Source organism: Rhizobium sp. Root482 (assembly GCF_001426565.1).
Taxonomy (GTDB): domain Bacteria; phylum Pseudomonadota; class Alphaproteobacteria; order Rhizobiales; family Rhizobiaceae; genus Pararhizobium.
Map to the genome: position 1 here is coordinate 228,000 of NZ_LMFA01000026.1, position 112,998 is coordinate 340,997.

Annotated in this window: 103 protein-coding genes, 1 pseudogene and 1 riboswitch (2 of these 105 running past the window's edge); of the genes and pseudogenes, 59 read left to right on the plus strand and 45 right to left on the minus strand. The window is 63.2% G+C overall.

From position 1 onward, the window contains the following. The 5 genes from ASD31_RS23965 to ASD31_RS23985 form a co-directional block, all read right to left on the minus strand. Positions 1-103: the start of a Gfo/Idh/MocA family protein gene (locus ASD31_RS23965; protein WP_056340084.1), read on the minus strand. The gene continues 1,079 nt to the left of window position 1, outside the view; the window shows 103 of its 1,182 coding nt (coding positions 1-103); its start codon is at positions 101-103; the stop codon falls past the left edge of the window. 56 nt (positions 104-159) lie between these two features. After that, on the minus strand, positions 160-1,212 hold the full coding sequence (locus ASD31_RS23970; protein WP_056340086.1) for a sugar phosphate isomerase/epimerase family protein: 1,053 nt from the start codon (positions 1,210-1,212) through the stop codon (positions 160-162). A 367-nt stretch (positions 1,213-1,579) separates the two neighbouring features. Further along, positions 1,580-2,533, minus strand: coding sequence for a substrate-binding domain-containing protein (locus tag ASD31_RS23975; RefSeq protein WP_056340089.1), 954 nt, complete (start codon positions 2,531-2,533; stop codon positions 1,580-1,582). A 68-nt stretch (positions 2,534-2,601) separates the two neighbouring features. Next, a complete protein-coding gene (locus ASD31_RS23980) occupies positions 2,602-3,606 on the minus strand; it encodes an ABC transporter permease (protein WP_056340092.1) in 1,005 nt (334 codons plus the stop codon). A gap of 71 nt (positions 3,607-3,677) precedes the next feature. Next, the gene (locus ASD31_RS23985) at positions 3,678-5,204 is read right to left on the minus strand and encodes a sugar ABC transporter ATP-binding protein (RefSeq protein WP_056340096.1); all 1,527 of its coding nucleotides are present in this window, start codon (positions 5,202-5,204) and stop codon (positions 3,678-3,680) included. A 165-nt stretch (positions 5,205-5,369) separates the two neighbouring features. Here ASD31_RS23985 and ASD31_RS23990 point away from each other — a divergent pair, with 165 nt between their 5' ends. Continuing rightward, positions 5,370-6,401, plus strand: coding sequence for a LacI family DNA-binding transcriptional regulator (locus ASD31_RS23990; protein ID WP_056340098.1), 1,032 nt, complete (start codon positions 5,370-5,372; stop codon positions 6,399-6,401). Between the two features lie 61 nt (positions 6,402-6,462). Here the strand turns inward: ASD31_RS23990 and ASD31_RS23995 are convergent, their stop codons facing one another. The 6 genes and pseudogenes from ASD31_RS23995 to ASD31_RS24020 form a co-directional block, all read right to left on the minus strand. Further along, positions 6,463-7,977: a globin-coupled sensor protein gene (locus tag ASD31_RS23995; protein ID WP_056340101.1), complete on the minus strand. Its 1,515-nt coding sequence runs from the start codon at positions 7,975-7,977 to the stop codon at positions 6,463-6,465. A gap of 198 nt (positions 7,978-8,175) precedes the next feature. Next, complete coding sequence (gene xylA / locus ASD31_RS24000; protein ID WP_056340105.1) at positions 8,176-9,483, minus strand: xylose isomerase; 1,308 nt, start codon at positions 9,481-9,483, stop codon at positions 8,176-8,178. Between the two features lie 104 nt (positions 9,484-9,587). Continuing rightward, a complete protein-coding gene (gene xylB, locus ASD31_RS24005) occupies positions 9,588-11,045 on the minus strand; it encodes a xylulokinase (protein WP_056340108.1) in 1,458 nt (485 codons plus the stop codon). A gap of 89 nt (positions 11,046-11,134) precedes the next feature. Beyond that, a pseudogene (locus ASD31_RS24010) lies at positions 11,135-12,157 on the minus strand (LacI family DNA-binding transcriptional regulator); the annotation flags it as partial. A 118-nt stretch (positions 12,158-12,275) separates the two neighbouring features. Then, a complete protein-coding gene (locus tag ASD31_RS24015; RefSeq protein WP_056340111.1) occupies positions 12,276-13,868 on the minus strand; it encodes a DHA2 family efflux MFS transporter permease subunit in 1,593 nt (530 codons plus the stop codon). Positions 13,869-13,984: 116 nt separating this feature from the next. Further along, positions 13,985-15,193, minus strand: coding sequence for an HlyD family secretion protein (locus tag ASD31_RS24020; RefSeq protein ID WP_056340114.1), 1,209 nt, complete (start codon positions 15,191-15,193; stop codon positions 13,985-13,987). A 146-nt stretch (positions 15,194-15,339) separates the two neighbouring features. On the opposite strand from ASD31_RS24020, the gene ASD31_RS24025 reads away from it, so the two are divergent. The 4 genes from ASD31_RS24025 (at position 15,340) to lysS (ending at position 20,620) form a co-directional block, all read left to right on the plus strand. Further along, a complete protein-coding gene (locus tag ASD31_RS24025; RefSeq protein WP_244483963.1) occupies positions 15,340-16,023 on the plus strand; it encodes a TetR/AcrR family transcriptional regulator in 684 nt (227 codons plus the stop codon). 213 nt (positions 16,024-16,236) lie between these two features. After that, complete coding sequence (locus ASD31_RS24030; protein ID WP_056340715.1) at positions 16,237-16,992, plus strand: TerC family protein; 756 nt, start codon at positions 16,237-16,239, stop codon at positions 16,990-16,992. Positions 16,993-17,472: 480 nt separating this feature from the next. After that, positions 17,473-18,930: a glutamate--tRNA ligase gene (gltX, locus tag ASD31_RS24040; RefSeq protein WP_056340123.1), complete on the plus strand. Its 1,458-nt coding sequence runs from the start codon at positions 17,473-17,475 to the stop codon at positions 18,928-18,930. A 196-nt stretch (positions 18,931-19,126) separates the two neighbouring features. Next, positions 19,127-20,620: a lysine--tRNA ligase gene (gene lysS / locus ASD31_RS24045; RefSeq protein ID WP_056340126.1), complete on the plus strand. Its 1,494-nt coding sequence runs from the start codon at positions 19,127-19,129 to the stop codon at positions 20,618-20,620. A gap of 20 nt (positions 20,621-20,640) precedes the next feature. On the opposite strand, the gene ASD31_RS26410 is transcribed toward lysS, so the two are convergent. After that, positions 20,641-21,501 carry a hypothetical protein gene (locus tag ASD31_RS26410; RefSeq protein WP_200952254.1) on the minus strand — a complete coding sequence of 287 codons (861 nt, stop codon included), beginning with the start codon at positions 21,499-21,501 and terminating at the stop codon, positions 20,641-20,643. Between the two features lie 165 nt (positions 21,502-21,666). Next, positions 21,667-21,951 (minus strand): hypothetical protein, encoded by a 285-nt coding sequence (locus ASD31_RS24055; protein ID WP_056340132.1) that lies wholly within the window; start codon positions 21,949-21,951, stop codon positions 21,667-21,669. Positions 21,952-22,208: 257 nt separating this feature from the next. Here ASD31_RS24055 and ASD31_RS24060 point away from each other — a divergent pair, with 257 nt between their 5' ends. From ASD31_RS24060 to mnhG, 12 genes are all read left to right on the plus strand, one after another. Continuing rightward, positions 22,209-23,168 (plus strand): nucleoside hydrolase, encoded by a 960-nt coding sequence (locus tag ASD31_RS24060; protein ID WP_056340135.1) that lies wholly within the window; start codon positions 22,209-22,211, stop codon positions 23,166-23,168. Between the two features lie 59 nt (positions 23,169-23,227). Then, positions 23,228-24,238 (plus strand): ligase-associated DNA damage response exonuclease, encoded by a 1,011-nt coding sequence (locus ASD31_RS24065; protein ID WP_056340138.1) that lies wholly within the window; start codon positions 23,228-23,230, stop codon positions 24,236-24,238. Between the two features lie 3 nt (positions 24,239-24,241). Beyond that, a complete protein-coding gene (locus ASD31_RS24070; RefSeq protein ID WP_056340141.1) occupies positions 24,242-25,894 on the plus strand; it encodes a cisplatin damage response ATP-dependent DNA ligase in 1,653 nt (550 codons plus the stop codon). A 29-nt stretch (positions 25,895-25,923) separates the two neighbouring features. Further along, on the plus strand, positions 25,924-26,112 hold the full coding sequence (locus ASD31_RS24075) for a DUF3008 family protein (protein ID WP_056340144.1): 189 nt from the start codon (positions 25,924-25,926) through the stop codon (positions 26,110-26,112). 103 nt (positions 26,113-26,215) lie between these two features. Beyond that, positions 26,216-28,888, plus strand: a complete 2,673-nt coding sequence (locus ASD31_RS24080) for an EAL domain-containing protein (protein ID WP_244483950.1) — start codon at positions 26,216-26,218, stop codon at positions 28,886-28,888. Positions 28,889-29,175: 287 nt separating this feature from the next. Further along, positions 29,176-30,591 carry an efflux transporter outer membrane subunit gene (locus ASD31_RS24085; protein ID WP_056340148.1) on the plus strand — a complete coding sequence of 472 codons (1,416 nt, stop codon included), beginning with the start codon at positions 29,176-29,178 and terminating at the stop codon, positions 30,589-30,591. 244 nt (positions 30,592-30,835) lie between these two features. Further along, entirely contained in the window at positions 30,836-33,763 is a 2,928-nt protein-coding gene (locus ASD31_RS24090; protein ID WP_413813836.1) for a monovalent cation/H+ antiporter subunit A, read from the plus strand. After that, positions 33,763-34,098, plus strand: a complete 336-nt coding sequence (locus ASD31_RS24095) for a Na+/H+ antiporter subunit C (RefSeq protein WP_056340155.1) — start codon at positions 33,763-33,765, stop codon at positions 34,096-34,098. The genes ASD31_RS24090 and ASD31_RS24095 overlap by 1 nt, the downstream gene beginning before the upstream one ends. 7 nt (positions 34,099-34,105) lie before the next feature. After that, positions 34,106-35,731 (plus strand): monovalent cation/H+ antiporter subunit D, encoded by a 1,626-nt coding sequence (locus tag ASD31_RS24100; RefSeq protein WP_413813832.1) that lies wholly within the window; start codon positions 34,106-34,108, stop codon positions 35,729-35,731. 4 nt (positions 35,732-35,735) lie between these two features. Continuing rightward, positions 35,736-36,215, plus strand: coding sequence for a Na+/H+ antiporter subunit E (locus ASD31_RS24105; protein WP_056340161.1), 480 nt, complete (start codon positions 35,736-35,738; stop codon positions 36,213-36,215). Beyond that, positions 36,212-36,493 carry a K+/H+ antiporter subunit F gene (locus ASD31_RS24110; RefSeq protein ID WP_056340164.1) on the plus strand — a complete coding sequence of 94 codons (282 nt, stop codon included), beginning with the start codon at positions 36,212-36,214 and terminating at the stop codon, positions 36,491-36,493. Before ASD31_RS24105 ends, ASD31_RS24110 begins: the two co-directional genes overlap by 4 nt. Next, positions 36,490-36,870 carry a monovalent cation/H(+) antiporter subunit G gene (mnhG, locus tag ASD31_RS24115; RefSeq protein WP_056340167.1) on the plus strand — a complete coding sequence of 127 codons (381 nt, stop codon included), beginning with the start codon at positions 36,490-36,492 and terminating at the stop codon, positions 36,868-36,870. Before ASD31_RS24110 ends, mnhG begins: the two co-directional genes overlap by 4 nt. 7 nt (positions 36,871-36,877) lie before the next feature. Here mnhG and cobM read toward each other — a convergent pair whose 3' ends face one another. Both cobM and ASD31_RS24125 read right to left on the minus strand, forming a co-directional pair. Next, entirely contained in the window at positions 36,878-37,636 is a 759-nt protein-coding gene (gene cobM / locus ASD31_RS24120; RefSeq protein ID WP_056340170.1) for a precorrin-4 C(11)-methyltransferase, read from the minus strand. 25 nt (positions 37,637-37,661) lie between these two features. Next, the gene (locus ASD31_RS24125; RefSeq protein WP_056340173.1) at positions 37,662-38,897 is read right to left on the minus strand and encodes a bifunctional cobalt-precorrin-7 (C(5))-methyltransferase/cobalt-precorrin-6B (C(15))-methyltransferase; all 1,236 of its coding nucleotides are present in this window, start codon (positions 38,895-38,897) and stop codon (positions 37,662-37,664) included. On the opposite strand from ASD31_RS24125, the gene ASD31_RS24130 reads away from it, so the two are divergent. Beyond that, positions 38,896-39,666 carry a cobalt-precorrin-6A reductase gene (locus tag ASD31_RS24130; protein ID WP_056340175.1) on the plus strand — a complete coding sequence of 257 codons (771 nt, stop codon included), beginning with the start codon at positions 38,896-38,898 and terminating at the stop codon, positions 39,664-39,666. The two genes, ASD31_RS24125 and ASD31_RS24130, sit on opposite strands and share 2 nt — an antisense overlap. Here the strand turns inward: ASD31_RS24130 and ASD31_RS24135 are convergent. The 5 genes from ASD31_RS24135 to cobF form a co-directional block, all read right to left on the minus strand. Then, complete coding sequence (locus ASD31_RS24135; RefSeq protein WP_056340178.1) at positions 39,630-40,394, minus strand: precorrin-3B C(17)-methyltransferase; 765 nt, start codon at positions 40,392-40,394, stop codon at positions 39,630-39,632. The genes ASD31_RS24130 and ASD31_RS24135 overlap by 37 nt on opposite strands. After that, complete coding sequence (locus tag ASD31_RS24140; RefSeq protein WP_056340180.1) at positions 40,391-41,128, minus strand: precorrin-2 C(20)-methyltransferase; 738 nt, start codon at positions 41,126-41,128, stop codon at positions 40,391-40,393. The genes ASD31_RS24135 and ASD31_RS24140 overlap by 4 nt, the downstream gene beginning before the upstream one ends. Next, entirely contained in the window at positions 41,125-41,757 is a 633-nt protein-coding gene (locus ASD31_RS24145) for a precorrin-8X methylmutase (RefSeq protein ID WP_056340183.1), read from the minus strand. The genes ASD31_RS24140 and ASD31_RS24145 overlap by 4 nt, the downstream gene beginning before the upstream one ends. 2 nt (positions 41,758-41,759) lie before the next feature. Continuing rightward, a complete protein-coding gene (gene cobG / locus ASD31_RS24150) occupies positions 41,760-43,127 on the minus strand; it encodes a precorrin-3B synthase (protein ID WP_056340186.1) in 1,368 nt (455 codons plus the stop codon). Between the two features lie 113 nt (positions 43,128-43,240). Then, positions 43,241-44,011, minus strand: a complete 771-nt coding sequence (cobF, locus tag ASD31_RS24155; RefSeq protein ID WP_056340189.1) for a precorrin-6A synthase (deacetylating) — start codon at positions 44,009-44,011, stop codon at positions 43,241-43,243. 275 nt (positions 44,012-44,286) lie between these two features. Between cobF and ASD31_RS24160 the strand changes: the two genes are divergently transcribed. After that, entirely contained in the window at positions 44,287-46,059 is a 1,773-nt protein-coding gene (locus ASD31_RS24160) for a type I secretion system permease/ATPase (RefSeq protein WP_274534277.1), read from the plus strand. Between the two features lie 52 nt (positions 46,060-46,111). Then, positions 46,112-47,380 carry an HlyD family type I secretion periplasmic adaptor subunit gene (locus tag ASD31_RS24165; protein ID WP_056340722.1) on the plus strand — a complete coding sequence of 423 codons (1,269 nt, stop codon included), beginning with the start codon at positions 46,112-46,114 and terminating at the stop codon, positions 47,378-47,380. A gap of 42 nt (positions 47,381-47,422) precedes the next feature. On the opposite strand, the gene ung is transcribed toward ASD31_RS24165, so the two are convergent. Next, positions 47,423-48,118, minus strand: a complete 696-nt coding sequence (gene ung, locus ASD31_RS24170; protein ID WP_056340194.1) for a uracil-DNA glycosylase — start codon at positions 48,116-48,118, stop codon at positions 47,423-47,425. Positions 48,119-48,310: 192 nt separating this feature from the next. On the opposite strand from ung, the gene modA reads away from it, so the two are divergent. The 3 genes from modA to modC are packed head-to-tail and all read left to right on the plus strand — an operon-like array spanning position 48,311 to position 50,902. After that, positions 48,311-49,102, plus strand: a complete 792-nt coding sequence (gene modA / locus ASD31_RS24175) for a molybdate ABC transporter substrate-binding protein (protein WP_056340197.1) — start codon at positions 48,311-48,313, stop codon at positions 49,100-49,102. Positions 49,103-49,127: 25 nt separating this feature from the next. Continuing rightward, the gene (modB, locus tag ASD31_RS24180) at positions 49,128-49,829 is read left to right on the plus strand and encodes a molybdate ABC transporter permease subunit (protein WP_056340725.1); all 702 of its coding nucleotides are present in this window, start codon (positions 49,128-49,130) and stop codon (positions 49,827-49,829) included. Continuing rightward, positions 49,826-50,902 (plus strand): molybdenum ABC transporter ATP-binding protein, encoded by a 1,077-nt coding sequence (gene modC, locus ASD31_RS24185; RefSeq protein ID WP_056340200.1) that lies wholly within the window; start codon positions 49,826-49,828, stop codon positions 50,900-50,902. Before modB ends, modC begins: the two co-directional genes overlap by 4 nt. Here the strand turns inward: modC and ASD31_RS24190 are convergent. Continuing rightward, positions 50,877-51,278 (minus strand): winged helix-turn-helix domain-containing protein, encoded by a 402-nt coding sequence (locus ASD31_RS24190; protein WP_056340203.1) that lies wholly within the window; start codon positions 51,276-51,278, stop codon positions 50,877-50,879. The two genes, modC and ASD31_RS24190, sit on opposite strands and share 26 nt — an antisense overlap. 90 nt (positions 51,279-51,368) lie before the next feature. Next, a complete protein-coding gene (locus tag ASD31_RS24195; RefSeq protein ID WP_056340206.1) occupies positions 51,369-52,106 on the minus strand; it encodes an SDR family oxidoreductase in 738 nt (245 codons plus the stop codon). A 229-nt stretch (positions 52,107-52,335) separates the two neighbouring features. Between ASD31_RS24195 and ASD31_RS24200 the strand changes: the two genes are divergently transcribed. Continuing rightward, complete coding sequence (locus ASD31_RS24200) at positions 52,336-53,667, plus strand: NAD(P)/FAD-dependent oxidoreductase (RefSeq protein ID WP_056340209.1); 1,332 nt, start codon at positions 52,336-52,338, stop codon at positions 53,665-53,667. A 30-nt stretch (positions 53,668-53,697) separates the two neighbouring features. On the opposite strand, the gene purU is transcribed toward ASD31_RS24200, so the two are convergent. After that, positions 53,698-54,582: a formyltetrahydrofolate deformylase gene (gene purU, locus ASD31_RS24205; protein ID WP_056340212.1), complete on the minus strand. Its 885-nt coding sequence runs from the start codon at positions 54,580-54,582 to the stop codon at positions 53,698-53,700. A gap of 272 nt (positions 54,583-54,854) precedes the next feature. Between purU and ASD31_RS26415 the strand changes: the two genes are divergently transcribed. Next, positions 54,855-54,995, plus strand: a complete 141-nt coding sequence (locus ASD31_RS26415; RefSeq protein ID WP_200952255.1) for a hypothetical protein — start codon at positions 54,855-54,857, stop codon at positions 54,993-54,995. 64 nt (positions 54,996-55,059) lie between these two features. Here the strand turns inward: ASD31_RS26415 and hutC are convergent, their stop codons facing one another. Together hutC and ASD31_RS24215 are read right to left on the minus strand one after the other, a co-directional pair. Then, positions 55,060-55,764, minus strand: a complete 705-nt coding sequence (hutC, locus tag ASD31_RS24210) for a histidine utilization repressor (RefSeq protein ID WP_056340728.1) — start codon at positions 55,762-55,764, stop codon at positions 55,060-55,062. 145 nt (positions 55,765-55,909) lie between these two features. Continuing rightward, complete coding sequence (locus tag ASD31_RS24215) at positions 55,910-57,253, minus strand: formimidoylglutamate deiminase (RefSeq protein ID WP_056340215.1); 1,344 nt, start codon at positions 57,251-57,253, stop codon at positions 55,910-55,912. A gap of 98 nt (positions 57,254-57,351) precedes the next feature. Between ASD31_RS24215 and hutI the strand changes: the two genes are divergently transcribed. From hutI to ASD31_RS24250, 6 genes are all read left to right on the plus strand, one after another. Then, complete coding sequence (hutI, locus tag ASD31_RS24220; RefSeq protein WP_056340217.1) at positions 57,352-58,587, plus strand: imidazolonepropionase; 1,236 nt, start codon at positions 57,352-57,354, stop codon at positions 58,585-58,587. Positions 58,588-58,627: 40 nt separating this feature from the next. Further along, positions 58,628-60,163 carry a histidine ammonia-lyase gene (gene hutH, locus ASD31_RS24225; RefSeq protein ID WP_056340221.1) on the plus strand — a complete coding sequence of 512 codons (1,536 nt, stop codon included), beginning with the start codon at positions 58,628-58,630 and terminating at the stop codon, positions 60,161-60,163. A 217-nt stretch (positions 60,164-60,380) separates the two neighbouring features. Continuing rightward, positions 60,381-61,199, plus strand: a complete 819-nt coding sequence (gene hutG, locus ASD31_RS24235; RefSeq protein WP_056340226.1) for an N-formylglutamate deformylase — start codon at positions 60,381-60,383, stop codon at positions 61,197-61,199. Further along, complete coding sequence (gene hutU, locus ASD31_RS24240) at positions 61,196-62,869, plus strand: urocanate hydratase (RefSeq protein ID WP_056340229.1); 1,674 nt, start codon at positions 61,196-61,198, stop codon at positions 62,867-62,869. The genes hutG and hutU overlap by 4 nt, the downstream gene beginning before the upstream one ends. A 56-nt stretch (positions 62,870-62,925) precedes the next feature. Next, on the plus strand, positions 62,926-64,251 hold the full coding sequence (locus ASD31_RS24245) for a YjiH family protein (protein WP_056340232.1): 1,326 nt from the start codon (positions 62,926-62,928) through the stop codon (positions 64,249-64,251). Continuing rightward, positions 64,251-64,823 carry a HutD family protein gene (locus ASD31_RS24250; RefSeq protein ID WP_082520685.1) on the plus strand — a complete coding sequence of 191 codons (573 nt, stop codon included), beginning with the start codon at positions 64,251-64,253 and terminating at the stop codon, positions 64,821-64,823. Before ASD31_RS24245 ends, ASD31_RS24250 begins: the two co-directional genes overlap by 1 nt. A 26-nt stretch (positions 64,824-64,849) precedes the next feature. Here ASD31_RS24250 and ASD31_RS24255 read toward each other — a convergent pair whose 3' ends face one another. Continuing rightward, entirely contained in the window at positions 64,850-65,452 is a 603-nt protein-coding gene (locus ASD31_RS24255) for a TetR/AcrR family transcriptional regulator (protein WP_056340235.1), read from the minus strand. A gap of 176 nt (positions 65,453-65,628) precedes the next feature. Here ASD31_RS24255 and ASD31_RS24260 point away from each other — a divergent pair, with 176 nt between their 5' ends. The 3 genes from ASD31_RS24260 to ASD31_RS24270 all read left to right on the plus strand — a co-directional run bounded on the left by ASD31_RS24260 (position 65,629) and on the right by ASD31_RS24270 (position 70,440). Beyond that, positions 65,629-66,849 carry an efflux RND transporter periplasmic adaptor subunit gene (locus ASD31_RS24260; RefSeq protein ID WP_056340238.1) on the plus strand — a complete coding sequence of 407 codons (1,221 nt, stop codon included), beginning with the start codon at positions 65,629-65,631 and terminating at the stop codon, positions 66,847-66,849. Positions 66,850-66,883: 34 nt separating this feature from the next. Beyond that, positions 66,884-70,114 (plus strand): efflux RND transporter permease subunit, encoded by a 3,231-nt coding sequence (locus ASD31_RS24265; protein ID WP_056340242.1) that lies wholly within the window; start codon positions 66,884-66,886, stop codon positions 70,112-70,114. A 119-nt stretch (positions 70,115-70,233) separates the two neighbouring features. After that, positions 70,234-70,440 carry a hypothetical protein gene (locus ASD31_RS24270; RefSeq protein ID WP_056340244.1) on the plus strand — a complete coding sequence of 69 codons (207 nt, stop codon included), beginning with the start codon at positions 70,234-70,236 and terminating at the stop codon, positions 70,438-70,440. Between the two features lie 54 nt (positions 70,441-70,494). On the opposite strand, the gene ASD31_RS24275 is transcribed toward ASD31_RS24270, so the two are convergent. Then, on the minus strand, positions 70,495-70,965 hold the full coding sequence (locus tag ASD31_RS24275; RefSeq protein ID WP_056340248.1) for a ferritin-like domain-containing protein: 471 nt from the start codon (positions 70,963-70,965) through the stop codon (positions 70,495-70,497). 188 nt (positions 70,966-71,153) lie between these two features. On the opposite strand from ASD31_RS24275, the gene ASD31_RS24280 reads away from it, so the two are divergent. After that, positions 71,154-71,489 (plus strand): hypothetical protein, encoded by a 336-nt coding sequence (locus ASD31_RS24280; protein WP_056340250.1) that lies wholly within the window; start codon positions 71,154-71,156, stop codon positions 71,487-71,489. Positions 71,490-71,868: 379 nt separating this feature from the next. On the opposite strand, the gene ASD31_RS24285 is transcribed toward ASD31_RS24280, so the two are convergent. The 10 genes from ASD31_RS24285 to ASD31_RS24330 all read right to left on the minus strand — a co-directional run bounded on the left by ASD31_RS24285 (position 71,869) and on the right by ASD31_RS24330 (position 82,847). Next, positions 71,869-72,639, minus strand: a complete 771-nt coding sequence (locus ASD31_RS24285) for an enoyl-CoA hydratase (protein WP_056340253.1) — start codon at positions 72,637-72,639, stop codon at positions 71,869-71,871. Between the two features lie 30 nt (positions 72,640-72,669). Continuing rightward, positions 72,670-73,566, minus strand: a complete 897-nt coding sequence (gene mmsB / locus ASD31_RS24290; protein WP_056340256.1) for a 3-hydroxyisobutyrate dehydrogenase — start codon at positions 73,564-73,566, stop codon at positions 72,670-72,672. After that, on the minus strand, positions 73,563-74,666 hold the full coding sequence (locus ASD31_RS24295) for an enoyl-CoA hydratase/isomerase family protein (RefSeq protein WP_056340259.1): 1,104 nt from the start codon (positions 74,664-74,666) through the stop codon (positions 73,563-73,565). Before ASD31_RS24295 ends, mmsB begins: the two co-directional genes overlap by 4 nt. Next, complete coding sequence (lpdA, locus tag ASD31_RS24300; protein WP_056340734.1) at positions 74,650-76,047, minus strand: dihydrolipoyl dehydrogenase; 1,398 nt, start codon at positions 76,045-76,047, stop codon at positions 74,650-74,652. The genes ASD31_RS24295 and lpdA overlap by 17 nt, the downstream gene beginning before the upstream one ends. A gap of 5 nt (positions 76,048-76,052) precedes the next feature. Continuing rightward, complete coding sequence (locus ASD31_RS24305; RefSeq protein ID WP_056340262.1) at positions 76,053-77,399, minus strand: dihydrolipoamide acetyltransferase family protein; 1,347 nt, start codon at positions 77,397-77,399, stop codon at positions 76,053-76,055. Positions 77,400-77,401: 2 nt separating this feature from the next. Further along, entirely contained in the window at positions 77,402-78,415 is a 1,014-nt protein-coding gene (locus ASD31_RS24310; RefSeq protein ID WP_056340264.1) for an alpha-ketoacid dehydrogenase subunit beta, read from the minus strand. 1 nt (position 78,416) lies between these two features. After that, a complete protein-coding gene (locus ASD31_RS24315) occupies positions 78,417-79,649 on the minus strand; it encodes a 3-methyl-2-oxobutanoate dehydrogenase (2-methylpropanoyl-transferring) subunit alpha (protein ID WP_056340267.1) in 1,233 nt (410 codons plus the stop codon). Positions 79,650-79,713: 64 nt separating this feature from the next. After that, on the minus strand, positions 79,714-80,841 hold the full coding sequence (locus ASD31_RS24320) for an acyl-CoA dehydrogenase family protein (protein WP_056340270.1): 1,128 nt from the start codon (positions 80,839-80,841) through the stop codon (positions 79,714-79,716). A 22-nt stretch (positions 80,842-80,863) separates the two neighbouring features. Next, a complete protein-coding gene (locus ASD31_RS24325; protein ID WP_056340273.1) occupies positions 80,864-82,051 on the minus strand; it encodes an acetyl-CoA C-acyltransferase in 1,188 nt (395 codons plus the stop codon). Positions 82,052-82,079: 28 nt separating this feature from the next. Beyond that, positions 82,080-82,847, minus strand: a complete 768-nt coding sequence (locus ASD31_RS24330; RefSeq protein WP_056340277.1) for a 3-hydroxyacyl-CoA dehydrogenase — start codon at positions 82,845-82,847, stop codon at positions 82,080-82,082. A 197-nt stretch (positions 82,848-83,044) separates the two neighbouring features. Between ASD31_RS24330 and ASD31_RS24335 the strand changes: the two genes are divergently transcribed. From ASD31_RS24335 to ASD31_RS24365, 7 genes are all read left to right on the plus strand, one after another. Continuing rightward, entirely contained in the window at positions 83,045-84,055 is a 1,011-nt protein-coding gene (locus ASD31_RS24335; RefSeq protein ID WP_056340280.1) for an AraC family transcriptional regulator, read from the plus strand. Positions 84,056-84,084: 29 nt separating this feature from the next. Beyond that, positions 84,085-84,223: riboswitch (TPP riboswitch) on the plus strand. 92 nt (positions 84,224-84,315) lie between these two features. Next, positions 84,316-86,151 (plus strand): phosphomethylpyrimidine synthase ThiC, encoded by a 1,836-nt coding sequence (gene thiC / locus ASD31_RS24340; protein WP_056340284.1) that lies wholly within the window; start codon positions 84,316-84,318, stop codon positions 86,149-86,151. Positions 86,152-86,153: 2 nt separating this feature from the next. Further along, positions 86,154-87,200, plus strand: a complete 1,047-nt coding sequence (thiO, locus tag ASD31_RS24345) for a glycine oxidase ThiO (protein ID WP_056340287.1) — start codon at positions 86,154-86,156, stop codon at positions 87,198-87,200. Further along, a complete protein-coding gene (gene thiS, locus ASD31_RS24350; RefSeq protein WP_056340290.1) occupies positions 87,197-87,394 on the plus strand; it encodes a sulfur carrier protein ThiS in 198 nt (65 codons plus the stop codon). The genes thiO and thiS overlap by 4 nt, the downstream gene beginning before the upstream one ends. 1 nt (position 87,395) lies before the next feature. After that, positions 87,396-88,169, plus strand: a complete 774-nt coding sequence (locus ASD31_RS24355) for a thiazole synthase (RefSeq protein ID WP_056340292.1) — start codon at positions 87,396-87,398, stop codon at positions 88,167-88,169. Then, positions 88,166-88,771: a thiamine phosphate synthase gene (locus ASD31_RS24360; protein ID WP_056340295.1), complete on the plus strand. Its 606-nt coding sequence runs from the start codon at positions 88,166-88,168 to the stop codon at positions 88,769-88,771. Before ASD31_RS24355 ends, ASD31_RS24360 begins: the two co-directional genes overlap by 4 nt. After that, positions 88,741-89,553, plus strand: a complete 813-nt coding sequence (locus ASD31_RS24365; protein ID WP_244483951.1) for a hydroxymethylpyrimidine/phosphomethylpyrimidine kinase — start codon at positions 88,741-88,743, stop codon at positions 89,551-89,553. The genes ASD31_RS24360 and ASD31_RS24365 overlap by 31 nt, the downstream gene beginning before the upstream one ends. Here ASD31_RS24365 and ASD31_RS24370 read toward each other — a convergent pair. After that, positions 89,522-91,486, minus strand: coding sequence for an AI-2E family transporter (locus tag ASD31_RS24370; RefSeq protein WP_082520686.1), 1,965 nt, complete (start codon positions 91,484-91,486; stop codon positions 89,522-89,524). The two genes, ASD31_RS24365 and ASD31_RS24370, sit on opposite strands and share 32 nt — an antisense overlap. Positions 91,487-91,815: 329 nt before the next feature. Here ASD31_RS24370 and ASD31_RS25645 point away from each other — a divergent pair, with 329 nt between their 5' ends. The 6 genes from ASD31_RS25645 to ASD31_RS24400 all read left to right on the plus strand — a co-directional run bounded on the left by ASD31_RS25645 (position 91,816) and on the right by ASD31_RS24400 (position 96,560). Further along, on the plus strand, positions 91,816-92,934 hold the full coding sequence (locus ASD31_RS25645; RefSeq protein WP_082520687.1) for a sensor histidine kinase: 1,119 nt from the start codon (positions 91,816-91,818) through the stop codon (positions 92,932-92,934). A gap of 103 nt (positions 92,935-93,037) precedes the next feature. Continuing rightward, complete coding sequence (locus ASD31_RS24380; RefSeq protein WP_056340301.1) at positions 93,038-94,801, plus strand: SLC13 family permease; 1,764 nt, start codon at positions 93,038-93,040, stop codon at positions 94,799-94,801. 177 nt (positions 94,802-94,978) lie between these two features. After that, entirely contained in the window at positions 94,979-95,296 is a 318-nt protein-coding gene (locus ASD31_RS24385) for a hypothetical protein (RefSeq protein ID WP_056340304.1), read from the plus strand. A gap of 44 nt (positions 95,297-95,340) precedes the next feature. Beyond that, entirely contained in the window at positions 95,341-95,952 is a 612-nt protein-coding gene (locus ASD31_RS24390) for a general stress protein (RefSeq protein ID WP_056340308.1), read from the plus strand. A gap of 156 nt (positions 95,953-96,108) precedes the next feature. Beyond that, positions 96,109-96,315 (plus strand): hypothetical protein, encoded by a 207-nt coding sequence (locus tag ASD31_RS24395; RefSeq protein WP_056340312.1) that lies wholly within the window; start codon positions 96,109-96,111, stop codon positions 96,313-96,315. Then, a complete protein-coding gene (locus ASD31_RS24400; RefSeq protein WP_056340315.1) occupies positions 96,312-96,560 on the plus strand; it encodes a hypothetical protein in 249 nt (82 codons plus the stop codon). The genes ASD31_RS24395 and ASD31_RS24400 overlap by 4 nt, the downstream gene beginning before the upstream one ends. A 25-nt stretch (positions 96,561-96,585) precedes the next feature. Here the strand turns inward: ASD31_RS24400 and ASD31_RS24405 are convergent, their stop codons facing one another. The 3 genes from ASD31_RS24405 to ASD31_RS24415 form a co-directional block, all read right to left on the minus strand. Beyond that, entirely contained in the window at positions 96,586-97,170 is a 585-nt protein-coding gene (locus ASD31_RS24405; RefSeq protein WP_056340318.1) for a cysteine hydrolase family protein, read from the minus strand. 29 nt (positions 97,171-97,199) lie between these two features. Continuing rightward, the gene (locus ASD31_RS24410; protein WP_056340321.1) at positions 97,200-97,520 is read right to left on the minus strand and encodes a hypothetical protein; all 321 of its coding nucleotides are present in this window, start codon (positions 97,518-97,520) and stop codon (positions 97,200-97,202) included. A gap of 106 nt (positions 97,521-97,626) precedes the next feature. After that, positions 97,627-98,094, minus strand: coding sequence for a MarR family winged helix-turn-helix transcriptional regulator (locus tag ASD31_RS24415; RefSeq protein ID WP_056340324.1), 468 nt, complete (start codon positions 98,092-98,094; stop codon positions 97,627-97,629). Between the two features lie 46 nt (positions 98,095-98,140). Between ASD31_RS24415 and ASD31_RS24420 the strand changes: the two genes are divergently transcribed. Continuing rightward, positions 98,141-99,046, plus strand: coding sequence for an alpha/beta fold hydrolase (locus ASD31_RS24420; RefSeq protein WP_056340328.1), 906 nt, complete (start codon positions 98,141-98,143; stop codon positions 99,044-99,046). 66 nt (positions 99,047-99,112) lie between these two features. On the opposite strand, the gene ASD31_RS24425 is transcribed toward ASD31_RS24420, so the two are convergent. Further along, the gene (locus ASD31_RS24425; RefSeq protein WP_056340331.1) at positions 99,113-100,324 is read right to left on the minus strand and encodes an ROK family transcriptional regulator; all 1,212 of its coding nucleotides are present in this window, start codon (positions 100,322-100,324) and stop codon (positions 99,113-99,115) included. 195 nt (positions 100,325-100,519) lie between these two features. Here ASD31_RS24425 and ASD31_RS24430 point away from each other — a divergent pair, with 195 nt between their 5' ends. The 6 genes from ASD31_RS24430 (at position 100,520) to ASD31_RS24455 (ending at position 106,615) form a co-directional block, all read left to right on the plus strand. Beyond that, the gene (locus tag ASD31_RS24430) at positions 100,520-101,758 is read left to right on the plus strand and encodes an extracellular solute-binding protein (protein WP_056340334.1); all 1,239 of its coding nucleotides are present in this window, start codon (positions 100,520-100,522) and stop codon (positions 101,756-101,758) included. Positions 101,759-101,854: 96 nt separating this feature from the next. Next, complete coding sequence (locus ASD31_RS24435; protein ID WP_056340337.1) at positions 101,855-102,736, plus strand: carbohydrate ABC transporter permease; 882 nt, start codon at positions 101,855-101,857, stop codon at positions 102,734-102,736. After that, complete coding sequence (locus tag ASD31_RS24440; RefSeq protein ID WP_056340340.1) at positions 102,736-103,581, plus strand: carbohydrate ABC transporter permease; 846 nt, start codon at positions 102,736-102,738, stop codon at positions 103,579-103,581. Before ASD31_RS24435 ends, ASD31_RS24440 begins: the two co-directional genes overlap by 1 nt. After that, a complete protein-coding gene (locus ASD31_RS24445; protein WP_082520688.1) occupies positions 103,578-104,603 on the plus strand; it encodes an SIS domain-containing protein in 1,026 nt (341 codons plus the stop codon). The genes ASD31_RS24440 and ASD31_RS24445 overlap by 4 nt, the downstream gene beginning before the upstream one ends. Positions 104,604-104,606: 3 nt before the next feature. Then, the gene (locus ASD31_RS24450) at positions 104,607-105,542 is read left to right on the plus strand and encodes a PfkB family carbohydrate kinase (RefSeq protein WP_056340345.1); all 936 of its coding nucleotides are present in this window, start codon (positions 104,607-104,609) and stop codon (positions 105,540-105,542) included. Beyond that, on the plus strand, positions 105,539-106,615 hold the full coding sequence (locus ASD31_RS24455; protein WP_056340348.1) for an ABC transporter ATP-binding protein: 1,077 nt from the start codon (positions 105,539-105,541) through the stop codon (positions 106,613-106,615). Before ASD31_RS24450 ends, ASD31_RS24455 begins: the two co-directional genes overlap by 4 nt. 47 nt (positions 106,616-106,662) lie before the next feature. Here the strand turns inward: ASD31_RS24455 and ASD31_RS24460 are convergent, their stop codons facing one another. Continuing rightward, on the minus strand, positions 106,663-108,285 hold the full coding sequence (locus ASD31_RS24460) for an ABC-F family ATP-binding cassette domain-containing protein (RefSeq protein WP_056340351.1): 1,623 nt from the start codon (positions 108,283-108,285) through the stop codon (positions 106,663-106,665). Positions 108,286-108,467: 182 nt separating this feature from the next. Here ASD31_RS24460 and ASD31_RS24465 point away from each other — a divergent pair, with 182 nt between their 5' ends. The 3 genes from ASD31_RS24465 (at position 108,468) to ASD31_RS24475 (ending at position 110,672) form a co-directional block, all read left to right on the plus strand. Continuing rightward, complete coding sequence (locus ASD31_RS24465) at positions 108,468-108,842, plus strand: YciI family protein (RefSeq protein ID WP_056340353.1); 375 nt, start codon at positions 108,468-108,470, stop codon at positions 108,840-108,842. After that, entirely contained in the window at positions 108,839-110,104 is a 1,266-nt protein-coding gene (locus ASD31_RS24470) for an RNA polymerase sigma factor (RefSeq protein WP_056340356.1), read from the plus strand. The genes ASD31_RS24465 and ASD31_RS24470 overlap by 4 nt, the downstream gene beginning before the upstream one ends. 70 nt (positions 110,105-110,174) lie before the next feature. After that, positions 110,175-110,672, plus strand: a complete 498-nt coding sequence (locus tag ASD31_RS24475; protein WP_056340359.1) for an SRPBCC family protein — start codon at positions 110,175-110,177, stop codon at positions 110,670-110,672. 93 nt (positions 110,673-110,765) lie between these two features. Here the strand turns inward: ASD31_RS24475 and ASD31_RS24480 are convergent, their stop codons facing one another. Then, the gene (locus ASD31_RS24480; protein WP_056340362.1) at positions 110,766-111,683 is read right to left on the minus strand and encodes a LysR substrate-binding domain-containing protein; all 918 of its coding nucleotides are present in this window, start codon (positions 111,681-111,683) and stop codon (positions 110,766-110,768) included. A 159-nt stretch (positions 111,684-111,842) separates the two neighbouring features. On the opposite strand from ASD31_RS24480, the gene ASD31_RS24485 reads away from it, so the two are divergent. Further along, positions 111,843-112,998, plus strand: partial view of an aromatic ring-hydroxylating oxygenase subunit alpha gene (locus ASD31_RS24485; protein ID WP_056340366.1) — the 5' portion only. 98 nt of this gene lie beyond the right edge of the window; 1,156 of the gene's 1,254 nt are visible here — the first part of the coding sequence; its start codon is at positions 111,843-111,845; the stop codon falls past the right edge of the window.

The window sequence follows — 112,998 nt, forward strand, 5'->3', positions numbered from 1 at the left end:
CCGCCATGCGGTGGACGCCACCGATGAAAGCGCCCGCGCCGCCGCCGACCATGCCGAGCCGGATGCGCTTTTTGCGGATCTCCGTGGTTCCTTCGATAGGCATGAGATTATCTCCTCAATTGGCAATGTACTCGTGGAGGCTTTACCCCCGAAAGTCGATTACAGCCCCAGCATACGCCGGTTGGCCGCTTCGTCGGTGCCGCCGCCGGCGAAATCGTCGAAGGCTTTTTCCGTGACGCGGATGATATGGTGCTTGACGAATTCGGCGCCTTCGCGCGCGCCGTCTTCCGGGTGCTTCAAGGCGCATTCCCACTCGACCACGGCCCAGCCGGAAAAATCATTGGCGGCCATTTTCGAGAAGATCGCGCCGAAATCCACCTGGCCGTCGCCGAGCGAGCGGAACCGCCCTGCCCGGTCCACCCAGTTCTGAAAGCCACCATAGACTCCCTGCCGGCCGGTCGGGTTGAATTCCGCGTCCTTGACGTGGAACATGCGGATGCGGTCTTTGTAGATGTCGATATTGTCGAGATAATCCAGGCATTGCAGCACGTAATGCGAGGGGTCGTAGAGCATGTTGGCGCGGGCATGGTTGCCGGTGCGCTCCAGGAACATCTCGTAGGTGATGCCGTCATGCAGGTCTTCGCCGGGATGAATTTCATAGCAGACGTCGATGCCGCAATCCTCGGCATGGTCGAGGATGGGCTTCCAACGCTTCGCCAGTTCGTCGAAGGCCGTCTCGACAAGGCCGGCCGGCCGCTGCGGCCAGGGATAGACGAAGGGCCAGGCGAGCGCGCCGGAAAAGCTGGCCATGGCAGTGAGGCCCAGATTTTTCGATGCCGTCAGCGCAAGCTTCACCTGCTCGACCGCCCATTCCTGCCGCGCCTTCGGATTGCCGCGCACCTCCGGCACCGCGAAACCGTCGAAGGCTTCGTCATAGGCCGGATGCACGGCCACGAGCTGGCCCTGGAGATGGGTGGAAAGCTCAGTGATCTCGACGCCGTTGGCGCGCGCCTGGCCGGCCAGATCGTCGCAATAGGCCTTCGATTCCGCCGCCTTGCGAAGATCGATCAACCGCCCGTCCCAGCTCGGCACCTGCACGCCCTTATAGCCGCAATCGGCCGCCCATTTGGTGATCCCGTCCCAGGAATTGAAGGGCGCTGAATCGCCGGCGAACTGAGCGAGAAAAAGCGCGGGGCCCTTGATGGTCTTCATCGGTATCATCCTCCCATGGACCCGACCGCGTCTCCGGCCGGTCTAAGATGTTATTTTTGCGGTACGTACCGCAGCATACGGAAAGCTATCGGCCTTTGGCCGGATGGGCAATGCGGAATTGCAGTATCAACACAACGGTGGAGCAACGGGTGGGCTTACAAACCCTCCTTCGCTTGCACCCGCTTCCCTCTCCATCGTCATGGTCGGGCTTGACCCGACCATCCACGCGGAGCTCGCGGCGATACATGGATCCTCTGGTCAAGCCCGAGGATGACGAAAGAGTGCGGCGTGGCTTGTCGATGGTGCGTCGGCATCGTCGGCAAAGCGCCCGGGCCATCATGTCCCGAGCGCTTTGTTTCTCGTCAGATCAGAACGGCGACTCGGGGAAGTAGTAGTCCTTCGCATTGTCCTTGGTGATGAGCGTCGCATCGATCGTATAGACGCCACGAACCGGGACCTGGCCGTAGAAGTTGGCGACGGTCATTTCGAGCGCGGTACCAACCATTGCCGGCGGATAGAGCACATCGACCGGGATCATCTTGTCGCCGTCCATGACCTTCTTGATCATGTCCTTCGAGCCGGCGCCGGCCACGACATACTGGATGTCCGTGCGACCGGCCTGCTCGATGGCCTGGAGAACGCCGACGGCCATGTCATCGTCTTGGCACCAGACCACGTCGATCTTAGGGTATTTGGTCAGATAGTCCTGCATGACCTTGAAGGCATCGTCGCGGTTCCAGTTGCCGAACTGGCGGTCGAGAACCTTGACATTGGAGCCTTCGATGCCCTTGTCGAAGCCGTCCTGGCGCGCCTGGTCGATCGGGATCGGCAGCCCGCGGATGATGACGACTTCAGCGTCCGGCGTCGTTGCCTTGATGTATTCGCCGGCCGTCTGGCCGAGCGCCGGGTTGTTGCCGGCCACGTAGAGGTCGCGGACCGTATTGTCGTTGACGCTCGGCGCGCGGTCGACGATGGCGACGAACGTGCCCTTGCCCTTGACTTCCTTGATGGCGTTGACCAGCGGATCCGGGTCGGACGGCAGGATGACGAGAGCGTCGATGCCCTGGGTCTCGAGGTCCTGCACGGCATTCGCCTGGCTTGCCGGATCCGGCGAGGTCTTGACGATCACGTTGAGGCCCGGATGCTGTTCCATCAAAAGCTTGGCGACACGCTCCGCGTGGAACACGACGCCCGCGGTCCAGCCATGGTCGGCGGCCGGGATCGAGACGCCGATCGTGACCTTCTTTTCTTCCTGCGCGTGGGAAGCGCCGGCAAACGCCATGATGGCGATGGCCGCAACGCTCAATAGTGCTTTACGCATGTTTCTCTCTCCCTAGTGAATTCGGGTCCTTGCAGTCTCAAGACCGGGCGACCCATGAACCCGGTTATTCACGATTTCCGCACCAGCGAGCGCTGAACGAGCATCGCAATGATGATGATCGCGCCCTGGATGGCCCCGATCAGATATTCGCTGATGAAGTTGGAAAGCAGCATGATATTGCCGACCAGCTCGAGGATGAAGGCGCCGCAGATCGTGCCCCATACCCGGCCGGCCCCGCCCTTGAGCGCGGTTCCGCCGACCACAACGGCCGTGATCGCCTGCAATTCCCACAGGATGCCGGTGGTGGCCGATGTCGAGCCGAGACGCGGCACATAGAGAAGGACGGCGATGGCCACGCAGAGGCCCTGGATGACGAAGGCGATGGTGCGGACGCGATTGACCGGAATGCCGGAATAACGCGCGACGTCGCTGTTCGATCCGACGGCGACGACATGCCGGCCATAGCGGGTGCGATAGAGCACGAAAGCCGCCACGCAGGTCACGGCGAGAATGACGGCGATGGGAACCGGCAAGCCGAGAATGGAACCGAAATAGGCCGGCCGATACATTTCCTGCAGCGCGGGATCACGCAGCGTGATTGCACCGCCCTGCGACAGCCAGGTCGTCAGGCCGCGATAGATGCCCATCGTGCCGAGGGTCGCGATGAAAGGCTCGATCCGGCCGACCGTCGTCACCAGGCCGTTGGCAAGGCCGCAAGCGCAGCCCGCGACGACGGCAAGGACCATCGCCGCCGTCAACATCAGCGCCGGATCGGCAATCACGCCCGAATTCATGAACAGGATCATCAGACTGGCAACGAAGGCGACCATGGACCCCACCGAGAGATCGAGATCGCCCGAGGAGATCACGAAGGTCGCACCAATGGCGATGATAGCGATGAAGGCGCTGCGGGTCGCGACATTGGCGAGGTTGTTGATGCCGATGAAATTCGGATTGACGAGCGCGCCGAGAATGAGCAGCAGCACGAGCGCCACAAACGGCGCGACAGCCCGAAGATCGACATCACGCCAGCTTCGGCGACGGATTTCCCTGGTTTCCTCGTTGACACTCATATCCAACCCAATCTCCCGTCCCATTGTCCCTGGGAATTACCGACAGTGCCCGGCCCGCAACCTCTTCGTGGTCACGCAGCCGTCTTTTTCTTCAAGCCCGCCGCGTAGCGCATGATCTCCTGCTCGGAGATTTCATCCCCCTCGAGCATGCCGACAATCCGGCCTTCGCGCATGACCGCGACACGCGTGCAAAGGCCGATGACCTCGGGCATCTCCGACGAGACGACGATGATCGCACGGCCATCACGGGCGAGCGCCGAGATGAAATGATAAATTTGCTGCTTGGTGCCGACATCGATGCCGCGCGTCGGCTCGTCGATGATAATGATGTCCGGCTCGGTCTCCATCACCTTGGCAAGCAGCAGCTTCTGCTGGTTGCCGCCGGACATGCGGCCGGCAACGACATTGCCGTCGCGGACCCGGATATCGAAGCGGCGGCGCGCCCGCTCCAGGGCGGCGGCCTCGCTTGCAGGACTGAGATAGCCGAGCTGGCCATGCTTATCGAGCGATTGCAACGTCAGATTGGCGGTCATCCGCGAACCGAGGAGCAGGCCCTTGGCCTTGCGGTCCTTGGTCATATAGGCAAGGCCGGATCGGTTTGCCGCATGGACATCGCCGGAGGACACGGGCACGCCGTTGATCGTCACCTCACCGGAGGCGCGCGACCGCAATCCGGCGATCGCCTCCATCAGCTCCGTGCGACCCGATCCGATCATGCCGGAAAAGCCGAGAATTTCGCCCTTGCGCACATCGAAGCTCGCATCGCGGACATAGCCGGTCGAAAGCCCGCTGACGCTGAGCATGATCTCCTCATCGACATTCGGCTCGCTCTTGGCCGGGAAAAGCTTGGACAGTTCGCGCCCGACCATCAGCTGCGCGATCGACTCCCCGTCGAGGATCGCGGTCGGCGAGGTCTTGATCCATTGCCCGTCGCGCAGGACCGTCACCCGGTCGGTCAATTCCATCACTTCATCGAGCTTGTGGGATACGAAGACGAAGGCCGTGCCCAGATCGCGCAGCTTGCGCACCTGCTTGAACAGATAATTGGTCTCTTCGCGCGACAGGACGGCGGTGGGTTCGTCCATGAAAACGATACGGGCATCGCGGCTGATCGCCTTGGCGATCTCCACCATCTGCTTGTCGGCGATGGAAAGCGAACTGATCATCGCATTTTCGTCGATATGCGAACCGAGGAGATCAAGGACGCGGCGCGTTTCGGAGCGCATATGCTTGCGGTCAAGCACGCCGAAACGGGTCACTTCGCGGCCGAGAAACAGACTCTCGGTCACGGTGAGGTGTTCGGCCAGATTGAATTCCTGGTGAATGATGACAATTCCAAGCGCTTCGGCCGCGCCGTTCGGCGGCAGCTTGACAGGACGGCCATCGAGGAGAATTTCACCCGAGGTCGGCTGCTCGAAACCGGAAAGTATCTTGACGAGAGTGGATTTGCCGGCGCCATTCTCGCCCATCAGCGCATGAATTTCGCCGGCACGGAGATCGAAATCGACACTGAAGAGCACCTGCACGCCGTTGAACGACTTGCTTATTCGCTTCGCGGACAGCACCACGCTGCCGACGTCGCCGGTCTTCGAATTCATGATTCCTCCCATGCGGCTCCCATCCGCTTGAGCCCTATGTAAACCTTTACATAGACCATGTAAAGGTTTACATCCTTGCATAACACCGAATTTCGCCGCCTGGCCTTTGACCTCTCGGGGAGTCTGTGTAACGTCCCGCCGAGACTAAAACCAAGGCAGAGCGCAGTGTCGAATTCCACGCCGGCAACCATCGAAGACGTCGCCCGGATCGCTGAGGTTTCGATCGCGACGGTCTCGCGGGCGATCCACACGCCGGAAAAGGTGGCAAACTCGACGCGGCTGAAGGTCAACCAGGCGATCGCCGTCACCGGTTATACGACAAATGCCATGGCCCGGAGCCTCAGGCTCGGCCGGTCGAACATGATTCTCGTCGTCGCTCCCGATATCGGCGACCCGAATTTTTCCAATATTCTGGTTGGCCTTGAGAACGAGGCGCGCTCGCATGGCTATGGCGTGCTGATCGGCCATACCCAGAACGATGCCCAGCGCGGGCTGGAATATCTGAAGTTTCTCAACTCAAATCAGGCCGCTGGGCTGATCCTTTTCACCGGCATCTTGCCCTTTGGCCATCAGGCCATGACCGCGCGCCTGCCGCCGAGCGTCGGCGTCTTCGAACCGGTGTTCAATGGCGGCATTCCCTATGTCGGCGTCGATGACATGGAAGGCGCCCGCAAGGCGATCGACCTCCTGGTTGCCGAGGGCCACCGCAACATCGCCTTCATCGGCGATTCCCGCACGCGGCTCGCCTATGGCCGGCGGCGCATGGGCTATGAAGCCGGGCTCGACGCGGCCGGCGTTAGCGCCGATCAGCGCATCGTGCTCGAAGGCGACGGCACGATCGAAAGCGGCCGGCTTGCCGTCGAACGGCTATTCATGCGCGATACGCTGCCGACCGCCTTCATGTGCGTCAACGACCAGACCGCGATCGGGGTGATGATCGGCCTTGGTGCGCGCGGCTATGACATCCCCCGCGATTTTTCGGTGACCGGTTTCGACGACGTGCCGCAGGCGAGCTTCATGTCGCCGGCGCTGACCACCATTCGCCAGCCGCGGACGCTGATCGGCAAGCATGCCATGGCCTTGCTGCTGGAACTCTTGTCCAGCGGGCAGCCGGCCGAAACGGAGATCCTGCTGCGCCCGGATCTCATCGTTCGCAATTCGGTCGCCGCGCCGCCGCGGCAACGGATAAAGCGCTGAATACCGAAGCCTGAAAGATGGGCAAGCCCATCAGCGCCCCGTCAGTCCGCCGACACCCTGCTCAGCCGGCGCGACGCATTGCCGGAGGGCGGGCGATCAGTTCGAAGGCTTGCGCGTTGGACACGGTGAACTGATCCGCAAGGTCCTTCAGCGTCGTGCTGACCCGCATCAGATTATGGGTGGCGGCATTGGTCTGCTCGACCATGGCCGCATTCTGCTGGGTCATCTGGTCCATGTTGCCGACCGTCGTATTGATCTCGCCGATGCCGATCGCCTGTTCGCGGGCCGAGGTGGTGATAGCGTCGATATGGCCATTGATATGTTCGACCTGCTGGCCGATCACGGTCAAGGCCTCGCCGGTCCGGTTGACGAGGGTCACGCCGGTCAGGACATCGGCGAAGGATTTGTCGATGAGCGACTTGATCTCCCTGGCCGCGTCGGTGGATTTCTGGGCCAGCGCGCGGACTTCCTGGGCGACCACGGCAAAGCCCTTGCCGGCATCGCCGGCACGGGCGGCCTCCACCCCGGCGTTCAGCGCCAGGAGATTGGTCTGGAAGGAAATCTCGTCGATGACGCCGATGATCTCGGTGATCCGCCGCGAGGAATCCTCGATGGCGCCCATCGCCGACACTGCCTGGCCGACAACTTCACCGGCCTTGCGCGCTTCGGCGGTCGCATGGCCGACGACGCGGCGGGCCTCTTCGGTGCGGCTGGCGGATTCCCGGGAGATCGTGGTGATTTCCTCGAGGGCTGCCGCGGTTTCCTCCAGCGACGCGGCCTGCTGTTCGGTTCGGCGCGCCATATTGTCCGTGCCTGTTACCAATTCGCCGGCATTACCGGAGGTTTCGTCGGCGGCCATGACGATCGAGCCGAGCGCCCTGTCCAGCGTTGCCAGCGCGCTGTTGAAATTGGTCTTCAGGTTTTCGAACTGCGGCGCCAGTTCGTCGTCGATCGTGGCGGTCAGATCGCCCCCGGCGAGACGTGCCAGCGACGCCTCGATCGCCGCAAGCGCGTGATCCTGCTGTTCGGCATGCAGCCGGCGCTCGGTCTCCGACTGGACGCGGGCTTCCTCGAGTGCTTCGAGATAGACCGAGATGCCGTAATCCATGTCGATGAAGGCGGCCTTCATGACGGCCGTGATATCGAGGCTGACATCCTTCGCCTTCTTCCTGTGGAGAAAGCCGTCGAGATGTTTTTCGACAACCGCCCGGACGATGGATTCGACGATCAGCGCATAGCCGCCGATATACCAGCGGGGATCGAGACCAAGGCGTGCATGGATCCGGCCGACGGAGGTGACGGCATCGACATAATCTGCATCGAAATCGGCCGAGGCGATCTTTTCCCAATGTCGGACCTGGCGCGATTTGGCGCTCTTCACATGGGCGTCGCTCGCAAAGAATTTCGCGGTCACCGGATGGGCGGTCGCCTTTGCGTAAAAGGCATCGAGAGCGCCGTCGAGCGAGGCGGCAATGACAGGCTTTGCCTTGCGCAACGCATCGCGCTCTGCCTTGCCGAGGCCGACGAAATCCAGCCGCTCGCTCAGATCACGGCCTGTGGAACCCTTTGCAGTCATGCTGCCATCCTTTGACGTTGGAGAGAATGCGACTGCGACGTCGACGTCATGTCGGCAGGAAATACGCAAGATGGCCGGTGTTAGGATTTCATCGTTAAGAATGACTGAAGGAGGCCTGTCCAAAATGACGCACCATGGCGGATCGGGCAACGAAAAGGGGGCGCCGCGGCGCCCCCTGGATAATCTGCGGAAATACGTTCAGACGTAGCGGTTGACGACGTTTTCGAGCAGCTCCTGCTGGCCGGATTTCGGCTGCGGGTTGAGATCGGTCTTTTCGACATAGGCCGTGATCTCTTCCAGCGACATGCCGGTCAGACGCTTTTGACCCTCTTGCGTCTTCCAGCCGGCATAGCGCGCATCCAGCGGTCCGGACAGCGCCTTGTCCTCAACCATTTTCGCCGCGGCGCGCAGGCCCCGGGCGCAGCAATCCATGCCGCCGATATGACCGATCAGGAGGTCCTGCGGATCGATCGACTGGCGGCGCAGCTTGGCGTCGAAATTGGTGCCGCCGGTGGTAAAGCCGCCGCCCGACAGGACCTGGTAATAGGCCAGCGCCATTTCCGGCACATTGTTGGGGAACTGGTCGGTATCCCAGCCGGACTGGTAGTCGTTGCGGTTCATGTCGATCGAGCCGAAAATGCCATAGGCATTGGCCAGCGCCAGCTCGTGTTCGAAGGAATGGCCGGCAAGGATCGCATGGCCCTGCTCGATATTGACCTTGACCTCGTTTTCCAGCCCGTAGGCCTTCAGGAAGCCGTAGACCGTGGCGACATCGTAGTCGTACTGGTGCTTGGTCGGCTCCTGCGGCTTCGGCTCGATCAGGATGGCGCCCTTGAAGCCGATCTTGTGCTTGTATTCGACCACCATGTTGACGAAGCGGCCAAGCTGGTCGAGTTCCTGCTTCACATTGGTGTTGAGCAGCGTCTCATAGCCTTCGCGACCGCCCCAGAGAACGTAATTCTGGCCGCCGAGCTTCAGCGTCGCATCCATGCAGGTCTTCACCGTTGCCGCAGCAAAGGCAAAGACATCCGGGTCCGGATTGGTGGCGGCACCCGACATATAGCGGCGGTGGGAAAACAGGTTCGCCGTGCCCCAGAGCAGCTTGACGCCGGTTTCGGACTGCTTCTTGGCGAAGTAATCGACGATCTCCTCGAGGTTCCTGGTGTTTTCGGCAAAATTCCTGCCTTCCGGGCGCACATCGGCATCGTGGAAGCAATAGAACGGCGCGCCGAGCAGCGAAAAGAGTTCGAAGGCGACATCGGCCTTCAGCTTGGCCGCCTTCATGCTGTCATCGAACCAGGGACGCTCGAAGGTTTGGCCGCCGAAGGGGTCGCCGCCCGGCCAGACAAGGCTGTGCCAATAGGCGACGGCAAACCGCAGATGGTCCTCCATGCGCTTGCCAAGGACGATCTCGTCCGGATTGTAGTGGCGGAAGGCCAGCGGATTGGTGCTGTCGGTGCCTTCATATTTGATCTTGGCGATATCGCCGAAAAAGCCTGTGCTCATGGTTTTCTCCTGATGTGTCGTTGGAATTTTGGAATGCCCCTCATCCGCCCTATCGGGCACCCTCTCCCCGCAAGCGGGGAGAGGGTTAGGGTGAGGGGCGCCTTCTAGTTCGCAGTCACCGACCTGATTGCCGGATAAAGCCGCCGGTAGCGCTGGTAGGCCTCCTCGTAAGCGCCGCGCAGCGCCGTATCCGGCTCGATGGTTTCGGCGGTCGTCGGCGCGTTGAAGACGGCGAGCGGATCCGCTCCGATTGCCGCCACCAGCCCGAGACGGGCAGCACCGAAGGCTGCGCCGAAATCGCCGTCGGCGGGAAGATCGACAGGCAGGCCGAGCGCGGTGGCGATCGATTTTAGCCAGTAGCGCGAGCGCGAACCGCCACCGATGGCGGTGACGCGGGAAAGCTCGGTGCCGGCCGCGCGCAGAGCTTCGAGATTGTCGCGAAGGGCAAAGGACACGCCCTCCAGCACCGCCTGGGTCAGCACCACGCGGCTGCTTTCATGGCCAAGCCCGGTAAAGACGCCGCGGATGGCCGCATCATTGTGCGGCGTGCGCTCGCCGGAGAGATAGGGCAGGAAGGTGACGCCGGTGGGCGCTTTCAGTTCATCGCCAAGCTCACCGGTCAGTTCGCCGGCGCTCTTGCCGGTTACACCGGAATGCCAGTTGAGCGCGTCGGTCGCCGACAGGATGACGCCCATCTGGTGCCAGGTGTTCGGAAGCGCGTGGCAAAAGGCATGTACGGCGCTCTCTGGATTGGGCAAATAGCTGGAATTGGCGGCAAACAGGACGCCGGAGGTTCCGAGCGACACGAAGGCATGCCCCTCACCGACCGTGCCCATGCCGCAGGCCGAGGCCGCATTGTCGCCCGCCCCGCCGGCCACCACCACATCGGCGCCCATGCCCCATTGGGCTGCGAGATTGCTTTTGAGCGTGCCGCCCGCCTCGGTGCCTTCGATCAGGCGCGGCATCTGCCGTTTCTCAAGTCCGGTCGCGGCAAGGAGGGATTCCGACCAGGCGCGTTTTCCGGTGTCGAGCCAGGAGGTGCCGGCCGAATCCGACATCTCCGAAACATGATCGCCGGTCAGCCACAGGCGCAGATAATCCTTCGGCAACAGCACCCAGCGCAGTTTCGCAAAGACCGCCGGTTCGTTTTCGGCGACCCAGACGAGCTTCGGGGCGGTAAAGCCCGGAAAGACGATATTGCCGGTGAGCGCGCGGAACTGCGGATCGGCATCGAGTGCGGCCGCCTGCGCAAAGCTGCGCGTATCGTTCCAGAGGATGCAGGGGCGCAATACCCTGTCCTGATCGTCCAGCAGGGTCGCGCCGTGCATATGGCCGGACAGTCCAATGCCGCGGACGGCGGCAAGCTCCGCCGGATGCGCGGCCTTCAGACCGGCGATCGCCTCCTCGGTCGCCCTGATCCAGTCGGCCGGATCCTGTTCCGACCAGCCGGGATGCGGGCGCGAAACATCCATCGCGCCCGATGCCGAGCCGACGACGCGCTGGCTGTCGTCGATCAGCAGTGCCTTCACCCCGGACGTGCCGAGATCGATCCCCAGATACATGATGCTCTCCCTTAGTCTTTCCGGCCCTGTTCGGGCTCGTTTCGGCTGCCCTGCTCGAAGGGCAGATTTGTTTCACTGCCCTGCTCGAAGGGCAGGTTGTCTTTCAGGAAAATATCGATGCGGATGCGCTCCTGCGCCCCGACGACGGCCATGCCGTCGGCCTTGGCCTTGAGCACGCGGATGGCGCTGCGCACTTCATGACCGGCATCCTGGTTCAGGACCGCATCGATCTGCCCCTCTTCGAGAGCCGCACGCGTATGCGGAGTCAGTTCATGGGCGATGACGCAGATCGGCGGTCCCTTGCCACGCTTTTTCAGCGCCGCGATCAGGCCGCGATTGCCGGCGCCGAGACTGTAGATGCCGGCAATTTCGGGGGAAGCGGCGAGTGTCTCGCCGATCAGCCGCGCCACGCGCGCGGGATCGTCCTGGCCTTCGATGACCGGCAAAAGCCTGTGATCGGGAAACATCTCCTCCATCACGGCTAAAAATCCCTCCAGCCGGTCGCGATGGTCGCGCACCAGCATCGAGCCTGCAAGCACGGCCACCGGCCCCGGTCGGTGCCCCAGAAAGCGGCCCATCAGGCTTGCCGCCGTGCGCCCGGCGGCAATATTGTCGATGCCGGCGAAATGATCGCGCGCCGAGCCGGTAAGGTCGGAGACCAGCGTCACCACCGGAATGTGCCCTACCCGCAGCCGATCGACGGCGGCGACCACATCGGGAGAATCCACCGCCACCACCGCGACGCCCGCAGGCGAGACGGCCGCTGCCTCGTCCAGAGCTGCCACCAGGGCTCCGGCGTCGAAGGCAGGAACGGTAACGATGGAAATCTCGGTCCGCTCCACCGGCGAGCGGAGGATTGCGGCGCGTATCTCTTCCTCCAGCCCGCGCATGAAGGAATTGTCGCCGGACGGCAGAATGAAGATCAGGGGATAGACGCGGCCCTTGGCAAGGTTCGCCGCCGCGACATCGCGGACATAGCCGATGCGCTCGATCGCCTGCTCGACCTTTTCGCGGGTGACGATGCGCACGCCGGGACGCCGGTTCAGCACCCGGTCGACGGTCGCAAGGCTGACCCCTGCCGCAGCAGCAATATCGTGCACAGTGGGACGCATGTTTCCTCCGGCAAAAAGCCTTAGAGGAAAATCTGATGTACGTAAATCAAAAATCTCGCCCGACCCACCGCCTGTTGAAATCAAGGCGACAGCCCAAGGCTAGTTCCGTGGTAGCGGCTTAGTGCCCTCCGCCCTCGGCGGCGGGCACGGTCTGCGGCTTCTTGATCAGGAAGGCACAGAAGATCAGCGCGGCGAACAGCCCGGTGAGGATGAGGAAAACATCGACGAAGGACATGACCATCGCCTGCTGGCGCACCATGCCGGACAATTTACTGATAGCGATCGCCGCGCCATCAAGGCCATGGGAATTGTATTTCGCCGTCATGTTGCTCAACTGCTCCATGGCCTGCGGGTTGCCCCACTGCACGTGCTCCTGAAGCCGCGCATAATGTTCCTGCTCACGCTGTGTCAGGATCGTGTTGATCGCCGCCAGGCCGACCGCGCCGCCGAGATTGCGGGTAAGGTTGAACAGGCCGGAGGCGCCGCGAATACGGGCCGGCGACAAGGTGCCGAGCGCCACATTGTTGATCGGCACCATGCACAGCATCAGGCCGATGCCGCGCAGGATCTGCGGGATGAGCAGTTCGTAGAAATCCCAGTCCGCGGTCAGTCCGGTCATCAGCCAGGTGCCGGCCGCAAAGGCGGCGAAGCCGATCGCCATCATGACGCGCGGATCGAGCACGGTCGACAGCCGACCGGCCACCGGCGCCGTGCAGAACATCGCAAGGCCCGAGACGAACAGGGTCTCGCCGATCATCAGGGAATCATAGTCGCGGATGCCGGCCAGATAGAGCGGATAGAGATAGGTGAGCCCGTAGAGCCCGATGCCCATGATGAAGGAAAACAACGATCCGAAGGCGAAATTTCGATTGGAAAAGGCGCGAAGATCGACGATCGGAAACTCCACCTTGAAGGCCCGGTAGAAGAACACGATCGCACCGGCCGCCGAGGCGATGGCAGCCAGGAAGATATGCTCGTCGCTGAACCAGTCCTTGGCATTGCCCTCTTCCAGCACATATTCCAGCGCGCCCAGAAAGACCGCCATCGAGGCGAGCCCCCACCAGTCGAACTTCTTGAACAGGCTGAGTTCCGGCTTGTCGAAATCGATGAAATTCCAGGCGATGATCGTGACGATGATGCCCGGGATGATATTGACGAGGAACAGCCAGTGCCAGGAAAAGGCATGGCTGAGATAACCGCCGACGGTCGGGCCGATCGTCGGTGCCAGCGTCGCGACCAGACCGATGATCGGCGAGACGATGCTGCGCTTGGAGGGCGGGAAGATGGTGAAGGCGGCCGCGAACACGGAGGGGATCATGCCGCCGCCGATAAAACCCTGCAGGGCGCGGTAGACGATCATCTGGTCGATATTGGTTGCGGTTGCCGCAAGCGCGCTTGCCGCGGTGAAGCCGGCGGCCGAAACCGAGAACAGGACGCGGGTGGAAACGATGCGCGCCAGCGTCCCCGACAGCGGGATCATGATCACTTCGGCGATCAGATAGGCCGTCTGCACCCAGGCGACCTCGTCCGAGCCGGCCGAGAGACCCGCCTGGATTTCCGCCAGAGACGCCGAAACGATCTGGATGTCGAGGATCGACATGAACATGCCGAAGACCATGGCGAAGAAGGCGATCAGGCGCCTGGGATCCATGCGCTCTTCCGCCGTCGCAGCGGGCGGCACGATCCTGTCTGCGGTTGCGGTGGCAGCCATGGGGTCTTGCTCCCGGCGCGCTTCGCATCACGCGAAGCGGCCAAACAATTTTGAAATGAGATGCGGTGCCGGACACCCGCCCTTTCCGTCAAATAGGCCGCGGGTCGGGCGGCCGGCTATTTCACAGCGGCAATGTCCTGCTGCTCAGGCGCGGTGCGCGTATCGACATCGACGACGACGCTGAGGCCGGCGCGCAGGCGGCCGCTCTCCAGCACGTCCTTCGGGAAGACGATCCGCACCGGTACGCGCTGGATCACCTTGGTGAAATTGCCGGTGGCATTTTCGGCCGGCAGCAGCGAGAACACCGAGCCGGAGGCCGGCGAGATCGACTGGACGGTGCCGGTGATCGCCTCTTCGTCGAAGGCATCCACATGAATCCGGACCTTGGAGCCCGGAACCATGTGGGCGATCTGCGTTTCCTTGAAATTCGCATCGATATAGAGCCGATCGGCAGGAACGAGCGCAGCCAGGCGCTGGCCGGCGGAAACAAGATCACCTTCCTGGATGGCGAGATTGCCGACGATGCCGTCATAGGGCGCTTTCAGGACGGTGAAGCCGAGATCGCGCTCGGCCTTGTCGCGGGCAAGCTCCAGCGAGCGGATCGTGCTTTCGGCTTCGGCGCGCTGGGCAACGAGAACGGCGATATTGGCATTGGCTGTCGCGATGCTGGCATCGGCGCCCATGAGATTGGCGCGGGCCTGATCGACCGCAACCGTTGCGCTGTCGAGCGAGGCGACGGTGCCGACCGCCTTCGCCTCAAGTTCGCTTGCTCTCTTAAGCGTCGTTTCGGCGCCGCGGACGGTGGCTTCCAGCGCCGTCTTCTGCGCCTTCGCTTGCGCGACACCGGCCTTCGCGCCGGCGATCTGGGCATCGAAGCGCTTCAGAGACAGTTTTTCGGTCTCGATCGCAGCCTTTGCCTGGTCTGCGGCGATGCGGTAATCTTCCCTGTCCAGCGTGACCAGCGGATCGCCGGCCTTGACGCGCTGGTTCGCGACGACGTTGACCTTTTCGATATAGCCGGACACTTTGGGAGAAATCGATGCGATATCGGCTTCGATATAGGCATCGTCGGTGGAGATCATGAAGCGACCATTGGTCCACCAGTCGTAGCCATACCAGCCGCCGGCGGCCAGGGCGGCAAGGACGATGACGGGAAGCAGAATTTTGCGGCGCGCGGGCTTTGTCGCCGCAGGGGCAGGATCGGGCGCGATCTGCGGTTCCGCCGCCACGACGGCATCCGCCGGCGCGGCGCGCTCGACCGGTTCTTCGAAATCGTCATCGACGGGCCGAACAAGGGCCGCGCCGGATTTGCTGGAAACTGACATGGTGCACGACCCAGAATTTACGGTGAATTGTTGACCGAACCGTTCGGTTCGATTGACATAAGGACTGTTCAAGCACATATCAAGTGAAATCGAACCGATCGGTTCGAAAATATTTCGAGACGAAAATGACCGCGACTGACGAAAAAATGGCGGAGCCTGCGAAAACCGACCCCTGCCCGAGGCAGTGCACGCCTCTCTCCGGCCGACGGGCCGCCGGCGAGGATCCGGTCAAGCGCGAACAAATTCTCGACGGCGCCAAGCGCGTTTTCATGAGCGTCGGTTTCGACGCCGCGAGCATGAACGATATCACCCGCGAAGCCGGCGTCTCCAAGGGCACGATCTACGTCTATTTCGAGAACAAGGAAGACCTGTTCGGCGCGCTGATAGAGCGCGAGCGCGAGCGGGTGGTCCAGAACATCAAGCATGCGCTCGACGAAAAAGAGCCGATCGACGAAGCCATGTTCGATTTCGGCGTGACCCTGACGCAGCATCTGACGGGCGATCACACGATCCGCGCCATGCGGATGGTTCTCGGCGTCATCGACCGGATGCCGGGGCTTGCCAGGCGCTTTTTCGTCGCGACACCGGAAAGCGGCTATACGATCCTGAAAGCCTATCTCGACCGCCGGATGGCGCAGGGCGACCTTGTGATCGCCGACACCGAAATGGCTGCCCGCCAATTCATCGAAATGTCGCTCGGCGGCATGCTCAAGCGCCGGCTGTTTGGCGAAATGGCAATGCCGCCGTCGCGCGAGACGATCGAAGAACTGGTCTCGGCGGCCCTCACCGTGTTTCTCGCCGCCTACGGGCAGAAGCGGAAAATTCCCTGAACGGGGCACCGGCAGGCCGATCCGAGCGCCCGCCACCCGGGACAAAGCGATTTTTCGTACACATTTAACGGTATCAATTGCCGCCAAAACGCCTCGGCCGCTTGTCTCGTGAGCATTTCCGCATAGATAGGGAAGTGAAACCCCGCGCCTGCCTCCGGTTGCCGCGTGAAATCCCTTTATGCCCAGCTTGAACCCAAGAAGGAACAGCCGCCGATGCAGGATATTTTGCTGCTCATGCAAGATCCGACCGCATGGATTGCCCTTGTAACACTGATCGTGATGGAAGTGGTGCTCGGCATCGACAACCTCATCTTCATCTCGATCCTGACGAACAAGCTGCCACCGGAGAACCGCGAGAGCGCCCGGCGCATTGGCATCGGCCTGGCACTCGTCATGCGGCTGGCATTGCTCGGCACCGTCGCCTGGATCGTCCAATTGACAACGCCGGTCTTCACCGCCTTTGGCCACGGCTATTCGTGGAAGGACATGATCCTCATTGCCGGCGGCCTGTTCCTGGTCTGGAAGGCGACCAAGGAAATCCACCACAGTGTCGATCCGCAGGATCACGAGGAGGATTTCATCACCACCACGGCAACTACCGGCTTTGCCGCCGCCATCGGCCAGATTCTGCTGCTCGACCTCGTATTCTCGGTCGATAGCATCATCACCGCCGTCGGCATGACCCCGCATCTGCCGATCATGGTGGTCGCGGTCATCGTCGCCGTCACCGTCATGCTGGTCGCTTCCGGCCCGCTTGCCCGCTTCATCGAGAAGAACCCGACGATCGTCATGCTGGCGCTCGGCTTCCTCCTGATGATCGGCACGACGCTGATTGCCGAAGGCGCCGGCTTCCACGTGCCCAAGGGCTACATCTATGCCGCCATGGCCTTCTCCGCGCTGGTCGAGGTGCTCAACATGCTGTCGCGGCGCAAGCGCCAGCGGGACAAGGCAGCCAAGGCTGCGAAATAGGCTGATAATGAAAAATCCCCGGGACGCCTGTCCCGGGGATTTTGGTAGGTAATAGAGGCAAGGATACGGACCGGAGAGGTGGGGAGCTCGACTGCCGTTTCGTTGGCCGCGAAGAGAAACCGGAAAAATCTCCGCGTTCTCCATCTCCCTCGTGTCCGGTTGACACAGCCCGCATTCCTCGGGGTTCAGAACGAACGAATTCCGGCTTGGTTCCAATCTTTTCGCGTGTCGATCGCCTCGAGGACCTGTCTCACCCTGGATCATATCGCCATGGCGGCGGAGCAGCCGACTATCCTCTCCGGTCAGTTTTCCTTGACGCGCCCTTTTGAATATGGTCTCACGCCAGCCATATGGAACGACCGGCATTTCAAGCCGTTTCGGGCATTGATCGGGCAGTTCCTCTCCTTAAAAGCATGCGCCTCCGCCTCCGGATATCCTGCCCGGCGGACGGCCGAAAGCACGTAGAGCACGGGCCCGATCATGACAGACAGACCAGTCCGGGTGCGCATCGCACCTTCCCCCACCGGCGAACCCCATGTCGGCACCGCCTATATCGCGCTGTTCAACTATCTCTTCGCGCAGAAGATCGGCGGCGAATTCATCCTGCGTATCGAGGACACCGATGCGACCCGCTCGACCCCGGAATTCGAGACCAAGGTTCTCGACGCGCTGAAATGGTGCGGCCTGACATGGTCGGAAGGCCCCGATATCGGCGGCCCCTATGGCCCCTACCGCCAGAGCGACCGCAAGGACCTCTACAAGCCCTATGTCGAGCAGATCGTCGCGGCCGGTCATGGCTTCCGCTGCTTCTGCACGCCCGAGCGGCTGACACAGATGCGCGAGACCCAGCGCGCGGCCGGCAAGCCGCCGAAATATGACGGGCTCTGCCTGCATCTTTCGGCCGAGGAGGTCACGACCCGCGTTGCCTCCGGCGAGCCGCATGTCGTGCGCATGAAAATCCCGACCGAAGGCTCCTGCAAGTTCGTCGACGGCGTCTATGGCGAAGTCGATATCCCGTGGGATGCGGTGGACATGCAGGTGCTTCTCAAGGCCGATGGCATGCCGACCTATCACATGGCCAATGTGGTCGATGACCACCTGATGAAGATCACCCATGTGGCACGCGGCGAGGAATGGCTATCCTCGGTGCCCAAGCACATCCTGATCTACCAGTATCTCGGTCTCGAGCCACCGGTGTTCATGCACTTGTCGCTGATGCGCAATCACGACAAGTCGAAGCTGTCGAAGCGCAAGAACCCGACCTCGATCTCCTATTACACCGCGCTCGGCTATCTGCCGGAAGCGCTGATGAACTTCCTTGGCCTGTTCTTCATCCAGATCGCCGAAGGCGAGGAGATGCTGACCATGGAGCAGTTGGCGGAGAAATTCGATCCGGCCAACCTCTCCAAGGCCGGCGCGATCTTCGATGTGCAGAAGCTCGACTGGCTGAACGGCCGCTGGCTGCGCGAAGGCTTGAGCGAAGACGAATTCGCCGCCCGCGTGCTCTCTTGGGCAATGGAAAACGACCGCATCCGGCAGGGCCTGAAACTGTCGCAGTCGCGCATTTCAAAGCTCGGCGAACTGCCCGATCTCGCCGGCTTCCTGTTCAAGTCCGATCTCGCGCTTGACGCCGCTTCCTTCGCCAAGGTCAAATCGACTCCGGAAGAACTGGTCGAGATCTTCAACACGGTCCAGCCGGATTTGGAAAAAATTCTCGAATGGAACGTCGAATCGATCGAAGCCGAACTGCGGGCGATTGCCGAGCGGATGGACAAGAAGCTGAAAGTCATCGTCGCGCCGCTCTTCGTGGCCGTCTCGGGCTCGTCGCGCTCGCTGCCGCTGTTTGACTCGATGGCCATCCTCGGTCGCTCGGTCGTGCGCCAGCGCCTGAAAGTCGCCGGCCAGGTGGCGGCGTCGATGGCGGGCAGCGGGAAGTAATGACGGGGGCCCTCTTCTCCCCAGCGGGGAGAAGTGCCGAGCGAAAGCGAGGCGATGAGGGGGTCTTTCGGCAAATTTTGAAGTCTGTGGCTCCCCCTCATCCGGCCCTGCGGGCCACCTTCTCCCCAAGGGGAGAAGAGGGAGAGGGCCGCAGCCGTAGACACTCTTTGGACACAAGCCCTAAAGGCACGAGACAATGACCGACAAGACCGAAACCACCCTCTCCTCCGACGTCACAGAAGTGCGCGCCCAGAAGCTGGCCTTGCTGCGCGAAAAGATCGGCGACGTCTATCCGGCGCATTTCCACCGCACGATCACCAACGCGGATCTCGCCAAGAAATACGAGGCTCTGGAAGCGGACGTGGTGACGGACGATGTCGTGACCGTTGCCGGCCGCGTCTATTCCTCGCGCAATTCCGGCATGTTCATGGATATCCATGACGCCGGCGGCAAGATCCAGATCTTTTCCCACAAGGACACCACGCCCGAAGAGGCGCGCGCGCTGCTGCCGATGATCGATCTCGGCGACATTATCGGCGTGACCGGCGTGGTGCGACGCACCAAGCGCGGCGAGCTGTCGATCAATGCGCAAGAGATCACCATGCTCACCAAGTCACTATTGCCGATGCCCGAAAAGTGGCACGGCCTGTCCGACATCGAGCAGCGCTACCGCAAGCGTCACCTCGACATCATGACCAACGAGGAATCCAAGCTCCGCTTCCAGCAGCGCTCGAAGATCGTGTCCGGCATCCGCCGCTTCATGGAAGAAGACGGCTTCATGGAAGTCGAGACGCCGATGCTGCACTCGGTCTATGGCGGCGCCACCGCCGAGCCGTTCAAGACGCATCACAATACGCTGAAGCTCGACATGTTCCTGCGCATCGCGCCGGAACTGTTCTTGAAGCGCACGCTGGTTTCCGGCTTGACCGACAAGGTCTTCGAGATCAACCGCAACTTCCGCAACGAAGGCGTTTCCACCCGGCACAATCCGGAATTCACCATGATGGAATGCTACTGGGCCTATGCCGACTACGAGGACATCATGGACCTCGTCGAGCGCCTGTTCGAAACGCTCGCGCTCTCGATCCACGGCACGACCGAATTCCTGTTCGGCGACAAGGAAATCTCGTTCAAGGGGCCGTTCAAGCGCGTGCCGATGCCGGATGCCGTGAAGGAAGCCACGGGGATCGACTTCCTGGCGATGAAGACCGACGAGGAAGCCCGCACCGCCGCCAAGGCTGCCGGCTTCGAAGTCGAGAAGGATTGGACCTGGGGCGAATGCCTCGCCTTCATCTTCGAGGAAAAGGTCGAGGGCACGCTGATCCAGCCGAGCCATGTGACGCATTTCCCGAAGGACATCTCGCCCTTCGCCAAGGAAGTGCCGGGCGAGCCGCGCCTCGTCGAACGCTTCGAGACCTATTGCAACGCCTGGGAACTCGGCAATGCCTTCTCGGAACTCAACGATCCGGAAGAACAGCGCAAGCGCATGGTCGAGCAGCTGGAACAGGCCCATGCCCGCGGAGAGAAAGAAAAGCAGCTAGACGATGAATTCCTGGACGCCATCGACCAGGGCATGCCGCCGGCCGGCGGGCTCGGCATCGGCGTCGATCGGCTGGTCATGCTCCTGACCAACGCCCCATCGATCCGCGATATCATCCTGTTTCCGGCCCGGCGCGGCAAGGCGGACTGAGGCTTCGCCTCACTCCATCATCAATGCGTTTCGCCGCCTTCATGGCCGCCGGCTCCAACCGGCGGCTTTTCATTGTGCGCCACGGACGCATCCTGCACGCCGTCCGCATGATCGGCAACCTCGACCTGGCTATCAGGCCCCGCCTCTCCAAAGACCATGGCGATCATCGAACCGAGAAAGCCTTTCTCGCCGGATGCGGCCTGCTCGTGGGCCGGCGCAACTTCCTCGCCATGGTCGGATGCCGCTTCTTCGCCGTGCCCACCGGCTGGCGAACCCTCGGCGCCGGCTTCAGCCTCGGCGGCAGCGGCAATCGGATCGAAACAGTCGGATTTGTCGTCCATGGCCGTCAGGGTGCTCCTGATTTCCTCGGCCGGCAGGGACACTTCGCGGCCATGGAACAGGCCGGCAAGATTGGCATCGCCCTTCTTGTAGCGCGCGACAAAGGGGGTGGTCATGCCGGGCACCTTGCCCGGATCCGGTGCAAACAGCACCTCGGCGCCGATCGCCGGTCCGCGACGGCGGGCGCGCTCATGCGGGCCTTCGTGATCGAGGACGACGACCTGGTAAAGATCGGCCTTCTCCGCATTGGCAAGCTGCCCGGTGATGCGCAGCGCCGTGCGGACACGGTTGACGCCGCCGGCCTCCTCCGTGCTGACATATTTGCGGATCCAGCGCTGGCCGTTGCGGCGCATCTTCAGTGTTTCGACCGTGGTGCAGGCGACGCCAGAAAGGGCCGGCCCGTCGCGGTCGCCCCCGCCGAGAAGCGCCTCCTTGCCGGAATAGACGGCAAAGGCGCCCGAGGCGCCCGTTAGAACGAGGACGCCGGCAATGACGAACATGACCTTCCGGGGGAAGCGTATTGTCTTGAATACAGGCTTCACGCGCACCGTTCCGTCATCCGCCAAACTCCATACTCTTTTGAATGAGACGACAGTTTAAGCTGGCGATGTTTCAGAAGTTTAAACGCCTTGCGAATTTCGACGACCAAAACGGTACAGTTCGCGGCGACCGAATTCTGCCGGCCGCCGCGGCGAGGGAACCGGGCCTCAGTCGAGGATATACCGGCCGCTGCAGTTCGGGATACGGCGCCAGCCGCGCAGGTCCTGCTCATAGACCATGCCGGAGGATCCGCGGACGGTGCAGACAACCTTGCCCCGGCGATAGCGGTGATTGGGGTTCTGGTAATGCGTATAGGTATGGTCGCGCGATCCCATGCTTTCGCTACCGCGACCGCCGCGGCCATTGTCGCCCTTCGCAGCGGCGGCTTCCTGAACGGCGATCGACCCCATGGAGGTGGCCAGGATGAGCACGAATGGAATGAACTTGCGCATGTCGTTTCTCCTTCGATTGTTCAAGAAGGGCCAATCCCTCCTCTGGAAACGATCATCTCAAAAGCAAGCCCCACCGGCTGTTCCCGTTGGAACAGGGAAATTGCCGTGAAAAAGCGGCGGCGACGGCTTGATCCAAACCCGATGGCAGGCGAAGAGAGGCAAAGGCCAACAGGGTCCGGTCTCGCGGCAAAGCGGGTCGTTGCCACCTTCGGCAAGACCCCGACACGACATTTCAGGCAGAGAAAAGAACACATCCCATGCACAAGGTAATTTTCGATACGGACCCCGGCGTCGATGATGCGATGGCGCTGCTTTTCCTGCATCACCATCCCGATATCGACCTGATCGGCATTACCACGATTTTCGGCAATGCCTCGATCGAAACGACCACGCGCAATGCGCTTTACCTGAAACGGAAATGGGACATTGCCGCCCCGGTCGCCCGCGGTCTTGGCGAGACGCTCGACCCCACCCGCCCGCATGTGGGCTGGCCGACGTCCATCCATGGCGATGACGGGCTTGGTAATATCGGCGTGCCGGAGACGGTCGATCTTTCCTGCGATCCCCGCCCCGCGCACCGCTTCATCATCGACACGGTGCGCGCCCATCCCGGCGAGGTGACCCTGGTCGCCGTCGGCCGGATGACCAATCTGGCGCTGGCGCTGCGCGACGATCCCGGCATCGCGGCCCTCGTCAAGAACGTCGTGATCATGGGCGGCGCCTTCGACATGCGCGGCAATATCACGCCGGCGGCCGAGGCCAATATCCATGGCGACCCGGAAGCCGCCGATGCGGTGATGACGGCGCCCTGGCCTGTCGTCGTCGTCGGCCTTGACGTTACCGAACAGACGGTGATGACCCGCGCACGGCTGGCGGCCATCGTCGCTGCCGGCGGCGAACGGGCAAAGCTGCTGTCGGATATTTCCCTGTTCTATGTCGATTTCTACGAGCAGCATGTGGAGGACGGCATGGTGGTGCATGACAGTTGCGCCTGCGTCTATGTCGTCGCACCGCATCTCTTCACGCTGCGCAGCGGCGCGATCCGCGTGGTCTGCGGCGGCATCGCCGATGGCCAGACCATCCAGAAGGCGGACGACCACCAGTTTCCGCCGAGCGCCTGGGACGACCTGCCGAGCCAGAATGTCTGCACCGGCATCGATGCGGAGGCGGTGCTGGACCTGATTTCGCAGACGCTGGCGTCGCAGCCGGTGGCCTGAGCCATAAAAATTCGCGGTGATGGCTGGCAGCCCGTGGTTTGCCAGCTATCTTCACATTCATGAAACCGGAAAAGCTGCTTTATCCCACGCCCAAGGGGCTTTACTGCGAGAGAGGCGGTTTTTACGTCGATCCGGTCCAGCCGGTCGAACGCGCCCTGATCACCCACGGTCATGCCGATCACGCGCGCTCCGGCCATACGCACGTCATGGCGACGCGCGAGACGCTGGATATCATGCGCATCCGCTATGGCGAGGCGTTCTGCGCCAGCGAGCAGGAAGCGGTGCTCGGCGAGCGCGTCGGGATCGGCGAGGTCACCGTCAGCTTCCATCCCGCCGGCCATGTGCTCGGTTCGGCACAGATCGCGGTGGAGGCGGAGGGCACCCGCATCGTCGTCTCGGGCGATTACAAGAGGCGGCGAGACCCGACCTGCCTTCCCTTCGAACCGATCAATTGCGATGTCTTCATCACCGAAGCGACCTTCGGCCTGCCGGTCTTTCATCATCCGCCTGACAGCGGCGAGATCGCCCGGCTCATCACCTCGCTCGGCCAGTTTCCGGAACGCGCCCATCTGGTCGGCGCCTATGCGCTCGGCAAGGCCCAGCGGGTCATCGCGTTGCTCAGGGAGGCGGGCTATGACAAACCGATCTTCATCCATGGCGCGCTGGCAAAGCTTTGCGATTACTATCAGGGCCAGGGCATCGAGCTGGGCGATATCCGCCCGGCGACGATCGGGCCAAAGGACAAGCAGTCCTTTGCCGGCGCGGTGGTGATCGGCCCGCCGGCGGCTTTTTCCGACAAATGGGCCCGCCGCTTTCCCGATCCCGTCGCGATCTTCGCCTCCGGCTGGATGCTGGTGCGCCAGCGCGCCAAGCAGCGCGGCGTCGAGCTGCCGATGATCATTTCGGACCATTGCGACTGGCCGGAACTGACCGACACGATCACCGAAATCGGCCCGGGCCAGGTCTGGGTGACGCATGGCCGCGAGGAAGCGCTCGTGCGCTGGTGCGAATTGCAGGGCATTGCCGCCCGGCCGCTGCATCTGGTCGGCTACGACGACGAGGGAGAATAGCCGATGCGCGCCTTCGCCGAACTGCTCGACCGTCTGGTTCTTACTCCGCAGCGTAATGCCAAGATCAAGCTGATGGCCGATTATTTCCGCACGACCCCTGATCCGGACCGGGGCTATGCGCTGGCCGCCATCGCCGGCACCCTGACGCTGAAGACCGTCAAGCCGCAGGTGCTGAGGCAGTTGGCGCTGGAGCGGATGGACGAGGTGCTGTTTCGCTACTCCTATGATTATGTCGGCGACCTCGCCGAGACCATTTCGCTGGTCTGGGAACGAACGCCCGGTGAGGCTGCGGTGCCTGCCGATCTCTCGCTTGGTGCCGTCATGCACCAACTGGAAACGGCCGGACGCGCCAATGTGCATGGGCTGGTGCGCGGCCTGCTCGACCAACTGGAGGGCTCGAGCCGCTTCGCCTTCCTGAAGCTCGTCACCGGCGGCCTGCGCATCGGCGTTTCGGCACGGCTGGTGAAGCAGGCGCTGGCCGAGATGGGCGACGTCCATATCGCCGAGATCGAGACTCTGTGGCATGGCCTGTCGCCGCCCTATAGCTCGCTCTTTCGCTGGCTGAGCGGCGCGGCGGACAAGCCGGAATTGGACATGCCCGCCGTGTTCCATGCCGTCATGCTGGCAACGCCGGTCGGCGACAACGATCTTGCAGCTCTCGACCCGAAGGATTTCGCGGCGGAATGGAAATGGGACGGCATCCGCGTGCAACTCGCCAGCGTCGGGGGCACGCGCAGACTCTATTCCCGCAGCGGTGACGATATTTCAAGCGCCTTTCCCGATATCCTCGAGGCGGCCGATTTCGACGGCATTCTCGATGGCGAGCTTCTGGTCGGCGGCACGATGCGCAGCAATCGAGCCACCCGCTCCTTCTCTGACCTGCAACAGCGCCTGAACCGCAAGACCGTGACGCGCAAGATGCTGGAGGATTTTCCCGCCTTCATCCGCGGCTACGACCTGCTGTTTTCCGGCGGCCGCGACATCCGGCCGGAGAATTTCCTGACGCGCCGGGCCGCACTTTCCAACCTGATCGAGAAGGCCGCGCCGACCCATTTCGACCTTTCGCCGCTGGTGCCGTTTTCCAGCTGGGAGGAACTTGACCGGCTGCGCGCCGACCCGCCCGATCCGGTCATCGAGGGCATCATGCTGAAACGGCTGGATTCGCCCTATACGTCCGGGCGGTCGAAGGGGCCGTGGTTCAAATGGAAGCGCGAACCCTATAATTTCGATGCGGTGCTCATGTATGCTCAGCGCGGCCACGGCAAGCGATCGAGCTATTATTCCGACTTCACCTTCGGCGTCTGGACCGAGAGCGAGGGCAACCAGGTGCTGGTGCCCGTCGGCAAGGCCTATTTTGGCTTTACCGACGCGGAACTCGAAGTGCTGGACCGCTATGTGCGCAACAATACGGTGGAGCGCTTCGGTCCGGTCCGCTCCATCCGGGCAGAGGCCGAGCATGGTTTCGTCGTCGAGGTGGCCTTCGAGGGCATCAACTATTCCAGCCGCCACAAATCCGGCGTCGCCATGCGCTTTCCGCGCATCGCGCGGCTGCGCACCGACAAGCTGCCGCGCGATGCCGACCGGCTGGAAACGCTGCTGGCGATGATCGGCGCGCCGCAGGTCGGGGCGGAACCTATTGGCGGACTGGAGGGTTAAGGACGGCATCCGGAACAAGGAGACCGATCATGCCCGCAAAATCCCAGGCCCAGCAGAAAGCCGCCGGTGCCGCCCTCTCGGCCAAGCGCGGCGACACCAAGAAATCCGAACTCAAGGGCGCCTCCAAAAGCATGGAAAAATCCATGTCGGAAAAGGAACTGAAGGAACTGGCGGAAACCGATCGCAAGAAGCTGCCGGAAAAGAAGAAATCCAAGTAGTCCCACTCCCTAAATCTCGGTTTCGCACAGTACATATTGTTAAGACCAGTTTGCAACAATGCCGCCGATTGCTGTTTGAACATGGAACGGCGGCGGAGTTCCAGTGGCTACGAAACTTTTGAACCTGTTTGGAAAATCGGCAGTCGTCGGGCTCCTGAAGCCGAATTACCTGCCCACCTATGTTGCCCTGGTCGTGGTGATCGTGGCCGGCCTGTTTGCCGAAGAGCAGAACCGCGCCGTCCATATGGCGGACATTCGGGCCGCGGTTCTCGATCAGCTCAATCCCATTCGCTCGAAGCTTGAGAGCAATATCAACGGCGATATCCAGCTGGTGCGCGGCGTGATCGCGACGATCATCACCGAACCCGGCATGGATCAGGCCCGATTTTCGCTACTTGCCCGCAACATCTTGAACGAACGCTCCCGACTGCGCAGCATCGCCGCTGCCCCGGACCTCGTCGTGTCACTCGTCTATCCGATGAAGGGCAATGAAAGGGCGGTGGGGCTCGATTACCGCAGGAACGAGAACCAACGGGTCGCGGCCCTGCGCGCCCGCGATCTCGGGCAGATGGTGCTGGCCGGACCGCTCTCACTCGTTCAGGGCGGCGAAGGCCTGATCGGCCGGTTTCCGGTTTCCATCCCGTTCGGGGGCCAGTCCAACCGCTTCTGGGGCATCGTCTCCGCGGTCATAGACGTTCAGCAACTCTATCATGACAGCGGACTTCTCTCCGATCATCTCGGCATCGATATAGCAATCTCCGGCCGTGACGGCCTGGGCGAGGACGGCGCGCTGTTTTTCGGCGACAGCGCCGTCAAAAGCGCGAATCCCGTCCAGTTGAGCGTCTTTCTGCCCGGTGGCTCATGGCAGATCAGTGCGATTCCGAAGGGCGGCTGGGTGGAAACCCCGCCCAATGCCTGGATCATTCGCTCGCTGGTGTTCCTGGGCGGACTGTTCATCCTGGTGCCGATGTTCGTCACCGGCCGGCTCATGGAAGAGCGGCGGCACAATATCCAGGTGCTCAGGGGCAACAAGGACCAGTTGCAGGAGCTCTCCCACCGTCTGAAAATCGCACTCGACGCCTCCGAGATCGGCATCTGGGAGCTGGATATCGGCTCGGGCAAACTGCTCTGGGACGAGCGGATGAAGGAGCTTTACGGCATCGGCGCGGACAATCGGGAAATCTACGAGGACTGGCGCGATGCGCTGCATCCCGACGATCTACAGCGGGCGGAAGAGGAATTCCAAAAGGCGGTCGTCGATGGCGAGAACTATGTTTCGCAGTTCCGCGTCAGGTTGGCGGGCAACCGTATCCGCCATGTGCGTGCCGTCGGTTTGAGATATATCGGCGCCGGCGGCCAGGAAAAGATCGTCGGCGTCAATTGGGATGTGACGACCGATGTGGAAAAGAACGAGCGGCTGGAGGCAGCCAAGAAGCAGGCGGAAGCCCACAGCGCCGAACTGGAAGCCGCCCGGCATCGCATGGAATTCAATGCCCTGCATGATCCGCTGACAGCGCTGCCCAATCGCCGCTATCTCGACGAGGTTCTTGCGAAGAGCCTCTCCGACAGCGCGCCGCAGGGTCTCGCCAGCATCTTCCATATCGATCTCGACCGCTTCAAGGAGATCAACGACACGCTCGGCCATGCGGCCGGCGACGAAATCCTGCGCCATGCCGCCCGAATTCTCCTTGCCCATACCGGCAAGGACGACTTTGTCGGCCGCATCGGCGGCGACGAATTCGTCATCATATCGCGCAATGGCGGCTTTGACGGCCATGACGCGATGCTGGCCCAGCGCATCATCGATGCCATGAGCGTGCCGGTGGCCTACAAGGAACAGGAATGCCGCATCGGCGTCAGCATCGGCATCGCCCACCAGACGCGGCATGCCGAGGAACTGACCCAGGTTCTGGTCAATGCGGATATCGCTCTCTACGAGGCAAAGCGGCGCGGCCGCAACCGGCATGAGATCTTTACCCATTCCCTCAAGGCGGCGGTTTTCAAGACCAAGCAGACGGCGGACGAAATCCTGCGCGGTCTCGAACAGAATGAATTCATCGCTCACTTCCAGCCGCAATTCTGTCCCTCCACCCTGGAGATGATCGGCGTCGAGGCGCTGGCGCGCTGGGATCATCCGACCAAGGGACTGCTCGCGCCCTATGCCTTCCTGAAGACGGCGGAAGACATCAACGTGCTGGCCGAGATCGACCAGAGGATTCTCGAACAGGCGCTGTTCCAATCCCGCCGGTGGGAGGCAAGCGGCATCGATATCCCGAAAGTCTCGGTCAATCTCTCCTATCATCGCCTGCATGACGAAAAGCTGATCGAACGGCTCGGCCAGTTGATCATCCCGCCCGGGAAAGTCTCGTTCGAGCTTCTGGAATCGATCTCCTTCGACGAGAGCGACATGACGGTCCTGTCGAATATCGAGCAGATCAAGGCCCTCGGCATCGACATCGAGATCGATGATTTCGGCACGGGCTATGCCTCGATTATCAGCCTGTTGAAACTCACGCCGCGCCGGCTGAAGATCGACAGGCAACTGGTCATCCCCATCCTCACCTCCGCCAAGCAGCGCCAGCTGGTCGCTTCTATCATCGATATCGGCATCTCGCTGGGCATCGAGGTGATCGCCGAGGGCGTGGAAACCATGGAACATGCCCGCATCCTCAAGGATCTCGGCTGCCACGGCCTGCAGGGCTATGCCTTCGCACGGCCGATGAGCGCCAACGACCTCGCGAATTTCGCCCGCGAGCGCCGGTGGCTCGCCGCGTGAGCCAGGGATGATTCGCGCCGGCGCGAAACGCTGGCACCTCCCTGCGCAGCGGGAATTTCTGGACGGCCAGACGCTTCGCCAGTGGTTTCGTTAAAACTTTTCCCTGCCAGACTTGAAATTTTTTCGTCAATACCCAGGCCGTGGCACATCGGAAACACTGCCCCGGTGATGTTCCCTTTCCCCTGGAACTTTTCAATTGTCCCCCTCGCAAGCGGCGCGGAAAATGGTAAAGACGAAAAAGTGAATCGTTTGTTACCGGCGCAAGACGGGCCGGATGGGGACCCCCGATGAAAATGATCAAAGCGCTCCTTCCGTTGAGCCTTCTTCTCCTTTCCGGCTGCGTGGTCGGCCCCGATTACCAGGCGCCGAACGCGGCGCTGCCGGCAAAATTCTCCTCCGGCGGCAGCGCGACGGCAAGCGACACAACGCTGACGCCATGGTGGGAAGCCTTCCGCGACAAGAAGCTGAACAGCCTGGTCGCCCAGGGCCTGGGTGAAAACCTTAACGTCCAGCAGTCGATCGAGCGCATCATGGAAGCGCGGGCCAATGTCGTCATCGCAGGCGCCGGCGGCCTGCCGCAGGTCGGTGCCGGCGCCTCGGCCTCGGTCGAAGGACAGGACGGTTCCTATCCTCGCAATGCGAGCGGCCGCGACCATAGCCAAACCAAATCCTTCGGCGGCGGCGCGGATGCCTCCTGGCTGATCGACCTGTTCGGCCAATATCGCCGCGCCAAGGAATCGGCGAATGCCTCGCTCGACGCGGCTTACGACGACGTCAATGTCGCCCGTCTTGCCTATCTATCGGACCTGACCACCTCCTATATCGAGGCGCGCTATAACCAGGAAGCCCTGGCGCTGCAGCAGAAGAGCCTGGCATCGCGGCGCGAAACGTTGAAGCTGACAAACGACATCAAGGCGGCGGGTGCTGCTTCCAGCCTCGACGTCGTGCAGGCCGAAGGCCTGGTCAATACGACGCTGGCGGAAATCCCCGGCTTCCGCACCGGCTTCCACCGGGCGGCAAACCACATCGCCACATTGCTCGGCCTGCCGGCAACCTCCGTCACCGCCAGCCTCGTCAAGGGCCAGGCCCAGCCGTCGCCGCGCTACGATACAAAGGTCGGCGTTCCAGCCGATCTCATCCGCAACCGTCCCGACATCCGCCGGGCCGAGCGGCTGCTTGCCGCCGCCACGGCGCAGATCGGCGTTGCCGAATCGCAGCTCTATCCGAGCCTCAGCCTGTCGGGCACGATCGATGCCTCGCGCATCGTCGCCTCGGCAGCCAGCGGCGGCGTCGGCAGCTGGTCCTTCGGACCAAGCCTCAATCTGCCGATCTTCAACGGCGGCCGCCTGAAAGCCAATATCGATGCCGCCCAATCCGGCGCGCAGCAGCAATATCTGGCCTGGAAGCAGACGGTCTTGAGCGCCGTGGAAGAAGTCGAGAACGCGCTCGTCGGATTGCGCAACAATTACCAGACCATCGCTGCCCTGCGCAAAGTGGTGACATCCTACGAACAGGCGCTCGGACTGGCACGCGAAAGCTTCAAGGGCGGCGCGACATCGCTGCTCGACGTGCTGGACGCCGAACGCAACCTTGCGAACTCGCGCATCGCACTTGCCAGCGGCATCCGCAATCTCGCCAACAATTATGTCGCCCTCAACGTCGCGCTTGGCGGTGGATCGGGCATCGAGGCGGTTGGCCAGTAAGCCACCTCCTCTTTGCGGAAAAGGTGCAGATTTCAATCAGGCGCGGCCGATCCTTTCGGCCGCGCTTTTTTATTCAAGGACCGGCCGATTTATCGCCATCGCGGGGTTGGCATCCGGGTGGAAAGCAGACATAAAAACAATGCCCCGCGCCATTCCAGATCGCGCACGGCATGGCCGCGACACCTGTCGCAGCATTCGCGGATCCCGGTGATCCCTCCCAACCGGAGCCTTGAGGAACAGACAGATAGACATCGCGGCGACATTGCTTCTTCTTCTCGTTCTCGCGCCGTTTGTGGGAAGCATCGCCGCACTCTGCATTCCGGCACATAAAGGTACCGTCAGCGCCTGGCTGGCGGGGTCGATCGCGCTGTTCTGTCTGGCGACCGCGGCCGGCCTCTATCCTGTCATCGCCTCCGGCAAGGCATTGCGCTACTCGGTCGAATGGCTTCCGGAACTGGGTCTTAATTTCACCTTGCGCCTGGATGGCTTTGCCTGGATGTTTGCCATCCTGATCGCAGCCATCGGCTTGCTCGTCGTCGTTTATGCCCGATACTATATGTCCGCCAGCGATCCGGTGCCGCGCTTCTTCTCGCTGTTCCTGGCCTTCATGGGCGCCATGCTCGGCCTGGTCCTTTCCGGCAATCTCATTCTTCTGGCGTTCTTCTGGGAACTGACCAGCATCATCTCCTTTCTGTTGATCGGCTACTGGCACCAGAACGCCGCGGCCCGCGACGGCGCCCGCATGGCCCTGACCGTCACCGGCACCGGCGGCCTCTGCATGTTCATCGGGCTGATCCTGATCGGTCATATCGTCGGCAGCTACGATCTCGACGTCGTGCTCGCCTCGGGCAACGTGATTCGCGAGCATCCGCTCTATACGACCGTGCTTGTTCTGATCCTGCTCGGGGCCCTGACGAAGAGCGCGCAGTTTCCGTTTCATTTCTGGCTGCCGCAGGCGATGGCGGCACCGACACCGGTTTCGGCCTATCTCCATTCCGCTACGTTGGTCAAAGCAGGCATCTTTCTTCTCACCCGGCTCTGGCCGGTTCTGGCCGGGACCGACCAATGGTTCTGGATCGTCGGCCTTGCCGGACTGAGCACGCTTCTGCTCGGTGCCTATTTCGCCATCTTCCAGCAGGACATGAAGGGCCTGCTGGCCTATTCGACGATCAGCCATCTTGGCCTCATCACCGCGCTGTTGAGCCTCGGCAGTCCGCTCGCGGCGGTCGCTGCGATCTTCCACACCATGAACCATGCGACCTTCAAGGCATCGCTGTTCATGGCCGCCGGTATCATCGACCACGAAACGGGCACGCGCGACATGCGCCGGCTGAGCGGTCTTTTCAGATTCATGCCGTTTACCGCCACGCTTGCCATGGTCGCCGCCGCAGCAATGGCCGGCGTGCCGCTGCTCAACGGTTTCCTATCGAAGGAAATGTTCTTCGCCGAAGCGATCGAGACGCATAAATACAATCTCCTCGACACAGTGACCCCCTATGTGGCGACGCTCGCCAGCATATTCTCCGTCACCTATTCGCTGCGCTTCATCCACAGCGTCTTCTTCGGCCCACCGCCGCACGACCTGCCGAAAGCACCCCACGAACCGCCTCACTGGATGCGCGCGCCGATCGAGTTCCTGGTGCTGGCCTGCCTTGTCGTCGGCGTCATTCCGGCACTCACCGTCGGGCCGTTCCTGCACACCGCCGTGCAATCGGTGCTCGGCGAGGCCACGCCGGTCTACAGTCTTGCCGTCTGGCATGGCTGGAACGTGCCGTTGCTGATGAGCCTGATTGCGCTGGCCGGCGGCACGGCGTTGTTCCTGATGATGAAATCCTATCTCGCCACCAGCATCGAGGGGCCGCCGCTGTTCCGGCGTCTCGAAGGCCAGCGCATTTTCGAGCGCGTCCTGGTGACGCTGTCATGGAAATGGGCGCGCTCGATCGAGATGCGCGCCGGTACCCGCCGCCTGCAGCAGCAGATGCGCATCCTCGTCGCCCTGTCGATCGCCGCCGGTACAATCGTGCTTTTCTCGCATGGCTTCAATCCGGCGAAAATCCTGTTTCGCAGCATCGACCCCGCCTTCGCCCTGATCTGGCTGGTCGGCATGGCCTGCGCAGTCGGGGCCGCCTACCAGGCGAAATTCCACCGGCTGGCATCGCTGGTGCTGCTCGGCGGCGCCGGGCTCGTCACCTGCCTCACCTTCGTCTGGCTGTCGGCGCCGGATCTGGCCGTTACCCAATTGCTGGTAGAGATCGTCACCACTGTGCTGATCCTGCTCGGCCTGCGCTGGCTGCCGAAGCGGATCGAGAACCAGGACGATCCCGCCATGATGACCATATCGGTCCGGCTGCGCCGCCTGCGTGACCTGGCGATGGCCGTCTTTGCCGGCCTCGGCATGATGCTCATATCCTATACGGTGATGCGCCGAGAAATTCCGGAGACGATTTCGAGCTATTTCCTCGAACGCGCCTATGGCGAAGGCGGCGGCACCAATGTCGTCAATGTCATCCTGGTCGATTTCCGCGGCTTCGACACTTTGGGCGAGATCGGCGTTTTGTGCATTGTCGCCTTGACGGTCTTTGCGCTTCTGCTGCGCTTCCGCCCGGCGACCGAAAGCCTGGAGGCGCCGGAACAGCAGCGTTTCCAGAACGCCTTCGACGACGACCATCCCGATCGCAAGAAAGGCGACAGCATTACCGAATACCTGCTCGTTCCCTCGGTCATCATGCGCTGGATGTTCCCGGTCATCGGCATGCTGGCGGCGTTCCTGTTCTTCCGTGGCCACGACCTGCCGGGCGGCGGCTTTGCGGCCGGCATCGCCATGTCGATCGCCTTCATCCTGCAATATATGGCCGGCGGTACGCGTTGGGTCGAGGAGCGGTTGCGCATCCACCCCTTGCGCTGGATGGCCATCGGCCTCACGGTCGCCACCGCGACCGGTCTTGGCGCATGGGTGTTCGGCTATCCGTTCCTGACCTCGCATTCGCAATACATTTCGCTTCCGGTCATCGGAAAAATTCCGCTGGCAACGGCCATCCTGTTCGATCTCGGCGTCTTTGCGCTGGTGCTCGGCGCAACCGTGCTGATCCTGATCGCGCTCGCCCACCAATCGGTACGCGCACCGCGCGCCCAGGCGAGAGCCGCGAAAACCGCAGCGAAGGAGGCCGGATAATGGAACTCGTTCTTTCCGCCGGCATCGGCGTGCTCACCGCCTCCGGCGTCTGGCTGCTGTTTCGGCCACGCACCTACCAGGTCATCATCGGCCTCTCGCTCCTTTCCTATGCCGTCAACCTCTTCATCTTCGGCATGGGACGGCTGCGGGTGGATGCGCCGCCGGTCCTGGAGCCGGGCGGAACCGGCGGGCTTTTGACCCATGCCGACCCGATTCCCCAGGCGCTGGTGCTGACGGCGATCGTCATCGGTTTTGCCATGACTGCCCTGTTCCTCGTCATCCTGCTCGCCTCGCGCGGCTTCACCGGCACCGACCATGTCGATGGCAGGGAGTGACGCCGCCGTGAACTGGTTCGACCACCTCATCATTCTGCCGATCCTTGTGCCGCTCGTCACGGCGGCATGCCTCATCCCCGTCGATGCGCGCAACCAGATGCTGAAGGGCGTCATCGGCTTCTGCTCGACCGTGCTGGTCTTCGTGATCGGCATCGCCCTGATGCAGGCCGCCGCGACCCCGGACGAGGGCCAGTCCGGCGCCATGGTCTATCTTCTCGGCAACTGGCCGGCGCCCTTCGGCATCACCCTAGTGCTCGACCGCCTGTCGGCGCTGATGCTGGTGCTGACCTCCCTTCTGGCGTTGGCGACACAGGTGTTCTCGATGGCGAGATGGCACCGGGCCGGCTATCATTTCCATTCCCTGTTTCAGTTCATGCTGGCCGGGCTGAACGGCGCCTTCCTGACCGGCGACCTGTTCAACCTGTTCGTCTTCTTCGAAATGATGCTGGCCGCATCCTATGGCCTGCTTCTGCACGGATCGGGCCCCTTGCGGGTGAAGGCGGGCGTGCACTATGTCGCCATCAACCTCGCCGCATCCTCGCTGTTCCTGATCGGCGTCAGCCTGATCTATGGCGCGACCGGAACGCTGAACATGGCGGACCTTGCGCTGCGGATATCGACCATGGGGCCGGAGAGCCGCATGCTGATGGAGACGGGGGCAGCCCTTCTCGGCATTGCCTTCCTCGTCAAGGCCGGCATGTGGCCGCTCGGGTTCTGGCTGCCGGCCACCTATTCGGCGGCAACCCCGCCGGTGGCGGCGATCTTCGCCATCCTCACCAAGGTCGGCATCTATATCATCCTTCGCCTGTCGCTGCTGCTGTTCGGTCCCGATGCCGGAACGTCCATGGGCTTCGGGCAACCGCTTTTGCTCTATGGCGGGCTGCTGACCATCGGCTTCGGCACGGTCGGCGTACTCGCCTCACAGGCGATGGGAAGGCTCGCCGGCTATTGCGTGCTGGTCTCTTCCGGAACGCTCATGGCAGCGATCGGGCTCGGCAACGGCGCGATCATCGGCGGCGCGCTCTATTATCTCGTCAGTTCGACGCTGACGATCTGCGCCTTTTTCCTTTTGATCGAACTGGTCGAACGTGCCCGCGACGCCGGCGCCGACGTTCTCGCCGTGACCATGGAAGCCTATGGCGACCTCGACGAGAACGAGGAGGAGCGGGAGGAAGGCGAAGCCGTGCCCGGCACCATGGCGGTGCTCGGCCTGTGCTTCTGCATCTGCGCCCTCCTTCTTTCAGGCCTGCCGCCGCTTTCAGGCTTCCTTGCGAAATTCGCCATGCTGCACGGGCTTTTCAATCCCGGCGACCTTGGCGGGCAGGAACCGGTCTCCGGCGCCGAATGGACCTATGTCGGGCTGCTCATCCTGTCGGGCCTCAGCGCGATGATCGCGCTCAACCGCGTCGGCATCCGTACCTTCTGGACCTCGATCGAGGGCACCATCCCGCGCGTCTTCCTGATCGAGATCACCCCGGTGCTGGTGCTGCTTTCGGCCTGTCTCTTCCTCAGCTTCCAGGCCGGCCCCGCCATGCGCTACATGGACGCGACCGCAAAGGCACTCGCCGACCCGCAAAACTATATCGGGCGGGTGACGACGGCGCCGCGCGCTGGATCGCAGGGAGGGCAATAGAGGCATGCGCTACTGGTTCCCCTATCCGCTCCTGTCGGTCTCGCTTCTGCTCTTCTGGCTGCTGATCAACCAGTCGCTTTCGCCGGGCCATATCCTGCTCGGCGTCCTGCTCGGCATCGCCTTCGCCTGGGCCATGGTCAATCTCCAGCCGCAAAAAACCCGGATGAGCCACTACGGCACCGCGGCAAGGCTGGTGGCACATGTGGCCGTCGACGTGTTTGCCTCCAACATCGCGGTGATCGGCGTCATCCTGCGCGGCAGGGCGAAACCCGGCTTCGTGGCGATCGACATCGGCCTTCGCGATGAAAACGCCCTCGCCTTTCTCGCCTGCATCGTAACCGCGACGCCAGGGACCGCCTGGGTCGAATTCGACCGGCAGACAAGCGTGCTCCTGATCCATGTCCTCGATCTCGATGACGCCCATGTGCTCGCCGAACTGATCAAGAGCCGCTACGAGACCCCGCTGAAGGAGATTTTCGAATGAACGAACTTCTCGTCATCTGGTCGATCCTCGCCTCACAGATCCTGCTTGGCCTGGCGATGGCATGCGCGCTGTTTCGCGTCATACGCGGACCGCGGGCGCAGGACCGCATCCTCGGCCTGGACGCCCTCTATATCAACGCCATGCTGCTTTTGCTGACCTTCGGGATACGCACCGCAAATTCGATCTATTTCGAGGCGGCGCTGATCATCGCGCTGCTCGGCTTCGTCTCCTCGATCGCCTTTGCAAAATTTCTGATGCGCGGCGAGGTGATCGAATGACCCATCTGACCGACCTGCCGCTCTGGGCGGCCATTCCTGTCTGCATCCTGCTTCTGGCCGGATCGGCCGTTACCCTCGTCGGCTCGATAGGGCTGATCCGGCTGAAGACGTTCTATGGGCGGCTGCATGCGCCGACGCTCGGCTCCAGCGCCGGCACCGTCCTGATCTGCCTCGCCTCGATGATCACCTTTGCCGTCCTGCAGAACCGCTGGATCTTCCACGAGGTGCTGATCATCGTCTTCATCGTCCTGACGACGCCGGTAACGCTGATGCTGCTCGGCCAGGCGGCACTTTACCGCGACCGGATCGAAGACAGCGAAGTGGTGCCGCGCAAGGCGGCCGGAGAGACCCCCAGCCCATCGGAAGCGGATATCTAACCGGCTTCTAGTCGCGACCCCGGAACCGGCGCTGATAGGCCGCGTCATAAAGCGCGCTTTCGCGAAACTCGCTGGCGCCGAGCGTGCGGCCGACGAAGATCAGCGCCGTGCGCTCGATCGGGTCGGCGGCGACCTTTGCCTGGATATCGGCCAGCGTGCCGCGGATCACCCGCTCATCCGGGAAGGACGCCTTGACGACGATGGCGACGGGGCAATCCGCGCCGTAGAGCGGCGTCAGTTCCTCGACCACCTGATCGAGCGCATGGATCGCCAGATGGATGGCAAGCGTCGCTCCGGTGGCGCCAAAGCCGACCAGCGTCTCGGCATTGGGCATCGGCGAGGCGCGGCCGGACACCCGCGTCAAAACGAGGCTCTGGGCAACGGCCGGAATGGTCAATTCTCGTCCGAGCGCGGCGGCGGCGGCGGCAAAGGCCGGAACGCCAGGTGTCATCGTGAAGTCGAGCCCATGCTTCTCCAGTCGCCGGATCTGCTCGGCAACGGCGCTCCAGACCGAGAGATCGCCGGAGTGCAGCCGGGCGACATCCTCGCCTGCCTCCGCGGCTCGCACATATTCCGCCTCGATTTCATCCAGAGACATCGGTGCCGTATCGACGATGCGGGCGCCTTCCGGGCAATATTGCAGGAGATCGGGCGAGACGATCGAGCCGGCATAGAGGCAGACAGAGCATCGCCCGATCAGGTCGCGCCCGCGCACGGTAATCAGGTCTGCCGCGCCGGGGCCGGCGCCGATGAAATGGACGGTCATGCTGCTTCCTCTTGAAATTCTGGTTTCACGGCTTGACCCATGACCATTGCGTGACCGGCATGGCCGGCCGCCAGCCGGTCATCGTGCCCACCAGCGAAACGCGGGCGATATCGATGCGGATGAGCGAACCGCCGAGCCGCGCATGATGATCGAGAAGCACCGCTTCCATCTGTGTCGTCACGGCATTGGCCACCAGCCTGCCGCCGGGGAGAAGCGCTGCGATCGCCGCCGCCATCACGCCCTCTTCGCTGCCGCCGCCGCCGATGAAGACGGCATCGGGTCGCGGCAGGCCGGCCAGTGCGGCCGGCGCCGTGCCCTCGACCACGATGAGGCCAGGCACGCCGAAGGCGGTGGCATTGCGGCGAATGCGCAGCGCCCGTTCCGGCGATCCCTCAATGGCAACCGCCTTCATGGCCGGATCGCGGAGCATCCATTCGATGCCGATCGAGCCCGATCCAGCGCCGATATCCCACAGGCATTCGCCACGGCGCGGCGCCAGCGCCGAAAGGGTGAGCGCCCGCACCTCGCGCTTGGTGATCTGGCCGTCATGCTCGAAGAGACCATCGTCGAGGCCGCCTGCCAGCGGCAGCACGCGAGCGCCCTTACCCGCGACCACTTCCACGGCGCAGATATTCAAGGGGTCGATACCGCCAAGGGAGAAATCCTCGGCAATCAGCGAGGTGACGCGCTCGCGGGCCCCGCCCAGAGCTTCGAGAATGGTCAGTCGGGATTGGCCGAATCCGCTTTCGGTGAGAAGCCCGGCCAAGGCCTGTGGCGTCTTTTCATCCGAGGTCAGCGCCAGGATACGGCTGCCGGGCTGGAGGTGCGGCCGGATCAGATCGACCGGGCGGCCATGCAGGGAAATGGTCGTTGTCTCCTGCAAGGCCCATCCGAGACGCGACGCGGCAAGGCTGAAGGAGGACGGCGCCGGAAGAACCCGCATATCGGAGGCAGGGACATGCCGGGCCAGCGTCACCCCGACTCCGAAGAAGAAGGGATCGCCGGAGGCGAGCACCACGACGGGCGAGCCCTTGAGCGCAAGCACGGCCTCGACCGAGCGCTCGAAGGGGCTGAGCCAGACATGGCTTTCGCCGGCAATCAAAGGTGCGACAAGCTCCAGATGGCGCGACCCGCCGAAGAGGACGGCGGCAGCCGCGATGCAGCGCTTGGCCTCGTCGCCGAGACCCGCTAAACCATCCTCTCCAAGGCCGATCACCGTCAGCCAGGGACTATTTTCGTCAGGGACCCGATCGTCACTCATGAGCAAACACCGCGTTCTGATCCTTGGCGGCACCACCCAAGCACGCCAGCTCGCCACCGCGCTGGCGGAGCGCGGCGATTGCGAGCTGCTGCTGTCGCTGGCAGGTCGCACGGCGACGCCCATGGCCCAGCCTGTTCCGAGCCGCAGCGGCGGTTTCGGTGGGGCCCATGGTCTTGCAGTGTTTCTCAAGGCCGGAGATTTCGACCTTTTGATCGACGCCACCCATCCCTTCGCCGCCCGGATTTCCGACAATGCGACTATTGCCGCGCAGCAGACCGGCATCGCGCTGTTCGCGCTTCGCCGCCCTGTCTGGGAGCGGCAGCCCGGCGATCTGTGGACCTGCGTCCCGTCCATCCCTGAGGCCGTTGCAGCCCTTGGACAGAATCCAAGACGGGTCTTCCTGGCAATCGGCCGGCAGGAGGTTTCCCATTTCGAAAAGGCGCCGCAGCACAGTTACCTGATCCGCAGCGTCGATCCGGTCGCGCCGCCGCTTGCCGTTGCCGATGCGCGCTACCTGCTGGCAACCGGCCCTTTCGAGGAGGCGGCCGAGTGTGCGCTTCTCGCGGAAAACCGGATAGAGGTGATCGTCGCCAAGAACAGCGGCGGCGCGGCCACCTATGGCAAGATTGCCGCGGCACGGGCGCTGGGCATCAAGGTGGTGATAGTCGAGCGCCGGCAGCCGGCCGATATCCGCGCGGTCGCTACCGTCGAAGATGCACTCGAACTGGCCGATCACCTTTTCTCCCCGGAAATGAAGCGCGGCGTATAGACGAGATCCGCCTTGCCGGGGCGCTCGACGATCCGCGTCTGCGGCGAGCCGATGATGACGCAGGTGGCCATGTCGGCCTTGCCGGCATCGGCCTCGCCAAGCGGCATGACCAGCATGCGCTCATCCGGGCGGCCGGCGGCACGGCCGAAGATCACCGGTGTCTCGGCCGGCAGATGTGCCCGCAGAATGTCGAAGGCCGCACCCAATTGCCACGGCCGCGCCTTGCTGATCGGATTGTAGAGCGCGATCACCAGGCCGGCCTCCGCCACCAGTTCCAGGCGGCGGGTGATGACATCCCAGGGCTTGAGATTGTCCGACAGCGAGATGGCGCAGAAATCATGGCCGAGCGGCGCGCCGATACGCGCGGCGACGGCAAGCATGGCGGTGACGCCGGGCAGGATGACGAGATCGATCGCACGCCATTCCTGCGGTCCATTGTCGATCGCCTCGCAGACGGCAGCCGCCATGGCGAAGACGCCGGGATCGCCACCGGAGACGACGCAGACAGTGCCCCCCGCAGCGGCACGAACCAGCGCCGCCTGCGCCCGGTCCAGCTCCTCGCGATTGTCGGAGGCGATGCGATTCTGGTCAGGCCTCAGAGAAAGACGGTCGAGATAGGGGCCGTAGCCGAGAAAATCGGTGGATTTCGACACGGCGTCCGAGGCTTCCGGCGTCATCTGCAGGGGGCCGCCAGGACCGGTGCCTATCACATAAAGCGTACCTGTCATGGCCTGTCCCTCCAACCGGGCACCAGCACCAGCGAGAAATAGGGCGCCTGGTCGTCGGTCTTTTCGGCAAGCGGGACCATGGCGGAATTGGCCATGGTGCCGCGCTCGACATAGAGCGCCTGCGAAAGCTTGCCGGCGGCGGCGAGCGCCCGGCGAATTTTCGGCAGGTTACGGCCGACCTTCATGATCACGGCGGCTTCCGTATCGCCGAGACGCCGGACAAGCTGGCTTTCCGCCATGGTGCCGGGCAGGACCGACAGGACATCGTCGCCCTGGACGATCGGCAGGCCCGCCAGCGACCAGCAGCCGGACATGGCGGTGATGCCGGGAATGACCTCGACGGCGAACCGACCGGCCAGCCGCACATGCAGATGCATGTAGGAGCCGTAGAACATCGGATCGCCTTCGCTGAGGATGGCGACCGTGCGGCCCGCTTCCAGATGGGCGGCGACCGCTGCCGCCGAGGTATCGTAGAAGCCGGTGATCTGGCTCTTGTAGTCGTCGTGATCCTTGTCGATCTCGACGGTGACCGGATAATAGAGCGGCAATTCCAAGAGGCCGGGCTTCAACAGGCCGTCGACCACTACGCGTCCATTGCCGCGCCGGCCTTCCTTGGCGAAATAGGCAAGCACGTCGGCCGCCTCCAGCGCCTTGATCGCCTTGAGGGTGAGAAGTTCCGGATCGCCCGGACCGGTGCCGACGCCGATCAGCCTGCCTGCGGGACGAGCGCTCACAGGCCCGGCCTCGCCAGCGAATTGATCGCCGCCGCCGTCATCGCGCTACCGCCGAGACGGCCGCGCACGATTGCATAGGGCACGCCATAGGAATTCTCGGCCAGCGCATCCTTGGATTCCGCCGCACCGACAAAGCCGACCGGCATGCCGATGATCGCCGCCGGTTTCGGCGCGCCGTCGCGCAGGAGTTCCAGCAGGTAGAACAGTGCTGTCGGCGCATTGCCGATCGCAACCACCGATCCCCCCATCCGCTCGCCCCAAAGCTTCAGCGCCGCCGCCGAACGAGTATTGCCGATTTCGCGGGCGATTTCGGCCGTCTGCGGCTCGCGCAGCGTGCAGATCACCTCATTGCCGGCCGGAAGCCGCGCGCGCGTGACGCCATGGGAAACCATGAAGGCATCGCAGAAGATCGGCGCGCCGTTCTTCAGGGCCTGACGGGCGGCGGGCACGAAACCGGGAGAAAATTCGAAATATTGCGCCGCTTCCACCAGTCCGCAGGCATGCACCATCCGAACGGCAAGATCGGCCTCTTCCTCGGAAAATCGGGAAAGGTCGGCCTCGCTGCGGATGATGGCAAAGGAGCGCTCATAGATGGCATCGCCATCCCTTATGTAATCGTAATCAGGCATTTCTATTCCCGTTGAACCGCGGCGGCGACCTCCGCTCCAAGCCGTGTAAGGCAGGAGCGTGCCGATTCGCCAGCCCGTTTGCGCCGCCGCACCAGCGCATCGAGGCGTTCGAGCGCGGCTTCCATGGTATTTTCCTCGATGTAGGCGTTCGGCGCTGCGGAAGCGGCACCATTTACGACAAGCCCATAGCCTATTGGCGCTGCCGTGATCGTCAGCGGAGATGCCCCCGGTCTCGCGCAGCCCTTGGCACAACCGGAGACATGGACCGTCAGCGAACCATCCAGCAGCGCCGGTGCCCGCTCCACCATCATCTGCGCGACCGCGCGCGTATCGATCCCGGCGGAGCCGCAGGCGCCGATGCCGGCGCAGGCGGCGATGTGGTTGCGCGGATCGTCCGGAAAGACCCGCAGGCCATGACCGACCGCCAGGGCCTGGGCGGCGGCGATCTTTTCCGGGTGAAGCCCAAGCACCATCATTCCGTGTCCGGGCGAGAGCCGGATGTCCGTCGCGCCCAGATTGGCAAGAGCTTTGATGAAAGCCTTGAGGTTGCCCGCCCGAATCTGGCCGAAAGCCAGTCCGACACCGAGAACGACCCGGTCCGCTCCGATCCGGTGAATACCGCAGGGACTGGATGCTGATGCCAAGGGCGCGATATCATCGGCATCGGCGGCGGAACCCAATTGGTCCTTCAAGGCGCCGGCATCGATATCCCTCCCCCGGGCGCCCTCGCCCATCGTCGCGAGACGTTCGAGGAGGCCGAGGACCACCGGCACGACGGCCGGCTCACCGAGGACCGCGATCCGGGCAGCCGTATGTTCTGTGCCGGCAAGCGAGAGCAGCCAGGCTGGTTCTTTGCCGCCCGCTACCGCCCGCAGGCGAATATCGGCGGTGATCTCGCCCAGGTGAAGAGACCCGCCGCCATCGACGGTGATCGATAGTTTGGGAGCGAGCACCAGCGGCGGATGGCGGGCTGCGCTGGCAGCACGCAGCCGGGTGGCAAGAGGCTGGGGGTCGGCGATCTCTAAAGGATCGAGGCCCGCGAGAGGCGGCACTTCCACGGCCAGCCCTTCGGCGATTTCTATCCCCGTTTCTCTGATCTTCGCGGAAAGCAGCGGCACGGTTTCCGCCGTCAGCCCGCGGATCTGCAGATTTCCCCTGGCGGTAATTTCGAGGATGCCGTTTCCATAAAACTCCGCCCCATCGGCGATCTCGGCCAGTTCGCGAAGCGTCAAGCCCGGGTTTGCGGGCCGAAGCCGCACCAGCAATCCGTCGCCGGTTGCCATCGGCGCCGAAAGCGACGGACAGGCGCCGCGCCGCATCGACAAACGAGGCCCGGCCTTTCCCTCCCCTGCTGCGGCACAGATCGTCATCGCGGCGTCACTCTCTCCCAATGGCAAATTGCGCCTCCGTCCATACAGCATTCCACAGACCAGACAAACCGGCCGATTGTCGCCCGGCGCGCGCCTTGCCGGACAGACACCGGTCACGCCTCGAAATCCGCGCCCTTCTGCAGGAGGTAGATATCCATGATCCAGCCGTGGCGCGCCCTGGCCTCGGCCCTGGTCTTGACGATTTCCTCCTTCACCTCGGCAAGCCTGCCGGAAACGACGATCTCCTGCGGCGTGCCGAGATAGGCGCCCCAATAGATGCGCGCCTCCGGATCGTCGATCTGCAGGAAGGCCTGTTCGCCGTCGAGCATCACCACCGCCGTTTCGCTTCTGGCCGGAAAGCTCTCCGAAAGTCGCCGCCCGGTGGTGATTTCCACCGGCTTGCCGACGAGATTGAGCGGAATCCTGTGGCTGGCGGCCAGCGCCTGGATACTGGTGATGCCGGGGATGACCGAATAGTCGAAATCGACGGAGCCCATGGCACGGACGCGCTCGATGATGCGGATCGTGCTGTCATAGAGCATCGGATCGCCCCAGACGAGGAAGGCGCCGGTCTGGCCCTCGCCCAGTTCCGCCGTCAGAAGCTGCTCATAGGCCGTGGCAATCGCCGCGTGCCATTGATCGACGCTCTGATCGTAGGACCGATCCGCCGTCTGACGCACCGGGACCGCGAATTCTACCAGCCGGCCGTCCGGCCGGGTCACGTAGCGCGAGACTATATCCCGGCGGATCGTCGCAAGCTGGGCCTTGGCCTCGCCCTTGGTGGGAATGAACAGCACATCGGCCCGATTGAGCGCGTTGATGGCCTGAACGGTCATATGTTCCGGATTGCCCGTGCCGATACCGATGACCAGAATCGTTTTCATTCGCTTCCCCTGCCCTACAATAGGCGTCTTTCGCCGATCGAACGAAGCGATGCAAGCGTCGGCGACCCCACACTTCCGCCTCACCTGCCGGCGATTATTTTAGCAGGCACGCACGAAACCGTGGCAATGGCCCGCCAGTTCCAGTATGACGGCGATATTTCGCCTGGTAACCTGTTCCCGAGGTGACAGCCGCGGGACTGATGCAGATTTTAAGAATTTATGGCACATTGGTCTATTCAATTTGAGACGGGGAGCGTCTCGCGAGGGTTTCAACAGTGACGTATCATGCAAACGGCAAAGCGAATGCGTCCGATCCGGGCGAGGCGCTGAGAAACTGCAAGATGGCCTTTGTCGGCGTCGGCCTTGCCAGCGCGCTCGTCAACGTCCTTTATCTCACCGGCTCCTTCTTCATGCTGGAGGTCTATGACCGCGTCCTGCCCAGCCGCAGCATCCCCACCCTGATTGCGCTCTGCCTTCTGGCGCTGCTGCTCTATGCTTTCCAGGGTGCTTTCGAGCTTGTGCGCGGGCGCATGCTGGTGCGTATCGCCGGTGCCCTCGACGAGGCGATGAGCGGCCGCATCTACCGCACCGTCGTGCAGGCGCCGCTGAAGCTGCGGACCCAGGGCGACGGATTGCAGGCTCTGCGCGATTTCGACCAGGTCCGCTCGTTCCTGTCGGGAGCCGGCCCGGCGGCCTTCTTCGACCTGCCCTGGCTGCCCTTCTATGTCGGCATCTGCTTCCTGTTCCATCCAATGATCGGCGTCGTCTCGATCATCGGTTCGGTGATCCTGATCGCCTTGACCTTCCTCACCAACCGCGGCACGCAGGGCCCCTCGAAAAAGGCCGCTGAAGCCGGCAGCCACCGCAATGCCTTTGCGCAATCCTCCCAGCGCAATGCCGAAGTGATGCAGGCCATGGGCATGCTCGGTCGCATGTCGCACCTCTGGGAGGAACGCAACAACACATATCGCGAGCAGAACCGTCAGACCTCCGATGTCGGCAACGGCTATGGCGCATTGTCGAAAGTCTTCCGCATGGCGCTGCAATCGGCCGTGCTTGCCACGGGCGCTGTCCTCGTCATCGAGGGATTGGCCTCGCCGGGCATCATCATCGCCGGCTCTATCCTCACGGCGCGGGCGCTCGCACCGGTCGAACTGGCAATCGGCAATTGGCGCGGCTTCGTATCGGCCCGCCAGAGCTGGCAGCGACTGAAGGAACTGCTGAAGGCCCTGCCGGAGCGCGAACCGCCGCTGGAACTGCCGGTTCCAAGCGACCGGTTGACCGCCGAAAGCCTGGCCGGCGGCCCCCCCGGAGCCCAGCGCCTGACCTTTGCCGATGTCAATTTCACCGTGCGCGCCGGCAGCGCGCTTGGCGTCATCGGTCCGAGCGCCTCCGGCAAATCGTCGCTTGCGCGCGCGCTTCTCGGCATCTGGCCGGCCTTCCGTGGCTCCGTGCGTCTCGATGGCGCGGCGCTCGACCAGTGGGACAGCGATCGGCTCGGCCAGTATATCGGCTACCTGCCGCAGGACGTCGAACTGTTCGCCGGCACGGTTGCGCAGAATATCGCCCGGTTCAGCGAAGATGCCTCCTCGGAGGCGATCGTTTCGGCGGCCCGGGCGGCCCGCGTCAACGATCTTATCCTCAAGTTGCCGAACGGCTACGAGACCGAGATCGGTGAAGGCGGCGCGTCGCTATCGGCCGGCCAGCGCCAGCGCGTGGCGCTCGCCCGCGCGCTTTACGGCGATCCTTTCCTGGTCGTTCTCGACGAACCCAATTCCAACCTGGATGCCGAGGGCGAGCAGGCCTTGAGCGAAGCGATCATGAGTGTCAGGGCGCGTGGGGGCATCGTCGTCGTCATCGCCCATCGGCCGAGCGCGCTTGCCGCCGCCGACATGGTCTTGATGATGAACGAGGGACGGATGCAGGCCTTCGGGCCGAAGGATGAGGTGCTGACGCAGATCCTGCGCAAGGACCGCGCGCAAACGGCAAGCCCGAAGCCGCTGAAGATCGTCGGCGACGGACAGGAGTCTGATCGTGAAAAAGCCTGAACCCGTTCTGGAAACAAAGCCTTTGAGCGCCCATCGCTCGCTCGGGCGCCACATGACTGCCGTGACGGTGCTGGCGCTGGCGCTGGTCGTCGGCGTCGGCGGCTGGGCCGCGACCACGGAATTGTCGAGCGCCGTCGTCGCCGGCGGTACGGTCGTGGTGGAGAATAACGTCAAGAAGATCCAGCATCTGACGGGCGGCATCGTCGAGGAGGTGCTGGTCAAGGAAGGCGAGACCGTCAAGGCAGGCCAGATCCTGCTCAAGCTCGACGGCACCACCGTGCGCGCCAATCTGTCGATCGTCGAGAATACCCTGGCGCAGCTCTATGCCCGCCGGGCCCGCCTGCTTGCCGAACAGCTGGGTTCGGACAATTTCATCATTCCCGAAAACCTCAACGAATTGACGTCTGGCGCGAGCACGCCCGGCTCCGTTCTGGAAGAGAGCGAACGCAAGCTGTTCATCAGCCGGAGGAACGCGCTTGCCGGCATGAAAAGCCAGCTCGCCTCGCGCAAGGACCAGCTTGCCGAGGAGACCAAGGGGCTGACGGTGCAGATCGGCGCCATCGGCGATGCGCTGAAGCTGATCGGCGAGGAGTTGACCGGCCTCGACAAGCTCTATGGCCAAGGCCTCGTTTCCATGCAGAGGCTGACCGAGCTGAAGCGTGACCGCGCCCAGCTCGAGGGCGATCGCGGTGCCCGCATTGCCGCCCGCGCCCAGGCCGCCGGCAGGTCCAGCGAGATCGACCTGCAGATCCTGCAGCTCGACGAAGACCGCCGCACCGAAATTGCCAAGGAACTGACGGATATCGAAGGCAAGATTTCCGAATATGAAGACCGCCGCATCGCTGCCGTGGACCAGTTGAAGCGAATCGACATCCGCGCGCCGCTTGACGGCCGGGTCTACCAGCTGGCCGTGCATACGGTAAACGGCGTCATCCATCCGGGCGAAGTGCTGATGCTGGTCGTGCCGGGCGCCGACAGCCTGACGGTGGAGGCGAAGATCGCCACGCATGACATCGACCAGATCCGTCTCGGCCAGCCGGTGGAAATTCGCTTCAGCGCCTTCAACCAGCACACGACCCCGATCGTCGAGGCCGAAGTCGTCACCATTGCGCCCGATCTCGTCACCGAGGAGCGCAGCGGCATGAGCTACTATCCGCTGCGCATCAAGCCGAAGCCGGAAAGTCTCGCCGCCCTTAAGGGACTGACGCTCTATCCCGGCATGCCGGCCGAAGTGTTCATCAAGATCGCCGACCGGACCGTGCTGTCCTATCTGGCAAAGCCGCTGACCGAGCAGATGAAGCACACGTTCCGCGAGGAATGACGGAATGGCAGGCCGCGCCACCCTAACAGGCCCGGCGCGAACCTATGCCTCGGGATCGGCCGGCAGCGCCCAGTCGATCGGCTCGCGGCCTTTCGAGACAAGAAAATCATTCGCTCGGGAAAAGGGCCTGGTGCCGAAAAAGCCGTTATGGGCCGATAGCGGCGAGGGATGCGGCGACCGGATGACGAGGTGGCGGGCCGGATCGACGAAGGCCGCCTTCTTCTGCGCATAGGCGCCCCAGAGGATGAAGACCACCGGATGGTCCTGCCCGTTGACGGCGCGGATGATCGCATCGGTGAAACGCTCCCAACCCTTGCCCTGATGCGACGCGGCCATGGCGCGCTCGACGGTGAGCACGCTGTTGAGCAGGAGCACGCCCTGGCGCGCCCAGCTTTCGAGGAAACCGTGGCGGACGGGCGCAATGCCGAGATCCCCCTGCAATTCCTTATAAATATTGACGAGCGACGGCGGCGGACGGATGCCCGGCTGGACGCTGAAGGACAGGCCATGGGCCTGCCCCTCGCCATGATAGGGATCCTGCCCGAGGATGACGACCCGAACGGACTCGAGCGGCGTCAGGTCCAGCGCGCGAAAATATTCGCCTCCCCTCGGGAAAATCCGTTTGCCGCTGTCCTTCTCCTGAACAAGAAATCGCTTCAGCTCGGCCATATAGGGGCTGGAAAATTCCGGCTCCAACGCCGCCTTCCAGCTTTCCCCGATCTTCACGGTCGATTCCATCGCGTCAACGGCCTTTCATTTGCAATTCCGATCATCCACGGCTCGGCAAAATCTAACGCCGCGGCATTTGATGACAAGCGACAATCTCGGTTTCCGGTAAAGGAGAATCAATATGTTTATAGAAATATAACGCTGGTCAATTTCGTCCATACCGTTATATCTGTCGGGACAGTTCGATAAATGGGAGGCCGCATGCGCGCCGGACGCCGAACCACGCCGAAATATCTTATCGCACTTGGCATTCTCTGCCTGGGCATAGCAGGGTTGTCCTGCCCGGCTGCCGCCGCGGACAAAGTCACCGTCTTTGCAGCCGCCAGCCTGAAGACCGCGCTCGATGCCGTGAATGCTGCCTGGCAGGTGGAGACAAGCAAGGAAACCACCGCCTCCTATGCCGCAAGCTCGGCATTGGCCAGGCAGATCGAGGCGGGCGCCCCGGCCGATATCTTCATTTCCGCCGATCTCGCCTGGATGGATTATCTCTCCGAAAAGGGCCTTGTTCGCGAGGAAACGCGCGGCAACCTGCTCGGCAACCGTCTCGTTCTGGTGACGGGAAACAAGGATGCAGCGCCAATCGATATTCGCAAGAATTTCGACCTGAAGGGCCTCCTCGGCGACGAAAAGCTGGCCATGGGCGCCGTCCAATCGGTCCCGGCCGGCAAATACGGCAAGGCAGCGCTTGAAAAGCTCGGTGTCTGGGCTTCCGTCGAGGGCAGTGTGGCAGGCGCCGAGAATGTGCGCGCCGCACTGCTCTTGGTTGCGAGGGGCGAAGCGCCCTATGGCATCGTCTATGAGACCGATGCCGCCGCCGAAGACGGCGTGAAGATCGTCGGCACCTTCCCCGAAGGCAGCCATCCGCCGATCGTCTATCCGATCGCCATGACCGCCGATAGCGACAATGCAGACGCCAGGGGCTATATCGAATTCCTCAAATCCGCCAAGGCCGCAGCGCTCTTCCAGGCGCAGGGCTTCACCATCCTGAAATAAGGGGCATCCATTGGGCTTGCTGCAACTGGACTGGCTCGTCTTGAGCGAGGCGGAATGGATGGCGGTCCGACTCAGCCTGCGCGTCTCGCTGGTCGCGATGCTGGCAAGCCTGCCCTTTGCCATCGCCATCGCCATGTTTCTGGCGCGCGGAAAGTTTCGGGGAAAAGCCATTCTCAACGGCGTGGTGCATCTGCCGCTGGTGTTGCCGCCGGTGGTGACCGGCTTTCTGCTGCTGATCCTATTTGGCCGGCGCGGCCCGATCGGCGCCTTTCTGGCCGAATATACCGGCATCACCTTCTCCTTCCGGTGGACGGGCGCTGCGCTTGCCTGCGCCATCATGGCCTTCCCCCTGATGGTGCGCAGCATCCGCCTGTCGGTGGAAGCGGTCGATCGCCGGCTGGAGCAGGCGGCGGCCACACTTGGCGCTGGCCCCGCCTGGGTTTTCCTTACCGTCACCCTGCCTCTTGCCCTGCCCGGCATCATTGCCGGCATGATCCTCGCCTTTGCCAAGGCGATGGGGGAGTTCGGCGCAACCATCACCTTCGTCTCCAACATTCCCGGCGAAACCCAGACCCTGTCCTCGGCGATCTACATATTTACCCAGGTTCCCGGCGGCGAGGCAGGCGCGCTGCGGCTGACGCTGATCTCCGTGGCCGTCTCCATGGCTGCCCTCATGGTCTCGGAGGTCCTTGCAAACCTTGCCGCGCGGAAGGCGGAAACCCAATGACCCTGACCGTGGATATCCGTCATCGGCTGGCGGCCTTCTCCATCGACGCAGCCTTTTCCTGCGATCGGGACGTAACGGCACTTTTCGGACGCTCCGGATCCGGCAAGACATCGCTGGTCAACATCGTCGCCGGCTTGATGAAACCCGATGCCGGCCGCATCGCTCTCGATGACGACGTGCTTTTCGACGGCGGCAGACACATTTTCGTGCCTGCCCACAGGCGCCGCTTCGGTTATGTCTTCCAGGAGGCGCGCCTGTTTCCGCATCTGAGCGTCAGGCACAATCTCGGCTATGGCAGCTGGTTTTCCGGTCGCAAATCAAAGGGGCCGCAATTCAAGCGGATCGTCGATCTGCTCGGCATCGGCGCGCTTCTGGAGCGGTCGCCGGCCAATCTGTCCGGCGGCGAAAAACAGCGCGTCGCCATCGGCCGGGCGCTGCTTTCCAATCCGCGCCTACTCCTGATGGACGAGCCGCTGGCGGCGCTGGACGAGGAGCGCAAGGCGGAAATCCTGCCCTATCTGGAGCGCCTGCGCGACGAGGCGGACATGCCGATCATCTATGTCAGCCATTCGGTCGCCGAGGTGGCGCGGCTGGCGGGCAAAGTCGTCATTCTCGAGAACGGCCGCGTCAGCGCCGCCGGCGATGCGGCCGCCATGCTCAGCCTGCCATCTGCCCTCTCGACCGTCGAGCGCCGGGAGGCAGGCGCCCTGATCGACGGGACCGTCGAAGCGGCCGACGGTGAGCACGGGATCACCACGATCCGCGCCGGTGGCGTGCTGATCCGCATGCCGCATCTGACAGGCGCGATGATCGGAAAGCCGGTGCGGCTGCAAATCGCCGCTCGCGACGTGATGCTGGCGACCAGCCGGCCGGACGGGCTGAGCGCGCTCAACATCCTTCCCGGCGCGATCGTCCAGATCGGCATGCCGGTGGAGGGATCGGTGGATATCCGGCTGGACTGCGGTGGCGTTACGATCGTTTCCCGGATCACGACACTGTCGCGCGACATGCTCGGCCTCAGGCCCGGCATGCGGGTTCATGCGATCGTCAAGAGCGTCGCGCTGGATATATGATCGGCTCGACCGGCGCCTCCGGGTCGCGGTTTTCCTCCAGCCAGGCAATATCATCGGACAGCGCCTGCTCGATCCTCTCCTCCATCGACCGGAACCGGCGGATCAATTCCTCGCCGAAGGGCGTGACGATGGCGCCGCCGCCCTGCTTGCCGCCGCGCTGGGAGGAGACTGCGTCCTCCTTGAACATCCGGTTGAGCGCGCTGACGAGCAGCCAGGCCCGCCGATAGGACATGTCCATCGCCCGACCCGCCGCCGAGATCGAACCGGTCTCGCGGATCAGTTCGAGCAACATGATCTTGCCGCGCCCAAGCCTCTCGGCATGGGGGAAATCGATCCTGAGAACCGGGGTCAGGTCAGGGGCGCTTTTGGTGCTCATGCGGTCGGACGAATGCCTTTCTGGTTCGCGAAAGGCTATCGCACGGGTCGCGCCATGTATAGGCCGACGGCGTTGCGGACAACCGACCTGCTACAGGCACATGCCGCCATCGATGACATGGACATGACCGGTCGTATAGTTGGAAACGTCGCTGCCGAGGTAGACGGCAAGCGCTGCAATTTCCTCCGGCTGGCCGATCCGGCCCATGGGCTGGCGGGCGATGAAGGCGGCGCGGGCTTCCTCGTAATTTCCCTGCGCCCGCATCCGCTCCTCCAGCGACGGCGACTGGACGGTACCCGGGGCGATCGCATTGCAGCGGATTCCCTGCTTGATATAATCGATGGCGACGGATTTGGTGAGCCCGATGACGGCCGCCTTGCTGGCCGAATAGGCAAAGCGGTTGGGCACTCCGGCCGGCACGCCGGCGACGGACGACATATTGATGATCGACCCGCCGCCATTTTCGATCATGCCCGGCAGGAAGGCGCGGATCAGCCGGAACATGGATTTGACGTTGAGATCGAAGGCAAGGTCATAATCCCGTTCATCGGCCTTCAGAATGGTTCCGCCATGGACCACGCCGGCGCAGTTGAACAGCACGTCGATGGTGCCGGTCCTGGCGGCGAAGGCCGAGATCGCCTCCGCATCCATGACATCCAGTTTCTCGACCGAGATGCCGAGCGCCGAAAGTTCGGCCAGCTTTTCAGCATTGATATCCGTTGCGGTGACGATCGCGCCCTCGCGCTGAAAAGCCTCCGCTGCCGCGCGACCGATGCCCTGCGCGGCAGCCGTGATTACCGCGCGCTTGCCGGCCAGAAGTCCACCCATGTCATTTCTCCCTGTCACGGCCGCAACAGGGCCGAATTCGAGCATAGGAATATTCCCGCCGATCCTCATGTCAAGCAGCCTGACGTATTCTTATAGAGAAAAGACATGGTACTGCAGAGAGAAAAGCTGGTCCGGCTTTGGCGGGCCGGTTGACATAGGTCATTCTTCGCGACTTGATCGGCGCATGGACCGCATGCACACCGTCCTCACCCTCTTCAGGAAACAGCCCATGCCCGGCCCGAAACTGGATTCCGTCGAAACCGACCAGGCGCTTCCGCCAAAGGCCTCCGTCGTCGTCATCGGCGGCGGCATCATCGGCGTCAGCACGGCGCTGTTTCTCGCCGAACGCGGCCTCGATGTCGTGCTCTGCGAAAAGGGTGAACTCGGCGGCGAGCAGTCGAGCCGCAACTGGGGCTGGGTCCGGGTCATGGGCCGCGACAGGCGCGAAATACCGCTGGCCGTGGAAGCGCTGAATATCTGGGACGGGCTGGATGCCCGTATCGGCGGCGATACCGGCTACCGACGTTCGGGCATCCTCTATATCGCCGAGACGGACCGGGATATCGCCAACCACGCCACCTGGCTGAAGCTCGCGCAGGCGCATGGACTGGACACGCGCCAGATCGGCGCGGACGAGACGGCGAGCCTGATGCCGGGCGCGGCGCTCCGCTACAAGGGTGCGCTCTATACCCCAAGCGACGCGCGCGCCGAGCCGCAAAAGGCGGTGCCGGCCATTGCCGCCGGCGCCCGCAGGGCCGGAGCGCGCATTGTCACCGGCTGCGCCGTGCGCGGCATTGAGAAAAGTGCCGGCCGCATCAGCGCGGTGATCACCGAGCGCGGCCGAATCGAGACCTCCGCCGTGGTGCTTGCCGGCGGCGCCTGGTCGCGGCTGTTCTGCAAGGGGCTCAATATCCGGCTGCCACAACTGAAGGTGCTCAATTCGGTGCTGCGGACCGGGCCGGCCGCGAATGGGCCGGACGGTGCCGGCGCAACGGCGGCCTATGCCTATCGAAAGCGCCTCGACGGCGGCTATACGATCGCCAATGGCGGCATCAACGGCCACGCGCTGGTGCCTGACAGCTTCGCCTTCTTCCGCGATTTCCAGCCCGCCCGGAAAGCCGAAGGCGAAAGCGTGCAACTGGGGCTCAGTGCCCGAAGCTGGCAGGAACTGTTCGAAATTTCCACGGTGCCGCTCGACCGGCCGGGCGCCTTCGAACGCCACAGGATCCTCGATCCGAAACCCGATCGAAAATCCACGCTTCGGGCGCTGGAGGCGGCATCTGAGGCGCTTCCGGCACTGCGCAACGCGCGGGTGGAACAGGTCTGGGCCGGGCTGATCGACGTGACGCCGGACGCGGTGCCGGTGATTTCCACGCTCGACGCCATCCCCGGCCTCGTCATCGCCACCGGCTTTTCCGGCCATGGCTTCGGCATAGGGCCGGGTGCCGGACATCTTGCCGCCGATCTCGTGATGGGCGAGACGCCGATCGTCAATCCCGCACCGTTCCGCTTCAGCCGCTTTTCCGACGGAACGCCGATCGAGATCGCCCCGCCGGTCTGACCGGCAGGAAGCGATGTCCGCGAGCCGCGCTCAGCCCATACGCTCGGAAGCGTAGGAGCCTGGGCTTGCCGGGAAGACGACGGTGCGGTTGCCGTTGATGAAGGTGCGGTTGTGGATATGGGCGTGCACGGCGCGCGCCAGCACCTGGCTCTCCACATCGCGGCCGATCGAGACGTAATCTTCGGCCGACTGCGCATGGGTGATGCGGGCAATGTCCTGCTCGATGATCGGGCCTTCGTCGAGATCGGCGGTGACGTAATGCGCCGTCGCACCGATCAGCTTCACGCCGCGCTCATAGGCCTGCTTGTAGGGATTGGCACCCTTGAACGACGGCAGGAAGGAATGGTGGATGTTGATGATCCTGCCCGACATTTTCTGGCACATGGAATCCGAAAGAATCTGCATGTAGCGGGCAAGCACGATCAGTTCCGTGCCGGTCTGCTCCACCACCTCCATGATGCGGGCTTCGGCCTGTGCCTTGTTGGCCTTGGTCACCGGAATATGGTGGAAGGGAATGTCGTGGTTGACGACGACCTTCTGGTATTCGAAATGGTTCGAGACGACGCCGACGATATCGATCGGCAGGGCGCCGATCTTCCAGCGGTAGAGCAGGTCGTTGAGGCAATGGCCGAAGCGCGACACCATCAGCAGCACCTTCATGCGGTGCTCGCTATCGAGGATATCCGCCGTCATGCCGAAGCGGGTCTTGACCGCCTCGAAGCCCGCCGTCAGCTTGTCGAGCGCTGCGCCCTCCTGGCTGATGAAGGTCAGCCGCATGAAGAAGAGCCCGGTTTCCATATCGTCGAACTGCGAGCTGTCGGTGATATAGCAGCCCTCATCCGCCAGATAGCCGGTGATCGCCGCGACGATACCGCGCGTGGATTTGCAGGAAACGGTCAGCACATAGCTCTTCATCGATCAGTCTCTCGCCTCGAGGTCTCGGCCGGCCCATCCGGCCAGCAATGTGGAACGGAAGCTAGCGCGATGCCAATCCGTGCGCCCATCCGATTCGCGACATCGGATAGCAGGAAAAGACCGTGCCCGCAGTCACTTTTCAGCGGCACTGCCACCGATGGGAAACATCATCGGATTGTCGTTGCGCGACGGGGCAAATTTCCGCATTCTTGTGACGTGCCCGTTCGGGGCGGTTCGCCGCAATATCGGGCCTGCAGCAAGGAGGAATTGGCATGGCCAAGGGACAAATGAAAAGCAACAAGGAAGTCAGGAAGCCGAAGAAGGACAAGGTCGCGGCAAAAGCCCCGGCAGCCTTCGGTTCGGCGGTCAAGCAGGCGGAAGCGAGCAAGCCCGCCGGCAAGCCGAAAGGCTGAATGCCACGGACAAAGCCGGCCCAATGTCATGGCCAGGTGCCGGCTTTTTCATCTCAGCTTTTTACTACGGCTGGGAAGGCGTGAAATTGGCCACCAGCGCATGCCGGTCGCCGGGATAAATCAGCCGCACATGGGTGATATAGGCACCATTGCTCCAGGTGCGGCGCTCGACCGTCAGGCAGGCGGCTTGCGGCGCGATGCCAAGGGCCGCCGCGACATCGCCATCGGCAGACGTCGCCCGGATCGTATGCTCCGCGGCACTCCAGGGGACCTGGTTGACCAGCCAGGGGCCGGGCGCCATTTCCATGAAGGTCTCGGCCTCGGCCTCCGGCACCGCTTCCAGATTGATCAGCCGCTCTTCCAGGCAGAAGGGCCGCTGCCCGGCAAAATGCCGGCAGGTCACATCAAGCACCGGGACCGAGGTGGCAAGGCTCAGCCGCAGCCGGTCCGCCGCATTGCTTTTACGCTTGGCGCGCGCCGACAGGCTGTAAGCATAGGGCAGGCCGAGCGATTGTACTTCCAGCTTGATATCGCGGATTTCCAGCACCGCCGATTGCGCCTGTGGCTGGGTGACGTAGCTACCGGACTTGCGGCGCCGCTCGATCAGGCCGGTCTTGGCCAATTGCGACAGCGCCTTGTTGACGGTCATGCGCGAGCATCCATACTGTTCGGCAAGATCGACCTCGAAGGGAATCCGAAAGCCCGGCTGCCATTCGCCCGACAGGATGCGGCCTTCGATATCGCCGAGAATGCGTCGATGCAGCGACATTTCGCCCTTCGGCCCGGCAAACGCCGTGCCGGCCTCCCGATCTGAATCGTCCGCTGATTTCACCATGCTCGCCTTCAAACCAATCGCCCGTTCCTAACAGACTTCAGCCGGCCGCGCCTACCCTGGAAAACGGCGCGTGGGGAATTCAAGCCAGAAGTTCGGCCATCGCCTTCCTGAACCCGGCGCCGATTTCGTCGCGGCGGAGATGGCGACCGTCTTCTACCTGCTTGCGGCCAGCGACCCAGACAGTGTCCGGCCGGGTCCCACTAGCGAAAAGCCAGGAATCGAGCACCGTATCATCAGCCAGGCCGCCGATCTTCGGCATCCGCAGGCTGACGAAATCCGCCGGATTGCCAACCGCCAGTCCCGTCCGCGACCCGAGCGCCGCGGCACCGCCGTCAAGCGCACCGTCGAACAGGGCGCGCCCGGTGGATTGGCCGGCCGCAGCCAGCACATTGCGCGAGCGGTGTACGAGCCGCTGCGAATATTCGAACTGGCGCAATTCGTCGGAAATGCCGATGAGGATATTGGAATCCGAGCCGATGCCGAACCGGCCGCCGGCATCGCCGAAAACGACCGCATTGAAGGTGCCGTCGCCAAGATTGGCCTCGGTTATCGGGCAAAGGCCGGCAATTGCGCCGCTTTGAGCCATGCGGCTGGTTTCCGCGTCGGTCATATGCGTCGCATGGATCAGGCACCAGCGGCCATCGAGCTTCGCATTGTCGATGAGCCATTCGACCGGACGGGCGCCCGACCAGGCAAGGCAATCCTCCACTTCCTTGACCTGCTCGGCCACATGGATATGGATCGGCCCATCCTTGGCCATGGCGATGACGGCGGAAAGCTCCTTAGGCGTCACGGCGCGCAGACTGTGCGGCGCCACGCCGACATTGCCTGCCGGCAAGCCTGCGACCGCCGAACGGCAGCCCTCCAGCAGGCGGGCAAAGCTGTCGGTCGTATTGATGAATCGGCGCTGTCCCTCGTTCGGCGCTGCGCCGCCGAAACCCGAATGCGCGTAGAAGACCGGAAGCAGCGTCAGGCCGATGCCTGTCATGGATGCGGCGGCCGCGATCCGCTGGGCCATTTCGGAGAGATCGGCATAGGCACCGCCGTCGATATCATGATGGAGATAGTGGAACTCGCCGACACGGGAGAAACCCGCCTCGAGCATTTCCATGTAGAGCTGGCCGGCGACGGCCTCGACATGGTCGGGCGTCATCGTCAGCGCGAAGCGGTACATGACGTTGCGCCAGCTCCAGAAACTGTCCGCGCCCGGACCGCGCACTTCGGCAAGACCGGCCATGCCACGCTGGAAGGCATGGCTGTGCAGATTCGGCATGCCGGGCACGAGGATGGCGTGCCGTTCCTCGCCCGGCTGCGCCTCTATTCCTGTCTCGATGGAGGCGATCTGCCCCTGCTCGAACGAAATGCGCACATCCCGCTGCCATCCTTGCGGCAATAGCGCCGATTTCACATGAAGACTGTCCAAGGTCCTATCCTCCCCGAAAACGATGGGATCAAAAAATCGCTTGCGCTCATTTTCTATATGTCTATACATAATAACACGAGAAGGAAAGGCGCAAAACCATGTCTTCCATAAAATCGAAACCCGCCGCCTGCGACCGCCTCTGGCGCAATGCCCGGCTGGCAACTCTCGACCCGGCCCTGCCCGGCCTTGGTCTTGTCGAGAATGGTGTCATCGCGGCTGCGGACGGACGCATCCTCTATGCCGGCAGCGAGGCCGGACTGCCTTTCCCCCTGGATCAAGCCGCAGAGGTCGTCGATTGCGGCGGACGCTGGATCACGCCGGGGCTGATCGATTGCCATACCCATCTGGTCCATGCCGGCGACCGCGCCAATGAATTCGAGATGCGGCTTGCCGGTGCCGGCTATGAGGAAATCGCGCGCGCCGGCGGCGGTATTGTTTCCTCCGTCCGGTCCTTGCGCGAAGCCAGCGAAGACGCGCTGGTGCACCAGTCCCTCCCCCGGCTGGACGCATTGATCGCCGAGGGCGTGACCACCATCGAGATCAAGTCCGGCTATGGGCTCGACCTCGAAAACGAGGCCAAGACATTGCGCGCCGCGCGCCGCTTGGCGGATGAACGCGACATCGCCGTGCGCACTACCTTTCTCGGCGCCCATGCCCTGCCGCCGGAATATAGGGACGACAGGACAGGCTATGTCGCGAAAATCGTCAACGACATGCTGCCGGCCATCTCCGCCGAGGGGCTTGCCGATGCGGTCGACGGTTTTTGCGAGGGCATCGCCTTCTCGACCGACGAAATGCGGCAGGTGTTCGACGCGGCACGGGCTCACGGCCTGCCGGTCAAGCTGCATGCCGATCAATTGTCCAACCTGCACGGCGCGGCGCTCGCCGCCGAATATGGCGCGCTGTCGGCCGATCATCTCGAATATACCGACGAGGCCGGGGCAGAAGCCATGGCGAAGAGCGGCACCGTCGCCGTCATCCTGCCCGGCGCCTTCTATTTCATCCGCGAAACGAAGAAGCCGCCGATCGACCTGTTCCGCAGGGCCGGCGTCGCGATGGCGATCGCCACCGACAACAATCCCGGCACCGCGCCGCTGACTTCGCTGCTCCTGACCATGAACATGGCGGCGACCCTGTTCGGCATGACGGTGGACGAGTGCATCGCCGGCGTGACGCGGGAAGCAGCCCGGGCGCTCGGCCTCTTAGGCCAGGTGGGAACGCTGGAGCCGGGCAAATGGGCCGATTTCGCCATCTGGGACATCGAACGGCCGGCCGAACTTGTCTACCGCATGGGCTTCAACCCGCTTCATGCGCGCATCCGCAACGGACATTGAGGGAGACACGGGCGAGCCCGTGCATTGGTGAGGACTTTTGATGACCCTTGTTCTTCAGCCGGGCTCTGTCCCGCTTTCGACACTCGAAACCATCTATTGGACCGGCGAACCCGCCCAGCTCGATCCCTCCTTCGACGCGGGCATCGAGAAGGCCGCGGCCCGCATCGCCGAGATCGCCGCGGGCAATGCGCCGGTCTATGGCATCAATACCGGCTTCGGCAAGCTGGCCAGCATCAAGATCGATTCCGCCGATGTCGCGACGCTGCAGCGCAATCTGATCCTGTCCCACTGCTGCGGTCTCGGCCGGCCGCTTGACGAGAATATCGTGCGGCTGATCATGGCCTTGAAGCTGGTATCGCTCGGTCGTGGCGCATCCGGCGTGCGGCTGGAGCTGATCCGCCTGATCGAGGCGATGCTGGAAAAGGGTGTCATCCCGCTCATCCCGGAAAAGGGCTCCGTCGGCGCCTCCGGCGACCTGGCGCCGCTTGCCCATATGGCGGCGGTGATGATGGGCGAAGGCGAGGCCTTCCACAACGGCGAAAGGCTCGATGCGCGCACGGCGCTGGAGCGCGCCGGGCTGGTGCCGGTCGTGCTTGCGGCCAAGGAAGGTCTGGCGCTGATCAACGGCACGCAGGTCTCCACCGCGCTGGCGCTCGCCGGCCTGTTCCGCGCCCATCGCGCAGCGCAATCGGCACTGATCACCGGCGCGCTGTCCACCGATGCCGCCATGGGCTCCTCGGCGCCGTTCCATCCCGATATCCATACGCTGCGCGGCCACAAGGGCCAGATCGACGCCGCCGCTGCCCTTCGCGGACTGCTCAAGGGATCGGTGATCCGCGAAAGCCATATCGAAGGCGACGAGCGGGTCCAGGACCCCTATTGCATCCGCTGCCAGCCGCAGGTCGATGGCGCCTGCCTCGACCTCCTGCGCTCGGTTGCCCGCACGCTGGAAATCGAGGCCAATGCGGTCACCGACAATCCGCTCGTCCTGTCGGACAATTCGGTCGTTTCCGGCGGCAATTTCCACGCCGAGCCGGTGGCCTTCGCCGCCGACCAGATCGCTCTTGCGGTCTGCGAGATCGGAGCGATTTCGCAGCGCCGTATCGCGCTCCTGGTCGATCCGGCCCTGAGCTACGGCCTGCCGGCCTTCCTTGCCAAGAAACCCGGCCTCAATTCCGGGCTGATGATCGCCGAAGTCACCTCGGCCGCGCTGATGTCAGAAAACAAGCAGATGTCGCATCCGGCTTCCGTCGATTCCACCCCGACCTCGGCCAATCAGGAAGACCATGTCTCCATGGCCTGCCACGGCGCCCGCCGACTGTTGCAGATGACCGACAACCTGTTCGGGATCATCGGCATCGAGGCACTGACGGCGGCCCAGGGCATCGACTTCCGCAGCCCGCTGACGACCAGCCCGGAGCTGAACAGGGCGCTTGCCGCCATCCGCAAGGCCGTGCCGACCCTGGAGGTCGACCGCTACATGGCAAACGATCTGAAGGTAGCCAGCGATCTGATTGCCGTCGGCGCGCTGAACAGCGCGGTATCCGGCGGAATTCTGCCGGCATTGGAGGGGTGAGGATGGGCAGAATCATCACCTGCGCAACGGTGCACCTCCCCTTCTCCCCAGCAGGGAGAAGTGCCGAGCGCATGCGAGGCGATGAGGGGGTCTTCGCCGCAAACTCGGAGCCAGTCGCCCCCCTCATCCGGCACTTCGTGCCACCTTCTCCCCGCTGGGGAGAAGAGGGAGCAAGGCGGCTGTCCTGCGAGACGGCCTACAAGAGGGAGGGGTTCCTATGACCATCTTCGAAATCACCCAGGGCAATTCTCCCGTCATTCTGGCGTTTCCCCATACGGGCGTCACGATGCCCACCGATATCCATGACCGGCTCAACGACAATGGCCGGATCCTTGCCGACACCGATTGGCATATCCACGATCTCTATGCCGGCCTGCTGCCGCAGGCGACGACGGTACGGGCGACATTCCATCGCTATGTCATCGACGCCAATCGCGATCCGGAAGGCGTCAGCCTCTACCCCGGCCAGAACACGACCGGGCTCGTGCCCATGACCGATTTCGATGGCGTTCCGATCTGGAAGGACGGCGAGCAGCCGACCGAAGCCGATATCGCCGCCGGTCTTGCCGGTTTCCACGCGCCCTATCACGCGGCGCTTGCGGCCGAGATCGAGCGAGTGAAGGCGTTCCACGGCATCGCCGTGCTCTATGACTGCCATTCGATCCGCTCTGACATCCCGTTCCTGTTCGAGGGGCTGTTGCCCGATTTCAACATCGGCACCGCTGGCGGCACGACCTGCGATCCCACAATCCAGAACGCAGCCGTCGATGTCGCCATGGGCGCTGCGGAATACACCAGCGTTCTCAACGGCCGATTCAAGGGCGGGTGGACGACGCGCCATTATGGCCGTCCGGAAACCGGGGTCCACGCCATCCAGATGGAACTGGCCCAATCCTCCCATCTCGCCACTGAGACGCCGCCTTTCGCCTATGACCGACAGAAGGCCGACAAGCTTCGCATTCACCTGAAAGATATTCTGGCGCGCATCGAAACCGTCGCGCTGACGCTGGCACACACCAAAAGGGGAACCAGATGACCAATCCTCGTCACAATATCCGCGACGTTCGCGCAGCCCGGGGTACGGAGCTTACCGCCAAGTCCTGGCTCACCGAAGCGCCGCTGCGCATGCTGATGAACAATCTCGACCCGGACGTGGCCGAGAACCCGCATGAACTGGTGGTCTATGGCGGCATCGGCCGTGCCGCCCGCACCTGGGCCGATTTCGACAAGATCGTCGAAACACTGCGCGATCTCAACGAGGACGAGACGCTGATGGTGCAGTCCGGTAAGCCGGTCGGCGTGTTCCGCACCCACAAGGACGCACCGCGCGTGCTGATCGCCAATTCCAACCTCGTGCCGCACTGGGCGAACTGGGATCATTTCAACGAGCTGGATAAGAAGGGCCTGGCCATGTACGGCCAGATGACCGCCGGCTCGTGGATCTATATCGGCACGCAGGGCATCGTCCAGGGCACCTACGAGACCTTCGTGGAAGCCGGCCGCCAGCATTACGGCGGCGATCTCAAGGGCAGATGGGTGCTGACCGGCGGCCTCGGCGGCATGGGCGGCGCCCAGCCGCTGGCCGCCGTCATGGCAGGCGCCTCGTGCCTTGCCGTCGAATGCAATCCGGATTCAATCGATTTCCGTCTGCGTACCCGCTATCTCGATGAAAAGGCGGAAACGCTCGACGAGGCGATGGAGATGATCGAGCGCTGGACGGCCGCCGGCGAGGCAAAATCCGTCGGGCTTTTGGGCAATACTGCCGAAATCCTGCCGGAAATGGTCCGTCGCGGCATCCGCCCGGACATGGTCACCGACCAGACCTCGGCGCATGACCCGATCAACGGCTACCTGCCCAAGGGCTGGACGATGGCGCAGTGGAAGGCCAAGCGCGAAAGCGACCCGAAGGCTGTCGAGAAGGCGGCCTGCGCCTCGATGCGCGAACATGTGGAGGCGATGATCGCCTTCCAGGACATGGGTGTCCCGACCTTCGACTACGGCAACAATATCCGTCAGGTCGCCAAGAACGAGGGGCTTGAAAACGCCTTTGCCTTCCCCGGCTTCGTGCCGGCCTATATCCGCCCGCTGTTTTGCCGCGGCATCGGCCCGTTCCGCTGGGCGGCATTGTCGGGCGATCCCGAAGACATCTACAAGACCGACGCCAAGGTGAAGGAACTCACCCCCGGCAATACCCATCTGCACAACTGGCTCGACATGGCGCGCGAGCGCATCGCCTTCCAGGGCCTGCCGGCGCGCATCTGCTGGGTCGGGCTCGGCGACCGCGAACGGCTTGGCCTCGCCTTCAACGAAATGGTCCGCACCGGCGAATTGAAGGCCCCTGTCGTCATCGGCCGCGACCATCTCGACTCAGGATCGGTCGCCTCGCCCAACCGCGAGACCGAAGCGATGAAGGATGGGTCCGACGCCGTTTCCGACTGGCCGCTGCTGAACGCGCTGCTCAACACCGCCTCGGGCGCCACCTGGGTATCGCTGCACCACGGCGGCGGCGTCGGCATGGGCTTTTCCCAGCATTCCGGCATGGTCATCTGCTGCGACGGCACCGAAGATGCCGACCGCCGCATCGCCCGGGTGCTGTGGAACGACCCTGCTACCGGCGTCATGCGCCATGCCGATGCCGGCTATGACATCGCGATCGACTGCGCCAGGGAAAAGGGCCTGCGGCTGCCCGGCATACTCGGGAACTAATTTATGGAAGGGCGGCGCAGGTCGCCCTTCTTCGTTTTCATCAGGGAGGAGTCAACATGACAGATTTAGCAACACAGAGCGGCGGCTCGCGCAGCAGCGCGGCCTTCAAGCTCGTTTTCTTCAGTCTTATCGGCATCGTAATGTTCTTCGTGCCGGTCACCATTGCCGGTAAATCCACGATCCTGCTCGATCACGCCGCAACGGCCATTTCGAGCCAGCTTCGTCCGGCCGCCATCGTCTTCGTCTGCCTGCTGATGGCCTATGGCGCGCTTGCGCCCTTCGTTCGCGGCAGCTGGAAAAAGTCCGTCACCGAGATGATCTTCTCCGTGCTGCGGCTGCTCGGTCTCGCCCTGGCGCTCATGTATCTTGCAGGCGTCGGCCCGGCGAGCTTCTTCACACCGGACATGCTGCCCTTTCTCTTCGACAAGCTGGTGCTGTCCGTCGGCCTGATCGTGCCGATCGGCGCCCTGGCGCTGGCCTTTCTGATCGGCTTCGGCCTCCTGGAATTCACCGGAGTGCTGGTGCAGCCGATCATGCGTCCGATCTGGCGCACCCCCGGCTGGTCGGCCATCGACGCCGTGGCCTCCTTCGTCGGCAGCTATTCGATTGCGCTTCTGATCACCGATCGCGTCTTCAAGGAAGGCAAATATACGGTGCGCGAAGCGGCGATCATCGCAACGGGCTTCTCGACCGTCTCGGCCACCTTCATGATCATCGTCGCCAAGACACTGGGGCTGATGGAGGCCTGGAACCTCTATTTCTGGACGACCCTCGTTGTCACCTTCATCGTATCGGCGATAACCGCCCGCCTCTGGCCGATCACCGGCATGGATCACCCGGCCGATCGCGACCAGCCCCTTCCGGCCGGTAAGGGACGCCTGCAGACGGCCATCGATGTCGGCATCGAGCAGGCACAGGTGGCCACCAGCCTTCCCGTCCTGCTGCGCGATACCTTCATCGACGGCCTGCGCATGGCGGCGATGATCCTGCCCAGCATCATGGCCGTCGGCCTGCTCGGCCTGCTTGCCGCCAAATATACGCCGATCTTCGATCTCCTCGGCCTGACGCTCTATCCCTTCACCTGGATCGCGCAATTCGCCGATCCGATGCTGGCGGCCAAATCCATGGCGGCAGGTCTTGCGGAAATGTTCCTTCCCGCGATCCTGCTCAAGGAAGCGGATATCGGCCTGAAATTCGTGGCAGCGGTCGTTTCGGTCAGCCAGGTCCTGTTCCTGTCGGCCTCGATCCCTTGCGTGCTTGCAACCTCGATACCGCTCAGCTTCCGCGATCTGCTGGTGATCTGGTATATCCGCACCGGGCTCAGCATCCTGTTCACGGCGCCGGTCGCCTGGCTGGCGATCTCCATGGGCTGGCTGGGCTGATGTCCTTCCGGATCCTCAAGGCATCCGATTATCGCCGCATGCCGTGGAAGAACGGCGGCGGCGAGACGGTGGAAATCGCCGTGTTTCCGCCAACTGCCGATCTCGCCAGCTTCGGCTGGCGAGTGAGCATGGCGACAGTGGCGGATAATGGTCCCTTCTCCGTCTTCCCCGGCATCGACCGGACCCTTGCCGTGCTTCAGGGTGAAGGCATGGAACTCGACATTGCCGGACGGACGCCGATGCTTTTGACGCAGGCTTCCGCGCCACTCGCCTTTCCGGCGGATGCGGCGACATGGGCGCGGCTCGTCTCCGGCGCCATCACCGATCTCAACATCATGACCCGGCGCGGACAATGGACGCACCGGGTCGAGAGGCGGATAGTCGAAGGGCAGCATGGTCTCGATGCCGAAGGAGGCGTAACCCTTTTTCTGCCGCTAGGCCCTCTCCGCATCGATGCGGACGACCGCGCGGTCGAACTTGAAAGGCTGGATTGCGCCCTGCTTGATGGCCCCGTGGAGATCACAGCGGACTTGCCGGTAGAGGCCTATCTGATCCGCCTGACGCCGGTCTAAGCAAGGCTGGCCGGCGCAGTCTGTACCTATTGCGCCGGCACGACGCTTTCGGCCGGCCAGAACTGCAGGGCCATGTCGACGACGCGGTACAATTCCGCCCGGTTCGCGCCGGATGCCGCCTGGATGGCAGTACCTTGGGAAACGGTCATGATGTAACGGGCAAGATCGTCGGGCTCATGCCCCTCCGGCAAGTCGCCCTCTTCAGCCGCACGGGCGAAACGCTCGGCCAGGTCGCGCTCGCCGCGATGGCGGTTCTCGACCAGACATTTCTGGATTTCGGCGGCTGCCTCGCTGCAGGCAAGCGCCCCGTTGATCCCCATGCAGCCGCTCGGCCCCGTTTCGGCCGTCTGGCTATCGGCAAAGCCGCGCAGGATCTTTTCAGCGACGATGCGGGCTCTCGGCTCCTTCAAAGCCTCGTGAAAGAAGTACATCTTGGTGCGCTGGTAACGCTCCAACGCCTTGAGAAACAGGCCCTCCTTGTTGCCGAAAACGCCGTAGAGGCTCGGCTTGGTGATGCCCATGCCATCGGTGAGGTCGGTCAGTGACGTACCTTCATAGCCTTTTCGCCAGAAGAGCTCCATCGCTGTTTCCAGTGCCTCGTCGACGTCAAATTCCCTTGGCCGTCCCATGAATTCGGACCCTCCCGAATTTTTTTATACCGATCGGTATATAATTCGATTGACATTTATGGGTTCACGAACCTATTTCTATACCGAACGGTATTGAACGTCAATGCTCATACGGACTTCGGCTCCCACGAAGTCCTGCGAGCCCCGCCTCCGGGCCAAGATTCAGGATCGCCGCCATGTCATTTAGAACTTTCAGAACCAAACTTCTCGTCACCGGCATCCTGCTGGCAGTAGCGACCATCACGCCGACGATCGTCTTCGAACTGCAGGGAAGCCCCGCCGGCAGCGGCAATGCCGCCGATGCCTCTGCCGCGGCACCCGCCGCAATTCCTGTCTCCGTGGCTTCCGTTGAGGCAAGGCAGATCACCGAGTGGAGGCAATTCTCCGGGCGGCTGGAAGCGGTCGATCATGTCGATCTGCGATCGCGCGTCGCCGGCGCCATCCAGTCCGTCCACTTCCAGGAAGGCGCCATCGTCAAGAAGGGCGATCTCCTCGTCACCATCGACCCAGCGCCCTACCAGGCGGAAGTCGCCCGCGCCCGGGCAAGCGTCACCGCGGCGCAAGCCCGTGCGTCGCTCGCCGGCACCGAACTGAAGCGCGGCAAGCAGTTGCTCGCCTCCAACGCCATTTCGCAGAGCGACTACGACCAGCGCCTGATCGGCCAGGCAAGCGCCAATGCCGAGCTTGAAGCCGCCCGCGCCGTGCTGCAATCGGCGGCGCTCAATCTGGGCTATACCGAAATCCGCGCGCCGATCACCGGCCGTGTCGGCAAGATCGAGATCACCGCCGGCAATCTGATCGCCGCCGGCACCGCCTCGCCGGTCCTCACCCGCCTGGTGTCGCTGAGCCCGATCTATGCGAGCTTCGAGGCCGGCGAGGACATCGTCGCCGGTATTTTCGCGGACCTGCCCAAAGGCGTGAATGCCCGCAATTTCATCGATCGCGTTCCCGTGCGCATGGATGTCGCTGCCCGCTCCGGCATCGAGGGCACGCTCCAGCTGATCGACAACAGCGTCGATCCGCAAAGCGGCACGATCCGGGTTCGCGCCGTGTTCGATAATGCCGATGGCGCATTGCTGCCGGGCCAGTTCGCCCGGCTGAACATGGGCGCGGCAAAGACGGAAGACGCCGTGCTGATCCAGGAACGGGCGATCGGCACCGACCAGAACAAGAAATATGTAATGGTCGTTACCCCGGACAATATTGTCGAGTATCGCGAAATCACCCTGGGTCGATTGTCTGAAGGTCTTCGGGTGGTGACGTCCGGGCTGAAGGCCAAGGAACGCATCGTCGTCAACGGCCTCCAGCGCATTCGCCCCGGCGCGCTCGTCGCACCCGAGATGGTATCGATGACACGGGATGCGCACCCCGACCAGCAAGCCTCCCTCTCGCAATAGTCTTTTCCCGGCAGCCAGCACAAGGCCTCCCGCCATGAACATCTCCAGGTTCTTCATCGATCGCCCGGTCTTTGCCGGCGTTCTCTCCTTCATGATCTTTCTCGGCGGCCTGATTGCCATGACGATCCTGCCGATCTCGGAATATCCCGACGTGGTGCCGCCATCCGTGGTGGTGCGCGCCAATTACCCAGGCGCCAATCCGAAAGTGATCGCCGAAACCGTGGCGACGCCGCTGGAGGAAGCAATCAACGGCGTCGAGGGCATGCTCTATATGAGCAGTCAGGCCACCACCGACGGCCTGATGACCTTGACCGCCACCTTCAAGCTCGGCACCGACCCCGACCAGGCACAGCAGCTTATCCAGAACCGCGTCGCCCAGGCCGAGCCAAGGCTGCCGGAAGAGGTCCGCCGTCTCGGCGTCACCACCATCAAAAGCTCTCCGGACCTGATGATGGTCGTGCACCTGACCTCGCCCGAAGGCCGCTACGACATGACCTATCTGCGCAATTACGCGCTGATCAACGTCAAGGACCGGCTGGCCCGCATCGACGGCGTCGGTCAGGTTCAGCTGTTCGGCTCCGGCGACTATTCCATGCGCATCTGGCTTGATCCGCAGAAGATGGCCGAGCTTGGCCTTGCCGCTTCAGACATCGTCGAGGAAATCCGCGCGCAGAATGTGCAGGCCGCCGCCGGCGTCATCGGCTCCTCCCCCAATCTCGAAGGCGTCGACCTGCAATTGTCGGTCAATGCCCAGGGGCGCCTGCAGAGCGAAGAGGAATTCGGCGAGATCATCGTCAAGACAAGCCCGAGCGGCGCGATCACAAGGTTGCGTGACGTTGCCCGCATCGAGCTTGGCTCCGCCGAATATTCGCTGCGCTCGCTGCTCGACAACAAGCAGGCCGTCGCCATCCCGATCTTCCAGGCACCGGGATCGAATGCCATCGAGATCGCCGATCAAGTCCGCACGGCGATGGCCGAGGTCAAGGCGTCGATGCCGCAGGATGTCGATTACGAGATCGTCTATGACACCACCCAGTTCGTGCGCGCCTCGATCGAGGCCGTCATCCACACGCTGCTGGAAGCCATCGCGCTCGTCGTCATCGTTGTCATCCTGTTCCTGCAGACCTGGCGCGCCTCGATCATCCCGCTGATCGCCGTTCCGGTCTCGATCGTCGGCACCTTCGCGGTGATGCAATTGTTCGGATTTTCGATCAACGCGCTCAGCCTGTTCGGCCTGGTGCTTGCCATCGGCATCGTCGTCGACGATGCGATCGTCGTGGTCGAAAACGTCGAACGAAACATCGAGAACGGCCTTGCGCCGCGCGAAGCGACCTACAAGGCGATGACCGAGGTCTCCGGCCCGATCATTGCCATAGCGCTGGTGCTGGTCGCCGTCTTCGTGCCGCTTGCCTTCATCTCCGGCCTCACCGGCCAGTTCTACAAGCAGTTCGCGCTGACCATCGCCATTTCGACGGTAATCTCGGCCTTCAACTCGCTGACCCTGTCGCCGGCCCTTGCAGCCCTTCTGCTGCGTGGCCACGATGCCCCGAAGGACCGGCTGACCCGGATCATGGACTTCCTGTTCGGCTGGCTGTTTCGAGGTTTCAATGCGGTCTTCACCCGTGGGTCACAGGCCTATAGCACCGGCGTCAAGCGCGTGATTTCCCGCAAGACGCTGATGATGGGCGTCTATCTCCTCCTCGTCGGCGCAACCGTGTTCTTCTTCAAAGCGGTCCCCGGTGGCTTCGTTCCGCCGCAGGACAAGCAGTATCTGGTCGGCTTCACCCAATTGCCGGACGGCGCCTCGCTCGACCGCACAGACGAGGTTATCCGTCGCATCAGCGATATCGCCCTGAAGGTTCCGGGCGTCGAAAGCGCCATCGCCTTTCCGGGCCTGTCGATCAACGGCTTCACCAATTCCTCCAATGCCGGCATCGTCTTCCTGTCGCTGAAGCCCTTCGAGGAACGTACGACGCCGGATCTTTCGGCCGGCGCCATCGCCGGACGGCTGAACCAGGAACTGAGCGTCATCCAGGATTCCTTCAGCGCCATCTTCCCGCCGCCGCCCGTCCAGGGGCTCGGAGCCATCGGCGGCTTCAAGCTGCAACTGGAGGACAAGGCCGGGCTCGGCTATGGAGCGCTGGACGAAGCGGTGAAGGCCTTCATGGCGAAAGCCTATGCGGCGCCGGAACTCGTGGGCATGTTCTCCAGCTACCAGGTCAACGTTCCCCAGCTCTATGCCGATGTCGATCGCGCCAGGGCACGCCAGCTCAATGTTCCGCTGACGGAAATCTTCAACACGCTGCAGATCTATCTGGGCTCGGTCTATGTCAACGACTTCAACAAGTTCGGCCGCACCTACTCCGTCCGCGTCCAGGCCGACGCGGCCTACCGCGCCAAGGCGGAAGACATTGGCAAGCTCGAGGTGCGCTCCACGACGGGCGAGATGATCCCGCTGTCGGCGGTGCTCGATGTCAGCACCAGCGCCGGGCCGGAGCGGGCCATGCGCTACAACGGCTTTCTTTCCGCCGATATCAACGGCAATACCGCGCCCGGCTATTCTTCCGGCCAGGCACGGGCGGCGGTGGAACGGATCGCAGCGGAAACTCTGCCGGCGGGCGTTTCCTTCGAGTGGACGGAACTGACCTACCAGGAGATCATCGCCGGCAATACCGGAGTGCTGATCTTCCCCCTGTCGATCCTGCTCGTTTTCCTGGTGCTGGCGGCGCAATATGAAAGCCTGTCGCTGCCGCTGTCGATCATCATGATCATCCCGATGGCGCTGCTCGCAGCTCTCGGCGGGGTCTGGCTCACGGGCGGAGACAACAATGTCTTTACCCAGATCGGCCTGATCGTGCTTGTGGGATTGTCGGCGAAGAATGCCATCCTGATCGTGGAGTTCGCCCGCGAACTGGAATTCGAGGGGGCGACACCCTTCGAGGCGGTGATCAAGGCGAGCCGGCTGCGCCTGCGCCCGATCCTGATGACCTCCATGGCCTTCATCATGGGTGTCGTGCCGCTCGTGACCTCCACCGGCGCCGGTGCTGAAATGCGCCATGCCATGGGTGTCGCGGTCTTTTCCGGCATGATCGGCGTGACCCTGTTCGGCCTGTTCCTGACCCCGGTCTTCTATACGCTGGTCCGGGCCCTTTCCGGAAACCGGCCCTTGAGGAAGAGCGGCGAGCACCCCGCCGACGCCCCCACCGCGACGGTTACGCAACTGCACGCGCAGCCGCTCCTGCCGGGATTGGAAGCGGCCGAATAAGGATACCTCCCGATACAGGAAGAACGGCGTCGCATGATTGCGGCGCCGTTTTCGTTCAGACGGGCCGCGCCGATTGCCGAAAGCGTATATCCATCGACCGGATGGAATCAGGAGATGGCATGGAAACGGTAGAGATCGGCAATCGGGGCGATTTTGCACTTTGGACAATCGAGCGCGCCCAGGAAATCGTTACCCGCGAAGGCGCGGCTTTCGCGATCGCGGCCCGCGACATGGATGAAGGAAAGCTGGCGGAGACGGCGGCGGCGCTCGGCAAGGCGATCAGCAATGCCATGATCGAGGTTTTCGACGGCCTGATGGTGGATTGAACATCTGAATTGCCGCTGGAGGCAGCAAACAGGCCGCCTCCAGGCTGATATCGGTTATTTGTTGATGGCGGTGACGGCCAGATTTGTCAGCTTGCTGTTAGCCGCCTTCTCCTGGTCGAGAATCTCGCTGAGAAGCACATGCGCTTCCTCATTGCCGAGAACCTTGGCCCATTCGCGCAGCGATCCGTAGCGGGCGATTTCGTAATGCTCGACAGCCTGGCAGGCCGCCAGCAAGCCGGCGTCGAGCGCAATGCCCTTGCCTTCCTCCATCAGCCCATCGGCCTCCTTCAGCAGGCCCTCGGCGGCATCGCATTTTTCCCCTTCGGCCTTCTTACCGATCGTCTTGAAGACCTTCTTCAGGGTCTCGATCTGCCCCTTGGTCTCCTCCAGGTGATGATCGACCGCTTTCTTGAGCTCGGCGTTCTTGACCGCCTTCGAGACCTTGGGCAACGCCTTCGCGATGGCATTTTCGGCGTAGTAGATATCTTTCAGCGTATGTTCGAAAAGTTCCTCAAGCGTTTGCATGTTTTGCTCCAAATGGTGATGACGACGACAAACGCCCGGAACGGGGATTCGTTCCTTTGTGCCGGGAGGGCAAACCCTTCATTTGCGGGCAAAACGAGCCATCCTTGCCCTTGAAAGCATGGGATTGGAACAAACCGGCCCGAAACAGGTTCTTCGAAGGTAGAAAAACCATTCACCAGGAGAACCCCGTGGCCAATCCGAATACACCCCAGACGAACGAAAACGAGATTACCTCCTTGCGCGCCGAGGTCGCGCGCCTGACGAAGATCGTCTCGTCGCAAGGCGCCCAGGCCTATAGCGATGTGCGTGGCCGTGCGGCACAGGCGGTCGATGCCGTCGGGCCTGCTGCCCGCAAGACCGTTGATGCCGCCAAGGCGGAAGGCGGGGCACTCGCCCAGACAGCGCGCGAACACCCGGCCGCCGCCGGCTCCGTCATGGTGCTGGCCGCCGCTCTCGGTATGCTTGTGGGTTATGCGCTTGGAGCGTCCTCGCAACCCGAGCCGCCGCGCCGCCGCTATTGGTAAGGAGGACGTGGCTGGGCTCGATACAAATCGATGACGGGCACCTGAATCCCCTAATTTTGCCTGACGAGATTGAACCAGTGACCTTTTTGGCCACTGGTTTTTTCATGATTCCCACAACCACGCCGGGCATCCGCAGGCGACGGATGGAACATATTTCCGTAGCCGGCGTTCTTTCCAGGTCATCAAGAAAGGACCCGTTATGAACCGTATCATCTACATCGTCGGCCTGGTTGTCATCGTCATCGCAATCCTGTCGTTCTTCGGACTGCGTTGAGCGATCTGCCCCGATTTCTTGCCATTCATAAACAATCATGTTGCGGCAGGCGCAGAAAACGCCCTGCCGCAACATGCATTTCAGGGATGAACCGAAACGGCTATTCTATTTGCCCTGGAATTTCGGAGCGCGTTTTTCAACGAAGGCCGCCATGCCTTCCTTCTGGTCGGCGGTAGAGAACAGCGAATGGAAAAGCCGGCGCTCGAACAGGATGCCTTCCCTCAGGCCGCCTTCCAGCGCCCGCTCTACCGCCTCACGCGCGGCGAGCGTCGCCGCCTTGCCATAGCCAGCGATCGCCTGCGCCGCGGCAAGCGCTTCCTCCATCAGCTTTTCAGCCGGGATGACCCGCGCCACCAGCCCGGCGCGCTCGGCCTCCGTCGCATCCATCATCCGTCCGGTCAGGATCATGTCCATCGCCTTCGCCTTGCCGACAAGCTTGGTCAGGCGCTGCGACCCGCCCATGCCGGGAATCACGCCGAGCTTAATCTCGGGCTGGCCGAACATGGCAGTATCGGCGGCAAAGATCATGTCGCACATCATCGCCAGTTCGCAACCGCCGCCGAGCGCATAACCGGAGACGGCCGCGATCTTCGGCGTCCGCAAGGCCGCGAAGCGATCCCAAGCGGCAAAATAATCCTCGTGGAACATTTCGGTAAACGCCTTGTCGGCCATTTCCTTGATATCGGCACCGGCGGCAAAGGCCTTGTCGGACCCTTTCAAGACGAAACAGCCGACATCCGGGTCGCGGTCGAGGGGGGTCAGTTCGTCGACCATGGCCTGCATGATCTGCGAATTCAGCGCATTGCGCGCCGCCGGCCGGTTGAGCGTGACGACGACGACCCGTCCCTGCCGTTCGACGATGATCGGTTTTTCCATGGGCTTGTCTCCTTGAATGCCTTTCGGCGATTATTCTCCACCGGAGCCCGAACTGTCACGTAAAAGATTGATAATGCCGGAAAAATCACTGTCACCCCCGCCGTTCTCAACGAAGGAGCGATAAAGTTCGGCGGCTTTTGCGCCGAGCGGCGTCATGGCGCCCGCGGCGCCGGCGGCCTCCTGCGACAGAAGCAGGTCCTTCAGCATCAGCGCGCCGGCAAAGCCCGGGCGATAATCATTGTTGGCGGGAGAGGCGGGAACAGGCCCGGGCACAGGGCAATAGGTCGTCAGCGACCAGCACTGGCCGGACGAGGCGGAAGCGACGTCGAACAGCGCTTGATGCGACAGACCGAGCTTTTCGCCGAGCACGAAGGCCTCGCCGACAGCGATCATACTGATGCCGAGGATCATGTTGTTGCAGATTTTCGCCGCCTGCCCGGCCGCCGCATCGCCGCAATGGACGATACGCTTGCCCATGGCCTGGAAAAGCGGTTCCGCCCGCAGGAAGGCATCGCGCTCGCCGCCGATCATGAAGCTCAGCGTGCCGGCGCTCGCACCACCGGTTCCCCCCGATACCGGCGCATCGAGCGAAGGGCAGTTCTTGGCGGCGGCCATGGCATGGGCCTTGCGGGCGCTATCGATATCGATGGTCGAGCAATCGACCAGCAGCGTGCCGGCCGACACCACCGCCACCAGATCCTCCCACACGGAAACCACATGCTTGCCGGCCGGCAGCATGGTGATCACCGTCTCGGCGCCATCAACCGTTTCGGCAAGCGTCTTGCAGGGCAGGACGCCGTTTTCGCGCGCCTGGTCCAGCGATTGCGGCGAAAGGTCGAAGCCTTTCACCCTGTGCCCGGCCTTGACCAGGTTTGCCGCCATGGGGCCGCCCATATGGCCGAGGCCGATGAAACCGATCGTGGTCATTCTATTGCTTCTCCCTTGATATTGCTGAACAGCGGCTCGGCCGCCGGCCGAAAATAGGGCGCGATATCCGCCTCCGTCACCTCAGCAAGACGGGCCGGTCGCCATTGCGGATTGCGATCCTTGTCGATCACCGCCGCACGCACGCCCTCGTAGAAATCGTGGCTGGCAAGCACGGCCACAGTCGCAGCGAATTCGCGTTCCAGGCAAGCCTCCAGCGACGGCGTCCGCCGGCCGAGATGGAGGAGACGGAGCGTGACCTTGAGGCTGAGAGGCGATTTGGCGGACAGGACGGCAAGCGTTTTCTCGGCGAAGGCGCCACCCTCGCGCTCCAGTGCCTCGAAAATCGCCTCGACGCTATCGTCTGAAAACAGCCGGTCGATTACCGCGCGCTGCGGCTTCAACGTGCCGGGCGCCGGGACCTCATGGAAGGAGCCGACAAGGGCGGATACATCCCCGGAGGAGGCATTGGTCGGAAGGTCGCGCAAGGCATCGACAAGGGCCGGCAGGCGCTGCGAGGGAACATGGAAATCGGCAAGCCCGACCGCGATCGTGTCTTCGGCCCCCAGCGGTTCGCCGGTCAGGGCCATATAGGTTCCGAGCTCGCCCGGCTGGCGGGTGAGAAACCAGGACGCGCCGATATCGGGAAAGAAGCCGATCCCGGTTTCCGGCATGGCCAGACGGGTGCGCTCGGTGACGATACGGTGGCTGCCATAGGCCGAAAGCCCCACTCCGCCGCCCATGACGATGCCATCCATGAAAACCACATAGGGCTTCACCAGCCGGCCGATCCGGGCGTTGAGGCGGTATTCCTCGCGCCAGAAGGTTTCCGGCTCCCTGTTACCGGCCTTGCCGCCATCATGGATGGCGCGGATATCGCCGCCGGCGCACAGCCCGCGCTCGCCCTCGCCGGTCACCAGGATAGCGGCGATGCGGGGATCGGCCTCGAATTCGTCCAGCGCCGCCTCGATATCGCGCACCATCTCGAGCGTCAGACTGTTCAGCGCTTTGGGGCGGTTGAGCCGGATGCGGCCGAGCGTGCCGGCCCGCTCGATCAGCGTCTGGCTGTTGTCGGGGGAAGCGTGATCAGATGTGGAGGGCATGGCCAAGCGCCTTCATTGCTGCTTCCTGCAAGCCTTCGCTGCGGGTCGGATGCGCATGGACGGTGGCGGCGATATCCTCCAGCCGCGCGCCCATCTCGATCGCCAGCGCAAAGGCGCTGGAAAGTTCGGAAACACCGGCGCCGACCGCCTGCAGTCCAAGCACGAGGTTGGTGTCAGTGCGGGCAACCACCCGCACGAAGCCGTCTTCCGCCAGCATGGTCATTGCCCGACCATTGGCGCTGAACGGAAATTGTCCGATGCGGATATCGTGGCCCTGGGCACGCGCCTCGTCCGGCGACAGGCCGGCCGTGACGATCTCCGGATCGGTGAAGCACACGGCCGGAATGCAGCGCTTGTCCCAGGCGCGCTTTTTCCCGGCAACGATTTCGGCGACCATTTCACCCTGCGCCATGGCGCGGTGTGCGAGCATCGGCTCGCCGGTAATGTCGCCGATCGCATAGACCCCGCGCATCGAGGTGCGGCATTGATCGTCGATGAGCAGGAAGTGGCCGGCACGTGCCAGATCGAGCTCGTCCAGCCCCCATCCTTCGGTCCGCGGCTTGCGGCCGACGGTGACGAGGACCTTGTCGGCAGGCAGGCTCTGTTCCTTACCGTCGACGGTCTCGATCACAAGCGCGCCGCCATCGCCCGAAAGCCCTTTCGCCTTGGCTTCGGTCAGCACCCGCACGCCAAGTTCTCCAAGCCGTTTGGAAACCGGCCTCACCAGGTCCGCATCATATTGTGGCAGGATCTGCCGGGCCGCTTCGACGACCGTCACGGCCGAACCCATCTTGGCAAAGGCCGTTCCAAGCTCGAGCCCGATATAGCCGCCGCCGACGACGACCAGCTTTTGCGGCACGGCCGGCAGCGACAGTGCCTCCGTCGAGGAGATCACCGGACCGCCGAAGGGCAGCGACGGCAGTTCCACCGGTTGCGAGCCGGTGGCGATGACCACCGCTTCGGCGCGGATGACCTGCATTCCGGTCTCGGTCTCCACCTCCACCGTCTTGCCGTCGCGGAATTTGGCGCGGCCATGGACGATCTTGACCTTCGCCTTGCGCAACAGCCCGAGCACGCCGCTGTTGAGGCGGCCGACAATGCCGTCCTTCCAGGCGACCGTTGCCGCAAGGTTGAGTTTCGGGGCCTCCACGCTGATGCCGAGCGGGCTCTCGCCGCCGGCCATATGCCGGACCTTTTCGAATTCCTCGGCCGCATGGATCAGCGCCTTGGAGGGAATACAGCCGATATTGAGGCAGGTGCCGCCGGCCTTCACCGCCTCCACGATGACGGTATCGACACCGAGCTGGCCGGCGCGGATGGCGCAGATATAACCGCCGGGGCCGGCACCGATGACGAGAAGCTTGCAGACGATCTCTTTCATGGACATCAGCCTTCGATGAAAATCAATGCGGGGGTTTCGAGCAGCGTCCTGATCCGCTGGACGAAACTCGCCGCGTCCCATCCGTCCACCACCCGGTGGTCGAAACTCGACGACAGGTTCATGATCTTGCGCGGAATGAACTGAACGCCGTCCCAGACCGGGCGCGTCATGATCTTGTTGACCCCGACGATCGCCACCTCCGGATGATTGATGATCGGCGTGGTGACGATGCCGCCCATGGCCCCGAGCGAGGTGATGGTGATGGTCGAGCCGGAAAGCTCTTCGCGCAGTGCCGTGCCGGTGCGCGCCGCTTCCGCAAGCCGGATCAGCTCGGAGGCGCAATCCCAGACGCCGCGACTTTCCGCATGCCGCACGACGGGAACCGTCAGCCCCGCCGGCGTCTGCGTGGCAATGCCGATATGCACGGCGCCATGGCGGGTGATGATCCCGGCATTGTCGTCGAAGGTGGCGTTGACACCCGGCTGTTCCGAAATCGTCTTCACCAGTGCCCGCATCAGGAAGGGCAGGATCGTCAGCTTCGGCTGCTCGGGCTTGCGGGCGCGGTTCATCGCGGCGCGCAGGTCTTCCAGATCCGAGACGTCGATTTCCTCGACATAGGTGATGTGCGGAATGCGCGAGGTGGCGATCGACATCTTCTCGGCGATGCGGCGGCGCAGGCCCGTGACCTTGATCTCCTCGACGCTGGTGTTCCTGGCAAGGCCCGCCGGGGCGGCCGGTTGCGAGCCGCGTGCAATGAAAAGATCGAGGTCGTCATGGGTGATACGGCCGGCCGGGCCGGTGCCGGAGACCTGGCGCAGGTCGATGCCGCCATCCTGCGCCCGAAGCCGGACGGCCGGCGAGGCCAGCGGCTTGGCAAGTGCGTCGGGTGCGGCTCGGTTTACCTTCTCCCCGCTGGGGAGAAGGGGCCCGAAGGGCGGATGAGGGGGTGTCTTCGCCTGCTCCGAGCCAACCGCCCCCCTCATCCGACCCTGCGAGCCACCTTCTCCCCGCTGGAAAGAAGGGGAAGAAGCCGTCACTGTTTCCGTCGTCGTAACCGCATCCGATGCACCGCCCTCGCCTGCCTCGTCACTTAGCGTGTCTCCGCCCTCGCCGGCGATCCCGATGCGCACTAGCGGCGCCTTGACGGCGACGATATCGCCGATTTCTGCACCGAGCCAAAGAACGGTTCCGGTCACAGGTGAGGGAATTTCGACCGTCGCCTTGTCAGTCATCACGGCAGCCAGGATCATGTCCTCGCGCACGGGATCGCCGACCTTACAGTGCCATTCCACAAGCTCGGCTTCCGCCACGCCTTCGCCGACATCCGGCATCTTGATGGTGAATTCACCCATGGTCAGGCCTCCATCACTTCGGCAAGCGCCCGCCCGACGCGGCCGGGCCCGGGGAAGTAATCCCATTCCTGTGCATGCGGATAGGGCGTGTCCCAGCCCGCTACCCGCACGATCGGCGCTTCCAGATGATAGAAGCAATGTTCCTGCACCAGCGCCGCCACTTCACCGCCGAAGCCGGAGGTCAGCGTTGCCTCGTGCACGACCACGCAGCGCCCGGTCTTCATCACCGATTGCAGGATCGTATCGAGATCGAGCGGCAACAGGCTGCGCAGGTCGATCACCTCGGCGTCGATGCCGGTTTCCTCCACCGCCGCCAGAGCGACGTGAACCATGGTTCCATAGGCGACCACGGTGACCGCCGAACCTTGCCGCCGGATTTCCGCCTTGCCGATGGGGATGGCGTAATGGCCCTCGGGCACCTCGCCCAGTTCATGTTTCGACCAGGGCGTCACCGGCCGGTCGTGATGGCCGTCGAAAGGGCCGTTATAGAGGCGCTTGGGCTCGAGGAACATCACCGGATCGGGGTCCTCGATGGCCGAAATCAACAGGCCCTTGGCGTCATAGGGGTTTGATGGAACAACAACTTTCAGGCCGCAGACATGGGTGAACAGCGCCTCCGGGCTCTGGCTGTGCGTCTGGCCGCCGAAAATGCCGCCGCCGGTGGGCATGCGCAGCACGATCGGGCAGGTGAAATCGCCGTTCGAGCGGTAGCGGATGCGGGCCGCTTCCTGGGTGATCTGGTCATAGGCCGGGTACATATAATCGGCAAACTGGATTTCGACGCAGGGTTTCAGCCCATAGGCCGCCATGCCGATCGCCGTGCCGACAATGCCGCTCTCGCTGATCGGCGCATCGAAACAACGCGTCTTGCCATATTTCGCCTGCAGCCCCTGCGTACAGCGGAAGACGCCGCCGAAATAGCCGACATCCTCGCCGAACACCACCACGTTGTCGTCGCGCTCCATGGACACGTCCATGGCGCTGCGCACGGCCTCGATCATCGTCATTCTGGCCATGTCAGTACCCTGCCTTCTGGCGTTGGCGGCGGATATGGGGGGGCATTTCGGCGTAGACGCCTTCGAAAATATCACGCACGGAAGGTTTGCCGCCGGCATGGAGCGTGCCGTGCACTTCCGCCTGTTTCTGCGCCTGGATCACCTCGTCGAGGATTTCGGCCTCGGCCTGAACATGGCGCTCCTCCGACCAGGCGCCCTTCAGGATCAGGTGCTTTTTCAGGCGAAGAACGGGATCGCCGAGCGGCCAGGCCTCGGATTCGGTTTTCGGCCGATAGGCGCTCGGATCGTCCGAGGTCGAATGCGCGCCGACCCGGTAGGTGACATATTCGATCAGCGTCGGCCCGAGATTGCGCCGGGCCCGCTCCGCCGCCCAATGGGAAACGGCGTGGACGGCGAGATAGTCGTTGCCATCGACGCGCAGCGCCGGGATGCCGAAACCGAGGCCGCGGGCCGCAAACGTGCCGGAGCCGCCGCGCGCAATGCCCTGGAAGGTCGAGATCGCCCACTGGTTGTTGACGATATTGAGAATGACCGGCGCCTTGTAGGTCGAGGCAAACACCAGCGCCGAATGGAAATCCGATTCCGCCGTCGAGCCATCGCCGATCCAGGCGGCAGCAATCTTGGTGTCGTTCTTGATGGCCGATGCCATGGCCCAGCCGACCGCCTGGACATATTGGGTCGCCAGATTGCCGGAAATGGTGAAGAAGCCATGTTCCTTCGACGAATACATGATCGGCAATTGCCGCCCGCGCAGCGGATCGCGCTCGTTGGAAAAAATCTGGTTCATCATCTCGACCATGGGATAGTCGTCGGCGATCAGGAGGCCGGCCTGGCGATAGGTCGGGAAGTTCATGTCGCCCTTTTTGAGCGCCTTGCGGAAGGCGCAAGCGACGGCCTCCTCGCCCAGATGCTGCATGTAGAAGGATGTCTTGCCCTGGCGCTGCGCCATCAGCATGCGCGCATCGAAGGCGCGCAGTTTCATCATGTGACGCAGCCCGGTCAGCAATTCGGCGTCCGACAGCGAGCCCGCCCAGGGGCCGACGGCATCGCCGTCGCGATTGAGGACGCGAATGATCGAATAGGCGAGGTCGCGGATCGTCTCCGGCGCGGCATCCACCTCGGGCCTTGGAACCGAGCCCGCCTTGGCGATATCGACATTGGAAAAGTCCGGCTGGCCGCCGGGCCGCACCGCGGGCTCGGGAACATGCAGGCTCAGTTGCGGGAACTCGGTCATGCCGTGTGCTTCCTCCTTCGTGGGTCCTGCTTCCTTGCTCTCTCCCGGAAGCGGGCCAACATTTTTACAGACTACGCGCGATGACGATGCGTTGCACGTCGCTCGTGCCTTCATAGATCTGGCAGATGCGGACATCGCGGTAGATGCGCTCGACCGGGTAATCCGACATATAGCCATAGCCGCCATGAATCTGGATTGCGTCCGAGCAGATCTTTTCCGCCATTTCCGACGCAAACAGCTTGGCCATCGAGGCTTCCGTCAGGCAGGGCTGGCCCGTTTCCTTCAACTCGGCGGCATGCAGCACCAGCTGGCGCGCCGCCTCGATCCTCGTTGCCATGTCGGCAAGACGGAAGGCCACCGCCTGGTGTTCAACGATCGGCTTGCCGAAGGCGATGCGTTCGCGGGCATAGTCGCGCGCCGCCTCGAAGGCCGCGCGTGCTATGCCCACCGATTGCGCGGCAATGCCGATGCGTCCACCTTCGAGGTTGGCAAGCGCGATCTTGTAGCCCACGCCTTCCGCCCCCAGCCTGAGGTCGGCTGGAATGCGCATCTCGTTGAAGGCGATCTGGCAGGTATCGGAGGAATGAAGGCCGAGCTTGTTTTCCACCCGCACGACCTCGTAGCCCGGTGTATCGGTGGGCACGATGAAGGCGGAAATGCCTTTCTTGCCGGCATCCGGATCGGTGACGGCAAAGACGATGATCACCTGGCCGTTCTTGCCGGAGGTGATGAACTGCTTGGTGCCGGACAGCACATAGTCATCGCCGTCGCGGCGGGCACGCGTGCGCAGATTGGAAGCATCGGACCCTGCCTGCGGCTCGGTCAGCGCAAAGCCGCCGATCCATTCGCCCGAGGCAAGCTTCGGCAGGAAACGCTGCTTCTGCTCTTCCGTGCCGAATTTCAGGATCGGCACGCAGCCGACCGAACTGTGCACGCTCATGATCGTCGAACAGGGGCCGTCGCCGGCGGCAATCTCCTCGATCGCCAGCGCATAGGCGACGGTTCCCGTTTCCGAGCCGCCATAGGCTTCCGGCACCAGCATGCCGAGGAAACCGAGATCGCCCATTTCCTTCAGTTCCGCCTTCGGAAAGGCATGCGAGACATCGCGCTCGGCAGCGCCCGGCAAAAGCCGCTCGCGGGCAAAGTCGCGGGCGACCTCGCGGATCTGTTGCTGCAGTTCAGACAGGATCATGCCTCTGTTCCCTCCGCGCCGCTCAATGGCGCTCGACGGCAATGGCGGTCGCCTCGCCGCCGCCGATGCACAAACTCGCCATGCCGCGCTTCAACCCGTAACGCTCAAGCGCCGAAAGCAGCGTGACGATGACGCGGGCGCCGGATGCACCGATCGGATGGCCAAGCGCGCAGGCGCCGCCATGAACATTCACCTTGTCATGCGGCAGATCAAGGTCGCGCATCGCCGCCATGGCGACGACGGCGAAGGCCTCGTTGATCTCGAACAGATCGACATCCGCAAGGTTCCAGCCGGTGCGTTCGCTCAACCTGTTCAGCGCGCCGATCGGCGCAGTCGCAAACAGATTGGGCGCCTGCGCATGGGTGGCATGGCCAATGATAGTGGCGAACGGCGAAAGGCCTTGCTTCTCGGCCTGCGAGCGGCGCATCACCACCAGGGCCGCAGCACCGTCCGAAATCGACGAGGAGTTGGCCGCCGTCACCGTGCCGCCATCGCGGAAGGCGGGCTTCAGGGTCGGGATTTTATCCGGCCTTGCCCGGCCCGGCTGCTCGTCTCGGGTGACAGTCTGCTCGGCCTTGCCGGCCTTGACCGTAACCGGCGTGATCTCGATATCGAAACAGCCGCCGTCGATCGCCTTTTGCGCGCGGGTCAGCGAGGCAATCGCATACTCGTCCTGTGCCTGCCGGGTAAACTGGTAGGCTTCGGCGCAGTCCTCGGCAAACGTGCCCATCAGCCGCCCCTTGTCATAGGCATCCTCCAGCCCGTCGAGGAACATGTGGTCGATGACGCGCCCATGGCCAAGCCGGTAGCCCCCGCGGGCGCGATCCAGCAGATAGGGCGCATTGGTCATGCTTTCCATGCCGCCGGCAACCGCGATCTCGGCGCTGCCGGCCAAGAGCAGATCATGGGCAAGCATCACCGCCTTCATGCCCGAACCGCACATCTTGTTGACCGTGGAGGCGCCGGCAGCAAAGGGAAGACCGGCGCCAATGGCCGCCTGGCGGGCGGGCGCCTGGCCCTGGCCGGCCGAGAGCACGCAGCCGAAAACCACCTCGTCCACCATGTCCGGTGCGAGCCCTGCCCGTTCCAGCGCGGCACGGATGGCGGCCGCGCCCAATTCCGGCGCCGTTGCCTGGGCGAGGTCTCCCTGGAAACCGCCAATGGCAGTGCGGGCGGAGCCGACGATGACGATCGGATCATCCAGTCTCATTTCACTCTCCGGAGTTCGAGTTTCAGGATCAACGCGGCGCCATGCGCAGGGCGCCGTCGAGACGGATCACTTCGCCGTTCAGCATGCTGTTCTCGCAGATATGGCGCACCAGCGCGGCATATTCCACCGGCCGCCCCAGCCGCGGAGGGAAGGGCACGCTCTTGCCGAGCGCATCCTGCACCTCCTGCGGCATGCCCGCCATCATCGGCGTTTCGAAAATACCGGGCGCGATGGAGACGACGCGGATACCGAAGCGCGCGAGTTCGCGGGCGATCGGCAGCGTCATGCCGACAATCCCGCCCTTCGAGGCCGAATAGGCCGCCTGGCCGATCTGTCCGTCGAAGGCGGCGACCGAAGCCGTATTGATGAAGACGCCGCGCTCGCCCTCACCGTCCGGTGCTTCCTTCTGCATGAGAGAGGCCGCAAGCCGGATCATGTTGAAGGTGCCGATGAGGTTGATGCCGACGGCCCTTGCAAAGCTGTCCAGCCGGTGCGGCCCATCACGCCCGAGTATCTTTTCGCCCGGCGCGACACCGGCGCAATTCACCAGGCCGTGCAGATGGCCGAAACTCTCGACGGCAGCATCGACCGCAGCCTTGCCGTCGGCTTCGCTGGTGACATCTGTGCGCAGGAAACGGGCGCTTGCACCCAGTTCGCCGGCCGTTCTTTCGCCGGCCTCCACATTCACATCCGCGAGGATGACCCGCGCGCCGGCCTCCACCAGCATGCGGGCGGTCGCGGCGCCGAGGCCGGAGCCGCCGCCCGTGACCACGAAGACCTTGCCTGCGATCAGCATGGAATCGCTCCAATACGCCGGGCAACCGTCCAATCTGGTTTCCGATCCGTCATGCAGTCCTCCCCTGCCACGTTTCAGCGATGGCGCCGGCTTTTTGGCCGCGCCGTCTTGCCGGACTGTATGCCGGCGCGATATTGCAAGCGATGACCTGATTGTCCGGAACATTCGGCCGCTTTTGCCACAACAGGGAGACCTCGATGACCGAAACGGATCGGCGCATGATTTCGCCCTCCTTCGTCGAGGAGGCGCTCGACTGCCTGCGCCGACGTGGCAGGCCGACCACACCGCTGCTTGCAAGGCTTGGCCTGCCGCCGGTGGTGGACAGCCCCGTTTCGGCGGAGGCCTATGGCGCCCTTTGGCTGGCCATCGCAGCCGAAGTCGATGACGAATTCTTCGGCATGGGCGGCCGGCCGATGCGGCGCGGCAGTTTCACCCTTTTGTGCCACTGCGTGCTGCATGCCGGAACCCTGGAGCAGGCGCTTCGCCGGGCGCTGCGCTTTCTCGACGTGGTGCTCGAAGACCCGAGCGGCACGCTCGTCATCCGCGACGGACTTGCCCAGATCGTGTTGACGGACAAAGGCGAGGCCCGCTCTGCCTTCGCCTACCGAACCTATTGGATCCTGCTGCACGGCATTACCTGCTGGCTGGTCGGGCGGCGCATCCCCATCCGCATGGTAGATTTCCGCTGCGCCGAACCGCAGCAGGGCGCCGACTATCGGCTGTTCTTCGGCGCACCGGTGCGGTTTTCACAAACCGTCAGCCGCCTTGCCTTCGATGCCGCGCTGCTGAAACTGCCGGTCGTGCGCAGCGAGCAGGCCCTGAAGCAGTTTTTGCGCGCAGCACCCGCCAATATTCTCGTGCGCTACCGCTACGACGCGGGACTGGCGGCCGGCGTGCGCAAACGGTTGCGCCAGACGTCGCCCTCGGCCTGGTCCGGCTTTGGCGAACTGGCGGCTCAGATGCGCATGTCGCCCTCGACGCTTCGCCACCGCCTGCAGGGCGAAGGCCAGAGCTATGCGGAGATCAAGGACGAAATCCGCCGCGATCTCGCCATAGACATGCTTCTCAACAGCAAAAGCAGCGTTGGCGAGATCGCGGCACAGCTCGGCTTTTCCGAACCCAGCGCCTTTTTTCGCGCCTTCCGCAAATGGACCTCCACCAGTCCCGGCGGCTTCCGGCGCAATCCCGGTGCCTTCGCCGGCCCTTGACGGGAGGCTTCGATCCATGCCTTACTTGCCGCATTCACCAGGGGGGTCCCGACAAGGGGCTGAGAGTCTGCTGGGGTGAAACGCGGCCTTGCCGCCTTCATTCAGCGCAGTGACCCGTTGAACCTGATCCAGTTCATACTGGCGTAGGGACGGTGCAAGCGCTGCGGCAGCTCGGATTCCTTTCCCGGATTCGCGTCAGCGTCTTTTCATCATTCCGGCTCTGATGACTGGGTCTCCAACCGCTAATTGGAGCCTCAACCATGACTATTGCCGCACGAACAAATCCTCCGACCGTCACCGCCGGCCCGCTGCCGGCCTCGCGAAAAATCCATATCCCCGGCGATCTCCACCCGGACATTCGCGTGCCGATGCGCGAGATCGCGCTCCACCCCACAGCCGGCGAACAACCGGTTGTGGTCTATGATGCCTCCGGCCCCTACACCGACACCTCCCATACGGTCTCGATCGATGCCGGATTGCCGCGCCACAGAGCAACTTGGGTCACCGCCCGCGGCGATGTCGAGGCCTATGACGGCCGCCATGTCAAACCCGAGGACAACGGTTTTGCCACCGGCGAACGGCTGACGCCGGAATTCCCCCTTCGCAACCGGCCGCTGAAAGCCAGGGACGGCAAGGCCGTGACTCAGCTTGCCTATGCGCGGGCCGGGATCATCACGCCGGAAATGGAATATATCGCCATCCGCGAAAATCTCGGCCGCAAGGCCGCCAAGGAAGCAATGGTCCGCGATGGAGAAAGCTTCGGCGCCAGCATTCCCGATCACGTAACGCCTGAATTCGTGCGCTCCGAAGTCGCCCGCGGCCGGGCCGTCATCCCTGTCAACATCAACCATCCCGAATCCGAGCCGATGATCATCGGCCGGAACTTCCTGGTGAAGATCAACGCCAATATCGGCAATTCCGCCGTCACCTCCTCGATGGCCGAGGAAGTGGACAAGATGGTCTGGGCGACGCGCTGGGGCGCCGATACGGTGATGGACCTGTCGACCGGCCGCAACATCCACAATATCCGCGAATGGATCATCCGCAATTCGCCGGTGCCGATCGGCACGGTGCCGCTCTACCAGGCGCTGGAAAAAGTTGATGGCATTGCCGAGGACCTGACCTGGGAGGTCTATCGCGACACGCTGATCGAGCAGGCGGAACAGGGCGTCGACTACTTCACCATCCATGCGGGTGTGCGGCTTCATTATATTCCGCTGACGGTCAACCGGGTCACCGGCATCGTCTCGCGCGGCGGCTCGATCATGGCAAAGTGGTGCCTGCATCACCACAAGGAGAGCTTTCTCTACGAGCATTTCGAAGAAATCTGCGACATCTGCCGCGCCTATGACGTGTCCTTCTCGCTTGGCGACGGCCTGCGCCCCGGCTCGATCGCCGATGCCAATGACGCGGCGCAGTTCGCCGAACTGGAAACCCTGGGCGAACTGACGCAGATCGCCTGGGCCAAGGATTGCCAGGTGATCATCGAGGGCCCCGGCCATGTGCCGATGCACAAGATCAAGGAGAACATGGACAAGCAGCTGAAGGTCTGCGGCGAGGCGCCCTTCTATACGCTCGGGCCGCTGACGACGGACATTGCCCCCGGCTACGACCACATCACCTCCGGCATCGGGGCGGCGATGATCGGCTGGTTCGGCACGGCGATGCTGTGTTACGTTACGCCCAAGGAGCATCTGGGCCTGCCCGACCGCAACGACGTCAAGGTCGGCGTCATCACCTACAAGATCGCCGCCCACGCCGCCGATCTCGCCAAGGGCCATCCGGCTGCGCAATTGCGCGACGATGCGCTGTCACGCGCCCGGTTCGAATTCCGCTGGGAGGACCAGTTCAACCTCTCGCTCGATCCTGAAACGGCACGCGCCCTTCACGACGAGACCCTGCCGAAGGAGGCCCACAAGGTGGCGCATTTCTGCTCCATGTGCGGGCCGAAATTCTGCTCCATGCGCCTCTCCCATGACATCCGCGCCGAGGCGCAGAAGGAGGGGCTGGCGGCGATGGCCGCCAAGTTCCAGGCGGGCGGCGACCTCTACATGCCGCTTGCCGCCGACGAGGTCGTGCCACCTGCCGGAGAATGACCATGCGCGTCCTGATCAAGGGGGCCGGCGTCGCCGGCCTCACGCTTGCCCATGAACTGGCCGCGCGAGGCGTCGAAGTCGAGGTGGCGGAAACCGCAGCCGGCCCCGGTGGTGGTGCGTCCTGGTTTGCCGGCGGCATGCTGGCGCCTTGGTGCGAGGCGGAAAGCGCGCCGGAGACCGTCGTGACGCTCGGGCGCGGCGCGGCCGGCTGGTGGGATAGCGCCCTGCCCGGCCATGTCGTCAGGAACGGCACGCTGGTGGTGGCGCCACCCCGCGATACGGCGGAGCTTTCCCGCTTTGCGACCCGCACGACCGGCTTCAAATGGCTTGAGGCAGACGACATCGCTGCTCTTGAGCCGGCACTTGCCGAACGTTTTCGCAAAGCGCTGTTCTTCCGAGGCGAGGCCCATCTCGACCCGCGCCGCGCCATGGCATCGCTCAACGCAAAACTGACGGCGATGGGCGTCCGATTCCATTTCGGCGCGGATGCCGACCATCCCCGCAGCGGCTTCGATCATGTGGTCGATTGCACCGGTGCAAGCGCGATCGGCCGGACGCCGGAACTGCGCGGCGTGCGCGGCGAAATGCTGGTGCTGGAAACGGCGGAAATAGCCCTGTCGCGGCCGGTCCGGCTGCTGCATCCGCGCATCCCGCTTTATATCGTGCCGCGCGGCGATAACCGCTTCACGATCGGTGCGACCATGATCGAGAGTGACGACCCCGGCCCGATCAGCGCCCGTTCGCTCATGGAACTTCTGAATGCCGCCTATGCGCTGCACCCGGCCTTCGGCGAGGCAAGACTGGTCGAGACCGGCGCCGGCGTGCGCCCCGCCTATCCCGACAATCTGCCGCGCTGGACGAGAGACCGAGACATCGTTCGGCTCAACGGCTTCTACCGGCACGGCTTCCTGCTTGCGCCGTCCCTTGCCGGCGCGCTCGCGGCCGAGATCAACGGCGCGCAGCTCGACAATTCCGAGACATCTCCGCCCCGCCCCTACCCGGCCTGGGCAAACCCCGATCAACCATTGCAAATCAGAGCAAGCCGATGAAACTGACGATCAACGGCGAAGATCATCAAACCGAGATCGCGGTCCTGTCCGATCTCCTCGTCTGGCTGGACTACGAGGGCGACTGGCTGGCGACGGCGGTCAATGGCGAACTGGTGCACCGCGAGGATCGCCTGGGCTTTGCCCTCAACGACCGCGACCGCATCGAAATCCTCTCGCCGATGCAGGGAGGTTGAGATGCTCGACCTCTATGGAACCTCCCTCTCCAACCGCCTGCTTCTGGGGACGGCGCGTTATCCCTCGCCGGCCATTCTCGCCGATGCTGTCCGCGCTTCCAGAACTGAGATCGTCACCGTCTCCCTGCGCCGCGAAACCGCCGGCACCAGCAAGAGCGGTACTTTCTTCGAACTAATCCGGACGCTCGGCGTCAGGGTCCTGCCGAACACCGCCGGCTGCCATACCGTCTCCGAAGCGGTCCTGACCGCGAAGATGGCGCGCGAGGTCTTTGCCACCGACTGGATCAAGCTCGAAGTGATCGGCAATCATGATACGCTGCAGCCGGATGTGTTCGGACTGGTCGAGGCGGCGCGCATCCTGTCGGGCGAAGGTTTCAAGGTCTTCCCCTATATGACCGACGACCTGGTCGTGGCCGAACGCCTGCTGGAGGCGGGTTGCGCTGTGCTGATGCCCTGGTGCGCGCCGATCGGCTCCGCCATGGGTCCGATCAATCTCTCCGCTCTGCGCAGCATGCGGGCGCATTTTCCCGACGTGCCGCTGATCGTTGATGCCGGGATCGGCCGGCCGTCGCATGCGGCAACCGTCATGGAACTCGGCTTCGATGCCGTCCTTCTGAACACGGCGGTGGCCGGCGCCGGCGATCCCGTTGCCATGGCCGCGGCCTTCGCCGGCGCGATCGAGGCCGGCCGCTCCGCCCATCACGCCGGCCTGCTGGAGCCACGCGACATGGCGATTCCCTCGACGCCGGTCATCGGCAAGGCGGTGTTTTCATGAGGCTCGACCCCTTCTATCTGATCGTGGACAGCGCCGATTGGATCGAGCGGCTCGTGCCGCTCGGCGTCAAGCTGGTGCAATTGCGCATGAAAGAGGCGATCGCTACGGAACTGCGCGGCCATATCCGCCGGGCGAAGGCGAGCTGCGCCGCCCATGGCTGCAAGCTGATCGTCAACGACCATTGGCAACTGGCGATCGAGGAAGGCTGTGATTTTGTCCACCTCGGACAGGAGGACCTGGCGACTGCCGACCTCGCCACGATCCGCGCCGCCGGGATGAGGCTCGGCCTCTCCACCCATGACGATAAGGAGTTGGAAACGGCAATTGCCGCCGCACCGGATTACGTGGCGCTGGGCCCGGTCTGGCTGACCATCCTGAAGAAAATGCCATGGGCGCCACAGGGGCTCGATAGGTTGCGCGACTGGAAGGCGCGGATAGGCACCCTGCCTCTGGTCGCCATCGGCGGGCTCACCGTGGATCGCATCGACAGTGTCTTTCACCATGGCGCCGATAGCGCCGCCGTGGTCACCGACATTACCCTCCATGCCGATCCGGAGGCGCGCACGCGCGAATGGATCGACCGCACGGCGAAATGGCGGTGACCGGCATGCCGCATGTGCTGGTCGTCGCCGGTTCGGATTGCTCGGGCGGCGCCGGCATCGTCCGCGATATCGAGACACTTGCCGCTTTCGGGGTGAAAGCCTCGGTGGCGATCACCGCCGTCACCATCCAGACGCATCACGGCGTCGAGCATGTCGATGCCGTCTCGCCGGAGCGGGTGGCGGGACAGATGTGTGCCGCCCTCAAGGCCAATCCGATCGCCGCGATCAAGATCGGCATGCTGGCGACGGCCGGGACGATCAGGGCCGTCGATGCCGTGCTTGCCGACCATCCGGCGCTCCCCGTCGTGCTTGATCCGGTGCTCGCCTCCTCCTCCGGCCGCGCGCTGCTGACGGAAGACGCCATGGAGCCGCTGCTCCGGTTGTTCAGGCGTTGCGCGCTGATCACGCCCAACCTGCCGGAACTGGCGCTGCTGAGCGGAGCCGCATCGACGCTCGCTCCGCTCGAGCAGGCCAAACATCTTGTCACCGCAGGCGCGCCGGCCGTACTGGTAAAGGGCGGTCACAGTGAAGGTCCGGCATCCGCCGATATCCTGGTCCGGCCCGATCGCGACCCCTATTCGTTCACCGCCCCGCGACTTGCGGTATCGATGCGCGGCACCGGCTGCATGCTGGCAAGCGCCGTCGCCGCCCACCTCTCCCTTGGAGACGATCTCGAAACCGCGATTGCCTCGGCCAAGAGCTTTGTCCACGAGAGGTTGCGGGAAATGATCGCGAATACCGCCCCTGGCTCTATTGTGCGCCTTCCGGGACTTCAGAACTGATGGGCAGCCTGCGCCTTGCTTTTGCCTTTCGCGGCGCCGAACGCGAGACGGGCGCCGCCCTGGTGAGCGCCGCGATGGCGGCCGACACCATGTCGCCCTTGACGAAATCGGCATTCAGTTCCGCTTCCGCCTCCTTCAATCTGGCGGATCCGGCCTCGGCATCTTCCTCTGGATCCATCCAAAGGACGATCCCCAGGCGAACGGCGCCTTTGGCCCGCTTCAGCCGCCTAACCACATATTTCGCATGCCGGAGCGAATCCTCGTTGAGGAAGCAGACGACGATCGTTTCCACCTCGGTGGAGCCCAGCTTGCCGATATTGGCAGGCGCGATCGCGGTGAAGCTGGCCGCCTTCGCATCCGCCCCCTCGACCCGCAGCACCTGCGCCAGCATGGCCGCGGAAACATCATCGATCTCACCTCTTCCGCCGATGCAAAGAATGCTGCGTCCGGCGCCGTCTGGCAGCTCCTCCTTCACGGCATCGCCGGCTTCCTCGCCTTCCGTATCCTGCTTTTCCGGTTCGTCCCCGTCCATCTCCTCGGCGGCGCTGTCTTCCAGGTTCGAAACCAGCGTCAGGGCGGTCGCCGAGACCAATAAAAGCTGCTCCTTGTCCATCACGCCCCGGGCTCGATCGTGCTCAGCGAGAACCAGCGCCGGGATGGCGACATTGGCGTAATAATCCACCAGATATTCCTTCTCGAGGATTTCCTCCGCCTGGTCGGTCGGCTCCACCGGATCGCCGGCAAGCAGCCGCTGGTAGAGCCGCGCATGCGGCTCAAGGACCGGGTCGCTGCCGAACAGGACATGCAGGAAGGCGAATTGCGGCACATGCTTGCCAAGGACGACGAGACAGACCGTCAGCGGCGTCGACAGGACAAGCCCGACCGCCCCCCAGATCCAGGCCCAAAAGATGGCCGAGACGATGATCGCCAGCGGCGACAGACCGGTCCGCGACCCGTAAAGCAACGGTTCGACCACATTGTTGATCAGAAGCTCCATCACCGTGAAGAGACCGGCGGTCCAGAGCAGCAGCGACCATCCGGGCGCGATCGCGACCGACAGGATGAGCGGCAGCATCATGGCGATGATCGGACCGACATAGGGAACGAAGCGCAGCACGATCGCCAGCAGCCCCCAGAGGATCGCATTCGGGATACCGATGATCCAGAGACCGGCGGCAATCGGAATGCCGTAGGTCACGTTGACGATGAGCTGCATCAGCAGATAGTGACCCACCCGGCGCGCCGCGTCCTGCAGCGCCTCGGTCGTTCGGTGCAGGTCGCTGAAGCCGACCAGTCTGATGAACCGGTCGCGCAGATCCTCCCGTTCGAGCAGCATGAAAATCACCACGACCACGACAAGCCCAGTCATGGCCAGCGGGGCGAACAGCGGCATGACAAGATTGGTCAGGACCTCGACTGGATTGTCGGGAGAATAGATTTCGACCAGAAGCGGATCCTCCGGCGGCGGCTCCCGACCGGTCTCGACATCCACTTTCGGCCGGCCCATTTCCTTGTTTATGCGCTCGATCGTCCGGGTTATCCGGTCGATGATGCCGTTTTCCTCGCCCCCCTCCTTCAGCGTCTTGATCTTCGTGACGATATTCGACTGGTAGGTCGGCAGATGCCTGGCCAGTTCGCCGACCTGCAGCGCGACGATAAGGCTGAAAACGCCGATCACGCAGAAGGTAACGAGCACGGTGACCAGCACCGCGACGACACGCGGCATGCGCAGCCTGCGAAGCGCGGAAACCACCGGCGCCAGGGCGAAAGTAAGCAGCAGGGCGATCGCGATCGGCAGAAAGACCTCGCGCGCCAGATAGAGCACCGCTACGACACCAATGAACGTCACGAGAGTGGGGATCGGCGAATGGCTCCGATAGGCGGGAGCGGGAGCGCCCTGCAAGCTGTTGCGCAGCGTCGTCGGCTTGATCATCCTTCGCCCCCTGTCGAAATTCAGCGCTCCTTTAACACCGCGCCAGCCCCGTCTGTTCCAAGAGGGAAGCATATTCGTCGCCAACGGGCAAAGAAGAAGTGCAGAGGCGGCTGATCGGCCGATATCCGGCCTGTCGATCAGGCACGGCACCGAAGCTGGAGCGCCTCTTCCGACAGGGTCGCCTTCTACTCGTTTCCGGGGATCGGCGCCTTTGTGGGGACAAGAGCTCGCAAAATAAAGCTGGGGTCTTGCTGGTGTTTGAATAAAGAATAGATAATCGGTGGCTGCAGCGTGCCCGTGCTTCGGGCAGACCGCAAAACAGGATTTTCATGCAGGCATATTGCGTCGATCAAAGCATCATACCCTCCAATGAAGCGGCACGCCTCGCCGCGCTCAAACGATACGATATCCTCGATACGCCGCCCGACGGCGTGTTTGACCGCGTTACCGCCATGGCTGCCCGGCGCCTCGGCGTCCCGATCGCCATTGTCAGCCTCGTCGATGAGGACCGCATCTGGTTCAAATCGCATCATGGTCTGGCGGTGGAACAGATCGAGCGTGCCCCCGGCCTGTGTGCCTCGGCTATTCTGGGCGACGATCCCTATATTCTCGAAAATGCGGCGGCCGATCCGAGATCCCTGGCAAACCCGCTGGTCGCCGGGGATTTCGGCCTGAAATTCTATGCGGGCGTTCCGCTTCAAACCCGTGACGGCTACAATCTGGGCACGCTCTGCGTTATCGACAGGAAGACGCGGACCATTGGCCAGGACGAAATCGAAGAACTGAAGGCACTGGCCTCGATGATCATGGACCAGATGGAGCTCAGGCTCTCGGCGCGCAACGCGGTCGCCACGGCCGAAATGCTGGCCAGGGAGATCGACCACCGCGTCATGAACAGCCTGCAGTTCGTCTCTTCCATGCTGACCCTGCAGAGCCGCACGCAGAAGAGCCAGGAGGCTGCAGCCGCGCTCAAGGAAGCGGCAAACCGGGTTGCCGCCGTTGCCCGCGTTCACCGGCATTCCCACACGGACAATATAGCCGACAGCGTTTCGTCGATGGTTTATCTCGGACGGCTTTGCGAGGATCTCTCCGGCATTCTCGGAATTTCCGTCACGGCGACGGGCGACGAACTGGCGGTCCCCCGTGCGCGAGTCCAGCCGATCGGTCTCATCGTCAACGAACTGGCGATGAATGCCGCAAAGCACGGTACCGACGCCATCACCGTTTCCTATCGGCAGGCCGGCGACGAAATCGAGTTGGCCGTTGCCGACCGGGGGACCGGACTTCCCGATGGGTTCGATCTCAAGGCAACGCCCTCGGGCCTCGGCATGAAGATTGTCGGCGCGCTTGCCTCCCAGCTCGGCGGACGCTTCGAAGTCATGGCCGGCGAAGGTGGACGGGGCGCGCGTTTCGTCATCACCTTCCCCGTCGGCGATCCGGGGAACTGAACATCGCGCACGGAATTGTCTTTGCACGCGAACTGACGCCGACATTCTGACAGGACTTCAATACCGCACGACAGATTTGCACGTGCTCACCCGGGAAATGAACATGCGCACCGACCAATGGCTTTCACTTCTGGTCATCGCCCTGATGATGGGCGCCTTCGTCTGGGGACGGTTCCGTTACGATGTCGTGGCCTGCGGCGCGCTGCTTCTGGCAATCATCGTTGGCATCGTTGCGCCCAAGGATGCCTTCTCGGGGTTCTCCGACGAGATCGTCATCATCGTCGGCAGCGCGCTCGTCGTCAGCGCCGCCATTTCGCGCACCGGCATCATGGATATCGCGCTGCGGCGCCTTTCACCGGAAAAGCGCGGACCGCGAGCGCAATTGATCATTCTGGTGCTGATCGTCGCCGTTCTTTCCGCCTTCATCAAGAATATCGGCGCCCTTGCGATCATGATCCCGGTCGCTATCCAGATGGCGCGGAAATCCCGCGTTTCCCCCTCGATGTTCCTGATGCCGATGGCCTTCGCCTCGCTGCTTGGCGGCCTGATGACGCAGATCGGCACCTCGCCGAACATCATCGTGTCGCGCGTTCGCGAAGAGATCACCGGCGCGCCCTTCACGATGTTCGACTATACGCCGCTCGGTGCAGCCCTGACGGTGGCCGGGGCGATCTTTCTCGGCATTTTCTACAAGCTCCTGCCGGAGCGCGTACGGGAGGAATCTTCCATGCGCGAAGCCGTCAAGATCAAGAACTACACGACCGAGGCGAAACTCACCACGCAATCGTCGGCCATCGGCCGCTCGATCAGCTGGCTGCAGACGCCGGCCGGCGGCGATGCAATGGTGACCGCGATCATCAGCGACAGCGGCCAGAAACGCACGCCCCTGCCGGATACGGTTCTCAAGGAAGGCGACGTGCTGATCATCGAGGGCGAACAGAGTGCGCTCGACAAGATCGTCAGCGAAGGAAAATTGCAGCTGTCCGACCGAAACCATGAGGCCACGGTGAAGGAGGTCAGTTCGGTCGAAGCGATCGTCGGCGAAAATTCGCGGCTGATCGGCCTGAGCGCCAAGGATCTTTCGCTGTTCGAGAACACCGGCCTCAACCTCCTGGCCGTCAGCCGACGGGACAAGCGCTTCGTTGAACGCCTGGGCGAGATCAAGATTCGCAACGGCGACGTGCTGGTGTTGCAGGGGGATTTGAAACGCCTGCCCGACATGCTGCGGGAGTGGGACTGCCTGCCGCTGGTCGAGCGTGAGTTGAAACTCGGCAGCGTCCGCAAGAGCCTCGTTCCGATCGTGATCCTTCTCCTGGCAATGGGCGGCACCGCCTTTGGAGGCGTTCCCGTCGCGACCGGGTTTTTCGCCGCCGCCTTCCTGATGGTCGTCACCGGTTCGCTGCCGCTACGCGAGATTTATGGTCATCTCGATGCGCCGATCCTCATCATGCTGGCCGCACTTATCCCGGTCAGCGATTCGCTGCGAACGACGGGAACGACCGATCTTATCGCCGACCTCCTGTCGCGAACGGCCGAAATGCTGCCGCCCTATGGCGCCCTCGCCCTTATCCTGGTGGCCGCCATGGCCGTGACGCCCTTCCTCAACAATGCGGCGACCGTTCTCGTCATGGCGCCGATCGCCGCGACCTTCGCGGCGAAGCTCGGCTTCCAGCCCGATGCCTTCCTCATGGCCGTGGCGATCGGCGCCGGTTGCGACTTCCTCACTCCCATCGGCCATCAGTGCAACACGCTCGTCATGGGGCCCGGGGGCTACCGGTTCGGCGACTACTGGAAGCTCGGCCTGCCCCTCTCGGTCATCGTGTTGATCGTCAGCGTGCCCTTGCTGCTGATCGTTTGGCCGATCTGAAGGCCGCCCGCTGCCAATTCGCTGGACGAGCAGCCCGAAGCCCGAAATTCGGCCTGCAACCGCCGTGATTTTCTTCGTTTTTTCAAAAGTTCATTGGCGGCGGCCGGGAACATAAACACCTGTCGCGTGTTCTTGCTGCGACCCTCCGATCGAGGGAGATAGCCAGGAGCATTGACCATGAAGAAGTTTATCGCCGCCGCTGTTGTCGGGTTCATTGCCGCGTCCAGTGCATGGGCACAGACGGCCACGACCCCCTCCGCCGATCCCGAAACCCCGGCCGTCGCAACACCCGAGGAGCAGAACCCGACCGCTCCTGTTGCAGGCGCCAACAGCTTCACCGAAGACCAGGCAAAATCGCGCATCGAGGAAGCCGGCTACACCGATGTGACCGGGCTGAAGCTCGACGACAAGGGCATCTGGCAGGCAACTGCCATGAAGGATTCCAAGTCGGTAACCGTCGGCCTCGACTACCAGGGCAATATCGTCGCCCAGTGACCTCTTCGAGACTTTATTAAACCAAAAGACGGAAGGACAGATTCATGAAGACCGTAACAGGACTTTTCGATTCCTATGCAGACGCCCAGACAGCCGTATCGCAGCTGAAATCGGCAGGCGTGGATAGCGATGATATCAGCATCGTTTCCAACAACAGCGACAACGCGCATCGGCTCGACGACGATAACGATGCAGCCGAAGGCGCCGGTACGGGTGCCGGTCTCGGCGCCCTGGTCGGCGGCGCGGGCGGCCTTCTGACCGGTCTCGGCATCATGGCCATTCCAGGTGTGGGTCCGGTCGTCGCAGCCGGCTGGCTCGCCGCGACCCTTGCCGGAGCCGCAACCGGTGCCGTCGTCGGCGGCGCGGCTGGTGGCCTCATCGGCGCCCTGACGGATTCGGGTGTCAGCGAGGATGACGCGCATGTCTATGCGGAAGGTGTGCGTCGCGGCGGCACGCTGGTGACCGCCCGGGTCGAGGATCACGAGATTGCCAGGGCCGAGGCGATCCTGGCAAGCTCGCCGCGCGTAGACGTCGCGCAGAGGCGCAATGCCTATACGGAGCGCGGCTGGAAGAGCTTCGATCCGGCCCTCGATCCCTACACGCCGGCTCAGGTGAACGAAGAGCGCGCCCGCTACGGCTCGTCGTCGCGCCTGTAATACGCGCGAAACATTACTTTTCGAGAGTTCAGAAAGGCCGGGCCGCAAAGCCCGGCCTTTTGGCGACCGGCGAGACGCCATCCCATGGAGGGCCGATCCCGTCGGAACCTTTCGGCGGTTGGTTTGTTGAAACGAGAGAGACGAAAGGAAGCGAAGATGGAACAGAATAGCCCCAAGCCCGGCCCCGCCGGAACGACCGACCAGTCCCCGCGCTGGGAAGGGCCGCAGGAAAATCGACCGCGCGGCTATATGCCGGCAGCGGATGATCCTTCCAGCGATCGGGACGCCCTTGGCGAGAATTTGAACAATCCCGACCGCAACAAGAATTCCGACGCGGGCAAGACCCGGAGGGATCCTTCATGAACACCAAGGACAGGCCGGGATCGGCCGCAGGCAGCAACGAGATTCGCAAGGATGCAGCCGGGCAATTCGCCAAACCTGAACGGCACAGCGATAATAACGGCGTGGCGAGTGCCAAGCCAAGAGTCGTTACCGGCTCCGACGATGCCACGGCCAACAAGCGGCCGCCCGGCGAGAAGAAGACCGACAAGGACTGGGACGTGAACTACGAGCCACGGCAAGCAAAGGATGGAGAATTCCGGGGCTGACCCGCTTTTGACCGGCAGCTACCCCTTAGGTGGCGCTGGCCAAGAACGCCTCGGTCTCCATCACTTCCAATTGCACCGAAAAGCGGCTGCTCAAAAGATCAAGGGACGCGTCGTGCGTCTCGTCCGCACCGCTACAGACCGCATCCTTTAGCAAGATCGTCCGGTAGCCGAGATCGATGGCTCCGAGCACGGTCGCAAGAACGCAGACATCCGTCTCGCCGCCGCTGACGATCAGGGTCCTGACCTCTTCGCCGCTCAACGCCGCATGCAGGCGGCCGTCCAGCCAGGGCGAATAAGCCGTCTTGTCGAAGCAACGGGCCGGCGGAACATATGTCTTCAGTGCCGGCATGACGTCGGTCATTTCCCGCGGCATATGCTCGCCGGTCATCATCCACCATTTGCGGTAATAATCACGCCACATGCCCGGCGCGTCATCCGCGTGGGCCGGCGGCATGAAACGAGTAAAAATCGTGCGCTCGGCAAAGCGGTCGACGACTTCACCGACCTGCGGCAGGACCGTATTCATCCAGGGAACGTGCCAGGGCGTGTCCTCGGCGAACATCCGTTGCATATCCACGCAGATATGGCGCCACTGGCCGGCGATCGGCATGCTTGAACTCCCGTTCGGATCACAGAGGATCAGCGCGTCAGGCCGAAAAGAAAGGCTGCGATCGCCACCCCTGCCGCAAGCGAGAGGCCATGCGTCTCCAACCTGTCACCGGCGCGTCGGGCGACCTCGCCGGAGGCGAATTTCGCCGATCCCATAGCCAGTTCCGAAACGGATTCGCCAAGCCGTCCGGCTTCGCGGCGCAGGGCTGCGGCCTGCTCCTCAGCAGTTGGCGTAACCATATCGTCGGCTTGCGGATCGTTCACGCTCCGTGCCAGCACTTCGTCGACCAGCGGCGTATCCTCGCTGCTGATCGTACCGAGGGGAACGGGTCTTCCAATATCTCTGTCCATGATCGCCTCTCCATTCAGAACTGGAAACGGCGACCACTTGCTAAAGTTCCTTTACCCGCGACGAAGAACGGCCCAGAAGCGCGCAGCGCCCGTGCCGGCGCGACGCTCAGTCGTCGTCGCGTTCCTCGCGCTGCAGCAATATGATGACCTTTTCCATGGCCTCGGCCATCTGCATGCACTGTTCCAGCGGCGTCGCCGAAAGGGTGCGCTCGATCAGGGCGGTCTGGATCGCCATGGCTTCCTCGGTCGTCGCCCGGCCGATCTCGGTCAGGTGCAGGCGTAGCACCCGCTTGTCCTTTTGGTCACCCCGCCGTTCGATCAGCCCGCGCTTTTCCATCTGCGGCAGAAGCATGCTCATATTCGAGCGGCCGACGAGAAGCTTGCGGGCCAGTTCCTGCTGGGAAATACCGTCAGTACGATAGAGATTGATCAGGATATCGAGATGCGGCGGCTTGATCTTGAGATCGGCCAGCGCCCGCGTCATGGCCTGCTGCATCATCTGGCAGGCCCGGCCGACGGCGATCCAGCTGCGAAAACGCGGATGATCCCAGGGAAGGGATTGATTTTTGTTCATGCTTGTACTTTATTGTTCATAGTTGAACATTCTCGGGAGTTTCACTATGCCATCCTTTGCGCTCAAGGTCACCCGCTCCGCCTTGTCGCTGATCGCCGCAGTCTCGCCGAAACTGGCAGGCCGGCTGGCCTTTGCGCTGTTCTGCAGGACGCCGCCGCGCAAGCCCAAGGGCGAAAAGGCGCGCGCGGTGCATTCGGCCGGCGAAACATATCTGGCCACGGCCGAAAAAATCTCGCTTTCGATCAGCAATGGCATGGCGATGACGTACCGGTTCAATGGGGGCGGTAGAAGCAATGGCCGGCGTTATCTCGTCGTCCATGGCTGGGGCTCCGGCATTGCCTATATCTCGCAGTTGGTGCGGGGATTGGCCGAAACCGGCGCCGAAGTCGTCGCGCTCGATCTTCCGGGCCATGGCCGCTCCTCCGGGCGCTCTCTCAATATCCGCATGGCGGTGGAGGCGATTGCCGCGGCCGAGCGGCAATTCGGGCCCTTCGACGCGGCAATCGGCCATTCCTTCGGCGGCGCCAGCCTGATGATCGCCGCCGGCGGCGTGCTCGCCTGCGTCCCGCCTGTCATGCCGAAAAGGCTGGTGCTGATCAGTGCGCCCAGTGAAATGACCTGGCTGTTCAAGGGTTATGGCAAGATGATGCGACTATCGCCCGGCGTCGAAGAGCGACTGGAACTGGAGGCTCTGGCAGCCACCGGCAAGCGCCCTCGGGATTTCGATGCGATACGAGTGCTCGGCGCCTATCAACGCCCGGTTCTCGTGCTCCATGCCGAAGACGACAAGGAGGTCAGCGCCAGCCATGCGCGCCGCTATGCTAGCGGCGGCCGGCATGTGACGCTGGAATGGGCAAACGGCCTCGGCCACCGACGGATCGTCAGCGCGCCGCAGACCATCGCGCGCATCATCGGCTTCGTGGCCGACAGCGAACGGACGCTGGCCGCCTGACTGTGAAGACGGCCCGCTGCTCTTTACGAGGCGGCGGCTCTGCGAATACGAACACAAGCCGCATCCCTACCGCTTCAGGATCGCCGAAAACCGGGGGTCGAAGGTTCGGCTAATCGGCTCGGCGGCCGCACCTATCGCGACCGCCCATGGATCGGTGAAGCCCAGTTGCAGGCGCGGCAGGGTCCGGGTCCGCCGCTCGGCGATCGAAGGCAGGAGCGGATGGATCGCCTCGATCAGCCGGCGCGCCAGCCCTGCGGGCATGCCGCCGCAGAGGATGACCATCTGCGGATCGAAGATGTTTTCCAGCAACTGCACGGCATATCTGAGTTCGAAGGCGGTATTGGCCAGCCAACCGGCCATCGCCGCGCCCGTTCCGGCCGCTGCCTCATCGATATGCCGGTAGAGGTCCGGATCGGCGGGATCGAGGCCCAGCACCTTGCAGAGCGAGGCAATCGAGGCCCGATGCTCCAGCGGCGCCCTTCGTTCCGACGCAGCACCAAGCGGCTGGCTGAGGATCATTCCAATCTCCCCGGCATTGCCGTGCGCGCCGCGATAGAGCTCGCCATTGAGGATCAACCCCGCCCCAAGCCCGTAGCCGAGATAGAGGCAGATCACCTGGTCCAGCCCGTGCGCGGCGCCGACCATCCGCTCGGCCGTCGCGGCAGCGGCGGCATCGTTCTGGAGGGCGACATCGAGCCCGGTGCCGGTCGCCAGCGTCTCGAGCAGCGGATAGTTCTGCCAGGCTGTCATCATCCAGGGATCGTCGGGATCGGCATCGACGCCAAAGGGGCCGGGCATTGCCGCGCCGAGGCCGACCAGACGCCGCTCCGATTGCGGCGCAACGGCCGCGAGCTTGCGGCGCGTCGCTTCGATCAGGTCGAGAATGGTCTTCACGCCGTTTGCCGGCCCGCCCGCCGGCAGGTTCGCCTCGCCCCGCACCAGCTCGGCACCAGTAAGGTCCACCGCGATCGCCCGCGTCACATGCCGGTCGATCTGCAGTCCGATGGCAAAGGCACCTTCGGGGACGAGCCGATAGGGCGTCGAAGGCTGCCCCCGCCCCTTGCGCACGGCTGCAAGCGAGACCACCAGCCCGTCGCGCTCCAATTCCTCGATGATGTTGGAAACCGTCTGCTTGGTGAGCGTCGTCGCCCGCGCCAGGTCGGCGCGCGACAATTGCCCGTTCATCCTCAGCGCATCGATCATGACACGGCGGTTATGGGCGCTCGTGCCTTCCTGGTTGGTGCCGCTCTTGGCGCGGATAGGCTTGATGTCGTTCATCCGAAATTCCCCTTGACACATCTAGCATATTCGATGACAAATAAGTCAAGACAATTGACTTAATAAAAGGCCGGAGAGCCTTGGGAACGGAAACGCTCTGAGCGATCTGTCGACAGCCGCCCCTCGTGGCGGATTTTCGCGTCCGGCGAACCTTTCACGGGGTGCGGCGGAGTTTCGAGTTATCAGGAGGAAGTTATGGTGAAATCGACCCGCAACGCGCTGCTTGGCGCAACCTTCATGGCGGCATCCCTTACAGGCCACGCCCATGCGGAAACCACGCTGAATGCGCTTTTCATGGCGCAGGCCGCCTATAGCGAGGACAATGTCCGCGCCATGACGGACGCCTTCACGAAGGCCAATCCGGACGTGAAGGTCAATCTTGAATTCGTTCCCTATGAAGGCCTGCACGACAAGACCGTGCTGGCGCAAGGCTCCGGCGGCGGCTATGACGTGGTCCTCTACGACGTCATCTGGCCGGCCGAATATGCCGCCAACAATGTGCTGGTCGACGTTACCGACCGCATTTCCGAAGAGATGAAGAGTGGTGTCCTGCCGGGCGCCTGGACGACGGTCGAATATGACGGCAAGCGCTATGGCATGCCCTGGATCCTCGACACGAAATATCTGTTCTACAACAAGGAAATCCTCGAAAAGGCTGGCATCAAGGCACCTCCGACGACCTGGGACGAGCTTGCCGAACAAGCAAAGATCATCAAGGACAAGGGTCTTCTGGCAACGCCGGTCGCCTGGAGCTGGTCGCAGGCGGAAGCGGCGATCTGCGACTATACAACGCTGGTCAGCGCCTATGGCGGTAAATTCATCGAGGACGGCAAGCCGGCCTTCACCACCGGCGGCGGTCTCGACGCGCTGAAATACATGGTGGACAGCTATAATTCGGGCACCACCAACCCGAATTCGAAGGAATTCCTCGAAGAGGATGTGCGCAAGGTCTTCCAGAACGGCGAAGCCGCCTTCGCACTCAACTGGACCTATATGTACAATCTCGCCAACGACCCCAAGGAAAGCAAGGTTGCCGGCAAGGTCGGCGTCGTGCCGGCACCGGGCGTCTCGGGCAAGAGCGAGCGTTCCGCCGTCAACGGCTCGATGGGCCTCGGCATTACCTCGACCAGCAAGCATCCGGACGAAGCCTGGAATTACATCGTCCACATGACCTCGCAGGCGACGCAGAACGAATATGCCAAGCTCAGCCTGCCGATCTGGGCCTCCTCCTACGAGGACCCGGCGGTGACCAAGGGACAGGAAGAACTGATCGGCGCCGCCAAGCTCGGCCTCGCCGCCATGTATCCGCGCCCGACCACGCCGAAATACCAGGAGCTTTCGACCGCCCTGCAACAGGCGATCCAGGAAGCGCTTCTCGGCCAGTCCTCGCCGGAAGACGCATTGAAGAGCGCCGCCGACAATAGCGGCCTCTGACGACAGGCCAGCTCTCCCGGGCGGTCAGCCGCCCGGGTTTTCGAGAGGCCATTCTTTCAGACAGTACCGGCTTGAAAGAGCCGAAGAGGTTCTCCCATGTCCGGCACCTGGATTACGACGCGCGCCTGGCTGCTGATGCTACCGCTCCTCGCCGTAATGATCGCCGTTATCGGCTGGCCGCTCGCCGATACGGTGAGACTGTCCTTTACCGACGCCAGGCTCGTCGGCACGGAAGGCAGCTTCGTCGGGGTCGAGAATTACGCAAAAATGCTCGGCAACAGCAATTTCCTGCGCGCATTGGTCACCACCACCTGGTTTGCCGTCGTCTCCGTCTTCGCCGAAATGGTGATCGGGGTCCTGGCGGCCCTGCTGCTCAACCAGCAATTTCGTGGTCGCACCCTGCTGCGGGCCCTGATGATCCTTCCCTGGGCACTGCCGACCGTCGTCAATGCGACCCTGTGGCGGTTGATCTACAATCCCGAATATGGCGCCCTCAACGCAGCCCTGACGCAGATCGGCCTGCTCGACGGCTATCGCTCCTGGCTTGGCGAACCCGGCTCGGCCTTGACCGCGCTGATCGTCGCCGACTGCTGGAAAAATTTTCCCCTGGTGGCGCTGATCGCGCTCGCGGCGCTGCAGGCGGTGCCGCGCGATATCACCGCCGCCTCGCTCGTCGATGGCGCCGGCCCGTTCAACAGGTTCCGTTTCGTGATCATGCCCTATCTCGCCGGCCCGCTGCTGGTGGCGCTGGTGCTGCGCACCATCGAAGCCTTCAAGGTCTTCGACATTATCTGGGTGATGACCCGCGGCGGACCGGCCAACAGCACCCGCACACTTTCCATCCTCGTCTATCAGGAGGCCTTCTCCTTCCAGCGAGCGGGGTCCGGCGCCTCGCTGGCGCTGATCGTCACACTGCTGGTCACGGTTCTCGCCGTCGCCTATGCGGCGCTGGTGCGCAAGGCTGCGGGAGCGACATGATGGAACGGCAGAGCCGCCTTTTCTCCCTCTTCATCCATGCCTGCGCGCTGCTGCTCGCGGTGGTGATCCTCGCCCCGGTATTGTGGCTGTTCGTCATGAGTATCTCCTCCCCCGCCGATCTCTCCGCAAAACCGCTCAACTGGTGGCCGGACGAGATCGACCTGTCGCGCTATGCCGAGCTGCTCTCGACCGCGCAGAACAGTGCCGGCGCCGCCTTCGTCGCATCGCTGTTCAACAGCCTTACGGTCGCCGGTCTGGCAACGGTCGCCGCCATCGCCGTCGCCATCCCCTCGGCCTGGGCGGTATCGCGCACGCCCTCGGTGTCCTGGTCGCTCTATGCCGTGATCGCCACCTACATGCTGCCGCCGGTGGCGCTTGCCGTGCCGCTCTATATGGGCCTTGCCCATCTCGGGCTGCTCAACAATGTCTTCGGGCTGGCTCTGGTCTACCTGACCATCCTCGCGCCCTTCACCACCTGGCTGCTGAAATCAGGCTTCGATTCCATCCCAAGGGAAATCGAAAGCGCCGCGATGATCGACGGCGCCCGGCTCGACCAGATCCTCCGGCTGATCACCCTGCCGCTGGCGGCGCCGGTGATGGCGACCTCGGCACTGTTTGCCTTCCTGCTTGCCTGGGACGAATTCTTCTATGCGCTGCTGTTTACCTCCGACCAGCGGGCCAAGACCCTCACCGTCGCCATCGCGGATCTCGCCGGCGGCCGTGTTTCCGACTATGGACTGATCGCCACCGCCGGTGTGCTTGCCGCCCTGCCACCGGTGCTGATCGGTCTCATCATGCAGAAGGCCCTGATTTCGGGACTGACCAGTGGCGGCGTCAAGGGATGAGCATGACCAATTCGCTAAACCGCCCGGCCGGGCTTGTCGCCATCGATCGCGAAATGGCCCGCCAGCACGCCGATGCCATTGCCTCGTTTCATGGGGCAACCGACCTTGCCGAGCGGATCGCTTTTTCGCTGAGAACCACAGGCCGGCTGCTTCTTCTCGGCATGGGCGGCTCGCATGCCGTCGGCCGCGCCGTTGAACCGCTCTATCGCGCGCTCGGCATCGAGGCGGTGGCGCTGCCGCTTTCCGAGCAACTCGGCCAGCCGCTGCCGCTTGCCGGACGCACCATTCTCGTGACCTCCCAATCGGGCGAAAGCGCCGAGGTGCTGCGCTGGTTTGCCGAAGCCACGGAGCCGCGCGGCGATGTCTTCGGACTGACGCTTGAGGAAGGCTCCTTCCTGGCTAAAAGCACGCCGTCCCTGATCGGCGCCGGCGGCACCGAGCAGGCTTTTGCCGCCACCCGCAGCCTGACGATCAGCTTTGCGCTGCATCTGGCCGTCCTTTCGGCGCTCGGCGTTGATGCGGCGCCGGCGCTTGCCGCCCTTCAGGAGCCGGAGACGCCCTTCTTCGAGCCGGCGCTTGCGGCTCTTGAGGGCGTGACGGCGGTGGTGACCTCCGGACGGCGCCTGCAGGGCCTTGCCGAGGCGATCGCGCTAGGACTGACCGAATTGTCGCGACTGCCCTGCTTTTCGCTGGAAGGCGGCCAATTGCGGCATGGGCCGATGGAAATGCTGGGGCCGCAACTCGGCGTCGTCCTGTTTCGGGCCGCCGATCCCACCTCGGAACTGGTTGCACTGATGGCGGCCTCCGCCGCGAAGGCCGGCTCGCCGGTCGTCGTCTTCGATGCCTCCGGGGAACCGCCTGTCGAGGGTGTCACGACCATCGCCTTCAAGCCTGCCACCGGCATGGCGGCGATCCTTGCCATGCTGCCCGTGGCGCAGGCTTTCATGGTTGCCTTTGCCGAGGCCCGCGTTGCTGACGCAGGCACGCCGGTCCGCTCCAGCAAAATCACCCGGAGCGAGTAGAGCATGCGTCCGCTTGTTGCCATCGGCAATGTGAATGTCGATCTCATCCTTGGCCCCGCCGAACCCTGGCCGAAGGCCGGAACCGAAATCATCGTCGATCATGACGAATTGCGCGTCGGCGGCTGCGCCGGCAACAATGCGCTCGCCTGGGATGCGCTTGGCGTCGATTACACGATCGCCGCCAATGTCGGCGACGACCAGTTCGGCACATGGCTGAGGGAAGCTTTCGGCGACAAGGCGAGCACATGGCCGACGGAGACCGTCGGGACCACCCTGTCTGTCGGTATCACCCATCCGGATGGCGAACGCACCTTCTTCACCACCCGTGGCCATCTGCCCTTCTTTAAGCTTGACGATGTCCTGGCTATGCTGGACGGCAAGAGCCTTGCCGGCGGTTACGCGTTGCTCTCCGGCGCCTTTCTCACCGACGCACTGGCACGCGAGTATGATCGCCTTTTCGACTGGGCAGATCGGCACGACATTTCGGTCGCGCTCGATACCGGCTGGCCACTCGACGGCTGGACGGAGGCAAACCGCCAGGCAACGATCGGCTGGCTGAGGCGCTGCCATCTCGCGCTGTTCAACGAGGTCGAGACGACGATGCTGACCGGCATCGATGACCCGGCCAGTGCGGCGCTTCGCCTGAAGGACCTTATGCCAGCCCCGGCGATCGTCGTGGTCAAGCGCGGACCGCAGGGCGCGCTTGCCGTTGACGAGAAAGGCGAGGTTGTTTCCGTTCCCGCACCCGCTGTCGATGTGGTCGATACGATCGGCGCCGGCGATGTCTTCAATGCCGCCTTCATCGCTGCGCTGGCCCACGGAAAGCCGCTCCAGACCTGCCTGTCCGTCGGCGTTTCCGTCGCCTCAAGAGCAATCTCCACCCTGCCCAGAACCTATGGCGGCCCCCTTTCGGCCTTCATCGAGGAGACCTTGTCATGAGCGCACTCGAAATCCGCGACATCCGCAAGCGTTACGGCGAGCTGGAAACACTGAAGGGCATCGATATCGCGCTGGAAAGCGGCGAATTCCTTGTCCTGCTCGGCTCGTCGGGATGCGGTAAGTCCACCCTGCTCAACATCATCGCCGGGCTGGCGGAGGCCTCGGGCGGCGACATCCTGATCGGCGGCCGCTCGATCCTTACCGCCCACCCGAAGGACCGCGACATCGCTATGGTGTTCCAGTCCTATGCGCTCTATCCGAACATGAATGTCGCCCGCAATATCGGCTTCGGGCTGGAAATGCGCAGGGTTCCGGCGAACGAGCGCGACAAGGCGGTGCGCGAGGCGGCACGATTGCTGCAGATCGAAAATCTTCTCGACCGCAAGCCGAGCCAGCTCTCCGGGGGCCAGCGCCAGCGCGTCGCTATCGGCCGGGCACTAGTGCGCAACCCGCAGGTCTTTCTGTTCGACGAGCCCTTGTCGAACCTTGATGCCAAGCTGCGCATGGAGATGCGCACCGAACTCAAGCGCCTGCACCAGTTGCTGAAGACCACGGTCGTCTATGTCACCCATGACCAGATTGAGGCGATGACGCTGGCGAGCCGGATCGCCGTGATGCGCGACGGGCGTATCGAGCAATTGGGAACGCCGGAGGAAATCTACGACCGGCCGGCAACGCTCTATGTCGCCGGTTTCGTCGGCTCGCCGCCGATGAACATTCTCGATGCGACGGTGGAAGGCGACGGCCTGCGCCTTGCCGGTCACGAGGGCGCGATCGCCCTGCCGGAGCATTTCCGCGGCCGCGTTTCGCAGGGGCAGAAGGTCAAGCTCGGCATTCGCCCGGAAGCGCTGCATCTCGCCGAAAACGGCGGCAGCTTTAGCGCGCGTATCGAAGTCGTCGAACTCACCGGCCCGGAACTGGTGGTCACGGCCACGATCGGCGGCCAGCGCATCACCGCCTGCCTGCCGCCGCGTACGCGCCTGCGCGATGGCGCCGACCAGAGCTTCACCTTCGATGGCGAAACACTGCATCTCTTCGACCCGGGGACGGGCCGGTCATTGCTGTCGGCCTGATCCCACTCGAAACCGAGGCCCGGCGGCGGCAAGACTGCCGCTCGCCGTCAGCTCCGCAAGCCCGGCGCCTCATGGCCGGTGCGCGCCACATATTCCGTATAGCCACCGCCATATTCATGCACGCCATCCGGAGTCAGTTCGAGAACCCGGTTGGACAGGGCACCGAGGAAATGCCGGTCGTGAGAGACGAACAGCATGGTTCCCTCATATTCGGACAGCGCCTTGATCAGCATTTCCTTGGTGTCGAGGTCGAGATGGTTCGTCGGCTCGTCGAGCACCAGCAGGTTGGGTGGATCGAACAGCATGATCGCCATGACCAGCCGCGCCTTCTCGCCACCGGAAAGAACCCGGCATCTCTTCTCGACGTCATCGCCGGAAAAGCCGAAGCAGCCGGCAAGCGCCCTCAGCGGCCCCTGGCCTGCCTGCGGGAACCTGTCCTCCAGCGTCTGGAACACGGTGCGCTCGCCGTCCAGGAGATCCATGGCATGCTGGGCGAAATAGCCCATCTTGACGCTGGCGCCGATCGCGACGCTTCCCTGGTCGGCGTCCGTCGAGCCGGTTACCAGCTTCAGGAGCGTGGATTTTCCGGCACCGTTGATACCCATGATGCACCAGCGTTCACGGCGGCGGACCATGAAATCCAGGCCTGAATAGATGCTCCGGCTGCCATAGCTCTTGTGCACGTTCTTCAGGCTGATCACGTCTTCGCCCGAACGCGGCGCCGGCTGAAATTCGAAGGCGACGACCTGCCGGCGCTTCGGCGGCTCGACCCGGTCGATCTTCTCCAGCTTCTTGACGCGGCTCTGCACCTGGGCGGCATGCGAGGCCCGCGCCTTGAAGCGCTCGATGAACTTGATCTCCTTGGCCAGCATCGCCTGCTGGCGCTCGAACTGGGCAAGCTGATGCTTTTCGTTCAGCGCCCGCTGCTGTTCGTAGAAGGCATAATCGCCTGCATAGGTCGTCAGTCCGCCGCCGTCGATCTCGATCAGCTTGGTGACGATGCGGTTCATGAACTCGCGGTCATGCGAGGTCATCAGCAGCGCGCCCTCGTAGGTCTTGAGAAACTCCTCCAGCCAGATGAGACTTTCGAGATCCAGATGATTGCTCGGCTCGTCGAGCAGCATGACATCCGGCCGCATCAGGAGAATGCGGGCGAGCGCCACGCGCATCTTCCAGCCGCCCGACAGGGCGCCGACATCGCCGTCCATCATTTCCTGGCTGAAGCTCAGGCCCGCCAGTACTTCTCGCGCCCGACCCTCCAGCGCGTAGCCGTCCAGTTCCTCGTAGCGCGCCTGCACGTCGCCATAGCGCTCGATGATCGCGTCCATCTCGTCGAGCCGGTCCGGATTTGTCATTGCGGCTTCGAGTTCGCGCAGTTCGGCAGCGACGACGCTGACGGGACCGGCGCCCTCCATGACCTCGGCGACGGCGCTGCGGCCTTCCATTTCGCCGACATCCTGGTTGAAATAACCGATGGTGACGCCCTTATCGACGGAAACCTGGCCTTCGTCGGGAAGGTCCTGGCCGGTGATCATCCGGAAGATCGTCGTCTTCCCGGCGCCGTTGGGACCGACAAGGCCGATCTTCTCGCCCTTGTTGAGCGCCGCGGAGGCCTCGATGAACAGGATGCGGTGGCTAAGCTGCTTGCTGATATTTTCGATGCGAATCATGGATGGGGCGGTGCTCTCTGCGTTGCGGCGGCCTTATGGCACGCAAGGCCGCGCCCCGCAAATTCATGACCTGCATCGCCGATCCACACTGTTCGGCATCGCTCCCGGATCGATGGAAAATTTTGTATTTGCCCTGTCGGCTGCGTATGGTTTCGTACGTCTTTCAAGAGATGAGGAACCCGATGCTCTACGCCATCCTTTGCTACAATGATGAAAATGCCGTCGGCGCCTGGAGCGCTGAGGAGGATGCGATCGTCATGCGCGACCTCGCCGCCGTCCAGGAAAAGCTTGCCAAGGCAGGCAAGCTCGGGCCGGTCGCACGCCTCCTGCCGACCACCAGCGCCACCACCCTGCGCAAGGGCGCCGGCGAGCCGCTGGTCATCGACGGCCCCTTTGCCGAGACGAAAGAGCAGTTTCTCGGCTTCTTCGTCGTTGACTGCATGTCCCTCGAAGAGGCGATCGACGCAGCCCGTGACCTGGCCCGGGCCAATCCCGGCATGGGCTCCTATGAAATACGCCCGATCGCCCTCTATAAACCGAGCGAGCTTCCCACATGAACGACACGGCATGGATCGATGATGCATTATCGGGAGCGCGGCCCCAGGCGATGGGCGCCCTGCTTCGCTATTTCCGCAATCTCGACCTTGCCGAGGAAGCCTTTCAGGAAGCCTGCCTGCGGGCGCTGAAAACCTGGCCGCGCACCGGCCCACCGCGTGATCCCGCTGCCTGGCTGATTTTCGTCGGCAGGAACAGCGGCATCGACCAGATACGCCGCAAGGCGCGCGAAACCGTCCTGCCCGACGAAGACCTGCTTTCCGACCTCGACGACGCGGAGGCCGACATGGCCGAGCGCCTGGACGGCGCCCATTACCGCGACGACATTCTTAGACTGCTGTTCATCTGTTCCAATCCGTCGCTGCCCGCCACCCAGCAGGTTGCGCTGGCGCTGCGGATCGTGTCCGGCCTGTCGGTGCGCCAGATCGCCCGCGCCTTCCTCGTCGGCGAGGCGGCCATGGAGCAGCGCATTACCCGGGCAAAGGCACGCATCGCCGCCGCCGACCTGTCCTTCGATGCACCGGATGCCGGCGAGCGTGCGAACCGGCTGACTATGGTCGCAGCGATGATCTATCTCGTCTTCAACGAGGGCTATTCGGCGGCAAGCGGGCCGGGAAGCGTCTCCTCCGACCTCTGCGACGAGGCCATCCGCCTGACGCGCCTGCTGCTGCGGCTCTTCCCGGCGGAACCCGAGATCATGGGGCTGGCGGCTCTGCTCCTCATTCAGCACTCGCGTCTGGAAGCCCGCTTCGACGATGACGGCGCCATCATTCTCCTTGACGACCAGGATCGTTCGCTATGGAGCCGCCCGATGATGACGGAGGCCTTCTCGCTTCTCGACAAGGCGATACGCCATCGCCGTCCAGGCATTTACCAAGTGCAGGCCGCGATCGCAGCCCTTCATGCCCGCGCCGAGACGCCGGCCGACACCGACTGGGCACAGATCGACCGTCTCTATGCCACGCTCGAGCACTTGCAGCCCTCTCCGGTCGTCTCCCTCAATCGCGCCGTCGCCATCGCCAAGCTCAAGGGACCGGAGGCGGGTCTGGCATGGATCGAGCCACTTTCCGGAAGCCTCGACACCTATTTCTATTTCCACGGCCTGCACGGCTGGTTGTTAATGCAGATGGGCCGGCACCGGGAGGCGAAGTTCGCCTTCGACCGGGCGATCGCGCTTTCGAGCTCGGCGGCGGAAGCGGCCCATATCCGCATGCAGCTCGATCGCCTGGAGAAAGACGCCGTTTCGGCAGAACCGGGAAAATAATCTCGCGGCGATGTAGGATCGTCCGGATGGCTGGCGTCCTTGGTTCAGTCACAAACGAAAGGACCCGAAGATGACCAGCCAGACCGATTACCATCCCGTGCCCGCGTCTTCCGATGAGGATCGCGACCTCGTCCTGACTCGCCTCTACGACATTCCCCGCGAAAAGCTTTACCGGGCCTGGACCGATCCCAAGCTCCTGGTTCGCTGGTTTGCGCCGGCGCCCTGGACGACACCGGAGGCCGAAGTCGATGTCCGGCCCGGCGGCAGCAGCCGCGTCGTCATGCGCTCGCCCGAGGGCGTGGATTATCCGAACCACGGCGTTTATCTGGAGGTGGTGGAGAACGAGAAGATCGTCTCGACCGACGCCTATAGCAAGGCGTGGCAGCCCTCGGAAAAGCCGTTCATGACACTGATCCTGACCTTCGAGGAGGAGGACGGCAAGACCCGCTATACCGCGCGGGCGCGCCACTGGACGGTGGAGGACCGCGTTGCGCACGAGAAGATGGGCTTCCACGAAGGCTGGGGCCAATGCGCCGAGCAGATGGCAAAGGTCGCCGCGGCGCTGTGACGATCCCTTCCAAGGGCCGGCGCAACCACGCCGGCCTTTCTTGCCCGGGCTGAACGCGGGACAACCGTCACGACTGATGGCGCCTGAAGGACCCTAACCGCTCGGCACATGCGGGTGTGCTTCGGCCTTCAACCATTCGATGAACTGCATCGCGCGCGCGCGCTTGGCGCTTCGCGCCGGGACGATGACGAAATATCCGTTCCGCGTCATGATCGACTGGTCCGTCAGTCGGACGAGCGTCTTCTGGTCCAGCAGGTTCTCCACGAGCCGATTCCAGCCCAGCGCGATGCCCTGACCGTTCACGGCCGCGTAAATCGCCTCCATATAGAAGCTGCATCGCATACCGAGTTTGCGCCTCGGCGCCTGGATCGAGAAGGCGGCGAGCCACTCGTCCCAGCCCATCCAGTTCGGATCCGGGGAATCGTAGCTGATCAAGGGATGACGCAGCAAATCGGGCAGATCCGCCATGCCCGTCATTTTCTCGGCATAATCCTGGCTGCAAACGGGAAAAATCTCGTCCTCGAACAAAAGCTCCGCTCGGCCGTCGGACCATGTTCCGTTTCCATATCGGATGGCCAGATCGATCTCGCTGTCTTTCCTATTCTCGCTATTGTCCTGTGAAATGATCCGGATCGCGGTTTCCGGATGCTCCTTGGAAAACGACGATATCCGGGGCAGAAGCCAGAAATGGGAAAAGGCGACACTTGCGGAGATCGTCAGCTCCTCCGCCGTTTCCTCCTTTCTCAAGTCTTCGATCGCATCTGCAATGAGGTTGAAACCGGATGTCGCGGCGGCCGAGAGAACCCGCCCCTGATCGGTAAGCTCGATGCTGCGATGGAGCCGCTGGAACAGGGGAAAGCCGAACCCCTCCTCCAGCAAATGAATCTGACGGCTGACGGCCGCCTGGGTAACGCCGAGTTCGCGTGCCGCCCTGGTGAAACTTCCGATGCGGGCAACCGCTTCGAAGGCCAGCAAGCCGCTGAGCGGAGGCAATTTCCTGCGCAAATTCACGAAGAAAACCCTTTCACCAGTTTTGGCCGGCGGGAGACTGGATTGGCCGACGATCGCACTCTTTCCATTACTTTTAATTATGTCAATGCGGCCAATTTCTGCCGTTGAAAACTAAAGGCTTTAGACGAATGCTGCAGTCAATATCCATGAGGTGAGATTATGCTTCAGACCTTCCGATCCCCCATCTCCTCGCTGCTCGATGCGCGTGTCCATGGGCACGCCCTCCCCGCCGGGCTCTATATCAGCGAGGAGGCCTTCGCGGCCGACCTCGACGTCTTCTTCCGGCGCCATTGGATCTGCATCGGGCTCGAATGCGATGTCCCCGAAGCGGGGGACGCCACCGTCGTCGATATCGGCAAGTCCAGCCTGATCATCCTGCGCGACGACGATGGGGAGCTGCGCGTCGTCCACAATGTCTGCCGCCACCGGGGCTCGCGGCTTCTCGATGGCGGCCCCACCGTGATCTCGAAGCTCGTCTGTCCCTATCATCAATGGACCTACGACCTGAGCGGGGAGCTTGCCCATGCGCCGCATATGGGCGCGGATTTCGACAAGAGCTGCAAGAGCTTGAAGCCCGTTGCCTTCAAGTCCATCGGCGGCCTGATCTATGCCTGTCTTTCCGATGATCCACCCAAGGATATCGCCCATCTCGAGACGGTGATGGAGAAACGGCTCGCCCCTTACGACATCCGCAATGCCAAGGTCGCGCATCAGACCGACGTCATCGAGAATGGTAACTGGAAGCTTACCATTGAGAACAACCGCGAATGCTACCATTGTTCCGCCAACCATCCCGAACTGTGCGTGTCCTTCGTCGATCTCGATTTCGGCTTTGATCCCGAAAGCCTGAGCCCGGAAGACAGGGAACAGGCCGAGCAGCATCAGGCTCTCTATGCCGAGAGAATCCAGGCCTGGGAAGCCGACGGTCATCCATCCGCCGCGGTCGAGCAACTCGTCGATTGCGAGACCAATTTCCGCACCCAGCGCCTGATCATCGCCGGAGCCGGTGAATCGCAAACACCGGATGCGACGGCGGCCTCATCGAAACTGCTGGGCACCATGACCCGCAAGGACCTGGGCGACACGCATCTGTGGGGGCACAACAGCTGGAAGCATTTCATGGGCGATCATGCGGTCGTGTCCATCATCACCCCGCTCTCGCCCGACCGAACCCTGGTCCGCACGAAATGGCTGGTTCACAAGGATGCGGTCGAGGGCGTCGATTACGATTTGCAGAAACTGACGGATGTCTGGCTCGCGACGACCGACCAGGACTCCGAGCTTGTCGCCCGCTCGCATGCCGGCGTCGAGGACC

What these genes read in the sequence shown, in the direction of transcription:
- ASD31_RS23970 (WP_056340086.1), bottom strand. Translation starts at nt 1,212, where the DNA reads ATGAAGACCATCAAGGGCCCCGCGCTTTTTCTCGCTCAGTTCGCCGGC.
- ASD31_RS23975 (WP_056340089.1), bottom strand. Translation starts at nt 2,533, where the DNA reads ATGCGTAAAGCACTATTGAGCGTTGCGGCCATCGCCATCATGGCGTTT.
- ASD31_RS23980 (WP_056340092.1), bottom strand. Translation starts at nt 3,606, where the DNA reads ATGAGTGTCAACGAGGAAACCAGGGAAATCCGTCGCCGAAGCTGGCGT.
- ASD31_RS23985 (WP_056340096.1), bottom strand. Translation starts at nt 5,204, where the DNA reads ATGAATTCGAAGACCGGCGACGTCGGCAGCGTGGTGCTGTCCGCGAAG.
- ASD31_RS23995 (WP_056340101.1), bottom strand. Translation starts at nt 7,977, where the DNA reads ATGACTGCAAAGGGTTCCACAGGCCGTGATCTGAGCGAGCGGCTGGAT.
- xylA (WP_056340105.1), bottom strand. Translation starts at nt 9,483, where the DNA reads ATGAGCACAGGCTTTTTCGGCGATATCGCCAAGATCAAATATGAAGGC.
- xylB (WP_056340108.1), bottom strand. Translation starts at nt 11,045, where the DNA reads ATGTATCTGGGGATCGATCTCGGCACGTCCGGGGTGAAGGCACTGCTG.
- ASD31_RS24015 (WP_056340111.1), bottom strand. Translation starts at nt 13,868, where the DNA reads ATGGCTGCCACCGCAACCGCAGACAGGATCGTGCCGCCCGCTGCGACG.
- ASD31_RS24020 (WP_056340114.1), bottom strand. Translation starts at nt 15,193, where the DNA reads ATGTCAGTTTCCAGCAAATCCGGCGCGGCCCTTGTTCGGCCCGTCGAT.
- ASD31_RS24025 (WP_244483963.1), top strand. Translation starts at nt 15,340, where the DNA reads ATGGCGGAGCCTGCGAAAACCGACCCCTGCCCGAGGCAGTGCACGCCT.
- ASD31_RS24030 (WP_056340715.1), top strand. Translation starts at nt 16,237, where the DNA reads ATGCAGGATATTTTGCTGCTCATGCAAGATCCGACCGCATGGATTGCC.
- gltX (WP_056340123.1), top strand. Translation starts at nt 17,473, where the DNA reads ATGACAGACAGACCAGTCCGGGTGCGCATCGCACCTTCCCCCACCGGC.
- lysS (WP_056340126.1), top strand. Translation starts at nt 19,127, where the DNA reads ATGACCGACAAGACCGAAACCACCCTCTCCTCCGACGTCACAGAAGTG.
- ASD31_RS24055 (WP_056340132.1), bottom strand. Translation starts at nt 21,951, where the DNA reads ATGCGCAAGTTCATTCCATTCGTGCTCATCCTGGCCACCTCCATGGGG.
- ASD31_RS24060 (WP_056340135.1), top strand. Translation starts at nt 22,209, where the DNA reads ATGCACAAGGTAATTTTCGATACGGACCCCGGCGTCGATGATGCGATG.
- ASD31_RS24065 (WP_056340138.1), top strand. Translation starts at nt 23,228, where the DNA reads ATGAAACCGGAAAAGCTGCTTTATCCCACGCCCAAGGGGCTTTACTGC.
- ASD31_RS24070 (WP_056340141.1), top strand. Translation starts at nt 24,242, where the DNA reads ATGCGCGCCTTCGCCGAACTGCTCGACCGTCTGGTTCTTACTCCGCAG.
- ASD31_RS24075 (WP_056340144.1), top strand. Translation starts at nt 25,924, where the DNA reads ATGCCCGCAAAATCCCAGGCCCAGCAGAAAGCCGCCGGTGCCGCCCTC.
- ASD31_RS24085 (WP_056340148.1), top strand. Translation starts at nt 29,176, where the DNA reads ATGAAAATGATCAAAGCGCTCCTTCCGTTGAGCCTTCTTCTCCTTTCC.
- ASD31_RS24095 (WP_056340155.1), top strand. Translation starts at nt 33,763, where the DNA reads ATGGAACTCGTTCTTTCCGCCGGCATCGGCGTGCTCACCGCCTCCGGC.
- ASD31_RS24105 (WP_056340161.1), top strand. Translation starts at nt 35,736, where the DNA reads ATGCGCTACTGGTTCCCCTATCCGCTCCTGTCGGTCTCGCTTCTGCTC.
- ASD31_RS24110 (WP_056340164.1), top strand. Translation starts at nt 36,212, where the DNA reads ATGAACGAACTTCTCGTCATCTGGTCGATCCTCGCCTCACAGATCCTG.
- mnhG (WP_056340167.1), top strand. Translation starts at nt 36,490, where the DNA reads ATGACCCATCTGACCGACCTGCCGCTCTGGGCGGCCATTCCTGTCTGC.
- cobM (WP_056340170.1), bottom strand. Translation starts at nt 37,636, where the DNA reads ATGACCGTCCATTTCATCGGCGCCGGCCCCGGCGCGGCAGACCTGATT.
- ASD31_RS24130 (WP_056340175.1), top strand. Translation starts at nt 38,896, where the DNA reads ATGAGCAAACACCGCGTTCTGATCCTTGGCGGCACCACCCAAGCACGC.
- ASD31_RS24125 (WP_056340173.1), bottom strand. Translation starts at nt 38,897, where the DNA reads ATGAGTGACGATCGGGTCCCTGACGAAAATAGTCCCTGGCTGACGGTG.
- ASD31_RS24135 (WP_056340178.1), bottom strand. Translation starts at nt 40,394, where the DNA reads ATGACAGGTACGCTTTATGTGATAGGCACCGGTCCTGGCGGCCCCCTG.
- ASD31_RS24145 (WP_056340183.1), bottom strand. Translation starts at nt 41,757, where the DNA reads ATGCCTGATTACGATTACATAAGGGATGGCGATGCCATCTATGAGCGC.
- cobG (WP_056340186.1), bottom strand. Translation starts at nt 43,127, where the DNA reads ATGACGATCTGTGCCGCAGCAGGGGAGGGAAAGGCCGGGCCTCGTTTG.
- cobF (WP_056340189.1), bottom strand. Translation starts at nt 44,011, where the DNA reads ATGAAAACGATTCTGGTCATCGGTATCGGCACGGGCAATCCGGAACAT.
- ASD31_RS24165 (WP_056340722.1), top strand. Translation starts at nt 46,112, where the DNA reads ATGACTGCCGTGACGGTGCTGGCGCTGGCGCTGGTCGTCGGCGTCGGC.
- ung (WP_056340194.1), bottom strand. Translation starts at nt 48,118, where the DNA reads ATGGAATCGACCGTGAAGATCGGGGAAAGCTGGAAGGCGGCGTTGGAG.
- modA (WP_056340197.1), top strand. Translation starts at nt 48,311, where the DNA reads ATGCGCGCCGGACGCCGAACCACGCCGAAATATCTTATCGCACTTGGC.
- modC (WP_056340200.1), top strand. Translation starts at nt 49,826, where the DNA reads ATGACCCTGACCGTGGATATCCGTCATCGGCTGGCGGCCTTCTCCATC.
- ASD31_RS24190 (WP_056340203.1), bottom strand. Translation starts at nt 51,278, where the DNA reads ATGAGCACCAAAAGCGCCCCTGACCTGACCCCGGTTCTCAGGATCGAT.
- ASD31_RS24195 (WP_056340206.1), bottom strand. Translation starts at nt 52,106, where the DNA reads ATGGGTGGACTTCTGGCCGGCAAGCGCGCGGTAATCACGGCTGCCGCG.
- ASD31_RS24200 (WP_056340209.1), top strand. Translation starts at nt 52,336, where the DNA reads ATGCCCGGCCCGAAACTGGATTCCGTCGAAACCGACCAGGCGCTTCCG.
- purU (WP_056340212.1), bottom strand. Translation starts at nt 54,582, where the DNA reads ATGAAGAGCTATGTGCTGACCGTTTCCTGCAAATCCACGCGCGGTATC.
- ASD31_RS26415 (WP_200952255.1), top strand. Translation starts at nt 54,855, where the DNA reads ATGGCCAAGGGACAAATGAAAAGCAACAAGGAAGTCAGGAAGCCGAAG.
- hutC (WP_056340728.1), bottom strand. Translation starts at nt 55,764, where the DNA reads ATGTCGCTGCATCGACGCATTCTCGGCGATATCGAAGGCCGCATCCTG.
- hutI (WP_056340217.1), top strand. Translation starts at nt 57,352, where the DNA reads ATGTCTTCCATAAAATCGAAACCCGCCGCCTGCGACCGCCTCTGGCGC.
- hutH (WP_056340221.1), top strand. Translation starts at nt 58,628, where the DNA reads ATGACCCTTGTTCTTCAGCCGGGCTCTGTCCCGCTTTCGACACTCGAA.
- hutG (WP_056340226.1), top strand. Translation starts at nt 60,381, where the DNA reads ATGACCATCTTCGAAATCACCCAGGGCAATTCTCCCGTCATTCTGGCG.
- hutU (WP_056340229.1), top strand. Translation starts at nt 61,196, where the DNA reads ATGACCAATCCTCGTCACAATATCCGCGACGTTCGCGCAGCCCGGGGT.
- ASD31_RS24245 (WP_056340232.1), top strand. Translation starts at nt 62,926, where the DNA reads ATGACAGATTTAGCAACACAGAGCGGCGGCTCGCGCAGCAGCGCGGCC.
- ASD31_RS24250 (WP_082520685.1), top strand. Translation starts at nt 64,251, where the DNA reads ATGTCCTTCCGGATCCTCAAGGCATCCGATTATCGCCGCATGCCGTGG.
- ASD31_RS24255 (WP_056340235.1), bottom strand. Translation starts at nt 65,452, where the DNA reads ATGGGACGGCCAAGGGAATTTGACGTCGACGAGGCACTGGAAACAGCG.
- ASD31_RS24260 (WP_056340238.1), top strand. Translation starts at nt 65,629, where the DNA reads ATGTCATTTAGAACTTTCAGAACCAAACTTCTCGTCACCGGCATCCTG.
- ASD31_RS24265 (WP_056340242.1), top strand. Translation starts at nt 66,884, where the DNA reads ATGAACATCTCCAGGTTCTTCATCGATCGCCCGGTCTTTGCCGGCGTT.
- ASD31_RS24270 (WP_056340244.1), top strand. Translation starts at nt 70,234, where the DNA reads ATGGAAACGGTAGAGATCGGCAATCGGGGCGATTTTGCACTTTGGACA.
- ASD31_RS24275 (WP_056340248.1), bottom strand. Translation starts at nt 70,965, where the DNA reads ATGCAAACGCTTGAGGAACTTTTCGAACATACGCTGAAAGATATCTAC.
- ASD31_RS24285 (WP_056340253.1), bottom strand. Translation starts at nt 72,639, where the DNA reads ATGGAAAAACCGATCATCGTCGAACGGCAGGGACGGGTCGTCGTCGTC.
- mmsB (WP_056340256.1), bottom strand. Translation starts at nt 73,566, where the DNA reads ATGACCACGATCGGTTTCATCGGCCTCGGCCATATGGGCGGCCCCATG.
- ASD31_RS24295 (WP_056340259.1), bottom strand. Translation starts at nt 74,666, where the DNA reads ATGCCCTCCACATCTGATCACGCTTCCCCCGACAACAGCCAGACGCTG.
- lpdA (WP_056340734.1), bottom strand. Translation starts at nt 76,047, where the DNA reads ATGAAAGAGATCGTCTGCAAGCTTCTCGTCATCGGTGCCGGCCCCGGC.
- ASD31_RS24305 (WP_056340262.1), bottom strand. Translation starts at nt 77,399, where the DNA reads ATGGGTGAATTCACCATCAAGATGCCGGATGTCGGCGAAGGCGTGGCG.
- ASD31_RS24310 (WP_056340264.1), bottom strand. Translation starts at nt 78,415, where the DNA reads ATGGCCAGAATGACGATGATCGAGGCCGTGCGCAGCGCCATGGACGTG.
- ASD31_RS24315 (WP_056340267.1), bottom strand. Translation starts at nt 79,649, where the DNA reads ATGACCGAGTTCCCGCAACTGAGCCTGCATGTTCCCGAGCCCGCGGTG.
- ASD31_RS24320 (WP_056340270.1), bottom strand. Translation starts at nt 80,841, where the DNA reads ATGATCCTGTCTGAACTGCAGCAACAGATCCGCGAGGTCGCCCGCGAC.
- ASD31_RS24325 (WP_056340273.1), bottom strand. Translation starts at nt 82,051, where the DNA reads ATGAGACTGGATGATCCGATCGTCATCGTCGGCTCCGCCCGCACTGCC.
- ASD31_RS24330 (WP_056340277.1), bottom strand. Translation starts at nt 82,847, where the DNA reads ATGCTGATCGCAGGCAAGGTCTTCGTGGTCACGGGCGGCGGCTCCGGC.
- ASD31_RS24335 (WP_056340280.1), top strand. Translation starts at nt 83,045, where the DNA reads ATGACCGAAACGGATCGGCGCATGATTTCGCCCTCCTTCGTCGAGGAG.
- thiC (WP_056340284.1), top strand. Translation starts at nt 84,316, where the DNA reads ATGACTATTGCCGCACGAACAAATCCTCCGACCGTCACCGCCGGCCCG.
- thiO (WP_056340287.1), top strand. Translation starts at nt 86,154, where the DNA reads ATGCGCGTCCTGATCAAGGGGGCCGGCGTCGCCGGCCTCACGCTTGCC.
- thiS (WP_056340290.1), top strand. Translation starts at nt 87,197, where the DNA reads ATGAAACTGACGATCAACGGCGAAGATCATCAAACCGAGATCGCGGTC.
- ASD31_RS24355 (WP_056340292.1), top strand. Translation starts at nt 87,396, where the DNA reads ATGCTCGACCTCTATGGAACCTCCCTCTCCAACCGCCTGCTTCTGGGG.
- ASD31_RS24360 (WP_056340295.1), top strand. Translation starts at nt 88,166, where the DNA reads ATGAGGCTCGACCCCTTCTATCTGATCGTGGACAGCGCCGATTGGATC.
- ASD31_RS24365 (WP_244483951.1), top strand. Translation starts at nt 88,741, where the DNA reads ATGGATCGACCGCACGGCGAAATGGCGGTGACCGGCATGCCGCATGTG.
- ASD31_RS24370 (WP_082520686.1), bottom strand. Translation starts at nt 91,486, where the DNA reads ATGATCAAGCCGACGACGCTGCGCAACAGCTTGCAGGGCGCTCCCGCT.
- ASD31_RS25645 (WP_082520687.1), top strand. Translation starts at nt 91,816, where the DNA reads ATGCAGGCATATTGCGTCGATCAAAGCATCATACCCTCCAATGAAGCG.
- ASD31_RS24380 (WP_056340301.1), top strand. Translation starts at nt 93,038, where the DNA reads ATGCGCACCGACCAATGGCTTTCACTTCTGGTCATCGCCCTGATGATG.
- ASD31_RS24385 (WP_056340304.1), top strand. Translation starts at nt 94,979, where the DNA reads ATGAAGAAGTTTATCGCCGCCGCTGTTGTCGGGTTCATTGCCGCGTCC.
- ASD31_RS24390 (WP_056340308.1), top strand. Translation starts at nt 95,341, where the DNA reads ATGAAGACCGTAACAGGACTTTTCGATTCCTATGCAGACGCCCAGACA.
- ASD31_RS24395 (WP_056340312.1), top strand. Translation starts at nt 96,109, where the DNA reads ATGGAACAGAATAGCCCCAAGCCCGGCCCCGCCGGAACGACCGACCAG.
- ASD31_RS24400 (WP_056340315.1), top strand. Translation starts at nt 96,312, where the DNA reads ATGAACACCAAGGACAGGCCGGGATCGGCCGCAGGCAGCAACGAGATT.
- ASD31_RS24405 (WP_056340318.1), bottom strand. Translation starts at nt 97,170, where the DNA reads ATGCCGATCGCCGGCCAGTGGCGCCATATCTGCGTGGATATGCAACGG.
- ASD31_RS24410 (WP_056340321.1), bottom strand. Translation starts at nt 97,520, where the DNA reads ATGGACAGAGATATTGGAAGACCCGTTCCCCTCGGTACGATCAGCAGC.
- ASD31_RS24415 (WP_056340324.1), bottom strand. Translation starts at nt 98,094, where the DNA reads ATGAACAAAAATCAATCCCTTCCCTGGGATCATCCGCGTTTTCGCAGC.
- ASD31_RS24420 (WP_056340328.1), top strand. Translation starts at nt 98,141, where the DNA reads ATGCCATCCTTTGCGCTCAAGGTCACCCGCTCCGCCTTGTCGCTGATC.
- ASD31_RS24425 (WP_056340331.1), bottom strand. Translation starts at nt 100,324, where the DNA reads ATGAACGACATCAAGCCTATCCGCGCCAAGAGCGGCACCAACCAGGAA.
- ASD31_RS24430 (WP_056340334.1), top strand. Translation starts at nt 100,520, where the DNA reads ATGGTGAAATCGACCCGCAACGCGCTGCTTGGCGCAACCTTCATGGCG.
- ASD31_RS24435 (WP_056340337.1), top strand. Translation starts at nt 101,855, where the DNA reads ATGTCCGGCACCTGGATTACGACGCGCGCCTGGCTGCTGATGCTACCG.
- ASD31_RS24440 (WP_056340340.1), top strand. Translation starts at nt 102,736, where the DNA reads ATGGAACGGCAGAGCCGCCTTTTCTCCCTCTTCATCCATGCCTGCGCG.
- ASD31_RS24445 (WP_082520688.1), top strand. Translation starts at nt 103,578, where the DNA reads ATGAGCATGACCAATTCGCTAAACCGCCCGGCCGGGCTTGTCGCCATC.
- ASD31_RS24450 (WP_056340345.1), top strand. Translation starts at nt 104,607, where the DNA reads ATGCGTCCGCTTGTTGCCATCGGCAATGTGAATGTCGATCTCATCCTT.
- ASD31_RS24455 (WP_056340348.1), top strand. Translation starts at nt 105,539, where the DNA reads ATGAGCGCACTCGAAATCCGCGACATCCGCAAGCGTTACGGCGAGCTG.
- ASD31_RS24460 (WP_056340351.1), bottom strand. Translation starts at nt 108,285, where the DNA reads ATGATTCGCATCGAAAATATCAGCAAGCAGCTTAGCCACCGCATCCTG.
- ASD31_RS24465 (WP_056340353.1), top strand. Translation starts at nt 108,468, where the DNA reads ATGCTCTACGCCATCCTTTGCTACAATGATGAAAATGCCGTCGGCGCC.
- ASD31_RS24470 (WP_056340356.1), top strand. Translation starts at nt 108,839, where the DNA reads ATGAACGACACGGCATGGATCGATGATGCATTATCGGGAGCGCGGCCC.
- ASD31_RS24475 (WP_056340359.1), top strand. Translation starts at nt 110,175, where the DNA reads ATGACCAGCCAGACCGATTACCATCCCGTGCCCGCGTCTTCCGATGAG.